The sequence below is a fragment of the Alicyclobacillus suci genome, assembly GCF_017329615.1.
Taxonomy (GTDB): Bacteria; Bacillota; Bacilli; order Alicyclobacillales; family Alicyclobacillaceae; genus Alicyclobacillus; species Alicyclobacillus suci.
The window spans coordinates 57,672-161,970 of the sequence record NZ_JAFMTW010000003.1; the positions used below are offsets into that span (position 1 = coordinate 57,672).

General features: G+C 52.8%; 93 protein-coding genes and 2 pseudogenes (1 of these 95 running past the window's edge). 27 read left to right on the plus strand and 68 right to left on the minus strand.

The window, feature by feature from the left end; all coding sequences use genetic code 11:
- From hisS to J3482_RS02755, 8 genes are all read right to left on the minus strand, one after another.
- Nucleotides 1-1,103, minus strand: the 5' portion of a protein-coding gene (hisS, locus tag J3482_RS02720; RefSeq protein WP_146823995.1) for a histidine--tRNA ligase. It extends 184 nt beyond the left edge of the window; 1,103 of the gene's 1,287 nt are visible here — the first part of the coding sequence; it begins with the start codon at nt 1,101-1,103; its stop codon lies beyond the left edge, outside the window.
- 384 nt (nt 1,104-1,487) lie between these two features.
- Nucleotides 1,488-1,667 (minus strand): hypothetical protein, encoded by a 180-nt coding sequence (locus J3482_RS02725; protein WP_206919749.1) that lies wholly within the window; start codon nt 1,665-1,667, stop codon nt 1,488-1,490.
- Between the two features lie 86 nt (nt 1,668-1,753).
- Nucleotides 1,754-2,113, minus strand: coding sequence for a YidH family protein (locus J3482_RS02730; protein WP_146823993.1), 360 nt, complete (start codon nt 2,111-2,113; stop codon nt 1,754-1,756).
- A 61-nt stretch (nt 2,114-2,174) separates the two neighbouring features.
- Nucleotides 2,175-2,600, minus strand: coding sequence for a YidH family protein (locus J3482_RS02735; RefSeq protein WP_146823992.1), 426 nt, complete (start codon nt 2,598-2,600; stop codon nt 2,175-2,177).
- Nucleotides 2,601-2,821: 221 nt separating this feature from the next.
- Complete coding sequence (locus J3482_RS02740; protein WP_206922012.1) at nt 2,822-4,216, minus strand: MFS transporter; 1,395 nt, start codon at nt 4,214-4,216, stop codon at nt 2,822-2,824.
- Nucleotides 4,217-4,318: 102 nt separating this feature from the next.
- On the minus strand, nt 4,319-5,452 hold the full coding sequence (locus J3482_RS02745; RefSeq protein ID WP_206922013.1) for a mandelate racemase/muconate lactonizing enzyme family protein: 1,134 nt from the start codon (nt 5,450-5,452) through the stop codon (nt 4,319-4,321).
- Nucleotides 5,449-6,333: an NAD(P)-dependent oxidoreductase gene (locus J3482_RS02750; RefSeq protein WP_206922014.1), complete on the minus strand. Its 885-nt coding sequence runs from the start codon at nt 6,331-6,333 to the stop codon at nt 5,449-5,451. The genes J3482_RS02745 and J3482_RS02750 overlap by 4 nt, the downstream gene beginning before the upstream one ends.
- 12 nt (nt 6,334-6,345) lie before the next feature.
- Entirely contained in the window at nt 6,346-7,803 is a 1,458-nt protein-coding gene (locus tag J3482_RS02755; protein ID WP_206922015.1) for an NAD-dependent succinate-semialdehyde dehydrogenase, read from the minus strand.
- Nucleotides 7,804-8,019: 216 nt separating this feature from the next.
- On the opposite strand from J3482_RS02755, the gene J3482_RS02760 reads away from it, so the two are divergent.
- Nucleotides 8,020-8,805 (plus strand): GntR family transcriptional regulator, encoded by a 786-nt coding sequence (locus J3482_RS02760; RefSeq protein ID WP_188332428.1) that lies wholly within the window; start codon nt 8,020-8,022, stop codon nt 8,803-8,805.
- Between the two features lie 104 nt (nt 8,806-8,909).
- Here J3482_RS02760 and J3482_RS02765 read toward each other — a convergent pair whose 3' ends face one another.
- Together J3482_RS02765 and J3482_RS21480 are read right to left on the minus strand one after the other, a co-directional pair.
- Entirely contained in the window at nt 8,910-9,293 is a 384-nt protein-coding gene (locus J3482_RS02765) for a GNAT family N-acetyltransferase (protein WP_206922016.1), read from the minus strand.
- 12 nt (nt 9,294-9,305) lie between these two features.
- Entirely contained in the window at nt 9,306-9,959 is a 654-nt protein-coding gene (locus tag J3482_RS21480; RefSeq protein ID WP_206922017.1) for an efflux RND transporter permease subunit, read from the minus strand.
- A gap of 95 nt (nt 9,960-10,054) precedes the next feature.
- Here J3482_RS21480 and J3482_RS02775 point away from each other — a divergent pair, with 95 nt between their 5' ends.
- Nucleotides 10,055-11,140, plus strand: coding sequence for a 5-methyltetrahydropteroyltriglutamate--homocysteine S-methyltransferase (locus J3482_RS02775; protein ID WP_206922018.1), 1,086 nt, complete (start codon nt 10,055-10,057; stop codon nt 11,138-11,140).
- Between the two features lie 113 nt (nt 11,141-11,253).
- On the opposite strand, the gene J3482_RS02780 is transcribed toward J3482_RS02775, so the two are convergent.
- On the minus strand, nt 11,254-12,267 hold the full coding sequence (locus tag J3482_RS02780) for an LLM class flavin-dependent oxidoreductase (protein ID WP_146824567.1): 1,014 nt from the start codon (nt 12,265-12,267) through the stop codon (nt 11,254-11,256).
- 373 nt (nt 12,268-12,640) lie between these two features.
- Complete coding sequence (locus J3482_RS02785) at nt 12,641-15,127, minus strand: transglycosylase domain-containing protein (RefSeq protein WP_223204293.1); 2,487 nt, start codon at nt 15,125-15,127, stop codon at nt 12,641-12,643.
- Nucleotides 15,128-15,471: 344 nt separating this feature from the next.
- On the opposite strand from J3482_RS02785, the pseudogene J3482_RS02790 reads away from it, so the two are divergent.
- A pseudogene (locus J3482_RS02790) lies at nt 15,472-15,803 on the plus strand (transposase); the annotation flags it as partial.
- A gap of 36 nt (nt 15,804-15,839) precedes the next feature.
- On the opposite strand, the gene J3482_RS02795 reads toward J3482_RS02790, so the two are convergent.
- Both J3482_RS02795 and J3482_RS02800 read right to left on the minus strand, forming a co-directional pair.
- On the minus strand, nt 15,840-16,373 hold the full coding sequence (locus tag J3482_RS02795) for a GNAT family N-acetyltransferase (protein ID WP_206922019.1): 534 nt from the start codon (nt 16,371-16,373) through the stop codon (nt 15,840-15,842).
- A 181-nt stretch (nt 16,374-16,554) separates the two neighbouring features.
- Entirely contained in the window at nt 16,555-17,589 is a 1,035-nt protein-coding gene (locus tag J3482_RS02800) for a YbfB/YjiJ family MFS transporter (RefSeq protein WP_206916772.1), read from the minus strand.
- Nucleotide 17,590: 1 nt separating this feature from the next.
- On the opposite strand from J3482_RS02800, the gene J3482_RS02805 reads away from it, so the two are divergent.
- Complete coding sequence (locus J3482_RS02805) at nt 17,591-18,454, plus strand: LysR family transcriptional regulator (protein ID WP_223204292.1); 864 nt, start codon at nt 17,591-17,593, stop codon at nt 18,452-18,454.
- Nucleotides 18,455-18,513: 59 nt separating this feature from the next.
- Here the strand turns inward: J3482_RS02805 and J3482_RS02810 are convergent, their stop codons facing one another.
- Nucleotides 18,514-19,002 (minus strand): glutathione peroxidase, encoded by a 489-nt coding sequence (locus tag J3482_RS02810; protein ID WP_146824564.1) that lies wholly within the window; start codon nt 19,000-19,002, stop codon nt 18,514-18,516.
- Nucleotides 19,003-19,230: 228 nt separating this feature from the next.
- Between J3482_RS02810 and J3482_RS02815 the strand changes: the two genes are divergently transcribed.
- Complete coding sequence (locus J3482_RS02815) at nt 19,231-20,523, plus strand: glutamate-1-semialdehyde 2,1-aminomutase (protein WP_438938574.1); 1,293 nt, start codon at nt 19,231-19,233, stop codon at nt 20,521-20,523.
- Nucleotides 20,524-21,093: 570 nt separating this feature from the next.
- Here J3482_RS02815 and J3482_RS02820 read toward each other — a convergent pair.
- The 3 genes from J3482_RS02820 to J3482_RS02830 form a co-directional block, all read right to left on the minus strand.
- Nucleotides 21,094-21,780 (minus strand): CBS domain-containing protein, encoded by a 687-nt coding sequence (locus J3482_RS02820; RefSeq protein ID WP_146824562.1) that lies wholly within the window; start codon nt 21,778-21,780, stop codon nt 21,094-21,096.
- 101 nt (nt 21,781-21,881) lie between these two features.
- Complete coding sequence (ppdK, locus tag J3482_RS02825; RefSeq protein WP_223204291.1) at nt 21,882-24,623, minus strand: pyruvate, phosphate dikinase; 2,742 nt, start codon at nt 24,621-24,623, stop codon at nt 21,882-21,884.
- The gene (locus J3482_RS02830; protein ID WP_146824560.1) at nt 24,620-25,441 is read right to left on the minus strand and encodes a pyruvate, water dikinase regulatory protein; all 822 of its coding nucleotides are present in this window, start codon (nt 25,439-25,441) and stop codon (nt 24,620-24,622) included. The genes ppdK and J3482_RS02830 overlap by 4 nt, the downstream gene beginning before the upstream one ends.
- 411 nt (nt 25,442-25,852) lie before the next feature.
- Between J3482_RS02830 and gap the strand changes: the two genes are divergently transcribed.
- Nucleotides 25,853-26,920 (plus strand): type I glyceraldehyde-3-phosphate dehydrogenase, encoded by a 1,068-nt coding sequence (gene gap / locus J3482_RS02835; RefSeq protein WP_146824559.1) that lies wholly within the window; start codon nt 25,853-25,855, stop codon nt 26,918-26,920.
- A gap of 76 nt (nt 26,921-26,996) precedes the next feature.
- Here gap and trxA read toward each other — a convergent pair whose 3' ends face one another.
- The 6 genes from trxA to J3482_RS02865 all read right to left on the minus strand — a co-directional run bounded on the left by trxA (nt 26,997) and on the right by J3482_RS02865 (nt 33,790).
- Nucleotides 26,997-27,314, minus strand: coding sequence for a thioredoxin (trxA, locus tag J3482_RS02840; RefSeq protein ID WP_021298239.1), 318 nt, complete (start codon nt 27,312-27,314; stop codon nt 26,997-26,999).
- Nucleotides 27,315-27,446: 132 nt separating this feature from the next.
- Nucleotides 27,447-28,541, minus strand: coding sequence for a sodium:calcium antiporter (locus tag J3482_RS02845; protein ID WP_146824558.1), 1,095 nt, complete (start codon nt 28,539-28,541; stop codon nt 27,447-27,449).
- A gap of 126 nt (nt 28,542-28,667) precedes the next feature.
- Nucleotides 28,668-29,507: an ABC transporter permease gene (locus J3482_RS02850; RefSeq protein ID WP_146824557.1), complete on the minus strand. Its 840-nt coding sequence runs from the start codon at nt 29,505-29,507 to the stop codon at nt 28,668-28,670.
- A gap of 2 nt (nt 29,508-29,509) precedes the next feature.
- Nucleotides 29,510-30,439, minus strand: coding sequence for an ABC transporter ATP-binding protein (locus tag J3482_RS02855; RefSeq protein ID WP_146824556.1), 930 nt, complete (start codon nt 30,437-30,439; stop codon nt 29,510-29,512).
- Nucleotides 30,436-32,406, minus strand: a complete 1,971-nt coding sequence (locus J3482_RS02860; protein ID WP_146824555.1) for a DUF8725 domain-containing protein — start codon at nt 32,404-32,406, stop codon at nt 30,436-30,438. Before J3482_RS02860 ends, J3482_RS02855 begins: the two co-directional genes overlap by 4 nt.
- 196 nt (nt 32,407-32,602) lie before the next feature.
- A complete protein-coding gene (locus tag J3482_RS02865; protein ID WP_328702638.1) occupies nt 32,603-33,790 on the minus strand; it encodes a YheC/YheD family protein in 1,188 nt (395 codons plus the stop codon).
- Nucleotides 33,791-33,898: 108 nt separating this feature from the next.
- Between J3482_RS02865 and panD the strand changes: the two genes are divergently transcribed.
- Nucleotides 33,899-34,297 carry an aspartate 1-decarboxylase gene (panD, locus tag J3482_RS02870; RefSeq protein WP_146824060.1) on the plus strand — a complete coding sequence of 133 codons (399 nt, stop codon included), beginning with the start codon at nt 33,899-33,901 and terminating at the stop codon, nt 34,295-34,297.
- Nucleotides 34,298-34,444: 147 nt separating this feature from the next.
- Here panD and queF read toward each other — a convergent pair.
- Nucleotides 34,445-34,789, minus strand: a pseudogene (gene queF, locus J3482_RS02875) (preQ(1) synthase); the annotation flags it as partial.
- 432 nt (nt 34,790-35,221) lie between these two features.
- Here queF and J3482_RS02880 point away from each other — a divergent pair.
- A complete protein-coding gene (locus tag J3482_RS02880; protein WP_223204233.1) occupies nt 35,222-36,658 on the plus strand; it encodes an NOL1/NOP2/sun family putative RNA methylase in 1,437 nt (478 codons plus the stop codon).
- A 95-nt stretch (nt 36,659-36,753) separates the two neighbouring features.
- A complete protein-coding gene (locus J3482_RS02885) occupies nt 36,754-37,707 on the plus strand; it encodes a malate dehydrogenase (RefSeq protein WP_146824061.1) in 954 nt (317 codons plus the stop codon).
- On the opposite strand, the gene J3482_RS02890 is transcribed toward J3482_RS02885, so the two are convergent.
- Nucleotides 37,704-38,564, minus strand: a complete 861-nt coding sequence (locus tag J3482_RS02890) for a 3-hydroxyacyl-CoA dehydrogenase family protein (RefSeq protein WP_206922021.1) — start codon at nt 38,562-38,564, stop codon at nt 37,704-37,706. The genes J3482_RS02885 and J3482_RS02890 overlap by 4 nt on opposite strands.
- 143 nt (nt 38,565-38,707) lie before the next feature.
- Here J3482_RS02890 and J3482_RS02895 point away from each other — a divergent pair, with 143 nt between their 5' ends.
- Genes J3482_RS02895 through J3482_RS21220 form a run of 3 tightly spaced genes read left to right on the plus strand, consistent with a single transcriptional unit; the run spans nt 38,708 to nt 40,210 of the window.
- Nucleotides 38,708-39,073, plus strand: a complete 366-nt coding sequence (locus tag J3482_RS02895) for a DUF2089 domain-containing protein (protein ID WP_206916792.1) — start codon at nt 38,708-38,710, stop codon at nt 39,071-39,073.
- A gap of 5 nt (nt 39,074-39,078) precedes the next feature.
- Nucleotides 39,079-40,044, plus strand: coding sequence for a DUF4097 family beta strand repeat-containing protein (locus tag J3482_RS02900; RefSeq protein WP_146824063.1), 966 nt, complete (start codon nt 39,079-39,081; stop codon nt 40,042-40,044).
- Nucleotides 40,045-40,081: 37 nt separating this feature from the next.
- Complete coding sequence (locus tag J3482_RS21220; RefSeq protein ID WP_268884541.1) at nt 40,082-40,210, plus strand: hypothetical protein; 129 nt, start codon at nt 40,082-40,084, stop codon at nt 40,208-40,210.
- Nucleotides 40,211-40,233: 23 nt separating this feature from the next.
- Here J3482_RS21220 and J3482_RS02905 read toward each other — a convergent pair whose 3' ends face one another.
- The 3 genes from J3482_RS02905 to J3482_RS02915 form a co-directional block, all read right to left on the minus strand.
- Nucleotides 40,234-41,022 (minus strand): SDR family NAD(P)-dependent oxidoreductase, encoded by a 789-nt coding sequence (locus tag J3482_RS02905; RefSeq protein ID WP_146824064.1) that lies wholly within the window; start codon nt 41,020-41,022, stop codon nt 40,234-40,236.
- Nucleotides 41,023-41,116: 94 nt separating this feature from the next.
- On the minus strand, nt 41,117-41,422 hold the full coding sequence (locus J3482_RS02910) for a hypothetical protein (protein WP_236017823.1): 306 nt from the start codon (nt 41,420-41,422) through the stop codon (nt 41,117-41,119).
- A gap of 83 nt (nt 41,423-41,505) precedes the next feature.
- Nucleotides 41,506-42,054, minus strand: a complete 549-nt coding sequence (locus tag J3482_RS02915) for a peptidylprolyl isomerase (RefSeq protein ID WP_146824065.1) — start codon at nt 42,052-42,054, stop codon at nt 41,506-41,508.
- A gap of 185 nt (nt 42,055-42,239) precedes the next feature.
- Here J3482_RS02915 and J3482_RS02920 point away from each other — a divergent pair, with 185 nt between their 5' ends.
- Complete coding sequence (locus J3482_RS02920) at nt 42,240-43,193, plus strand: aldo/keto reductase family protein (RefSeq protein WP_021298256.1); 954 nt, start codon at nt 42,240-42,242, stop codon at nt 43,191-43,193.
- Nucleotides 43,194-43,275: 82 nt separating this feature from the next.
- Nucleotides 43,276-44,514 carry a molybdopterin molybdotransferase MoeA gene (locus J3482_RS02925; protein ID WP_188332322.1) on the plus strand — a complete coding sequence of 413 codons (1,239 nt, stop codon included), beginning with the start codon at nt 43,276-43,278 and terminating at the stop codon, nt 44,512-44,514.
- Here J3482_RS02925 and J3482_RS02930 read toward each other — a convergent pair.
- The gene (locus tag J3482_RS02930) at nt 44,511-45,290 is read right to left on the minus strand and encodes a YheC/YheD family protein (protein ID WP_206922022.1); all 780 of its coding nucleotides are present in this window, start codon (nt 45,288-45,290) and stop codon (nt 44,511-44,513) included. The two genes, J3482_RS02925 and J3482_RS02930, sit on opposite strands and share 4 nt — an antisense overlap.
- A 191-nt stretch (nt 45,291-45,481) precedes the next feature.
- On the opposite strand from J3482_RS02930, the gene galU reads away from it, so the two are divergent.
- Nucleotides 45,482-46,372 carry a UTP--glucose-1-phosphate uridylyltransferase GalU gene (gene galU, locus J3482_RS02935; RefSeq protein ID WP_146824068.1) on the plus strand — a complete coding sequence of 297 codons (891 nt, stop codon included), beginning with the start codon at nt 45,482-45,484 and terminating at the stop codon, nt 46,370-46,372.
- Between the two features lie 70 nt (nt 46,373-46,442).
- Here galU and addA read toward each other — a convergent pair whose 3' ends face one another.
- From addA to J3482_RS02955, 4 genes are read right to left on the minus strand one after another with little or no spacing between them, the layout of a single operon-like run.
- The gene (addA, locus tag J3482_RS02940; protein WP_206922023.1) at nt 46,443-50,216 is read right to left on the minus strand and encodes a helicase-exonuclease AddAB subunit AddA; all 3,774 of its coding nucleotides are present in this window, start codon (nt 50,214-50,216) and stop codon (nt 46,443-46,445) included.
- The gene (locus J3482_RS02945; protein ID WP_206922024.1) at nt 50,213-53,803 is read right to left on the minus strand and encodes a PD-(D/E)XK nuclease family protein; all 3,591 of its coding nucleotides are present in this window, start codon (nt 53,801-53,803) and stop codon (nt 50,213-50,215) included. Before J3482_RS02945 ends, addA begins: the two co-directional genes overlap by 4 nt.
- An 18-nt stretch (nt 53,804-53,821) precedes the next feature.
- A complete protein-coding gene (locus J3482_RS02950) occupies nt 53,822-56,917 on the minus strand; it encodes an AAA family ATPase (RefSeq protein ID WP_206922025.1) in 3,096 nt (1,031 codons plus the stop codon).
- Complete coding sequence (locus tag J3482_RS02955; protein ID WP_206922026.1) at nt 56,892-58,181, minus strand: metallophosphoesterase family protein; 1,290 nt, start codon at nt 58,179-58,181, stop codon at nt 56,892-56,894. The genes J3482_RS02950 and J3482_RS02955 overlap by 26 nt, the downstream gene beginning before the upstream one ends.
- Before the next feature lie 152 nt (nt 58,182-58,333).
- Between J3482_RS02955 and J3482_RS02960 the strand changes: the two genes are divergently transcribed.
- On the plus strand, nt 58,334-59,134 hold the full coding sequence (locus tag J3482_RS02960) for an MFS transporter (RefSeq protein ID WP_206922027.1): 801 nt from the start codon (nt 58,334-58,336) through the stop codon (nt 59,132-59,134).
- Here J3482_RS02960 and J3482_RS02965 read toward each other — a convergent pair.
- From J3482_RS02965 to J3482_RS03010, 10 genes are all read right to left on the minus strand, one after another.
- Nucleotides 59,073-60,446, minus strand: a complete 1,374-nt coding sequence (locus J3482_RS02965) for a right-handed parallel beta-helix repeat-containing protein (protein ID WP_206922028.1) — start codon at nt 60,444-60,446, stop codon at nt 59,073-59,075. The two genes, J3482_RS02960 and J3482_RS02965, sit on opposite strands and share 62 nt — an antisense overlap.
- A 15-nt stretch (nt 60,447-60,461) precedes the next feature.
- Nucleotides 60,462-61,118: a DUF1796 family putative cysteine peptidase gene (locus J3482_RS02970; RefSeq protein ID WP_206922029.1), complete on the minus strand. Its 657-nt coding sequence runs from the start codon at nt 61,116-61,118 to the stop codon at nt 60,462-60,464.
- Nucleotides 61,119-61,317: 199 nt separating this feature from the next.
- Nucleotides 61,318-61,857 carry a hypothetical protein gene (locus tag J3482_RS02975; protein ID WP_206922030.1) on the minus strand — a complete coding sequence of 180 codons (540 nt, stop codon included), beginning with the start codon at nt 61,855-61,857 and terminating at the stop codon, nt 61,318-61,320.
- Nucleotides 61,858-62,045: 188 nt separating this feature from the next.
- Entirely contained in the window at nt 62,046-63,233 is a 1,188-nt protein-coding gene (desA, locus tag J3482_RS02980; RefSeq protein WP_328702640.1) for a Delta(5) desaturase DesA, read from the minus strand.
- A gap of 53 nt (nt 63,234-63,286) precedes the next feature.
- Nucleotides 63,287-63,508, minus strand: a complete 222-nt coding sequence (locus J3482_RS02985; protein WP_328702641.1) for a cold-inducible protein YdjO-related protein — start codon at nt 63,506-63,508, stop codon at nt 63,287-63,289.
- Nucleotides 63,509-63,532: 24 nt separating this feature from the next.
- Entirely contained in the window at nt 63,533-63,736 is a 204-nt protein-coding gene (locus tag J3482_RS02990; RefSeq protein WP_206922033.1) for a cold-shock protein, read from the minus strand.
- Between the two features lie 201 nt (nt 63,737-63,937).
- Entirely contained in the window at nt 63,938-65,146 is a 1,209-nt protein-coding gene (locus J3482_RS02995) for a multidrug effflux MFS transporter (protein WP_206922034.1), read from the minus strand.
- 608 nt (nt 65,147-65,754) lie between these two features.
- Nucleotides 65,755-66,258, minus strand: coding sequence for a hypothetical protein (locus J3482_RS03000; protein ID WP_206922035.1), 504 nt, complete (start codon nt 66,256-66,258; stop codon nt 65,755-65,757).
- On the minus strand, nt 66,255-66,731 hold the full coding sequence (locus tag J3482_RS03005; protein WP_206922036.1) for a hypothetical protein: 477 nt from the start codon (nt 66,729-66,731) through the stop codon (nt 66,255-66,257). The genes J3482_RS03000 and J3482_RS03005 overlap by 4 nt, the downstream gene beginning before the upstream one ends.
- 208 nt (nt 66,732-66,939) lie before the next feature.
- Nucleotides 66,940-67,080 (minus strand): hypothetical protein, encoded by a 141-nt coding sequence (locus tag J3482_RS03010; protein WP_188332351.1) that lies wholly within the window; start codon nt 67,078-67,080, stop codon nt 66,940-66,942.
- A gap of 198 nt (nt 67,081-67,278) precedes the next feature.
- Between J3482_RS03010 and J3482_RS03015 the strand changes: the two genes are divergently transcribed.
- Nucleotides 67,279-68,670 carry a recombinase family protein gene (locus J3482_RS03015; protein ID WP_206922037.1) on the plus strand — a complete coding sequence of 464 codons (1,392 nt, stop codon included), beginning with the start codon at nt 67,279-67,281 and terminating at the stop codon, nt 68,668-68,670.
- A 13-nt stretch (nt 68,671-68,683) separates the two neighbouring features.
- On the plus strand, nt 68,684-69,223 hold the full coding sequence (locus J3482_RS03020) for an MFS transporter (protein WP_328702233.1): 540 nt from the start codon (nt 68,684-68,686) through the stop codon (nt 69,221-69,223).
- A 186-nt stretch (nt 69,224-69,409) separates the two neighbouring features.
- Here the strand turns inward: J3482_RS03020 and J3482_RS03025 are convergent, their stop codons facing one another.
- The 8 genes from J3482_RS03025 to J3482_RS03060 all read right to left on the minus strand — a co-directional run bounded on the left by J3482_RS03025 (nt 69,410) and on the right by J3482_RS03060 (nt 76,406).
- Nucleotides 69,410-70,585 carry an MFS transporter gene (locus J3482_RS03025; protein WP_206922038.1) on the minus strand — a complete coding sequence of 392 codons (1,176 nt, stop codon included), beginning with the start codon at nt 70,583-70,585 and terminating at the stop codon, nt 69,410-69,412.
- 488 nt (nt 70,586-71,073) lie between these two features.
- Nucleotides 71,074-71,610, minus strand: a complete 537-nt coding sequence (gene lepB / locus J3482_RS03030) for a signal peptidase I (RefSeq protein ID WP_206922039.1) — start codon at nt 71,608-71,610, stop codon at nt 71,074-71,076.
- Between the two features lie 78 nt (nt 71,611-71,688).
- Nucleotides 71,689-72,675 (minus strand): tRNA dihydrouridine synthase DusB, encoded by a 987-nt coding sequence (gene dusB / locus J3482_RS03035; RefSeq protein ID WP_206922040.1) that lies wholly within the window; start codon nt 72,673-72,675, stop codon nt 71,689-71,691.
- A 246-nt stretch (nt 72,676-72,921) separates the two neighbouring features.
- Nucleotides 72,922-73,158 carry a TM2 domain-containing protein gene (locus tag J3482_RS03040; RefSeq protein WP_146824300.1) on the minus strand — a complete coding sequence of 79 codons (237 nt, stop codon included), beginning with the start codon at nt 73,156-73,158 and terminating at the stop codon, nt 72,922-72,924.
- Nucleotides 73,159-73,380: 222 nt separating this feature from the next.
- The gene (locus J3482_RS03045) at nt 73,381-74,349 is read right to left on the minus strand and encodes a D-alanyl-D-alanine carboxypeptidase family protein (RefSeq protein WP_236017824.1); all 969 of its coding nucleotides are present in this window, start codon (nt 74,347-74,349) and stop codon (nt 73,381-73,383) included.
- Between the two features lie 56 nt (nt 74,350-74,405).
- Nucleotides 74,406-75,071: a metal-dependent transcriptional regulator gene (locus J3482_RS03050; RefSeq protein ID WP_021295072.1), complete on the minus strand. Its 666-nt coding sequence runs from the start codon at nt 75,069-75,071 to the stop codon at nt 74,406-74,408.
- Nucleotide 75,072: 1 nt separating this feature from the next.
- Nucleotides 75,073-75,753, minus strand: coding sequence for a fumarylacetoacetate hydrolase family protein (locus J3482_RS03055; RefSeq protein WP_236017825.1), 681 nt, complete (start codon nt 75,751-75,753; stop codon nt 75,073-75,075).
- A gap of 209 nt (nt 75,754-75,962) precedes the next feature.
- Nucleotides 75,963-76,406, minus strand: a complete 444-nt coding sequence (locus J3482_RS03060) for a BrxA/BrxB family bacilliredoxin (protein WP_146824298.1) — start codon at nt 76,404-76,406, stop codon at nt 75,963-75,965.
- A gap of 205 nt (nt 76,407-76,611) precedes the next feature.
- Here J3482_RS03060 and hemE point away from each other — a divergent pair, with 205 nt between their 5' ends.
- The 3 genes from hemE (at nt 76,612) to hemG (ending at nt 80,124) form a co-directional block, all read left to right on the plus strand.
- On the plus strand, nt 76,612-77,646 hold the full coding sequence (gene hemE / locus J3482_RS03065; RefSeq protein WP_146824297.1) for a uroporphyrinogen decarboxylase: 1,035 nt from the start codon (nt 76,612-76,614) through the stop codon (nt 77,644-77,646).
- Between the two features lie 105 nt (nt 77,647-77,751).
- Nucleotides 77,752-78,681, plus strand: a complete 930-nt coding sequence (gene hemH, locus J3482_RS03070; protein ID WP_206922042.1) for a ferrochelatase — start codon at nt 77,752-77,754, stop codon at nt 78,679-78,681.
- On the plus strand, nt 78,682-80,124 hold the full coding sequence (gene hemG, locus J3482_RS03075) for a protoporphyrinogen oxidase (protein ID WP_206922043.1): 1,443 nt from the start codon (nt 78,682-78,684) through the stop codon (nt 80,122-80,124).
- On the opposite strand, the gene J3482_RS03080 is transcribed toward hemG, so the two are convergent.
- The gene (locus tag J3482_RS03080; RefSeq protein WP_206922044.1) at nt 80,099-80,455 is read right to left on the minus strand and encodes a hypothetical protein; all 357 of its coding nucleotides are present in this window, start codon (nt 80,453-80,455) and stop codon (nt 80,099-80,101) included. The two genes, hemG and J3482_RS03080, sit on opposite strands and share 26 nt — an antisense overlap.
- A 345-nt stretch (nt 80,456-80,800) precedes the next feature.
- Here J3482_RS03080 and J3482_RS03085 point away from each other — a divergent pair, with 345 nt between their 5' ends.
- The 4 genes from J3482_RS03085 (at nt 80,801) to J3482_RS03100 (ending at nt 86,029) form a co-directional block, all read left to right on the plus strand.
- Nucleotides 80,801-81,646, plus strand: a complete 846-nt coding sequence (locus tag J3482_RS03085; protein WP_223204256.1) for a TSUP family transporter — start codon at nt 80,801-80,803, stop codon at nt 81,644-81,646.
- 26 nt (nt 81,647-81,672) lie between these two features.
- Nucleotides 81,673-82,197, plus strand: a complete 525-nt coding sequence (locus tag J3482_RS03090) for a GNAT family N-acetyltransferase (protein ID WP_146824293.1) — start codon at nt 81,673-81,675, stop codon at nt 82,195-82,197.
- 41 nt (nt 82,198-82,238) lie between these two features.
- Nucleotides 82,239-83,423 (plus strand): cation:proton antiporter, encoded by a 1,185-nt coding sequence (locus tag J3482_RS03095; RefSeq protein WP_188332350.1) that lies wholly within the window; start codon nt 82,239-82,241, stop codon nt 83,421-83,423.
- Nucleotides 83,424-83,671: 248 nt separating this feature from the next.
- On the plus strand, nt 83,672-86,029 hold the full coding sequence (locus J3482_RS03100) for an EAL domain-containing protein (protein ID WP_206922045.1): 2,358 nt from the start codon (nt 83,672-83,674) through the stop codon (nt 86,027-86,029).
- Here the strand turns inward: J3482_RS03100 and J3482_RS03105 are convergent, their stop codons facing one another.
- From J3482_RS03105 to J3482_RS03150, 10 genes are all read right to left on the minus strand, one after another.
- Nucleotides 86,030-86,254, minus strand: a complete 225-nt coding sequence (locus J3482_RS03105) for a hypothetical protein (RefSeq protein ID WP_146824290.1) — start codon at nt 86,252-86,254, stop codon at nt 86,030-86,032. It abuts the gene before it with no gap.
- 125 nt (nt 86,255-86,379) lie between these two features.
- Nucleotides 86,380-87,030: an MBL fold metallo-hydrolase gene (locus tag J3482_RS03110; protein ID WP_146824289.1), complete on the minus strand. Its 651-nt coding sequence runs from the start codon at nt 87,028-87,030 to the stop codon at nt 86,380-86,382.
- A 42-nt stretch (nt 87,031-87,072) separates the two neighbouring features.
- Nucleotides 87,073-87,522 (minus strand): D-aminoacyl-tRNA deacylase, encoded by a 450-nt coding sequence (gene dtd, locus J3482_RS03115; RefSeq protein ID WP_206922046.1) that lies wholly within the window; start codon nt 87,520-87,522, stop codon nt 87,073-87,075.
- Between the two features lie 12 nt (nt 87,523-87,534).
- A complete protein-coding gene (locus tag J3482_RS03120) occupies nt 87,535-89,706 on the minus strand; it encodes a RelA/SpoT family protein (protein WP_146824287.1) in 2,172 nt (723 codons plus the stop codon).
- A gap of 31 nt (nt 89,707-89,737) precedes the next feature.
- A complete protein-coding gene (locus J3482_RS03125; RefSeq protein ID WP_146824313.1) occupies nt 89,738-90,256 on the minus strand; it encodes an adenine phosphoribosyltransferase in 519 nt (172 codons plus the stop codon).
- A gap of 69 nt (nt 90,257-90,325) precedes the next feature.
- Complete coding sequence (recJ, locus tag J3482_RS03130) at nt 90,326-92,308, minus strand: single-stranded-DNA-specific exonuclease RecJ (protein WP_328702645.1); 1,983 nt, start codon at nt 92,306-92,308, stop codon at nt 90,326-90,328.
- Nucleotides 92,309-92,315: 7 nt separating this feature from the next.
- Complete coding sequence (locus J3482_RS03135) at nt 92,316-93,227, minus strand: cation diffusion facilitator family transporter (RefSeq protein ID WP_146824286.1); 912 nt, start codon at nt 93,225-93,227, stop codon at nt 92,316-92,318.
- Between the two features lie 109 nt (nt 93,228-93,336).
- The gene (gene secF / locus J3482_RS03140) at nt 93,337-94,260 is read right to left on the minus strand and encodes a protein translocase subunit SecF (protein WP_146824285.1); all 924 of its coding nucleotides are present in this window, start codon (nt 94,258-94,260) and stop codon (nt 93,337-93,339) included.
- Entirely contained in the window at nt 94,244-95,530 is a 1,287-nt protein-coding gene (gene secD, locus J3482_RS03145) for a protein translocase subunit SecD (RefSeq protein ID WP_146824284.1), read from the minus strand. The genes secF and secD overlap by 17 nt, the downstream gene beginning before the upstream one ends.
- A 138-nt stretch (nt 95,531-95,668) precedes the next feature.
- Nucleotides 95,669-95,917 carry a post-transcriptional regulator gene (locus tag J3482_RS03150; RefSeq protein ID WP_146824283.1) on the minus strand — a complete coding sequence of 83 codons (249 nt, stop codon included), beginning with the start codon at nt 95,915-95,917 and terminating at the stop codon, nt 95,669-95,671.
- A gap of 248 nt (nt 95,918-96,165) precedes the next feature.
- Here J3482_RS03150 and spoVB point away from each other — a divergent pair, with 248 nt between their 5' ends.
- Nucleotides 96,166-97,749 carry a stage V sporulation protein B gene (spoVB, locus tag J3482_RS03155; RefSeq protein ID WP_188332349.1) on the plus strand — a complete coding sequence of 528 codons (1,584 nt, stop codon included), beginning with the start codon at nt 96,166-96,168 and terminating at the stop codon, nt 97,747-97,749.
- Here the strand turns inward: spoVB and J3482_RS03160 are convergent.
- Nucleotides 97,746-98,483, minus strand: a complete 738-nt coding sequence (locus J3482_RS03160) for a DUF421 domain-containing protein (protein WP_223204254.1) — start codon at nt 98,481-98,483, stop codon at nt 97,746-97,748. The two genes, spoVB and J3482_RS03160, sit on opposite strands and share 4 nt — an antisense overlap.
- 68 nt (nt 98,484-98,551) lie before the next feature.
- Nucleotides 98,552-100,720, minus strand: a complete 2,169-nt coding sequence (locus J3482_RS03165) for a sensor domain-containing diguanylate cyclase (RefSeq protein WP_223204253.1) — start codon at nt 100,718-100,720, stop codon at nt 98,552-98,554.
- Nucleotides 100,721-100,886: 166 nt separating this feature from the next.
- Here J3482_RS03165 and J3482_RS03170 point away from each other — a divergent pair, with 166 nt between their 5' ends.
- Nucleotides 100,887-101,291 carry a TIGR04086 family membrane protein gene (locus J3482_RS03170; protein WP_146824282.1) on the plus strand — a complete coding sequence of 135 codons (405 nt, stop codon included), beginning with the start codon at nt 100,887-100,889 and terminating at the stop codon, nt 101,289-101,291.
- Between the two features lie 48 nt (nt 101,292-101,339).
- On the opposite strand, the gene yajC is transcribed toward J3482_RS03170, so the two are convergent.
- Genes yajC through queA form a run of 3 tightly spaced genes read right to left on the minus strand, consistent with a single transcriptional unit; the run spans nt 101,340 to nt 103,988 of the window.
- Complete coding sequence (yajC, locus tag J3482_RS03175) at nt 101,340-101,792, minus strand: preprotein translocase subunit YajC (protein ID WP_188332348.1); 453 nt, start codon at nt 101,790-101,792, stop codon at nt 101,340-101,342.
- 2 nt (nt 101,793-101,794) lie between these two features.
- A complete protein-coding gene (gene tgt, locus J3482_RS03180) occupies nt 101,795-102,940 on the minus strand; it encodes a tRNA guanosine(34) transglycosylase Tgt (protein ID WP_146824281.1) in 1,146 nt (381 codons plus the stop codon).
- Nucleotides 102,915-103,988 (minus strand): tRNA preQ1(34) S-adenosylmethionine ribosyltransferase-isomerase QueA, encoded by a 1,074-nt coding sequence (gene queA, locus J3482_RS03185; protein ID WP_438938585.1) that lies wholly within the window; start codon nt 103,986-103,988, stop codon nt 102,915-102,917. Before queA ends, tgt begins: the two co-directional genes overlap by 26 nt.
- Nucleotides 103,989-104,299 lie beyond the last annotated feature (311 nt).

Genomic DNA, 104,299 nt, shown 5'->3' on the forward strand with positions numbered 1-104,299 from the left:
AATTGCGACTTCATACCGCGCCCCTGATAATCCCTATCTGCAGAAATACCTCGGCCTCTTAGCGTAGCCAATACCGCCATCGCCGTGCGCTCGGCACTGGTATCGGCCACCGCGACGAACGCATCAACGGTCTGTGCATCCGTCAGGCTACCGCCCTGCTCAGCCAGTACCCACAACGCCCGTTCAATTCCGCCGCCGAATCCAATACCTGCCGTCGCAGGCCCACCCACTTGCTCGACGAGCCCGTTATAGCGCCCGCCGCCGGCAATCGTCGTAAACCCTGGCGACGTAACTTCCCACGCCGTGCGCGTGTAATAGTCGAGACCGCGCACCAAATCTTTTTTGACCACAAACGGCACGGACATCGCAGTGAGATAAGCCTGTACGGACTGAAAGTGCTCACTACAGTCCTCACACAACACATCCGTGATGTACGGCGCGCCGACTTCCTTGAGCACCGTGTGGCAATGTTCATTTTTACAATCAAAAATGCGTAGCGGATTCTTCTCGAGACGTTCTTGACACTCTTTGCACAATTCATCGCGGCGTGGCGTCAACAGTGCCACCATCTGCGCTTTGTGCCTTGGGCGACACACGCTACATCCAACGCTGTTCAGCTCTACCTGTAAGTTCTTCAGCCCAATTCGCTGGAGCACGGTCAAGTTGAGATGAATCACCTCTGCGTCAATTGCAGGCCCCTCAGATCCCAAAACCTCGACCCCATACTGATGAAATTGCCGAAACCGCCCCTTTTGCGGTTTCTCGTAACGAAACATCGGTCCAATATAATACAGCTTGGAAATGTTCCCTTGCCCATACAACTTGTTTTCCACATAGGCGCGTACGGCACCCGCCGTACCTTCCGGTCGCAGGGTGACCGAACGCCCCCCTCTATCCTCAAACGTGTACATTTCTTTTGTGACAATATCCGTCGTATCGCCCACACCGCGCTCAAACAATTCGGTGTGTTCAAAGACTGGCGTACGAATCTCTTGATAGTTTGCAGTCGCCAGCGTATCGCGCACGATGCGCTCCAAAACCTGCCACGCTTCCACCGTACCGGGCAACAAATCTGCCGTTCCGCGAGGGCGTTGAATCTCCATCTTAATCTCCTCCTCCAACTCTTTCTGATAGGCGGCACCCGCCATGCTCCTAGACCAAAAACGCTCTTTCGTCGATGCCGGTCGTAACCGACAGGGACGAAAGAGCGCTTCCGCGGTGCCACCCTGTTTGAACAGATTTGTGTTCCTCTCAATTGGCTTAACGCGCACCCACGCCGAAACTTTAGGGCTACGGTCTTGGCCACATCCGCCCGTTGATTTCGGTTCTCTGAAGCTGTCCTTCCAAACGGAGGTTGGATGTTGCTTGCAGCCACGGCAACATCTCTCTCATTGCGTGCCAATGACGAATCATCGGCACCGCCTTACAACCAGACTCGTTTGTACTCGTCTTCGTCAACGAATTTGTCACATGTAGTTTGAAGCAGATTATACGGAACTTTTCGGGTTCCTGTCAACGCCAAGCGGGATTTGACCAAACCCTCGGCGCGGCGATGGAGCCAATGTTTCAATGACCTCTGCTTGCAGCACACGCTCCCCAGTCGGGTGTCCGGTGAGCCCTAGTCTACTCGATGTCCGGAGAAGTGCCATGCGGTTGGACTCGCGCATACATACCACCCTGTCCTGTCGTATTTAGGCGTTATCGTGCCCAGGTGACACCAGGGGTATGCGATTTGTTTGGGAGGATTCAGCATTCAATGTACACAGTACTGCGCCAATATTAAAAACAGCACACCTAATAGAATCCCCACGAACAGTCCATATACTGGCCCCACATATGGACTGGAGCATAGATGCCCACCGCGATGAATATGACGCCTATTTCGGAGATAATACATCGTCGCGTAGCTCACAATACACGCCCCGTACACCATCAGCCCGATTGTCCCATATCGAATACACGGTCTCCACGGACTATCAGCGTCAATTTTGAGCAAATTGATGAGGACAAATCCAACGCCCGCTATCGACAACGTGGCCCGCATCCATGCAAGCACGGTTCGCTCGTTTGCCAAGTGCTGCAACACATATCGTTGCCTTTGCTCCGTAGACACCACGATATCCCTTCTTTCAAAAACCTTGTACACGCATAATAAAGTTATCGGAATCCCAAGATTAATATGCAAAAGCCATATATACAGCAATCTCTAATAAAATAACGACAATCGCTAGACTGACAAACACGACAAAAACGCCTGTCGCACGAAATGCCAAGGCATTGATTCCCCTTCTCTTCGCTAAGTACGAGACTGCCGCAAAAGTAGACGCTGCAATGGCCAACACCAAGGTACTCAGTCCAATTATCTTCGTCAATAAATCCGCATATACATGATGTCCACCACGCATTTCAAAATGGATGGTCGTCGTTACAAAACCAACACCTACAATGGATACAACAGTCCTAATCCAGGCCAAAAAAGTTCTTTCGTTTGCCAAATGTTGTTGAACGTACTTCGTTTCGTCGACAGTTGCGGAAGTCATCTGTGATTCCGTATTCATTGCGCCTTGATGCGGCGAATCAGATGAATCAATTGGAATCATATCGTCACCCTCTGTGAATTAAAATATGCTATGGATCTTATACACAATGCACACCTGCTCCTCCTCCCAGATGTGCATTGTGGTGATTATCATATCCATCACGCCCACCGAAATCCGTCAGCGAACAACTGGCAAACAATCCTCGCTAACAACCATTGTCAATGAAAGCGGATTCAACGGAATGGGAGATGAATGAATGACGCACGCACTCGTTAACTGTTTCACTCTGACGAATAAGCGGGCATCACTACCTCATGCTCTATATCTTGACCATTCGGTTCCCACCGAATCGCTATGCAAGCAAGCCATCCAACAAGTGGGCACGCAGTGAGTGCAATCAATGTCACTGAAAGTCCAGCGGCGGATAGTAAAATTGGAAAGAAAAAGAACCCGATAATACTTCCCACCCGACTCGCAGCTTCCGCACCTCCAGTGCCAAGTGCACGTATCGATGTTGGATAGGAAAGGGCGGCCATCGTCTTACCTTGTGCTCCAGGGCCAACAGAGTGGCTAAAAATAAAGATTGCAATTGGAATCACGCCCAGCAACGCTGGTATATTGCCATTGGTCAGTCCAGCGAACAACAGACTCAATCCGGCAACGACATATCCCCATATTGCGAGCTTCCTCGTGCCAAAACGCGAACTCAAATACGCCCCACCGAATCCGCCGATAATACCAAAAAGATTAAAAATCAGTGTACCGAGTAAACTGTGTACCATGCCTGTTCCAAAAATATAAGTAGAGATAACGGGAATGTAGAAGCCGATAGCAAAATACTGCATGGCTTGCGTCCCAGAAATCGTCATAGCCAAAATCGACCGACCACGATACTTATTGGAAAACAAAATGGATGCAGGAATTCGTGGGTTTCGAATCGGTACCGTATCCCCGTCCCCTTCAATACGAACGGAAATTTTATACGTGCGCTCTAAAATTTTCGCCGTATCGGCCAATGGGAGGTTTTCCGCTGCCCACATTGGGCTTTCATTCATATAGAAATAGCGCATGACTAGCACGACAAGCGCAAAGACGCCACCAAACCCGACACACCAGCGCCACAGCTGATTCCCCACACCTGCGTAAAAAAAGATAAATGCCAGTAATGCCGAACTAACAGTCGCAATGTACCAAAATCCCTGCCACAGATTTACGTTCCGACTTTTTGTCTTTGCGTTGCTAAACTCGGAAATAAAACTAAGCGCGACAGGCATATCTATGCCAACACCAGCACCCATTAAGAATCGAAATATAAGAAATACAATATAATTCGGAGCAAAGGCAGCGCCAAGTGCTGATACGACAAGCAAAATTAAATCCAGTAGAAAAATCACATTTCGGCCGACCCTATCTGTAAGACGCCCGCCAACCAAGGCGCCAATTAATGCCCCAAGGGCCATCATCGATGTCGCAAATCCCAACGCAAATGAACTGAGATGATACAATTGTGCAATTTCAGTACTACCTGTACTGAGACTTGTAAAATCATAAGCATCAATAAAAATTCCGCCCAACGCCACAAAGATGAGTAATACCCCTCTTTTCCTAAGAGGATGATTGTTAACGAAAGAAATAACATCTTCTTTCGAGCGGATAGTAAGTTGCCCACCGTTCATAAATATCCCCCATTCAATCATTTGTTTTGAATATTCAAAACTCATCGTCGGGAATGCGTTCCGCTCTAGCCGTCAGTTACGCTAGAGTCAAATTTCCAATATTCACAGCGACATATGTTCTAATGGAATCCGATAAAACTCCACAAATTCTTCGTCAAGCTCAAACCCTAAACCGGGCAAACGAGGTAGAGAAATTTCCCCCTTCGATACCGTAATCGTCTGTGTGAATAACCGCTCTCGAAATGGATTGGGATTCGCATCGAGTTCCAGAATGACTGCACCAGGGATGCTCGCAACAAATTGAATACTGGCCGCTAAACAGACAGCCCCTCCAAGGAAGTGCGGAGCATAAGGCACATCCCAACTAGCAGCCATCTCCACCATCTGGAGACATCCAGAAAAACCACCTTGTTTACTAAGGTCTGGTTGAATAATGTCGACTGCACGTTGTTCTAACACCTTCCGTGTTTGCCTTTGACCATAAACATTCTCTCCGAATGCAATCGGCACACCAACCTGCTCCCGCACTCGTGCCATTCCCTCTATGTCGTCACACTGCAACGGTTCCTCAACCCATGTGAGTTCAAATTCCTGGTAACGTTGTATGCGTTGAACAGCCGTCCGCTCATCCCAAGCTTGGTTTGCGTCTATCATAAGCTTAGCCTGCTTGGGTAGAAGTTCCCGCATCCGTCTTATGTTGGCGATATCTTGTTGTTCGTCTCGCCCAACTTTTAATTTAAAAGCCGTTATACCGACTTCAAGATGCTGCTCCACGAATTCTTCAAACGAACCTGGCCCCAGTCCACTCGCATACACTTGGACAGATTCATGAACCACTCCGCCGAGCAAGTGGGCCACGCTGCGCCCGACATGTTTACCGAGTAAATCCCAAATCGCCATATCAACGCCACTCATACTATGGTATATTGGCCCTATAGCGCCCCACTGAAGCCCCATGACGGTGTAGGTGTTTCGCAATTTTTGGTGAATTCGACGGATGTCTCTTGGGTCTTCGCCGACAACTAGCGGCGCAATGCCGTACTTCAACGTAGCCACCTTTTCATAAACGCCCCAGGAAGGAAAATTGTTCCATATCTCACCGATTCCTTGTTGCCCAGTATCCGCCTCTACTCGGACTAAGACGCAAGTCCTTGACGTCATCATTCCAAAACTTGTAACAACAGGATTCGTTAACGGAACCTGCAGCACAATCGGTTCAACTTTCGTAATTCTCATGAATTCGTGCCTCCAGCCACGACTGGCTTCAGTAACTTATAAACCGCAGCACAATCCTCATCACCGTATCCCGCGTCCACTGCCTTGTTAAAATATTCGAGGGCCAGTTCACTAAATGGACATGGCTGGTTAAAGCGCTTAGCCATCCCCACGCCAAGACATACATCCTTGCGCGTTAGATAAATTGAAAATCCCGGTTTGAAATCATCATTCAAAATTTTGGGTCCGCGCAATGTCAGCTGATAAGAATCGGCACCTGTTGTAGCCAAGAGCTCCTGTAATAGTTTCCTATCAATGCCTGCCTGTTCGCCAATCCGAAGACCCTCGCTAAGTACGAGCGCATTCGTCATCCCAATCAAGTTGCTCACAATTTTAAACGCCGTCGCTTGTTCGACATCCCCCAAATAGTGGACAGATGTACTCATGTCTCGCAATAACGATTCATATTTGTCATAAACCTCGCGACGACCACCTGCGTAGATTGGCTGTGTCCCCTCCTCTGCCTGAGTCGGCCCTTTACCTAGAGGGCACGCTAAAAAGTCTATTCCATGCGCCTGCGCGGCGTCCGAAAGCTTCCGTGCAGTTGCTGGATCAATCGTACTCACATCCATGACGACTGTGCCCGGTGCCATATGTTCCAACAAATGATCCTCATCCACGAGTAAGTTCATCAGATGCTTTGGTAGTGGAAGACTAGTAAACAGAACTTGCACGGAAGAAGCCAGTTCCACAGCAGAGCCAGCTGCCTCCCCGCCAACCTCAATCACCCTCGCGACCGCCTCTTTATTGAGGTCAAATACCAGTACGTCATAACCGTTTCGCACCAGATTTCGGGCCAATCCGCCACCCATTTTTCCGACACCAATAAATCCAATTTTCATCGCAATCTCCCCCTACTGGCCCACAGAACAATTTGTCATCGCCATAGACAAGTACTTATACTCCAAGAACGACTCCATACCGTAATAACCGCCTTCAGAACCAACGCCACTCGACTTCCATCCGCCAAAAGGAGCTTGAACTACACCTGGCAGTGAATCATTCAACCCTACAATCCCGTACTCTAGTGATTCACCCACACGAAGCGCACGCTCCAAGTCCGCGGTAAATACATATGCTGCCAATCCATATTCACCCGCATTCGAATCCTCAATTACCTCTTCCTCAGAAGAAAATGGAATCAGCGGTGCAACGGGGCCAAATGTCTCTTCTTGGCAGACTCGCATACTGCTAGAGACCTTTGAGAGAATCGTCGGTGCATAAAATGCCCCTGCGCATGCACAAGGTTGTACGACCGCTCCTCCCAACACGACTTCCGCTCCGTTTGCCACGGCATCGTCCACGACAGATTGAATACGACGTAAAGCGTCAAAATGGATGACTGGCCCCACCTCTACGCCTTCATCTAGCCCATTTCCCACCTTCAGACGTCGAACACGTTCCACAAGTTTTTGCGTGAATGCATCGAAAATTGAGTCGTGAACATAAATTCGGTTCGCGCACACACACGTTTGCCCCGCGTTGCGAAATTTACTAACTATACAAGCTTCTACCGCTACATCCAGGTCAGCATCGTCAAACACGATAAATGGCGCATTCCCCCCGAGCTCCATGGACACCCGCTTGACCTGACTCGCAGCGCCTTGCATCAGGTACTTACCAACACGCGTTGATCCTGTGAATGTGATTTTTCGAACTCTCTTATCCGCGAGTACCGCCTCACCAAAGACATCTCCTGGGTTTGTAAGTACCAAATTGATAACGCCTGGTGGAAACCCGGCCGCCTCAAACACTTGAAACATTGCATATGCGGTTAATGGTGTGTGTTCCGACGGTTTTAAAACGACCGTGCATCCAGCCGCTAACGCCGGAGCAAGTTTTCTTGTGACCATCTGCGCCGGAAAATTCCACGGTGTGATAGCCGCAACGACCCCAACCGGCTGCCGGATAACCATAATGCGTTTATTCGCGGCTGACGCAGGAATGATGTCTCCGTAAACGCGCTTTGCCTCTTCCGCATACCAGCGCAAGTACTCCGCTGCAAACTTGATCTCTCCCACCGACTCTGTAAGCGGTTTCCCTTGCTCTAAAGTTAAAATTGTTGCAATTTCATGAGTCTTTGAGATAAGCAATTCGTACGCACGATGCAGCAAATTGGAACGTTCGAGAGCGGTCGTCTGAGCCCAAGCAGGAAAGGCCTTGTGCGCAGCCGCTACTGCAAACTCAATGTCTTCCCGGTTACCGGCTGGAAACGTTCCAACAACTTCCATAGTGGCGGGGTTCACAACCTCCACGCAGTCGCCAGTGACGGAATCTAGCCATTCACCATCGATATACATTTGCCCTTTCATGACGTCACCACCAATTTGATTTAAAGATATAATGTTATAACATTTATAAACGCATGATAAACTTGAGTATTGCAATTGTCAATTCAAATTAATTCAAATATCGACAAAAAACATATTATTGTTATAACATTATTACGGGTTTTCAACACCATCGACATGAAACCGCATGATACAATACGTCATACGCGGTTATGGACTAGGAAAGGAGTGGTCGCGTTGGAGAATCAAAGGACTGGCACGCCGACAATCGACACGCTAAACCACAATAGCCCCATCCCCCTGCATCATCAACTAACTGAAATTCTCAGACGGAATATTCTCAACGGATATTTAATCGATGATGATGGAAAAGTGCCTACTGAAGCAGAACTCACAAAAAAATTCCAGGTCAGTCGGATCACTGTACGTACGGCTATCGATACACTGGTGAATGAAGGGCTATTATGGCGTAAACGGGGTAGTGGAACGTTTTTAAAAACAAACAAAGCGGAAAATTGGGTCGGGCAACTCATGGGTTTTTCAGAAATCATTCAAAAGGCGGGATTTGAGCCAAGAGGTCGTGTCCTCCACATGGGCGTAGTAGATAGCAAAGATATCAGAGATGATCTACCTGATTCGATTCATGGCATAGACCGTTTTTGGGAATTCAAACGCCTCCGCTTTGCCGACGATAAGCCAATTGCCATCGAACAATCATTTTTTGCTGAAGACGTCGGTCTAATCATGCAACAGCAAGATGACTTAGATAATGTGCTCACATACCGCGTGATTGAAAATCAAATGCATATTCCTTTGAACGAAGCCAGCCAGTTGATTACCGCTGTAAATGCGAATGGCGACGATGCAACCATGCTCGATGTGCACGAACGTGACGCATTACTGTACATCGAACGCGTAACACAGTCAAAAGATGGACGATTTATCGAATTTTTGCGAGCAAAATACAGGCCCGACTATTTCAGCTACGTCATTCAACTAACCAGAAACACTGGGCGCAGTTAATCCATGATAGAATTTCCAACGAAGAATTTTGCATCTCGGACAAGGGTGCCGGCGCCAATATCACCCCATGCTCTATCGGTTCAAGTCATCTTGAGGCCGCACCCTCAAATATGCAATTTCAGTCCAACATGTGTAGCATGAAATCCCAGCCGTTCGTAAAATCTCAGCGCATCTACCCGCTGTCTGTCCGTCGTCAATTGAACCATGTGACACCCTCGTTCCTTCGCTCGTCGAGTAACCCATCGAATCAACTCACTGCCGATACCTCGACCGCGAGCAGACCGATGGATACGAACGCCTTCAATCGTCGCTCGCCACCCACCTTGATATGTCAAATGCGGTGTGACGGTCAATTGTGCAATTCCAACAGGACAATCGTCTTCACAGGCCACAATCAACTCGATATTCGAATCTGGGCAAATCGCGTCAAACGCGCTCAAGTATCCCTGAGGAAGCGGTTGTCCATATTGCTCTCTCGTACTCCCCAAATTAGAAAAAACCTATGGCTTGTTGGAACCATGTGTAACGTTACAGATAAATTCGGCACACGACGATGTAACGTCCGTCACCTCGAAGTATTCGAAACGACATTCGGCAATCCGGACCCACGACTCGTTCAAGGTGAGGGTGACGGATCCGATATTTTGTTCAGAGACATAGGCGCTAATCGTATTGGCGACTGCCTGAGCTGTCAAGCCGTACTTCGCCATCTTTTCCTGCACCGGCGCGATACGAATTTCAGGTTGCTTTTGCGACAAATTGTTCGAGACGTTGGCTAAGCCTTTCACCTTCGCCAGTCGATTCGTAATCTGCGTGGCAGCGGGCTGAATCGCGCTGTCATTCGGCCCTGTAACGACGATGTCAAACGCAGTCTCGTCGCCACCGGAAGATACGCCTTGCATGGCTGGAATAACGGTGTTATTCACGAGATCTTGCAGCTTCTGCATGGGAATTTTCGTCGATGCCACTGTAAATTCCAAGACTGGTGCATTGGACAGCGAGAAAGACTCCACACTTGGCTTGCCAGCGGTACTGGGTAACTGAACTCTAGTAACCGTCTGTTCCACTGCTTCTTGAACCTTATCGAGATTCGCGTTGATGTTCAGTTGAAGTTCGATTTCCGATGTATTAGCAAAAAACGATTTGCGCTGCACACAGGATTTGTAGCATCTTGTACCGAATTCATATTGTCGAAATCTTAACGAAGATTTTTCCCGACCATGAGCGAGACAGCAAAGGAGTGGATTCCATGGCAGCGCCGTTTCATGCTGATCACGTCGGCAGCCTATTGCGACCCGAACGCCTGAAAGTCGCTCGACAGCAACGCGCGCAAGGGAAGCTTTCGCAGGCCGAACTGCGGGAAATTGAGAACGAGGAAATCACCCGCGTCGTCCAGAAACAACGGGAAATCGGACTCCAAGGCGTGACCGATGGAGAATTTCGGAGAGCTTGGTGGCACCTGGACTTCCTCGAAGGCCTGGATGGCGTTGAAGGATATGACACTGAACAGGGCATGAAGTTCCACAATACGCAGACAAAGTCGAGATCGATTCGCGTCGTCAACAAAGTTGACTTTACGAATCACCCGATGCTGGACGACTTTAAGTTCTTATACAGTATCGCCGGGGCGCAATCGAAGTTAGCCATTCCCAGTCCTAGCATGCTGCACATGCGGGGTGAGGTGATGGAGGGCGTCTACGAAAGTGAGGAAGCGTATTACGACGATTTGGCGATGGCGTACAAAAAAGCCATTCGGGCGTTCTACGACGCAGGTTGCCGCTACCTTCAGCTCGACGATACGTCCTGGGCAACTTCCTTCTGTTCGCAAGAGGCGCTCGAGAAGATGCGGGCACAAGGCATTGACCCAGAGGAACGCAAGGCGATAAACGCCGAAATTATCAACAAGGCGCTGGCCGACAGGCCGAGTGACCTGCGCGTCACCATGCATATTTGCCGTGGGAATTTCCGCTCGTCGTGGATGACCTCAGGCGGCTACGAGCCGGTGGCTGAAGTGCTATTTGGGCAGTTGAACATCGACGGCTTTTTCCTCGAGTACGACACAGATAGGGCTGGCGACTTTCGCCCGCTGCGATTTGTCAACCGCCCAGATCTCAACATCGTCCTCGGCCTCGTCACATCCAAACATGGAGACCTGGAGAACCCAGACGACATCAAACGCAGAATCGAGGAAGCGACGAAATACGTCCCACTCGAACAACTGTGTTTAAGTCCGCAATGCGGATTTGCGTCGACAGAAGAAGGAAACCTGCTCACAGAGGATGAACAGTGGGCCAAACTGCAGTTTGTGGTCGACTTAGCCAATCAATTCTGGTAATACACCGAAACGCACAGCCGTGACGGGGAGCGGCCATCCGCTCTCCATCACAGACATCGCGCACCAGCATGGCGCGTTCGAGTTTCGACAGCGCTCGGTTCCTGATGGGTTCCTTATTCGAAGACCTTCGAGAGGATTTCGTAAGAGTGTAGTCGGGCGTCGTGATCATAAATTTGTGCACTGACAATCAGTTCATCGGCCTTTGTCTCCTCGAGAATCCGCTCTAGCCCTTTACGGATGGTGTCGAGACTTCCAACGACCGTGTAACGTCCCCTGTCTTCGAGCACTGCCTTCTCGTAATCGGTACACATGTCCTCGATATTGTCGACAGGTGGCTTCAACTGACCAGGCATTCCCCGCAGCAGACTGAGTACCTGCTGTTGCATAGACGTAGCCAACCGCCTAGCTTCGGCGTCCGTATCGGCCGCGATGACATTGACGCCGACCATCGCATACGGTTTGTCGAGATGCTGTGAGGCCTCGAAATTACTCCGGTACAACTGCAGTGCCGGCAACAGGTAGGTCGGCGCAAAATGGCTGGCGAAGCCAAATGGTAGACCCCAATGCGCGGCTAAGCGCGCGCTGAAATCGCTCGACCCCAACAACCAAATCGGAATGTCCAAGCCCTCGCCCGGAACCGCACGCACCGCCGGTTTACGCGCACCGCCTGGCGGATGAAAGTACGTGTACAATTCCGCGACTTGGTCTGGAAAGTCCTCGCCATTCTTATCCGGCCCCCGCCGCAACGCGCGTGCAGTCACCTGATCAGACCCTGGAGCTCGTCCGAGCGCCAAATCGATTCGCCCCGGGTACAACGACTCCAACGTCCCGAACTGCTCGGCAATGACAAGGGGCGCGTGATTCGGCAACATGATGCCGCCTGACCCGACCCGGATGGTCGACGTCTGCCCCGCGATATAGCCGATGACGACGGACGTCGCGGAACTGGCGATACCCGGCATACTGTGGTGCTCGGCCACCCAATATCGCTGATACCCCCACTGCTCCGCGTGCCGCGCGAGATCAGCACTGTTGCGCAACGCTTCGCCCGCAGTGCCGCCGACGACAATCGGCGCAAGGTCTAACACAGAGAACGCAGTATCTCGAAGAGTTTTGGTTGTGGACATGATGAGTCCTCCTCAAACAGTTTCATCAAGGCGTAAACACGTCGTGATGGGATTGTACCAACAATGAAATCCTGAACAAAACGCCCCAACGCGCCCGGTTCCCACCAGCGCAACCACACGGGCGACGCTGACCGGCCGCGGTCGAAATCGGTAACGGCAGATATGGTCACGCAATGCAGTGCAATGGCCACCCTGTATATTACGATAGTATAGCACCAATACTTGCGTAACTCATGCGAGCGCGCGAGCCAGGAGCGGGAACAGACGTGGGCGGGGACGGCGGCGGGCGAGGTGGAGCGAGGTTGGGCGCCCAACTCCGCCACACAAAAAAGGCACCCGGCCAACCATCGCCAGGTGCCTGCCATCATGCATCCTACTCGCCAGTCGATTCGCTGCCGGACGATTCGCCGGACCCGGCGCTGGTGCCCGTACCTGTGCCACCCGTTGTCGATCCAGTGGTCGGCGCACCACCGGTACCTGACGACCCGCCGCCAGATGTCGATCCGCCCGAGCCCCCGGTCGTACCAGATCCCCCGGCGCCACTGGAGTCACCCGTGCTACCAGACCCGCTATTCGGCGGCGACGTCGTGCTGCCACCGGTGCTACCGCCTGTCGTTGGCGGCGTGGTGATATTGCCGGGTGTCGTGCCGGTGCCGTTCGACGCATCTGTGGAACCGTCGTCTCCCGTCGAGGGAGCGGTGGTACCATTATCCGTCGTGTTCCCAATCGATGTCGACGACGAGTTGTCAGTCGCATTGTTGGTGGCATTCGCGGTCGTATTCGCCGTAGCGTTGGTCGTGTTGTTATCCGGTGCGGTCGTGTTTGCAGTTTGGCCCGATGTCAATGGCGCAGACGATGCACTCGTCAGATTGAACTGTTCCGGGGGTACCCCGGCTTCCGCTAAACGAACGATATCGCTGAAGATCTTCGCCGCGTTCGCCGACGGATCTAATGGCGACATAGTCATATGGTGCTCTGGCGACGAGACATCATAGCCAATATGGATAGAGCCCACCAAATTCGGCGTGTAACCGTCAAACCAAGCGTCGCGAATCCAGTTTGGATGATCTCCATTTAATCCAGTGTCGTACTGAACTGTACCGGTCTTACCGGCGACACCCCACCCAGGCACCTGGGCCGACGTACCCGTACCGTAGTTCACAACATCTTCCATCAAACTGGTCATCGTCGCAGCCGTCTGCGGACTCATAATCGTCTTCGACTGCGGTTGGAACTGATAAATGGTCTGCCCCACCTGGTTGACAATTTGGTTGATTAAATGCACTTTCATCTGAACGCCATTGTTGTCAAACGGCTCGTACGCCTGAGCCATCTCAACCGGGTTCACGCCATATTGCATGCCCCCAATCGCGACACCCAAATGCTGTCTGTCCTGCGCCGTCAACTTGATGCCGTCCTTCATCGCAAAGCTCGTCCCCGTTTGCAGCCCAATCTGTTGCAAAAGCCAGACGGAGGCGACGTTTTGCGACTCTTGAAGCGCATATTGCAGCGTCACTTTCGCCGGTCCGTCGACACCTTCCCAGTTCTGCGGGACGTACCCACCGCCGAAGTCCTGCGGCGCGTTGTCGAGAATCGAATCCGGCCCCCATTGTCCACTCTCTATGGCAGGCGCGTACTCCATAATCGGCTTAATCGATGAACCCGGCGAACTGTTGCTGTAAATTCTATCCATACCTAAAGGCGTATAGTCCTGTTTACGCGATCCCGCTGCGCCCGTGATACCACCCGTCGCTGGATCAACAAACACAGCTGCACCGTCGACCGGCCCTGGGAAGTCGCTGTCGTACTGGCCACTCCAGAACACGTCCTCCACCGCCTGCTGCACATTTGGCTCAATCGTGGTATAGACTTTCAGACCGCCTTGCAACAGCTGTTGTGCGGAAATCCCGTTTTTCGACGCATAGTCGAACAGCACATTGGTGAATAAGGGATGCGTGTCCCACGTCGAGTCCGGCAGCGAGTGATACGACGCGCCCAGCGGCTGCGCCTCTGCCGCCTCTGCCTGCTGCTCTGTGATGTACCCGTACTTGACCATGTTCTCCAACACCTGATTGCGCCGTTCGCGGGCTGCGGCCGGGTGCTTGAGCGGGTCGTACGCGGAAGGGGCCTGTGGCAACCCTGCTAGCAACGCTGCCTGAGCCAGCGTGAGTTGATTCGGGTCGTGCGCCAAGTCGATACCAAAATACCGCATCGCTGCCTGCCCGACACCCACTGTGTTTTCACCTAGGAATACCTTGTTGAGGTACATCGTCAGGATTTCTTGCTTCGTGAAGTCCTGATCAATATGCACCCCCATCGCAATTTCCTTCAACTTATACGACAGTGTCTTGTTGTCATTCAAAAAGACAATCTTCGCGAGCTGATCTTCGATGGTACTGGCGCCCTGTGACGTACTGTTGGTCGTGATGTCGACGACGACAGACCTGAGAATACTCTTCAAGTCGACACTGGAGCCTGTCCAAAAATTATGATCTTCCGTCGCCACAATGGCGTTCTGCAAGTTCTTCGGAATGTCACCATAACTTAAGGTCGTCTGCGGCGTACCGATTTTCTCGTAAACTTTTCCAGAGGCGTCGTATACCACGGTTGGTTGCGGCGTCGCCGTCAGTTTCGCAATGGAGATAGGTGTCATTCTCAGCAGCACAAAATAACCGACGACTGCCAACACGGCACCTGTCAAAAAGAGGCCGCCAATGGTATACACAAAAGCCCGAATCCCTCGTCGTCTTGAGCCGCGCTTCTTACCTGACGAATACTTCTCCGATGCTGACTTTCTCGAAGTCGACTTCTTCGAAGTTCTCTTTGAAGTTGGCTGCGAGTGAGTCTTGGAACGCTTCAACTTGTTGTTTCCTCCCAGCAGTAAAAATACGAAACCTCGATAGAAATGTCGTGGTCATCAAAGAATATGAAACAAATCTTCTACGAATGCCCATCGCGTACAATGCACAACAAAGATTTTACACGTACTCTCGTATGATAGATCTTTTTAGATAGATTTTTAGATCTATGATATTGAAATCATGTTGAAAAATGAGCCACATGTACGCAGCATTGCGCTACGAGAATGAGCCACCTTAGACACCCCTTCGGACAAAAAGAGGGAATCCAGCTCGCAAGCGGCCCCCTCTGTCCCCATTCCATATCAACGTCGAACGTCACGCGCTTCCCGCATTCACGGGCCCACTGGCACACGTTAGCGCAACAAGTTGGTCTTCGCAAGGTGCAGCCAAATTATTAGAACAAGTCCTGAGCCAGGTGTTGGACGTGCAGGCAAGCGAGCAATTGAAAGCAGAGCCTTATGAGCGTTGTGAAGAACGTCAAGAATATCGAAATGGGACGCGTGAACGTGCCTTACAACTCGAGTGGGGCGGATTGTCCTTCGCGTTCCCCGGCTTCGAAACGGTACGTTTTCAACTGAGTTGTTCAGTCGATATCAACGTAGTGAACAAGCTCTTGTCCTGGAGCTGAAGGAGATGGTTGAAAATGGCGTGCCCACACGCCAAAGTCCACATATTGGCTTCGATGTCGATTTCAAGGACGATGAGTTCCTTCTATTCCGCCGTTTTAACACCACCCACGACATACACGCGCACGGGACGCTGTGCAGACGGATCTATCGTCTCGCGCTCGAATCGCATGCCGATTTTCTGCATCACGCGCTCTGACGCGTGATTGCCAACTTGACAAATGCTGATAATTTCGTCGAGGTTGCAGTCCTGGAAACCAAAACGCAAGACTTCCTTAGCCGCCTCTGTCGCGATGCCAAGTCCCCAAAACGGAAGACCGAGTCTCCAGCCAATTTCTACGGCTGGCAGCACTTCCGGTAAAAACGTAGGCACAGAAAGACCGACAAAACCTGCGAGTTGCTTAGTTTCGCGCACTTCGACCGCAAATAGACCGTACCCCCGCTCCTCCCATCCCGACTCCCAGCGGGCGATGGCCTCCCTCGTCTCATCCACGGTTGCAGGTACCCCTTTGCCTATCCAACGCATCACTTCGTCGTCGGCGTTAATCGCTGCCATGGCCGCGACATCATTTTCTGTCCAACGCCGTAGGATGAGCCGCTCTGTCTGTAAAACCGTCATCACGGTTCCCTCCTGTTCGCTGTGTTTCGCGAATGATCGAAAAATCCGAAAAACTAGTACAATTATCATATAACATAGATGGACGTGGTAGCTCAGGAAACAGCGGGCTGAACGTGACACCCCACTGTTCCGCTCTACCACCAGTCCCAATCGCTTCCCACACGTCGGCCTGCGGAGGGAACTACTTGATTTTTGAGTCGAAAGATTTATACGTAGACATAGTTGACCCAATGGATATCCAGGAAGCGGTGATCCCCATAAACGTACCGCCAAACAGAATGGCACCCGCACATCCAGCGAAGGCATTCGGGGTGACAACTGGCAAGAGTACGCCAACCGCCTGCAATAAATAAGCTACCACGAGGATTTGAACGTCGCCGAAGCGGCGGGCCAACATGGATCCAAACAGACACGAGGGCATAGCGGCCATCCCGGCCACCACCCAAAGATAAGGTGCAAACTTGTGCAATGCCGGCTGGCTCGACGCCATGTCGACGAGGAATGTGGCTGTGATGATGTATCCTAGACCCTCACAACCATAGGCGACAATGAGCCATGAGAACAACCGCTTGTTCGCAACCGCATGCGATATAGCTTCGGTCGGCTGCCCGTTCGCCGCCGTTCTGGGCACCCGAATGCACTCCATGGCCGGGATGCCAAGACAAATGCTCAACACCATCATGCCAAGCCAAGTGCCTTGCCAGGCAAAAGCATGATTGATTGCAGGAACCAATGCGCCCGTTACGGCGATACCAAGACCCACGCCGCCATAGACGACACCCGACAGCGCTTGACGATTGTGCCTGGCCAATTCATCCATCACAATACTCGACACCATCACAAACACCACAGCGCTCGATAGACCAGACAACAGTCGCACAATCAGCCAAAGCCAAGTTTGAGACGTCACAGCCATGCATCCGGTTGTCGCGATACACAGGCAAAGCGAACATCGAAACGCGAACTGACGATGGCGGTGTAGCCACGAGACGAATCCTGCAACGAAAGCGCCGAAAAGATATCCCAAATAATTACTCGATGCAAGGTAGCCCGCCATGGCGCTCGAAAAATGGGTCTCTTCCTGCATCAACGGCAAGATGGGTGTATATGCGAAGCGACTGACACCCATGGCGACAAACAGCGCAAGTGCACCCCCAAAGAGCGACGGCCACACGTTACGCGGGTGGTCACTGACAGCTGATTGTTGAATAAACAAGATGATTGCAGTCCTTGTGGAATTGCGAGACTTGGCCATTTTCACTGCCGTAGCGAGGACGAAAAGTGTGACCAAGGCCGCTGAGCAGCTCGGCTACGTTCAATCGAACATCACCGCCCGCATCCAGCACTTGGAGCGCACACTGGGCACACCGCTGTTCCGTCGGCGTCCGCGGGGCGTGTCGCTGACGTCCAGTGGTGAGACGCTACTCCACTACGCACAACGAATTCTGGCACTGTGTTCCGAGGCCGAACGCGCCCTCCAAGATACGCAGACACCCAGTGGACAACTGCGCATTGCCGCCATGGAAACGACGACGGCGACCCGACTGCCCGGGATTTTAGCGAGATATCACGAAGCGTACCCAAATGTCGAGTTGGTGCTAAAGACGGGATCGACCAATGAATTGATAAACGCCGTCTTGCACGATGACATCGAGGCTGCGTTTGTCGCGGGGCCCGTTCAACATCCACAGCTTGAGACGGTCGCCGTCATCGAAGAACAACTCGTGCTCATCGGTCGTGACGGCCGCCTCGAACTCGCACCGACGGATAACGCGACGATTGTCGCGTTTCGCGAGGGGTGCTCATACAGAAAGCGCCTCGAACAATACTTAGATCACGTCGGCATCACATCCCGCCAGGTAATAGAACTGGGGACACTGGATGGGATATTAGGCTGTGCAGCTGTCGGCATGGGCATCTCAATGGTCCCGCAGTCGGTCGTTGAACAGAGTCGCTACGTTGTCGACGTAAGCTATCTTCCAGACGAGTACGGCCGTGTCCCGACGGTGTTGATTCGCCGCAAGGATGCATTTCTCTCTGCGGCGTTGGCCAAGTTTATTGAGGCGGTTCAATGTATGTAAGGAACCCATTAAATGGAGGCTGCAGGGAGTCGTGACACACAAGGCCGTCACCATCGCACTCACGCGCGCTCCCGCAGGGCCTCCACAACATCTTGCTCAAGTTCGCTTGGCGACACGGTGGGCGCAAAGCGCTTCAATACTTTTCCCTGTCGATTGACCAGAAATTTCGTGAAGTTCCACTTGATGGCCTGGCTGCCCAGAACCCCGCCCGCTTCCGATTTTAAGTACTGATACAGCGGATGCGCATTTCGCCCGTTCACATCAATCTTCGCAAACATCGGGAACGTCACGTCGTACGTCACCTGGCAAAACTGCGCAATCTCCGCCTCCGAACCAGGTTCCTGTTTACCGAATTGGTTACATGGAAATCCGAGAATCACAAATCCCTCATCCTGATATTTTCGATATAACGCTTCGAGCCCTTCGTATTGCGGGGTAAATCCACACTTACTCGCCGTGTTGACGATGAGCAACACGTTCCCCTGATACTCTGACAAGGACTGTGTTGAGCCATCAATGCGCTTCGCCGTAAAATCATACACGCTCATGCCTAATCACCTCTTTGCTGAGATTCCTCATGTGATTCAAATTCGGTTGAAAGACACCAATTCCTTCATCCCCCACATCTCCGACTTGACGCCCACGGCCAGTTTGCTACGCTGGGAGAGGTGCTAGACACCGACATACGAGTACGCGCAGGCGCAACGGTTTTTTGCGTATGCCGGCCACGACCGGCCCTCTGCATGAGTACAATTGAAGGAGATTCAACCATGTCTATCAATCGAGCACAGTCCGAACTGTGGTTTCACCGCGCAGAAGCGGTCATATTAGGCGGCGTCAACAGCCCCTCAAGAAGTTATAAATCGGTCGGCGGCGGGACGCCCATTGTGATGGCGCGTGGAGCGGGATCTAAATTCTACGACGTCGACGGCAACGAATACATCGACTACTTGGCCGGATATGGCCCGTCCATCCTAGGTCATGCGCACCCGGAAATCACCAAGGCCATCCAAGAAGCGGCCGAGGATGGCGTCCTTTACGGCACGCCGACGACATCAGAGGTGCTGTTCGCCGAAAAGTTGCGACAGGCGATTCCGGATTTGGAGCGCATCCGCTTCGTCAATTCGGGGACGGAAGCCGTTATGACGACAATCCGCGTGGCGCGCGCCTACACCGGTCGCACGCGCATTATCAAATTCGCAGGCTGCTACCACGGCCATTCCGATGCGATGCTCGTGGCAGCCGGCTCAGGCCCGTCATCGATGGGCGTCCCCGACAGCGCCGGTGTGACGAAGGCGACAGCCGAAGAGGTCATCACGGTGCCGTTTAATGACCTGGACGCCTTCGAACAAGCGCTCATTGCACACGGGCACGACGTCGCTGCGGTACTCGTCGAACCGATTGTCGGAAACTTTGGCATCGTCGCGCCAAAAGATGACACGTATTTGAAATCGGTGATTGATCTCGCCCACCACCATGGCGCCCTCACCATTTTCGACGAGGTCATCACGGCATTCCGCTTCCACTACGGCAGCGCTGCCCAACTGTACGACGTGCACCCAGATTTGTATGCGCTGGGCAAAATCATCGGCGGCGGATTGCCCATTGGCGCCTACGGCGGTCGGCGTGACATCATGGAGAATGTCGCACCACTGGGTCCTGCCTACCAAGCTGGCACCATGGCCGGCAACCCACTGTCGATGCGCACTGGCATCGCCTGCCTAAGCGTCCTGCAGCAACCGGGGCTCTACGAGGCGATGGCAAAACGCGCCGAGCGGCTGGTGAAGGTGACACATGAAGCGGCGGACAAATACCATGTGCCCATCACCATCAACCGGGTCGGCGGCGCATTTACAGTCTACTTTGGCCACCACGCCGTACACAACTACGACGACGCCCAAGCGACAGACAGCAAGCAGTTCGCGCGCTATTTCCACTTGCTGGCGGACAACGGCATCCTTATCGCCCCGTCAAAGTACGAAGCGTGGTTCGTCTCTGCCGTGCACACGGACGAAGATATCGAGCAAACCTGCGACGCAATTGACCGGGTGTTTCAGGGACTCGCTTAATCCGTCTTCGGCCTTTTCCGATAGGGATTGCGAGAGTCGACCACGATAGTTTGGTGCGACGGTACAAAGTAGTGCCGCGGAATATCGACATAAATATACCTGTCAATGTAAACAATCGGACGCGAAATGGGTGCCATTGGCCAGTGTGATATGTGCTTACGCGGATGGACTGGGTAGTTGGAGTCGTTCGGGGAACGCATGTCATCACCCCCACAAGACATTTGACGATGCACCATTGCATGAAAATGTCAGGTGGGATAGCACGGTCACCCGCCCATGACCAAGCCCGATGACGCGTGAATTAGGCGTCTTGGCAGATACAAGTGGGGACCGTCAACGCACTGACGATCCCCACTTTCGCTGAAAAAGCCATGTTCCGCGGACAGCCATGATTGGCGCAACGACGAACCTTGCAAAGGAGTAGCCTGCAACCCGTGAATCTGCGCCCACTCCCCGCGCAAAATGCCCATGCGAATGGAATCTAAAACACGCCTTGTGCAATCGCACCCACACGAAAACGCGACATAGGGCCCATGGTGGGCCCCGTCCGCAGCTCTTCAGCTTTCCTGGCTATTGCGGACCCGGCGACGCAAGGTCTAACAAGACTTTTGTCATCGTCGTTTTAGTGACCCGTCCGACCACGTGCAGGCGATAATCCCCGGAATCCTGCGAGGTGACATCCACCGGCTCCACTACAGGCAGCGTATCCACCTTATTGTTCACCATTTTTCGTGCGGCATCGAGTATGGTATCTTCTGGGCTAACCGTGACTACGTTTGGAAACCGCGTCATAATCATACTGACCGGGATAGACGTCGCCTGCGTGTTGCCCAGAAGTGTCTTTAGGAGATCCTTTCTCGACACGACGCCACTGAGGTAATTGAACTCATCTGTGACAATGAGGCTGCCCACGTCTTCCAAAAATAACGTGACGACCGCATCGTACAAAGAGGTTACTTCCCGTACGACGACAGGGACGGACTGAACGTGTTGCACCTCTGTAGACAACAATTTCTGAACCGATTCACTCTGTCCGTTCCTGCCTTTGCCAATAAAGTAGCCCACTTTTGGTTTCGCGTCCAAGTACCCTAGCGTCACCAGTAAAGAAAGGTCGAACCGAATCGTCGGCTTGCTCACGCCCAACAATTCAGCAAGCTGTTCCGCGATAATCGGTTCGTGGGTCTCAACCAACCGAAGAATCTCCTTTTGGCGAGAAGAGAGTTCTATGGTGGCTCCCCCCTTTCCGGCTTCGCGCAAATTCTTTTCGTCGTACTTCAGTATACACCAGCTATCAGGGGAAACAGTGCGCCCCACGCCCTCAGCGGCAAAATACGCCGAATATGCCGGATGGAAGCCACTTATTGGGACAAGACCACGCGCGCCAACGCGCCCTCTTCAGATACTGACTCACGCCGCGTGCGCTGAATCGCCGCGTGTGCTGCGGCCAGCCGAGCAATAGGTACGCGAAACGGCGAGCAACTCACGTAATTGAGTTGGTTGTCATGACAAAACGCGATAGAGTGCTTTTCACCGCCGTGTTCGCCACAGATGCCCAGTTTTAAGTTAGGCCGAACATGGCGCCCCTTCTCGGCAGCAATGGCGACGAGCGCGCCAACGCCGTCAACATCGAGCACGGCAAACGGATTCTCCAATAGCACCTTGTCGTGTAAGTATGTCTGCAGAAATTTCCCCTCTGCGTCGTCACGGCTATAACCAAAGGTCGTCTGCGTCAAGTCATTCGTGCCAAACGAGAAGAATTCCGCCTCTGTCGCAATTTCATTCGCCGTCAAGGCTGCGCGCGGCACCTCAATCATGGTCCCGATGGGGCAATGTAGCTCGATGCCCTGTTCAGTCGCCACCTGACGCGCCACGCGTTCAACGAGCGCACGCATCCGCCGCAATTCCTCGACGTGTCCCACAAGTGGAATCATCACCTCTGGCATCGGGTGCAAGCCTTCCTGCAGAAGCTGGGCGGTCGCCTGAAAAATGGCGCGCGCCTGCATCTCGTAGATCTCCGGGAACGTAAGCCCGAGTCGGCAGCCGCGATGGCCGAGCATCGGGTTCAATTCGTGTAGCGCGCGCACCTTTGCGAGCATCGTTTCAACCTCCGCCAACTCCGCATTGAGGCGCTGCACCCGTGCGTCGTCGGCGTCTGAGTCGGTGGCCGTCGGCTTATCCAGGTAAGCCAACAACGTGGCGCGCCGGGCGATTAATTCCTCCAGGCTCGGTAAGAATTCGTGCAGGGGCGGATCGAGTAAACGAATCGTAACAGGCAAACCGTCCATGGCCTTGAGAATGCCATAAAAGTCCCCCTGCTGCATAGGTAACAGCCGTTCGAGCGCCTGCTCCCGTTCTACAGTGCTGCCTGCCAAAATCATCGACTGCACGACAGGGACTCTATCTGCCGACATGAACATATGCTCCGTCCGACAAAGACCAATGCCCTCGGCACCAAATGCCCGAGCCCGCGACGCGTCCTCAGGATTGTCTGCGTTCGCCCGAACGTTCAGCGTGCGACTTTCGTCCGCCCACTGTAGCAACGTCTTAAATTCCTCCGACAACTCCGGCTCGCGAACCGGTACCGCGCCGAAAAATACACGTCCCGTGGCACCGTCGATGGAAATGATGTCACCTTCCTTGACCACCTGATGGCCAATCACACACGCCCGATTCGAGGAGTCAATCGTCAGCGCGTCACATCCACACACGCACGGTTTCCCCATGCCCCGCGCCACAACAGCCGCATGACTTGTCATTCCGCCACGGCTAGTGAGAATTCCAGCAGCCGCCTGAATCCCGTGAATGTCCTCCGGTGTGGTCTCCGTGCGCACGAGAAGAACCTGCTCGCCATTTTTCACCCACTGTGCAGCGTCATCCGCCTCAAACACTACGCGCCCCCACGCGGCCCCTGGCGACGCAGGTAAGCCCGTCGCCAGCGTCGTTGTCGCAGCGCGTTCGTCAATGGCAGGGTGCAGGAGTTGGACAAGTTGGTCCGGGTCAACCCGCAACAACGCCGTCTCCCGCGTAATGAGTCCTTCATTCACCAAGTCGACGGCGATTTTCACAGCCGCTTGTGCAGTACGCTTCGCACTCCTCGTCTGCAACATATATAATTTTCCTTGCTCGACGGTAAATTCAATATCTTGCACATCCCGGTAATGTTCCTCTAACTGTCGGCACACGCCGAGGAACTGCTCGTAAATCTCCGGCAAATCCCGCGCCATTTCCGCAATGGGCTTCGGCGTGCGAATCCCCGCGACCACATCTTCCCCCTGGGCGTTGGTCAGGTATTCTCCAAAGACGCCTCGTTCGCCAGTCGATGGGTTGCGGGTAAAGGCGACACCCGTACCAGAATCCTCCCCCATGTTGCCAAACACCATCGACTGAACGTTCACAGCTGTCCCCAAGGTATCTGGAATATTGTGAATTTGTCGGTAGACGATAGCCCGCGGATTATCCCATGAGCCAAAGACCGCGCCAATCGCCTGATGTAACTGCTCCATCGGATCCTGTGGGAACGGTCGCTCCGTCTCTTGCTCCACCAATTTGAGGTACAAGGCCACGATGCGCTGGAGCGCGTCTTGGGTCAAGTGCTGATCTGCTGTGACGTCTTCTTGTTGCTTGACGTCCGCCAAGATTTGCTCGAACTTGTAGTGAGGAATGCCTAGGACGACATCGCCGAACATCTGGATAAACCGGCGATAAGAATCGTAAGCAAAGCGCGCATTCGCGGTCTTCTTTGCCAGGCCGACCACTGTACTGTCGTTCAAACCCAGATTGAGCACCGTGTCCATCATACCCGGCATAGAAATCGGCGCGCCACTGCGAACAGAAACCAACAGCGGATTAGCTGCCGCGCCGAATCCTTTCCCCGTCACACGTTCCAACTTGCGAATCTCCTGCGCAATCTCATCCACCATATCGGGCAACAGCGCACCACCGTGCGCACGAAACGCATGACAAGCGCGCGTGGTGATGACAAAGCCCGGCGGTACCGGCAGACCCACGCGCGTCATCTCCGCGAGATTGGCGCCTTTCCCACCCAACATGTATTTGTCCAAATCTTCAATTTCGGCAAACGCGTATGCCCACTTGTTCACAAATATCGCTCCCCTCGACCCATCCATTCCAAAATAATGGCCGCTGTCTCCTCGACGGCTTTGTCACTCACGTCGACGACAGGACAGTTCAATCGCTTCATCACAGATTCCGCAAACTCAAGTTCATCTAAAATTCGTTCGTAGCTCGCATAACTGGCTTCGACGCCAAGCCCCATCATCTTCAGCCGCTCCTGACGAACAAGCGCCAGTTTGTCAGGGCGGATGGTCAATCCAAAGATCTTCTCCTTAGCCTGCAGATTGAGTATCGCGCTCGGATTTACTTCAGGTACCAAAGGAACATTTGCCACTTTCAGTCCCTTATGTGCGAGATAGATACTCAAAGGCGTCTTCGAAGTTCGAGATACGCCGACCAATACGACATCCGCCTGATGCAATCCGCGCGCCTCTCGCCCATCGTCATATTTCACAGCAAACTCAATCGCCTCAATTCGGCGAAAGTATTCCGCATCAAGTTGATGCACGAGCCCAGGCTTCGCATAAGGTGGTTGACCAATCACCGTTTCCAGTGCGCACATCATCGGGCTTAAAATATCCACTGTCAAGATGCCTAACTGCTCCGCACGCGTGCGCAAATACTCCTTCAGCTGCGACACGACAATCGTAAACGCGACGACGGCACCTTCCTCGAACGCGCGCAACAACGTATCCTCAATGACCGACAGTTCGTGGACGTTGGCCACCCTGCGAAGGACGAGGCGACCGTGATTGAACTGACTGGCTGCAGCTCGAACCACCGCCTCTGCCGTCTCACCGGCCGAATCAGACACGACATAGACGACCGGTCGTGGATGGTTCATTGAAACCTCCCCCCAACCCCAACTGAATGGCCGCGACCGACCTACCACACCGCCATCCGAGGACGGCATCTGCAGTGCATACGAACATGTCTCCACCACCATTTATGACATCATATATTCTCGTTTGAGCATTATAATACATCACAAATTTAATTTGTGAAGTCACAAATATTCGACATTTGAATTTCTCATACCACCAAATGAATCGCCAGACAGCGTATTTCAAGCGATTTTTGCACACAAACAGCCAACGCAGAACAAACAATTCAAAAACTCAACACAATTCATCCATACCATTTGTATTTATGATGTGTTATTTATTTATATAGCGTGTCATTGACGTGAGGTTTTGCATCGATACAACGGATTACTTTACAACCGATAACATGACAGCAAGGGGCGGTTCTTCATATGAAAGGTCGAATTGGCATCAATGGCTTTGGCCGCATTGGACGCATGGTATTTCGCAAGGCGCTAGAACTCAATCTCGACGTCGTCGCAGTCAACGGTACGGCAGACCCAGCCACGCTCGTGCATCTCGTGAAACACGATTCCATCCACGGCCCCTGGTCGATACCGATTCAGGCGACGGCCCGTGGCTGTGTCGTCAACGGGCGGGAAATCCAATTTTTCTGCACGCGGGATGCACATGCGCTAGATTGGGAAGCAGTTGGGGTAGACATTGTCATTGAAGCGACTGGCGCCTATCGCACATATGAGGGCGCCGCCATTCACCTTGAGCAAGGGGCGAAAAAGGTGATTGTCACAGCCCCGATGAAAGGGGAACCCGGGGCGGATTTGACCGTGATTATGGGCGTTAACGACCACGTGTATGACGACAGTCGGCATCACATTCTCTCAGGCGGATCATGTACGACCAATGCCTTGGCTCCGGTCGTCCACGTGCTCCATCACGCGTTTGGAATAGAAAGTGGCTTAGTCACAACGGTTCACGCGTACACAAATGATCAACTCAATCAGGACAATCCACATCACGACCTTCGCCGCGCTCGCGCATGCACCCAATCCATCATCCCGACAGAAACCGGCGCCGCCAAAGCAATTGGACAGGTCATCCCGGAGCTCGCTGGACGCCTTCACGGGCTGGCACTGCGCGTACCGACGCCAAACGTCTCGATTGTCGACGCCGTGCTGGGATTACAAACCGACGTCGACGTCGAGATGGTTCACGCCGTGTTACAACAGGCGGCACAAAGCTCACTGCGCGGCATCCTCGACATTTGTCGTGAACCACTCGTATCTATCGATTTTAATGGCAACGAACATTCGGCCATTGTGGATAGCTTATCGACCATTGTGATGGAAAATCACACCGTCAAAATCCTCGCGTGGTACGACAACGAGTGGGGATACTCTTGTCGGATAGTCGATCTCGCCAAAAAAGTGATAGACGAAGCCAAACGCGCTGAACAGACGATTCCACGCGGACTCTACGCTTGGCAAAGCGACGTCTATTAAATCAACACAAAAGGAGCCATCCCGCATACGGAATGGCTCCTCAATTCGATTGATAACACCGTCTGACTGCAGTGACTTAAATCACGTCACTCAGTTGCGCAACCAAGTCATCCTTCGGCTTATAGCCAATCAATTGCTTGACGACTTGACCGTCCTTGAACACCAACAGTGTCGGGATGCTCATGATACCAAATTGACCCGCAGTTTGTGGATTTTCGTCCACATCCAGCTTGCCAACGACCAGCTTATCGGCATATTCGTCTGACACCTCTTCAAGAACAGGTGCCATCATTTTGCAAGGCCCACACCATGTAGCCCAGAAATCCACCAGGACTGGTTTATCGGATTGAATAAACGACGCGAAGTCGGCATCTGTTACCTTTTGCGTTGCCAATATTCTCGCTCCCTTCTTAAATGACCACAGGGGTTATTGTACCACAATCGGGCGTCGAACATATATCGCGCAGACCAACAAATGCCCAAAAGCGACATGCCCAAATCAGACAATCAAGCGCCATTTAAACGGTTAATAGCGCAATTTGTTTGCCCGCCTGTCCGAAATGAAAGCTAATAACAGACTCGCAGTGATGAGCAGTCCGAAAATCCAATAAAAGCGGTGCATGCCATAGCGCGAGGCCATCGTTTGCATCGGCAACACCCAATATAGTGACGACGACACGAGCAACATCCAGGGTGTCAGGCGATTGTAGAATCGGTACATCAAGAACGTGAAAAGTGCAGCGCAAAGCGTGAGAATTGCTGTGAGTAACGCATCCGACGTGAAGTTCCATGGTGTCATCCAAATGCCAATGGCCGGTACAAGTGTGCTTTGAAAGACCATGGCGCCCGTGATATTGCCAGAGGCGAGACTGTCTTTCCCTTGGCGGATCCACACCACGCTGTTGAGCGTCTCCGGCAATTCCGTCGCGAGCGGGATGATGAGCGCCGACAAGACGAACGTCGGCATCCCCACGCGCACAGCAATCCGTTCGACGCCGCCCGTGAGCGTATGTGCGCCGCCGACAATCAGAGCCAAGGCGATAAACAATTGAACAAAGACGACCGTGAGGCTGGGGGTCGTTGTTTTCCGTTGAATATATAGGGGCTTTAGTTCATCCGATTCAAGTCTGTCCGATTTATCACGCACCGATAGGACGATAAAGACAATGTAAACTCCGATGAGTAACAAGGGGATAATTTGGTGGGTCGTCTCCGTGGGCACGAGGCCGGCAAACATCGCAAGCGCGTAAGCCACGAGAAAACACACGCTATCCCGCTGATACGACGACTTTCCGACATGCAGGAGGTATCCGGTAGATTTTGAACGAAAGGAAATCAGCGCACAAGCCATCACGAGTGAGCCAAGCGTCGCGAGCAAAAAGGGTGCGCCAAGAATCCCCCCGATGCCCACTTGTTCAGCCTGGTGTGACTGACTAAAGACAATCGCGGTAATCGGCACGGCCGTCTCTGGAAGTGCAGTGCCGACTGCAGCCAAAACGCTACCGACAGCACCCTGGCCTAACCCAAGCTTGCGGCCCAGCCATTCAATCGAGTTGGTGAACAATTCTGCACCAAACAGAATCATGGCCAACGAAAAAATCATTTGCACAACCAGTACCAAGCCAGATCCCCTCCAGACTACATCACGCCTGTCCTTAGACCGTACGCGGATGCCGTCTGGAATATGACAAGCCGGAGCCAGTCTCCAGCGTTTCCGAAAATCGTTCACACGCAAATTCTTGACGTTCTATTGATACTGCTTTTCCGTGTGGCTCCTGCCGCCAGGCAGTCGCGAAAACCATTGTGGACGCAAGCGCCAGAGGCTGGGGATGAGCAACACGAGATTCACGACGACATAAAACCAAATAAACGTCAGCCAATCTCGTCCTGTTCCTGCCACCGCCCCTTCAAGTGAAGCTTCCACGTAGAGCGGATTGAGGGCCAGAATAAAATTCGCCCAATGCAGGCTGAACAACTCAATCGGGTTTTGCTGATACATCATCTTCAGCCCATACCCCACCGCACCAAACACTACCATCATCACAGAGACCGTGCCATAACAAAGCACCGTGCTCCAGGTCGAACGCAAGGCAATCGTCGAGAACAGCACACACAGCGTCGCAATCATCACAATCGTGAACAATTGAAAACCTAAGACGGCAATTAACTCCTGGGGTACAGCCCCGCCGTACAGGAACACCAAACTGTACACAGGCAGTGTGACAACGACCAGAAGCACCAATAGCGCGCTCGAAGAGAGAATCTTACCAAGCAAGATGCCAATTGGCGACAATGGGGTCGTGAGGAGAACCGCGAGGGTCTTGCGCTCACGCTCACCACTGACGGCCCCTGCCGCAAAGGCAGGTGTGAGAAACGCCACGACGACCATCTGCAGCAAACTCAAAATGACAAACACCTGTTGGCTCTTCGTCGGCTGCACGAGATATAACTGTCCCTGGACATTTTCATAGAGCAAAAAAAACGTCAATATCACCATACAGAGGACATATCCCGTGATAATCACAGGTGTGCGCATGGTTCGCATCCGTTGTCGAAATTCCTTTTCCAATAGCGGGTTGGTCCGCATGCTCACATTCCCTCCTGCACAGCCGAGAGCCGTAAAAACAAATCCTCAATATCTGTTGGCTTCTCCGTAAACTGGGTCAGGCGCACGCCCGTCTCAACCAGCCGTGTCAACAGCGCGGCCTGCTGCGTATGCGTCCCTGCATAGAGCACTTCGACCCCCATACGTCCACGCTCCACCTGCAACACCTGTTTGTCCTCTGCCAACACACGCATCATCCCGTCGTCATCTCCCTGGGAACATAAGACGAGCGTGCGATAAGCGTTCGAGTGTTGCAACATGACCTGAATTGCAGCGACAGCGACCAGTTCCCCCTTGCGCAAGATACCAATTTCGTCGGCCACCTCCGCCAGTTCGTGCAAGATGTGCGTACTAATGACAATGGTCTTGCCCATATCCCGGAGCCCTTGCAAAACAGCGCGCATCTCCATGCGAGATCTGGGATCAAGCCCGGATGACGGCTCGTCCAAAATCAAAACTTCAGGGTCGTGCATCAAGCAGCGGGCGATTTCCAAACGCTGCTGCATGCCTCGGGACAGCGCATTCACGTAGGTATTGCGCTTATCAGTGAGGCGCACGCGTTCGAGGAGTTCCTCGGCCCGTGAGCGCACCAAGCGCCTATCTACGTCGTAACAATCCGCGAAAAATCGCAAATACTCCATTACCGTGAGTTCGTCGTAGACGCCAAAAGAGTCCGGCATATAGCCAATCGACCTGCGCACCTCACGAGGATTACGCGATACCTCGTAACCATTGATATAGGCGTAACCGTCCGTCGGCGTCGACAACGTGGCCAACATCGACAAGGTAGACGTCTTCCCCGCGCCGTTCTCCCCGACCAGTCCAAACACCGTCCCCCGGTCGACAGAGAGGTTCATCTCGTTCACGGCGACCATCTTGCCATACCGCTTCACAAGGTTTTGTGTGAGAATCACGGCAACGGACCTCCTATGCCCGGATTCACATCCGCATATTGACGTACAAGGACAAGCGTTTTATCACTACTCACATCTTGCGCAACGGTCGGTGTCGGCAACATCGACGTACGCTTGTCCGTCGTCGCGATGACCATCGCACTCGCATTTTCCGCATCGTCCGATGCCGTGGTCACACTCGAGGAGAATTGACCCAAATACGCCCCTAAGGACCGCCCAATGCCATGTGTCAAGTCCCGGTTGTACGTGCCATAGTCCGAAATCCACTGCTTTGTCGTCGTGCCCGACGTGGGATCTAACTCTACCGTCTGCCCCGGCTTCATGCTGCCGAGATGATACATGTGGTCTTGCCAGACAATCGCGACGTGCTCAAGTGGATATGGCGTATCGTTCGTCAAAGTCCCAAAGAGCAAACCGTAGGCACTGCTCAGATTCGTGTCAATCTGTCCACTGTGATTATCCAGGTGTGCAGCGTACACATACCGAACGTGCCAGCGACCCACATTGCGAAACTGCACATTCGTATCCGCATTGCCATAGTGTACCGCTGCGTCGCTTAAAGGCAGGACATCGTTCACAGACAGTGGCACAGCGAGCGTTTGACTTGGCAACGAGAAATCGAGTCCACCTGGGTATGGGGACATAATCGCCTCGACGCCATAGGATTCCGCCTTGCCATCGCCGCTCAGATCTAAAACGCCAACGCCATCCATCAACAACCCGCTCGGCCGCTCGGTGCCGCCAAACAAATAAATCCCGACTGTCGTGATCCCGCTGAAAATAGGCAGCAGCCCCCACGCAAAGTGCGCGCGGCGAAATCTGCGCAACACGAGAAACAAAATGGGTCCAATCACGAGCAGATACACGGCGAAAACGACCGCAAACACAGGCAGTGAAGGGACGCGCAGCGGCGCCAGAGCATCGCCGACAGACGCGAGATTTTGCGCCACCGAGTCACTAAACAGGTGCGCGAGGCCAGAACCCGCCCCAGCGACGCCATCCTTGAAAATCGCCGTCCACAACAGTGGATTGCCCGACCAGCCGAGCAGGTTCGGATCCATCGGCGAAAAAGCAGTCTGCCAGACCTGGCCCCTCCCCAAGTTCTCGCTCGCCAAAAGCGGCCGCTGATTGCTGCCAGCCCACAACCTCGCTGTCGCGGCGATACCGCCGACTTGAACCGGCACATTCGCATCCAATCCGGCACTATTCGCAAACTGGGCGATAAGCGTCCCAGGTACGTCTTTCTCTGCACCTGGCTTTAACGGCACACTCGACTGCCACTTGGCCGGCGCCTGACCGGTGCCCGACAGGACAAGTAGGCCGCCGAGCTCCACCCAGTTGTACAGCGCCTCTTGTTGTGCGGCAGACAACCGCGACAAAGTGTCGACCGTCGTCACGACTGCCGTCAGGCCGCTCAACAAATTAACGGACGTAGGCACCAAATTGGGGTTTAGCGCCACGGGTAACACTGGGTTTACACTTGTGCTCGACCCCGCCAAAAACTGCGTGAATTGACTGCGGTTCGCCAACACGGCGACCAGCGCGACGTGATTGACCGAATTGCCGTTGAGTGCAGCGGTATACAGCGGTTGTCCATTTGCTGAACACGTCACCGACGCGCCCTTTGCGAGAACGACACCCGGGACGTCAATCTCTGTCGTCACCCAACCGTTTGCAGGGAGTTGCACGTGCCACGTCAGTCCCCCGCCCAAACGTCGTCCTCCAACGAGCGCATCGCCGACCTGCACAGTCAGTGTCGCGTCTTCTTTCGCGCCGACATGGTGAATCGTCACCGCAACAGGAACCCAATCTTGTTGAATATAATAACCGCCATACCCGGCGGTCGCGCTCATATACATCGTAGGCTTGTCCGCCGCCGTGGCGGCCAGCACCGTCGTAGGTGCCACAAGGGCCAGTACCGCGCCGCAAAAGAAGCGAATGAGAGACTGCAAGCAAAACAAGTGCATCCCGCGTCGTCTCCTGTGCGCTCTGGCGCCGCTGTGCATGATTTGACCGTTCATGCCATCTTCCCTTCATATGGGCTGCAACTTCGATAGGTCAATCGTTCTCCTACATTGTAATCGTTGCACCCGTTCGAGGAAACTCGACAAAATCAATCACTTCCCAAAAAGAGGGCCCATTGCGACGATGGACCCCCACATTTCAGCGTCCTGCCCGCCCGCCAACAAACATCCGGGCTGTTTCTTCGCGGTGGCCAGGTGCCCCCGTCACACTGCCCGACTTCCGGTTGCGCCGCGCCAGGAAGAGCGCAAAGCCAACCGTATAACCGGCAAGCTGTTCCAACATCGGCACTGAGAGCAGCGACCGGGCGGGCTTCGGATTCATTTCAATCATCGACACTTTTCCGTTTTCCTCAACCGCCATGTCAAAACCAACCAAACCCACCGTTGGATGCCTGCGAGACAGGACCGAGGCGATTTGCTTGGCCCGCGACTCCAGTTCCTCCACAGGGATGCGCTTGCCTTCACGTGCGGCCATGACGTTGAGTTTATCCACATCCATGCGCTCGCCGCCCGCGATAATGTTTGTGACGACACCGTCTCGCTGGGCAACTTTTGGAATGATGCCGACGAGTTGCCAATCGCCAAATCCGTCACGATGGAGCACGACGCGAAAATCCACCTTGCGCCCATTCACAGACATCAAGTTGAGCCCGCGCTGAACAATATGAGGACGCTGTAAACGGCGCTCCATCCAGTGACGAAGTTGCGGTTCACTTATCGTCATGCGCATTTGTGCGGTCTGCCGCTTAGTCCGATCAACACTGACGCGGTACTGATTCGGCCCCAAGCGCTCCACACGCGCGACATCCATACCGCCATATCCACCGATGGGCTTAATGTAGACGACGCCCCACTGCGCGACTCGCTGCATCCCCTGCGACACACTGCGCAGACGCTCCGTTTCCGGTGTGAACTCCAACAGGTCGTTGGAACGCAGCACTTCAATCATGCGCCACTTTCCTGGCAACACAGGATTGTACAAAGGAATGCGACGTTTTCTCGCCTCGCGGCGCAATCTGTCCGAATACCCTTTGACGGCTAGGTGGACATAGACATTTTCATAAATGACATCTGGCAATCGCTGTATCCTCAACACCCAATTCCCTCTGGGATCAGCGGGATTCACCGGGACCCAGGCCCGCACCTGCCCAGTGGACCAATCCACTTTCTGTGGATCAAACAGATACAAATGCGCCCCGCGGCCGAATGCGTTATGCGCCAACCGAATATACTGCATCGACGGTCGGGTAATGGACTTTCCTGCAATTTGCCGCTTCCTTGGCAAAGCGGTTGTTGCCACACCAATATATCCTGTCGAACCTGCCACCACTTCATCACCTCGATGCAATGCCCAGCACATTATATGTAGGGTCGATTGTGGCGGGTCAATGCTCCTGTCTAATAAACATTCCAAGTATTACGGGAGGTGCAGAAATTGCTAAGAAAAATTTGCAAGGGGAAACTACACCGACTGACCGTCACCCAGGCGGATTTAAATTATATGGGGAGTATTACGCTCGATCCGCTCTTGATGCAGGCGGCAGACATCCGCCCTTACGAGCTGGTGCAAATTACAAACTTATCAAACGGGCAATTGTGGCAAACCTATGCGATTGCCGGCGGCAAAGGCAGCGGCGCAGTGTGTCTCAACGGTCCACCGGCGCGGTTATTTCAGCCCGGCGATAAAATCATCGTGCTCTCCATGGGGTGGATGGATGACGAGGAATGGAATGCCCTCGAAGCAAAGGTGGTATTCGTCGACGACCAAAATCGCATTTCTTCAATTGTGACACACAAGCCATCTGAAGAGATGCCGGACGCCGATGGGGAATGAGAAACCACCACACTGCTTCCGGTGGCTCAAAAAAGAAAAGAGGATTATACAAGACACACCTCCAGAAGCACGCTGTCTTCCCCACAGCCCACGTCCTGATGTGCTGTGGGGAAGTACAGTGTTCTGCGGCTTTCGCACTTAAGCGGTATATTCGACCGTAACCTTCGTGTGAATGCCTCCGCGAATCGTAAAATCGCCGACCACTTTCGCATACCGCGGTTGACTGACCGCAACAAAATCATCCAGGATGCGATTGATGCATGCCTCATGGTAATTTGCCTCGTTGCGAAAGCTCCAAAGATACAATTTCAACGACTTGAGCTCCACAATCTTTTCAGCCGGCTGATATTGGATATAGATGGTTGCGAAATCAGGTTGTCCGGTCATCGGGCACAGCGTGGTAAATTCGGCACACTCCATTTCCACCGTATAAACGCGATTTGGGTGTGGGTTAGGAACGGTCACGAGTTCTTTGGTCGGTTGTGTCAACATATCCATTCAATCCTCTCTATCGGAAAAGTGCATGCGCATAATGCATGGAAGTATCGTGCATGGAAGTTCATGCACGGCGTATCGTGCATGGAAGTGGCAATGGACAAGTCCAGAGATCACCCCGTACCAATATACAGACGTACGCCCAAACGCGCAATCCTAAGCCGTTTTTAAAGCCTTCTCTTCTCATTTTGGGACCTTATAAGTGATGAGGTCGTAGATGCTCCGGAGAAAGTCGGTCGAGACACAAAGGAAATTATCGCTTCATATGGTGTTTTCATTAAGAAGCAATCTTGAGTTTCAAACCGTGTTGTTCACAGACCCACCTGGATACTTCATCGCGCGAAGCTTTCACGCGTCACCCACCGTGGTATGCTAAGGAGAAGATAAAGGTCGAATACGACATGAACTTGGTGGAAAGGACAGAATCCATTGCAGTTGCCAAAGGCATTTGTCGAGATGATGAAACCACTCCTGGGGGCCGAGTGGGCTGATTTTGTTGCGGCATTTCGCGAAACTCCGACGCGCGGCGTGCGGGTTGATAAGTGGTCTATAGACGAACCAACGCACACGTCCAATCCAATTCCCCCGGCGGTACAGAGGCACTTCAACGGATCCATCCCATGGCTGCCTTTGGGGTTCTATATCGACCAGGAATCTATACTCGGCCGGACCGTATATCACGAGGTCGGCGCGTTTTATATTCAAGAGCCGTCCGCCATGGCCATTGCACGAGCGTTGGATCCACAGCCTGGCGAACGCATTCTCGATCTCTGCGCAGCCCCCGGCGGCAAAACCACCGCCATCGCGCGACTACAAAAAGATCTGGGACAGCTTGTCGCCAACGAGATCCACCCCGCACGAGTCCGCATTCTGGCGGAAAACCTCGAGCGAATGGGGACAGCAGCAGCCGTGACCAACGCATCTCCAGCCGAGCTTGGGGCGGCATGGCCAGATGCATTTGACGCCATTTTGGTCGACGCGCCGTGCTCGGGCGAAGGGATGTTTCGAAAAGACCCATCCGCGCTCACACAGTGGTCAGACGATACACCAACACGTTGTGCGACGCGCCAACGGGACATTCTCACGTCTGCCGTGTCCATGCTGCGCCCTGGCGGTCGCCTGATTTACTCGACATGTACGTTTAACCCAATGGAAAATGAACAGATTGTCGCCTGGCTGGAGGACACCTTCGGGATGTCCGTAGAAGAACTGCCAGACCTGCCACACTGGTCGCCGGGTCGACCCGATTTCGCGGATGGTCGCGATAGCTTGCTGCGCACACGTCGTCTCTGGCCACATCAGGCGCGTGGCGAGGGACATTTCGTCGCCCGTTTGCGTAAGCCAGAGGGAGACACCGGAAAACAGCACGTGCCCGCAGGAATCGACGTACATCCACGTTCCCCGCACAAAAAGGCGGCGTCAAGACGAACTTCGCTATCATCCAACGCGGAATTCAACACGTGGTTCGCCGATGTCTATGCCGGTTCGGAGATGTCTATTCAGAAACCACTTCTGCATAAGGATATCTACTTTAGTGATGAACTCAAAAGTCTTCCATATTCAGGAATCCGTGTGTTGCGGCCAGGGACACCGTTGGCGAAGCGTGGGGCGAACCGGATCGAGCCGCTGCACGGCCTAGCACTGCGCGGCCACCCGAGCGATTTTGTCCGCACGGTGACGGTCGACGAACAGGCAGCCATCCGCTTTATCGCCGGCGATGCGCTCGCCAATCCGACACAAATGAAGGGATTCGTCGTGGTGGCGCATGCGGGCCTATGTTTGGGATGGGGCAAAGCGGTACCAGGACGTATCAACAACTTGTATCCGAAAGGGTGGCGCAAAACGGGCTTGGTTGAATTGTCGTAATCAACTAGCGCAACAATCACGACTATGAAACACATCAAAGCACCTTCACTAGGCCCGAGTGTTTGTCACGGTGCCGCGAGAATGGGGGAGTTACAATGCAAAACGGGTGGAAAATCAGCGTATTCGGTGCCGGTGGTACTGGCGGAGAGATTGCCGAACTGCTCGTGCAAAGAGGTTATGGAACTGTAGTGCTCATTGATGTGCAACAAGACCTGGCCGAAGGCAAGGCCTTGGATGTCGGCCAGTCAGGCGCCCTCCTCGGTTCCGATACACAAGTCATCGGCGGCGCCGAAGCGGCGTTGACAGCAGATTCTGATGTCGTGGTGATTACCGCCGGGATTGGTCGAAAACCGGGGCTCAGCCGCGAAGACTTGTTGGCCACCAACGCAAAGGTGATGCAGCAAATCAGTCAATCCGTTCGCGCCCTCAGCCCAAACGCGACCCTCATTGTCCTAACGAATCCCGCCGACATCCTCGCACGCATTGTCTTCGAAGAAACAGGGTTTCCCGAACACCGCGTGATGGCGCAAGGCGGCATTCTCGATAGTGCGCGCTTATCCCATATGATTCACCAGTTGACCGGGATCAGCCACAAACAAATTACATCGATGGTCCTGGGCGGCCACGGCGACCACATGGTGCCCGTACGCGAGTTCGCCTCCATCGGCGGCATTCCAGCGAGTCACTTCTTGACCGACGACCAATGGGCAAACGCCGTTCACCGCACACGCTTTGGCGGCGGTGAGATTATGGAAAAGTTCAAAACGCATGGTGCATCCGTAACCCCTGCGCGCGCTGTGGTCACGATGATAGATGCCTTAAAATCCCCCACCGGCCATGTGTTGCCAGTTTCTGTGCGCAGTAACGGCGCCTACGGGCTACACGAACACGTATTTATTGGCTTGCCTGTTCGCCTATCACACCGAGGCGTCGAGCAAATCCTCGAACTGCCACTGACAGACGACGAACACCAGGCACTCGCCGCCTCTGCAGCGTCGATGCAACAGACCTACGACGACTGGAAAAAAACAACGACCGCCACGGATTAAACTCCGTCGCGGTAGTCATAAAAGCCGACGCCTGATTTGCGTCCGAGCTTACCTGCACGTACCATTTGTCGCAGCAATTGTGGCGGGCGGTACTTCGTGTCGCCCGTCTCCCGATGCAATGTGGACGCGGTTTCGAGCAACGTATCCAATCCGACCATGTCCGAAAGCGCCAGTGGCCCAATTGGGTGATTGGCGCCTAGTCGCATGCCGGTATCGATATCTTCCGCCGTTGCCAATCCTTCCTGCAAGACAAAGATAGCCTCGTTCAACATCGGCACGAGAATGCGATTGACGACAAATAGCGGGGCCTCTTTCACCTCAATACACTGCTTGCCCATGCGCTCACAAACAGTTTTCGCTGCATCTAGCGTCTCTTGGTTTGTCTCACTGCCGGGAATCAACTCGACAAGTTTCATCACCGGAACTGGATGGAAGAAATGCATACCGATAAATGATTCCGGTCTATCCGTGGCGCTTGCCAATTCCGTGATAGACAACCCTGACGTGTTGGTCGCAAAGATTGTCCGCGGCGAACAAATCAGGCTCAACGCGCGAAAAACCGCTTGTTTCGTCTCCATCTTCTCGGGCACTGCTTCAATGATGAGATGAACATCTCGAAGCATATCCAAATCTGTACAAGCCCGAATGCGCCGAATTACGCGCTCGCTCTCATCTTGAGAAATTCTCGCTTTGCGCGCTTCCGACGCCAGACGCCGGCCAATTTGGAATAACGCACCGTCCACTGCATCCGCATCAATATCGTATAAAAACACATCATAGCCTTTCGTAGCACCGGCCTGTGCGATTCCCCTCCCCGTCAGTCCAGCGCCAACGACTCCGATTGAAGTCACTTCCATGACACACCCCTCCGTAGGTCTATTATGTCATAAAGCAACCGCCGAATCGGAATTTTTTTAGATCTGCCAATTTATCATTGATGTTTATTTATACTTTGAATATGTTAACATGAAACTAAATGATTTTTAGGAGTGATAACTCAGTGTCAAAAATTCCGTTGCGTTGCCCGGCATGTGACTCCGCAATGCAAGTGACTCAACTTCACTGTCCCCTATGCGATACACAGGTGCAGGGGCACTTCACGGTCAGCCCCCTTCTCCACTTGACCGCGCAGCAACTCCATTTTGTCGAGGTCTTCCTCAAGTGCCGCGGCAATATTCGCGAAGTCGAACGAGAACTGGGCATTTCCTATCCCACGGTTCGCGCGCGACTCGACGAAGTGATTCAACATCTTGGCTACCATCCATCTAAGCCAGAAGAATCATCCACCGGACTCGACGCCATCGTACAGTTTGAGCATGGCGAACTCAGTTTTGAGGAGACACTAGAGAAATTGCGAAAGGGCTGAATCGAATGATGCAAGAGAGACTAAAAATTCTCGAACTCGTCGCAGAAGGAAAACTCACGGTCGAACAAGCAGATTTACTGCTTGACGCACTGCAGGAAAAATCGAAGGACAAATCAGAAAGCAAAGCTTCTTGGGACAAGGCGACCAACGATTTGAAAAGTATCGGCTCACAACTGTCGAGTGTCATTGCACAAAGTATGACTGAACTACGCCGCGGGTTAGAGACGAATCTCGCCAATTTATCGTTTGGCGACCACATTGCTACCGCCGTTGAACGGGAATTCGCCACAGATATACAGGCACTACGGGTAAACGCCAGCAATGGTCGCGTCCGCGTCGAGCGCTGGTCAGCACCATATATCCGCCTGTACATTCAAGCAGATGTCCGAGCCGACGAACAGGACAAGGCCAAAGAATTACTGGAACAAGCCATGGTCATCAGCGAAACCGAGCACCAAGTCGATTTGCGGCTTCTTCACCGCGTCGATGGAGCGCGTGTCGGCGGTATCCGCATCGATGTCTATGTCCCCGAGACGCTAGACAATATCACTGTGGAAACCCGCAACGGCGATATCTTTATCAACCGTGCGTGCGCTACCACAATCAACGTGGAATCCACCAATGGACAAATTCACATCCATCACGGTGAGGCGGACATATTGCGGTCGACGACACAGAACGGATCAATTGTGCTACACGACTCGTTGTCCGTGCGCACAAAGGAAGTCTACGCCGAATCGCGCAATGGCTCTATCCAAGTACGGGGTATTCCTGGCGATACACCCGTGCGCGGAAAGGCGATAACTGCTGCAGGTACGATACAAATCAGCCACCCTGACCTGGACGTCAGTGACTCGTCTGAGCATCGCCGCAATTCGTGTAGTTTTCGCACGAAAGAAATGACGGATGATGTGACCCCCTCCGTATCCGTATACCTAGAGACAAAAAACGGAAGAATTAACGTACAGTGATGAATCATCATACCCACTGTTCGTGAGGAGGTTCCATGTGCGCCAGAGTGAACTCTATTTCGCACTCGCCGTGTTGTTCGCACTCTATCTGACGTGGCGCGTTACGAGTTCCATCCGCAAGACGATGAAAAGCACGCCAGAAGAAGATCCGCAAGACACGGAATAAAAATGTGGGCGGGTCAGCGGAAATCACTTCTGCAGGCCTGCCCGATTTGTCGTCAGAGCGTCGCGCGCCAAAATTTCTCGGGCGCCGGTCACCTCAAGCACCGTGCCGTTCACCTCTTGGCTGTCCGGATGACAAAGCCAAGTCACTGCCCGAGCAATATCCTCGCCCACTGGCGGACGTAGCCCTTCTTCTGTCAGCTCTCCTGCGACGTCTTCAAACATTTTCATTTTGTCGCCGCCGCGGATATCGCCTGGACAAACCATATTCGCCGTAATCCCATACGCCCGCTCTTCTCTCGCAACTGATCTCGTGAGCGCCGCCAACCCGGCTTTTGCTGCCGCGTATGCAGCGCGAAAGCGCCAACCGCGTGCCTCCCCCGCGCCGTCGTAGCCGACAGTTATGAGGCGACCGAAGCGGCGGCTACGCATATCGTGAATGAGCTCTGTGTACAGCCAAAAGAAGTTCGTGAGATTTCCATGCATCATCCGCTGCCACATATCCTCATCATAATCTGCGAGCGGTTTCCGCTCGAACACAAACGGGCCAAAGTTGTGAACCAGTGCATCAATCGAGGCAAATTGCGCTTTTGCCGCAGTTATCGCCTGAAGAACGGAAGTTCTATCAAACAAGTCACAGTGGATGGCGAATGCGCTTCCCCCTTCGCGCTGCACCTGCTCGACCAGTTGCCTGGCTTCCTCTGCACTCTCGCCGTATGTAAACGAGACGTTCCAACCTGCTCTCGCCAAGGACAACACCATGGCGTGCCCGAGTCCCTTGCCAGCGGACGTCACAAACGCGGTTTTTGCAGACATGGCTTGTCCTCCTTTCAGCATCGAAGCGCCGCAACTGTGAGGGATACGCGGCAAAGCAAACCGCCTATCCCTCCAGCGCATGCGCCACGAACCTTTACCAGTACGGGCCCCAGCCCCAGCCCCACACCCAAGGGCTCAACGCGAGCGCAGCGGCAAACGGAATGAAGAACAGTGGCCAAAAAACTTCTTCGGCGTCTACATTCTTCCCGCCAACCGAGTCGAGTGTCTTCACAGACAGTTTCTCGGAAGCGCTAACGGTCCTGCCGCCGCCTTGGTATAAGCGCAAATACATTCCATTCTGGTCGACATGGTGCAAAATACCGCGGTGAACGCCATAAACCGAATGGACAACCACCGGTCGACCGATGTGTTTCATCGCCAAAGCACGAATGTTTGCCAACCTTACTTCCCCCCTCGCGCGTTTGCTTTACTCTATGGCGCGAGGGAAAAAACGAATGGACGGATGCCTGCCCACCAAAGAAACTAGGCAGTATACTCTACGATTTCGACCGATTGAATGTGCACCGGATCGACAGGTTGACTCGGCTCGCCCATCGCGCCGCGCTGAACAGGCTGCGAGGCAATCGCCATCACGGTGTCCATCCCGGAGGTCACGCGACCAAACACAGTGTAATTCGGCTGCTGATTCAAGTTGCGACTCATCTCACCAGTGCATACGAAAAATTGCGATCCGTTCGTGTTTGGACCAGCATTTGCCATGGCGACCACACCTGGCTCATAGGGCAGGGCCGGGGGCAATTCGTCCGCGAATCGGTACCCTGGACCGCCGCGACCGGTACCTGTCGGGTCTCCACCCTGAATCATAAATTCACGAATGACGCGATGGAAAATCACGTCGTCATAGTAGCCGTCGCGCGCGAGAAAGACGAAGTTATTGACGGTTTTCGGCGCTTCATTCGCCAGCAGTTCAATCGTAAACTCGCCAAGCCCCGTATGGACAATCGCCTCGTATCGGGCGCCTTTAATCAATTGCATCTCTGGTTCGTGCTGATACTGCTTATTCGCTGCCATCTGGTCACCTCATCAAAAATACTGCCGCGCTTGAGTGCGTAGGCTCAGTGCCCATAGCTTACCACACGTGCGATAGTAACCAAAGTTCGTGGAGCTGATTCGTTCAGCCATCGCAAGAAGTGTCCCCATGGACATTGCATACACTTCCTTTATTTCAGTAGAATACCCTTGGAGGTGTCGATGACATGGAGTATCGCAGACTTGGTAAAAGTGGTCTTAAAGTTTCGGAAATTGCACTCGGCAGCTGGCTTACATATGGGACAGTGACCGAGAAGGAACGGGCCATCGCATGTGTCAAACAGGCGTATGAACTCGGTATCAACCACTTCGATTGCGCAAACGTGTACGGTGCACAACCGCACGCCGCTGAAGAAGTGATGCAAGAAGCACTGAAACCGTATGCGCGCGACAGCTACGTCATCACGACGAAAGCTTTCTGGCCCGTCGGCGACGGTCCCAACGACAGAGGCCTGAGCCGTAAGCACATCATGGCCCAGGTGGAAAAAAGCCTCAAGGCACTCGGCGTCGACTACATCGACATCTTCTACTTTCATCGCTTTGACCCGGACACAGACCTCGAAGAGAGCCTGCGCGCACTCGATGACCTCATCACGCAGGGGAAAGTGCTCTATGGGGGCCTTAGTGAATGGCCAGCCGATAAAATTGCGGCCGGCGTGTCGCTTCAAAAAGAGCTTCAACTGCATAAATTTGCAGCGAGCCAGCCGATTTACAATATGTTCGAGCGATATATCGAGCAAGCAGTCATTCCCATCTGCGAGGACGCAGGCATTGGACAAGTGGTCTTTTCGCCGCTCGCACAAGGCGTGCTGACCGGAAAATACCGCAAAGGTGCACAAGCGCCAGAAGGTTCCCGCGCTGCCACCCCCGGTGTGAATCGCTTCCTGGAAGGCAGACTCACGGAAGACGTCCTCGACAAAGTGGAACAATTGTCCGCCATCGCCACGAAGGCAGAACTCAGCCTGCCACAACTGGCACTTGCATGGGTGCTCCGGCAGCCCAATGTGGCCAGCGCATTAATTGGCGCAAGCCGTCCTGAGCAGGTCGTCGAAAACGTGAAGGCTTCCGGCATCACGCTCAACGAAGACATCTTACATGACATTGAGGCCGTCCTCGCGTAATTTGCGACGAGTCTACCCAGGCGCCGGCGAGTCGGCGCCTGTTCTATTTTCTACTTCTACAGATATATTGGGGGCAATTCGGGTGAGATCAATTTGTACATACGACGAAGCACTGGATATCGCCATCCATCTCGCTACACCCCACCGCATCATCGAGCGGAATGTGTGGACGAAGGCACCGAACACAGCGATGCTCGCCGACGATGTTCACGCGGCGATTGACCTACCTCCGTTCGCACGCGCGATGATGGACGGCTTTGCCGTTCACCACTCTGACATTTTGGGCACGCAACCGTTACAGGTGATTGCCGATGTCCATGCGGGCGAACAGCCGAAGACGCCAGTCTCTCCTGGCACGGCTGTGCAAATTCGCACCGGCGCACCGGTTCCGGAAAATACCGCAGCCGTCGTCCGCAAAGAATGGACAGAATGGATGGATGACCATACTATCCGGCTCCTACGGCCTGTCTCTGCTGGCGAATCAATTCAACCCTGCGGTCAGGATACCGCTCAAGGTGCAGTGCTTTTATCGCGGGGCGTGCAAATCGACGGCCAGACGACGGCCGTACTACGCGCAGCCGGCGTCACCAGTATCCCTATCTACGCACCTGTGCGCGTCGGAATTGTCAGCACTGGTAGCGAACTCGTCACAGACCCGACAAAGCCACTCCGTGCAGCACAAGTGTATGCCGCCAGCGACGCTTTTCTGCAATCCACACTGGAGGCACTGGGCGCACAGGTGGTCGATATTTCGTACGTCGATGACCATCCCGAACGCATTGAACAAGTAGCGACCCGGTTCATCGCAGATGGCGTCGACTATGTCCTACTCACTGGAGGTGCCTCCGTCGGTGACACGGACTATGCCACAAGTGTCATCCGCAAATTGTGCGGCACAGACCAGTTGCCCATCGAACGCGTGTGGATGCGACCCGGGTCACCATTCCTGGCGGGAAGAGCGGGACGGACTACAGTGTTTGGCTTATCCGGCAACCCTGCCGCTTGCTTTGTCCAGTTTCACGTTCTCGTCCTCCCAGCCATTCGCCGTTCACTAGGCATCAATACGACGATGTTCGCGCAAGAGGCGGTACTAACACAATCCATTCGCCTAAAACCCATTAAACACGTCCGCTTTTATCGCGCGACGGCCAGCGTTGACGGCGTTCACGTACGCGTAGAACCTCAAGTAGGTCAATCGTCCGGCCTGGTGACAGGACTCGCCTATGTCAACGCCATCATCCGACTCGATGAACAAGTGTACGAAGCAGGTGATACCGTGTCCATTCAGTTGACACGTACAACGACTGGGCGTCTGTTCTAAGCGTGCTTCGCCTTGCGCGCACGCTCGTACACGCCAAAGCGATACTGAATACGTTTGTAAAGCGCGAGATTCTTCTTGTTGCGCGCGAACAGCGCATGACTGGGCGCCGTATTTTGTTCAAGCAACCAGATGCGACCGGACGAGCTAATCGCCACATCAAAACCTAATTCGCGATAGCGTTGATAGGTGTCAAAGTGCCGTGCAAAAAGATAGCCTAAGCGCTCGAGTTCTGTGACGGTTCGCTTGACTTTCGCAGGTGTCCAGCCAAGGGCCATTTGTAGTGCACTATCCACATCCATCACCCGGCCGCCGCTGAGCGCCGTGTTCGTCACCACGCTATTCCCCCCAGCAATCTTGGCAATCATGCCAGAATAACGCCACCGCCCGCCTGGTTTTTCGCGCTGCATCATCACGCGAATATCCATCGGACGACCCCCTATCTTGGCAAGCTGGATACCCTGCTGCACAATATACATTTTTCCATCACGCAAATTATCGATATATTTCGCAGCAGATTTCACATTTGGAAACTTCCGTTGTTTCCGAACGGTGTGTTGTACCACAATTGATTTCCCGTCATACCACGCCTTCATAATCCCCTTTCCCTGACTTCCAGCGACCGGTTTGACATAAACCATTTTGTATTTGCCAAGGAGTGCCCCAAAGTTCTCTACCGTATATTTTTTCGTCTCTGGCAAAAACTTTGCTATCTGTTCATTTCTCCGAAAGAATTGATACAACAACCATTTGCCCATTTCAGGCTTGCGCTCGGGCATCCCAATCATCGACTCCTGTCCAAAGATTCTGATGTCATACTGTATGTTTGAACCAGTGACAGAGAAGGTGATAAATGTTCCGAATCGACACGTCGCCCGCCCGTTTCATGCAGAAAGTTGTGGGAGCGTGTATAATCTTTTGTGATACGATACAATGAGCTCTCGACTGATACGTGCCAGGGGTGAATCATATGAAGGTACGCAAGGCGGTCATCCCGGCTGCCGGGTTTGGCACTCGCATGTTGCCAGCTACAAAAGCTGTGCCAAAAGAAATGCTCCCGATTTTAAATAAACCGTGTATCCAATACATCGTCGAAGAAGCGGTTTATGCGGGAATTGAAGAAATTCTAATTATTACAGGCCGCGCCAAAAAGGCGATTGAAGACCATTTCGACAGATCGCCGGAATTGGAACTTCACCTAGAGCAAAGCCGTAAAGCAAATATGTTGACGGAAGTGAAGGCGATTTCTGATCTGGTGGACATCCACTACACTCGCCAGAAAACGCCGCTAGGCCTTGGGCATGCCATTCTCTGCGCAAAGTCCTTTGTGGGACAAGAACCGTTTGCAGTGCTGCTCGGCGACGATATCATCCAGTCCAGTTCGCCGGTCACTCGGCAACTGATGCAACATTATGAGGATGCAGAGCGAGCGTTACTCGGCATCCAGCCCGTTCCACAAAAAGACGTGTCCAAGTACGGCATCGTCGAATCTGGCCCTGCCTCGACGAAACCAGGTGTGGTGCCAGTGCAGCGCGTGATTGAAAAGCCGAGCGCCGATGAGGCCCCATCCAACTTGGCAGTGCTCGGTCGCTACATCTTGCCTGCCTCAATTTTTGACGCACTCGAAGAGACGCCGCTCGGACATGGAGGCGAACTCCAACTCACCGACGCCATTCAACAATTGGCGGCAAAAGGACTCGTCGACGGCTTTCAATTTGAGGGTGTACGCCACGATATTGGCAATCTGGAGGGCTGGTTGCGCGCGAACTTGTCGTTTGGCTTGTCGGAACCAAAGCTGGCCGACGCCATTCGCGGCTGGCTGACAGACGACCACCTAAAAAGTCAACTGGCTGCACTATAACTATGTTCCGCATTTCATCAAAACGGCCCCGCTCACCTGTTTTCTCTGGTGAGTGGGGCCGTTTTGCTTTCTATTCGCTTTGCTGGCGGTGGCGACGAAGTAACTCGACAAAAATGTCCGGAAGCGACAGAGACTCCACTTCAAGCGCGATATTAGGCCGTACGAAGTAAAGAAACGCCTGAACGGGCTTCGCCTTTGTCAGCGGTCGGAGGGCCTCTAGGTAGGTAGCCACTTGCGCCTCGTACTCACGCTTAGCGGAGGTCACATTCGCGGCGTCCACGTGATCAGTTTTGTAGTCAATCACCAACCACCCATCCGCCTCCTCGACCAAGCAGTCAATGACACCTTGTGCCACGATAGGGACGGTTCGCCGTCCGTTGTCGACAGGCACATCAATCCGGTGGAAAAAGGGCTGTTCCCGAAACACTCGAAGGCCTTTTTGCATGCGCCGTCCCAGCGGCGACTGGAGAAAACTTGCCACCTGTGGGATGTTGAGTGCCGCAGCAATCTTCGCATCGATTTGCTTCTCCTCAAGCAAACGCTCGATTTCCTGCGCAATCGACGCAACGTCCCCGTCAATCGATATGCAAAACCGCTGCATAAACGCGTGGAACGCAATCCCTTCTTCCCGTGGTGTGACGGCGTTCGGGCGCACAAATGCCGGATCTTCGAGTAAAGAAGCAGCTGCCTGTCGTCTCCGAACTGGCGCATCCCCCATCAACGCGACGTGAAGACGGCGCATATCCGTCGCAGATACTTTGCCGAATAACACATCGAGCGCGTGATCCGGCCGATCAACAATGCGAATCGTCGCCCGCTCGCGCGGCTGCTGTGCGATGCGCGCCACAATGGCGTCCCACGCCCACTCAGCCCCCTTGTCTACGTCCTGACGTTTTGGTTCACTGGCAGTCACCTGATTCATGTCGTAGACATAGAGTGCGAGATTCTCGGCCTCGGTCGCAAAGACGTGGCCATCCCAACTATCCGATTGCACCAATTGCTGCAAGGCAGTAGCCCGGGGATGGCGCAGCATAATCGGCAAAAGCCAATCCATAAACGACTTGGCACCGGTAAAGGCACCGGCGAGCAGTTGCTGTCGTTGCCCGCCATGCGCGTACACAGCCTTATTCACCTGACGCGCGAGATTTTGTGTAGAGCCGACGACAATCAACCGCTCACGTGCGCGGGTAAACGCGACGTAGAGCACACGGGCTTCCTCGGCGAGCGTGCTGCGGCGTTCCGCGTGTGTCACAGCAATCGACGAAACCGTTCGCCAGCGCTGATGGGTGTGCGGGTCATACGCGACGGCGCCGATGCCCACGTCGCGATTGACGTACAAAAGATCCTGCGTCAGACGAAACTGCTTACCTAAGTCAATGACGAACACCACCGGGTACTCAAGTCCCTTACTGCGGTGAATCGTCATCACCTGCACCGCATCCGGCTCCGTGACGTTGGCAGCGCCCAAATCTAAATCGGCTTCATCTTCTCGCTGCCACTGTTGCAAAAACCCGTAGAGTCCCGCGAATTTCGTCCGCTCGTCATAGGCGCGAGCCAAGTCGAGCAATTTTTGGACATTCGCCTTGCGAATCTTGCCACGCGACATACCGCGAACGTATCGCATGTAATCCACATCTTCCATCACGCGGTACAGCGTGTCGACGACGCTCGACTGCCGCGCAAAGGTGCGCCAGGTCTCCAGTTGCTGCAAAAACGCCCGCGCCCGATCAACGGAATCTGCATCGCGAATTCGTTTTTGCGATTCATCTAGCGCCTCATCATCAGGCCGTGCGATGCTACGCACGCCGTCCCAAAGCGTTCGTCGCGAACTGAGTCGCACGCGGGCCAGCATGTTTTCATCCCAACCGACAAACGGTGACCTCAATAACGTCACAAATTGCAAGTCGTCCCGCGGATTGTCGATCACGCTCAAACACGCGATGAGCCACTGCACTTCTAACGCCTCAAAAAATCCAGTCGAGGTCGTCGCCGACACGGGAATGCCAGATGCTTGCAACACGTCGACCACCGTATTTAACGCGTCGCGGCCAGACCTCAAAAGCACGGCGATGTCGCCAAACGCGAGTTTGCGGTTGGTGCCCGCCTTGTTATCCCAGACCTGGACGTCCTCCGCCTCCATCATTTCCCGAATCCGCTTGGCAACCACACGCGCCTCCCGCTCCAGCGCCGACACGTCGACGTCTTCAAACGGCTTCACACTTTCTTGCCTTGCCACATCCGTGTTATCCGCTTGCCCATTCTCTGAAAGCGCCGAGGAGCGGTCCAAGAAGTGCACTTCGACCAGTGGACTGGACGGATCTGCCGGCGGGTAAGCTGCCCCAACGACCATACGCGCCCGCTTGTCGTACGCAAACCCCGTCAACTCCGGACTGAACAATTGTCCAAAGACGAAATTAACGAAATGTACAACGCCGTCACGGCTTCGATAGTTTTCGGTCAAATCAATCGCCAGGCCGCCATCCTCCGCCTGGTAGCGCCCATAGCGATGGAGAAATAGGCCCGGCTCCGCCATTCGGAAGCGATAGATACTCTGCTTGACGTCGCCCACGGCAAACAGGTTATCCTGGTCGAGCGTGGCGAGATCGACAATCGCATCCTGAATCGGACTGGTATCCTGGTATTCGTCGACGAACACGTGACGGTAATTCTCCTGCAACCGATACAGCGCGCCAGATTGTTCGTCCGCCAAGGCAGTGAAGGCCAGATGCTCCAAGTCCTGAAAGTCAATCACGCCCTCCGCCTGCTTGCGCCGCCTCATTTCCGCTATGACAGCTTGTACAAGTTGACATAGCGTCTGAATATGTGGCGACAACAGGACAAGATCTTGAGATAAGCCTTCGACGCCCCGCGCAAGGACGGGCACAATGACTTTCATACTCTCTATTCCCTCGTCGCGCAAGGCTTTGATTTGCTGTAACTCCGGCCCTTTATAAGAACTGCGCGGGGATTTCAACGCCGTAAACCGTGAGATGGCCGCCGCTAGTTCGTCAAAGTCGATTGTCCCTGTCGGGGATTTGAACGCATGGCGCGCCTGCAGAACAATATCCTTCGCGTCCTGCAACCACGCCGCATACTTGTCCACCTCGGGAATGGTCTCTGCTAACGTGTGCGCCAGTGCAAAATCGTTGTGTGCCATTTCCAGGTGTTCAAGCACCCAAGCTGAAAAGGCGTTGGCAAACGGCGTTTCACTCCACGGTCGATATGTAGAGGGATACGCTTGCGCGATTTCCTGTAACCAGGTTTCCGGATGTACTTGGCTGTTGGCCGCGTCATAGAGCCGCAGCAAAACTTTCGCCAGGTTTTTATCATCGGCCAGCCGAAGCCCAATCATCATCTGTCGAATCGCCTGCGCGTCGCCAGAGTCGTCCGCCAACGCCCGCTCAATCACATGGTTTGCGACGTCTATCGAAAGCAGCGCCTGCTCGTTCGCGTCGAGCAAGCGGAAATCCGGTGCCAAATCGAGATACAGAAGGTTTTGGCGCACGACCTCAAGACAAAAACTGTGAATGGTCGAGATTTGCGCTTGCCACAGCGACGTCGACTGCCGACGCAACCGCTGTGCTGCAGTGGAATTGCCCATCTGACGATATTCCTGAATGCGCTCTTGGATTCGCACCGCGATGCGCTGACGCATCTCTCCGGCGGCCGCCTCCGTAAACGTCATCACCAAGATATTCTCCATGTTCAGGGCGGGGTCGGTTTCGAGCAGATGAAGGACCCGCTCAACGAGGACGGCCGTCTTCCCTGACCCTGCGCCCGCCGAAACAATCAGGTTCCGCTTGGTCGTCGTAATGGCGCTCGTCTGCGCTTGTGACCACTTCATTTCTCTTCACCTTCCCCGGCGGATGAACTGACGATATCGTCGAACCGCTTGGCCAATAGCACGTGATACGACGAGCCGTGATCTAACGGTTCAAAGTGACAAACCTTGCGGAAGGAACACCTTGTGCACGCGCTGTCGTTGTGCGCCTGCAGATACGGTCGTACAGGCACCTTGCCCAAACTCAAGTCCGTCGCGATTTGTTCGATGCGCTCGCAGACAAACGCCACGGCATTCGCCCACTCCTCATCCGTCCAGACCTTCGCATGCTGGCGAAACGTTCCGTCTTTCTTAAACAAGTCACCAAAGAGTTCGGACTTGCCATCCGGGAAATTCCTATCCATCGCAGAAATCGCCGTGCCGTCTGCGTTAAAGTATCCTTCAGGCACATACGCCTTGCGCAAAGCCGACAATGCGGCCGCATCTGGCTCTGGAACTTCCGAGATGGCTGGCAGACTCAATAACGGCAAATAAAATGCACCCGCCGGGCGAACCTGTTTGCCCGTACGGCCCAGTTTTTGCTGGACCACCGCAAGATACACAATCAACTGCAACTGCAACCCGTAAAACATGCGAGTGGCATCGAGTTTCTGACTGCGACCACTCTTGTAATCAAAAATGCGGAACCAAGTAGTATCCCCATCTTCGTACACATCCAGACGGTCAACTCGCCCTCGAATCACCACATCCTCACCGTTGTTCAAATGGATGGTCAAGGGGGAACTATCGCTATCCTCAAACCCAAACGACCACTCTAGCTCGAACGGCTCATATGCGCCTTGCTTCGCCTGCAACCATAATACTTCCGCCACCGCATGCAGATAATTGCGCAAATCGGCCGCACGCGCCCCTAAAATTCCTCCTTGAAAATCCGCGTGCTGCCCTCGAGCCAACTGCTCCGCAAACACGCGTTCAGCCAGTTGCGTCATATCTGCCAACTGCAATTGCTCAAAGCGCACTTCCGCTCGGCGGTGCATATCGACCAGTTGAAACACCGTATCGTGCAGAAGGTTTCCAATATCTGCAGCAACCTTTGCCCGCGCCATGTCAGGATTCACCCGCAAGCCAAACCGAACAAAGTATTGATAGGGACACGCGGCGTAATTCTCCAGACGATGCACACTCAATTTCAACGGGGAGCCATAGAGTTGCTTTACCAGTGCCGCTTCTATCTGACCTGTTGGCAGCGTGTGCGACAGCCCCGCAATCGCCCGCTGCAACCTGCGACTGCGTGCATCGGTTTCACCAAACCACGATACGATATCCAATAAATCGTGGCGGCCAAACAATTCTTCCATATCGCCTTTATCTTTCGCTTGCGCAAAAATCTGCACCACCAAATCGAGCGCCACCGAAGATCTCATCACGTATAACGCGTCGTCAGCGGTTATTAGATTTCTACCTTCGTTCAGCGCATGTACCGGTTGTACCGGTGTGCCACAGGCATCACAAAGTCGTATCACATACGGGGACGGCCGCTGTTCCGTAGCGCCATGGGTTCGCGCGAAACTAATTGTCAAACGCTTGTTCGCCCGCGTAAACAGCAAATACGGCGTCAGTTGGTGAATCGCTGTCAATTCCCGGGTCGTGAAACCAATCGGAATACCAAACAATTGTGCAAACATATCCCGTTCGTCATCTTGTAGCAGCCCATTCGATTGCACGCGTTCAGGCAGCGCACGGTCAGATGCACCAACGACAAAGACGTAATCCTTCACCCAGGCGTGCGCATGTGTGTAAGGGCGAATCAACACGTCGTCAATGCCGCTGGGAATGGTCGATTGCCTCTCCTCCATCAATGCGGACGTGACAAGCTGAAACAAATCTTCGCGAACAAACTGAGCCTCGCCGCCCACATTCGCGAGGTCGTTTAAAAGCTGGACGGTCAACTGCCACGCCTGCTCATGCTGACTCGCCTGGAGCGGATTTTGATGGACATCTTCAAGCACGACCGACTCGGCGACAATCGATTTTGCGTTCACGGCCATCAGCAGATCCCACAGTGCCCGTGCAAATGCGAGAGGCGTCAGGATTTCCGCTGAAACGGCTTCGTAAAACGGTTGAAAGAACGCCATCAAATACCTCCGCAGGCGATTGGCCCGTTCGTCTTCCTGCGTTGCAAACTCCATTGCATCAGCGGTTGAAGCCTGCTGCCGAAATATCCAGTCCTCCATCTGAAACCAGACTTTCGCACCTGCGACGTCAGCGGCTTTCAAGTACATATCAAACCAGTCGACATCAGCCTGCTTGAGCCCATGAAAATCGGTTCGCAACAATCGCGCCATCGCATCTGTTGACAAATCTTCCACGACAGCCCGCAACGCCGCGAGCAAAAACCGTCCCAGCGCGTGCGCGGCAAGCGGTGGAAACGCATCTAAAGAATGCGGAATATCGTAACGCTTAAAGACGTCGTGTAGGCGCACGCCCTCCTCCTGAAGCGACGGAACCAACACGGCAATATCGCGAAACGCAACGTGCTCTTCCTCCACAAGGCGCAAAATTTCATCTGCGACGGCATGTGCCTCAGCCTCGTCATCTTCGGCCATCCATACCCGAAGCCCATCGGCTACACCGCTCGACGTCACCGACTCACCGCCGCGAAACACCTCTTCCAATTGGGACAGCGGCCGAATTTGTCGGACATCAGCGGTTATCGCCAACGCCTGTGACGTCCAAGAAACACCCTTTTGCTCGAGACACGCCGCCAACTGTAACGCACTATACAGGACACCAGGGAGATACTCGCGGCCGTAATTTTGAAAGTGCGGCAGCCAGTTGGACAATCGCTCAAACTGTGGCCAAAGCGCCGAAGCTTGTTTCACCCAATCCAATTCCTGATTCGTCCATGCGTCGGGGAGCACAAACGTAAAAGTACTTTGACTTGCAGTCGCCGCAATTTCCCCCATCAGCGCAACCTGATCAGACGTTAAACGATGAAACCCATCAAAATAGAACGTGGACTCAGCGAGCCAATTCACTTGCGGCACAGCCGCTGTCGCCGCTGTGAGTAGCAGTGCCGGATCAAAAAATCCCTTTTCGCGAAGCCGTTCGCGATAGCGAATGTATAACAGACAAAGGTCGCGCAACTTTCCGATAAGCGACTTACCAACCGTCATTTGTGCCCGAGGCACACCGACTGCAAGTGATGCTGCAGCCGACTCGAGGGCCCCCTCCATGGCAGCCAGATTGACCTGGTACTGGGACATCTCATCAAAAGCGTCAAGCACCAGCTGATAAAATCCAACATTGGCTTGCGCGCGCTTGAGTGGACCAAGTTGCTCGCGCAATTCCCGATAGACGTCAGCAAACAACATCTGCTTGCCGGACGCATTAATCGTTTGCTCATCACTGCCGCCGGCCGCTTGCCGAATTCGCTCCGCCAACCGCGTCAACGTAATGACTTCACAGCGCAGCGCCGACGGAATTTGCTCCATCAACATTTGCTCCGCAGCAAATGCCACATCATCTGGCACGACCCAGAACAAAGTGGGTCCAATTGGCGCCTGTTCTGTCAACCTCTGCATATCCGCGACGACACTGTGAGATTTGCCACTACCCGTCGGGCCAAACCAAAACCGAACATCGGCCACTCTGTATTCCTCACTTTCTCACTGCATCGGCAGTACGTGCACATCAGGTTTTTGCTGAATGTCGTCGAGCAAGCGCTCGTGACAAGTCAGGTACAATATCGGCTGTTGTTGCGCCTCCTCGGCGAGTAATGCCAATACCCGACCCGCGCGCGTATCGTCAAAGTTCACGAGCGGGTCATCCAAAATCACTGGCAAAATTACACCTCGCTCGCGATACTGCCGGATAACTGCCAAGCGCAACGCGAGGTACACTTGTTCGCGCGTACCTCTGGACACGTCGGACAGCGCGAACGCTTGTCCAGCAGCATCGACTAAATACACATTTTCCAAGCCGCTCGAACCGAGCGGTACCCTTAGCGCACAATAACGGCCATCCGTAATGCGGGCCAGATAATCCGATGCGTTGGCCAGTAATGGCGACGACTGATGCGCTTCCACAACCATTCTGGCGCGGACGCTCAGCGCCTTGGCGATAGCTTGGGCGGCGAATTCCGCCTTTAAAGCTGCAATGTCCGCCTCCAACTGCTCCGCTTGCCAGCGCAGTGCACGACCTTGTTCCCCGAAACGGCTCATCTCCAGAGAATGGTCTAGCGACCACAGTTCCTCCTGTAGCGCCGCAACGCGCGCACGTTTCTGTTCTACCTCATCTTCGGCTGCGATAAGCGCCTCTTGCAAGGCCGACAAGGACGAACGCGCGGCCATTTGTACCACTCGAAACGCCGCCGTTTCGCCACTGCACTGCACCACTAGCGCCTGCAGTGCACGTTCACGACGCACTTGTAACGCCCGCCGGTGCGCCTCGCGCTCCATGCAACGTTCATACCCATCCCTGTCATCGACGCCAAACTGCCGATAGACTTCATGAATCTGCTGTTCGACCGCAATCATCTGCTCCTCTATCATTTGCAACTCAACTAGCCAGGCGTCGAGCTGCTCCGTCAGCCTGGCGCACTCAGCGTTCGCCTCAACCCCCGACGCGACAATCTGACTCAATCGGTTAAGTGTCTCCTGCAGCGCCTCGACCGCCCATTGCGCTGCCGTCGAGGCATCAAGATTTTGGCGCGCCGCTTCTAAGGCCACTGCGAAACCTGCATCATGCGCCGGATGGATGATGTCGAGCCAAGATTGCGCTGCCTGCAGTTCTGCGTGCACGTGCTGGCCTAGTTGTTGCACAGCTCGACACGTTTCCTCTACCTCCGCGCGCCAACGCGTCACATTGCGTGCAGCCTCTGCAAACTGCGCCCAATCTGCAGCCATCCACAATTCCATCGGAAAGTTTGCGTCGTTGAGCGCGGCTTTGTACTGGTTCGCTACCGCTTGTAGCTCATTTGTCGCCACCTGCCACTCCGTGTCCCGCAGCCGTCGACGATAGGCGGCTTCTTCATAACTACCGAGCAGCGACTTCACGCGTTCAAGCCGTTGGCGTTCTAGCTCTGTCTCCTGAATGTAAGCCAAGATGTCCGCCAACACATCATCCACTGAATCGACGTGTACAGGCCCTTTCCAACGCGTCATATAAGGCGGTTTCTTCGCATAATTGCCACCCAATTCACGTGAAAGACGGCTGTTGAAACCCATACCGAGCAGTGTCAGCGCCAGCGCGATCGCAAACACGAAGACACTCACAAAATTGCCTTTCACCCATTCAAAGACAAGACCAGCGCCCAAGGCGGCGAGAATAGCAGTGCGCATCCCTAACTCACGAAAATCCCCAGCAGTTTCTCGGGGCTGCCGAACCATCTCGTCACGCCACGCGCGCAACCGTTCAAAATCCCCGCGATAACCACTTTCTATCTCGCGCAATTGAACCGCTCGTTCCTCTATCGCCGCCCGGGCGTGCGACTCACTTGAATAATCCGCACCCACCGCCTCGCGAAAGACCTCGCGTTGTTCTGCCTCCCACGCGCGCGCTGCATCCCGCTGACGACTCGCTTCCATCTCTGTGGCCACCGCGCGGCTGTAGGCATCTGCAAGCCGATAAAGCGCATCATTCGGGGTCATTTCGGCAAGTCGTGCCACCGCATCCGCTGCTAGATTCGACGGTAATGACGCCCGCGCACGAGCCAATTGCGCCTTCGCATGTCGAACAGCCTCTTGACGCGCTATCCACTCGCGAATCGATTGCTCTAACGCTTGGACTCGCAACTGCCAAGCCTGCACATCCCCTTGCAGTTCTGCATCAGCAGCTTTTCTCTGCATTTGGTGAAGGCGATGCTCATGCGTCGTTTTTCGCGTGAGCAGATGCTGACGCTTGTCCGCCAACCCAGCCTGCTGCTCAAGCCACGTCGGAACCTGTACCCAAAACTCGTAGTTTCCTGCCGGTACAGGGCCAAGCGCAGCCATCTTCGCCTCATTTTCCAGCAGTTCCTGTACCGCGTCATAGGCTGAGACCACGCGCTCAAGATGGTCGCGTCGCTGTTCACTGGCCAAAAGCAAGTTCCGTACATCCACCAACTCACGCTCCACCTCGTCCCGGTGTCGCAGAGTCTGACGGTACCACCCAGCCCTATCGGGCGAAGTTTGCAATGCTTCAGCCACTTCCCGATGCGCCCGCAATACCTGATTCAACCGCGGCCGACTCGCACGCCGACTCGGATTGAAAATTTCACCGGCCGCCTTCTCGGTGGCCGCCTCCAATTCATAAGGGTTGATTAAAAGGGCGCGTAAACCAAACAACTGCGAAATCAGCGCATTCGGTTTCTCCGAAAAAGCAACCAAATCTGCCAATTGGAGTGTAAAAAACGTCTCGTACAACACTTGCTCAACCTGTGCGAATTCCGGAAACCACGCAGCAAGTTCTCCCTGGCCAGTACCTTTCTTCCCGTCCTCTCCAGTGAGTCGCGGTGCCGCCCGTCGCCCGAGACTCCTCTCCAATGTGACAAGTTTCCCGGACTCTTGGCGCAACTGCAACCGAACATGTGCCCCAGGCCGCACCGGCGTGGTTCCTTCCGCCAATCGCGCCACACCGAATAAGCCGCCACGAATCGCCGCTAGCATGCTACTCTTTCCCGCCTCGTTGCGACCATAAAGCACCTGAAGACCCTGACTGTGAAAGGTGACTGAAAAGTCCCGGTACGGACCTACATGGTCAATCCACAGGCCCTGCAGCCGCATGCATACCCCTCCATTCTACCAGTTCCAAATCGTCCTGTTGGGGGTGCATATGGCTTAACAGAATTTGGCGAACCCGCTGCATCACACCCTCCGAATCCTGTTTTAATGCCTCCGCGACGAGGGCACACTCGCTTTCCTTCCAGCCGCCGTCGGCAAGCAGCCCAAACACCGCCTTAGGCTCCAACTCTGCCTGCCGCAACAACTGAAGCAACTGTCCGACATAACTGTCAGACGTCTCCCACACGCCAAAGTCGACGTCTGGTTCCACCGCGCTGGTATAGCGGTGGAACCAGACTGCAAGTGACTCATCATCGGCCGCATGCTGAAAAATCGCCTTAGTTTCCGGCAAATTGAGGCTATTGTGCAAAGAACTGCGCCCCGACAAACAAAGATGGACAAGTCGCAACACAGTATCTCCTTTTAACTCCGCTGCGACAGCCCCCCACACGTCGTCAATGGTCGTCATGTCACTCACATCCACGTCGACACGCTGCCATTCCACCATCGAAAACGGCAAAAAAGTGTGTGTCAAATGCAAATGGTCATCCCATGTCAGCAGAATCGCCCCATGCGAACCCATCTCACCCATATCACGCCCCTGTGGTGCGCCAGGATAACCGACAAACGGCCGGCGCTCACGCAATACGTGATGGCGATGAATATGTCCAAGCGCCCATGCGTCAAAATCAGACTGACGCACCACCTCTTCCAGCGATGCAGCGGCGTAGGGCGCGTGTGCCCCATACGATCCGCCAATTTGCCCATGGTACATCGCTATCGCGATATCTGCCTCGGGCAACCGCTGAAACTCACCCACTTTCGATCCGTACAACTCCCGCGAACCGTAGCTGAACCCTGAAAACTGCACTTGATAACCCTGCAACGGCAACATGAGGTCGCACACGGATTCCCCATGCACCCGTCCGCCCAGAACGTGTACGCTGTCGGGCCACTGAAACAAAGCTGGCGCACCTGCCGGGTCGTGGTTACCGTGCGTGAGAACCACTGGAATGCCATGATTAGCCAGGCGCCGAAACTGGCGATACACATCATATTGAACACTCACAGGTGGGTCTGTCCCGTCGAACAAATCTCCCACAATCATCACGACATCCACCTGCGCGTCGATAGCGTAATCCACCAATCGCGCTAGAATCGTATCCACTGCTTGCCGCAATGTTTTTGCCACCTGTTCCGGCAACGCCTCGGCGGCGACCCGCAGCGGCGTCCCCATATGTAAATCCGCTGTATGGAGAATGCGCAACACGAATTCACCTACTCTCTCACAAACATACGTTCGCATGCTGCATGAGAAAGGATTCGACGTCCATCCCAAAATTCCTTGTGTGCGTATGCACAAGGCATCCGCGGAACTCATATATGGGTCTAGGAGTTCTTTGAGAGGAGCGTGCGTACATGGCGAGTACACCGATAGTGCAGCCCAAGCAGGTTTCTGCTGCACGAATACTCACTTCGTCTGGATTTGGCTTGCTGTTCGACTCGTTCGATGTCGGACTTTTGTCGTATGTGCTCGTGTCGCTTGCCAAGGAATGGCATCTTTCGACGACCGTCACAGGCTTCATTGGCAGCGTCAGTTCTATTGGTATGGCAGTCGGATCGGCATTTGCCGGTTCGCTCGCCGACAAATTCGGACGGCGCAGTATCTTCTTATTCACTTTACTCATTTACAGTATCGCGACAGGGCTCTCAGCCTTCGCAGCAGGAGTCGGTCTGTTTATTCTCCTGCGTTTCTTCGTGGGCTTAGGACTCGGGGGGGAATTGCCCGTGGCCACCACATATGTTCTGGAATCTTCACCAGACGATGTCCGCGGCCGACGCGTCGTATTCCTGGAAATGTTTTGGGCATTTGGATCTCTCATCGCGGCGCTCGTGTCCTTTTTTGTCATTCCCTCCGCAGGCTGGCGCGTCGTATTTCTCATCGGCGCCATTCCAGCACTCTACACGATTGTCCTGCGCTTCGCTCTGCCGGAGACACCAAGGTACACGCGCCTTGCCAAACGCCCCTCGATGGCGACTGCGCTCAAGCAAGTCTGGACAAACGGCATGGCCCGCCGGTCCGCCGTTACCTGGATTTTGTGGTTCCACAACATCCGGCTAGGGGTATTGTCAGTCAAAGTCGTTCTGGAAACGGCGTTTAAGGCACACCGGGCGTCAGCATCTGGATACTCGCCATTTCTTCGGCGACCAAACGAATAGAAGAAATTACATTCCCAGATGCATCTAGTCCCCAGACGGCAATATTGACGTCTTGCGTACCCACAATGCCAAACTGAAACTCGTATTGCGATGTGAACTGTACCTGATAGGTTCTTGTCGTATTTGTCAGGGGCGACAAATAGAACAATTCGTGTACATACGGGGATTTATTCCCTTCAGACAGGTAAAATCCAAGAATTTCTATCGACGCCTGGTCATTCAAATCATTATTCAAGATGGACACATAGATAGACTGTGCGTCTGTTCCCGTGCATAAAATCGGGCCGGTCGTACGGACAGCCCCGGGGCCTGGGTGTGGATTGGCCGTCAAAAACGGCACATATTCCACCACACCATCTGGGTCTATCACGGCATCACCATTCCCAACAGGCGCCGGCCCACTCGGACTTCCCCACCAGTTGTTTGTCGCATCCAAACGCAAATTGGGCACGGTCGCGTCGTAGGCACCAGCGTCTAAGTCCAGCCCAGCCACCGCATTTCCCTGGATGGCGTTGTCATGTGCCACGATATTGGTATTCGGTACACCACCGCTAAAAGCCGTCGTCACCCGAATGCCCGACGATATCCCGCCAGCAAGGACATTTCCAACAATCTCTGTGTCGTTTGTCGCGCCGCCGAAAAATATCGAAGAGCCCTGCGACGCTTGCATGATATTCCCGCTGACCAATACGTTTGTCGTGCTCGTCAAGGCAATAGAATTGTCGCGAAAAAACCGATTGTGCGCGATGGTCAGATTGTTATTGGGTGTACCCGGGGCCCCACCAATATTGATGGAAGCTTGGCTATGGCCGCCAGCAAAATAGTTCCCTTCGATGAAGGCATTTGCCATCCCAAGCGATGCATAAATGGCGTTTCCGAATCCACTGTTGTCAACCAACAAATTATTTCGAATCTGCACCATCTTCTCCCCATTCGAATGGACATACATGCCCGTTACGTTGTTTCTCACAATATTGTTGAGAATGGAGTAACCTGATACCGTCGTTGGCGCAAAAATACCCGCCCATTGCGTATTCATCTCAACGGTAAAACCATCAAAGACTACGTTGTCCGATTGAATTTGAACAGATCCCGTCGTATCACCGGATATGATAATGCTCTCCATGGCGTATTCACCACGACTCGTCGCATCAACCCCAGCTTGAGCACCCAGTAGTTGAACAGCCTTTGTAATCATCACGGTCTCGCGATAAACGCCTGGAGCCACTCGAATGGTATCGTACGTGTTCGCTGCTGCGATGGCCGCGGTTATCGTTGGCTGATCAGCAGGTACGTTAATGACGTTTGCCATTTGCCACACAACTCCTTATAAAATATTGACCGTGTTTCGAAGCGTAATTCCATTCAGAATAGTATCCCAGGTCTTGACGTCTTCAGAGTTCACACCCGTATAAACCAAACAAACGCCAGGTATTCCCCACTCCCCTTCTATCGGAGCCTCCAGCTCGACCCTCGGATTGATAATCAATATACGGATATCCCCTTTCACCAACTCACTCAGGACACGTTTCAGTTCCAGTACCTCGTCCCGGTCAGCGGCCCATCGAACAAATAGTACAGATTTGGAAGCGGCCAATTGTTCGAGAAAACGATTCACCCGATCATTCAGTTTTTCCTTATATTGAGGGTAGTGCTCAACCCAGTGTTTGGTCACCGGGAAATCATGGACAGAAATGATGTGATATCGGTTGTCCTTTATAAAAAATGTTTTAACAGGTTTGATTACACCATTTTCAACCAAATGAGCGACTCCGTCGATCCGTTCCATGTTATCCAATTCCATATAATCCTCAAATTTATTCTCTAATACCCGATTGATGTCAGAGAGAGACTGCGATACCACCCAATCAAACGGCATGGAGAATTTTCTTAAATTATGCCGCCTTAAATGTGCTGCCGGTGCACAAGCGCTACCTAGACTAACAATTAAATCATATGGCCTCTTTATCTCACGTAACTGCATAATAGATCCCCCTTTTCGACTTATGATATTTCGCAATATCATTCCAAAACCGGGTTATATGGCTAAATTCATTGAAAACAGTCGCCTGTCCATGTGAATTCCCCGCAAACCAGAAAGCCGTCACTTCCTTCTAGTGGACGCCAAAAAGGACGGCCTTGAAGCCGTCCATCGCGAATTTTAAGTGACTATGATTCATCGATTATTTCAGGTTGGGACTCCACGGTGCGTAACCAGATTCTCCCAAAAGACCTGGCTGCCTCTGCAAACCAACCTGGGTTGCATACTTATTGACCATTGCGATAACATCGAGGTGATGAAGTTGCCCCAACGACGCAGATGCTTCATTGCGAAGCTTCGGTTTTACCGGATACAACGTGATGGGTTGCACGGTTCCTTGTCGCACCGGAACCTCAAATGCGACGTTTTCGTTGTGTCCGTTGGCCACACAAATAGCAGTGACCACGCCTAACTCCTCGAAACGCGGATCTACCTTTACGGTAAGGGGAACAGACCAAACGCCGTTAGAGTCCGTCAACCCTGATTGAATAACTCGCCCTCCGCTGTCCACCACGATGACTCGGGCACCATGTAGCCCTCGATAGTCTACAGCAGAGACGACGCGAAACGTAACGGTTGCACTTACTGTTCGGGTTTGCGCGTACGCTTGCGGCAAATGCCAAACCGGGGCTGCGCTCAAAGAGATGAGGAGCGCGCAAAGGATCACATAAATTCTTTTCAATCATAGTCTCTCCTTTCGTCGAGACTATAATGAACCATGTGCCGCCCCGTCATACAGCCCAATTCACGATGCTATCCGCCATTTCAACAGTCTGTTTTTTCACCGTCATCACGAATGACATTCGGTCACATTTATAGACTCGTTCAGTGAGTGGACTCGTTCAATGAACAGACTCGTTCGATGAAGCCTCACGACTGAGATTTTAACTTTCTAAACAACAACCCAATTAAACGAGTCAATCGCGGACTATGAAATAGCTGACTGATGATGACACTTTGCCCTAGAGGCGCCATCGCGATTTCGTTGAACGCGACAAACCGATGGCTATCTTCATCCCACAGTCGGTAGCGAAGCGCGTGGAGACTGGAGGCCAAGGTAACAGCCGGGACGTTCCGGAACAACTCCGTACTTTCATGCATCTGCTGAAGATAGTAATTTGGCACCTTAGGGCCCAAATGATGAACGTGGTGATATCCGATATTCCCAGTCACCCATTGCAATATCTTCGGCAATTGATAGAATGAGCTGCCCTGCAGTGCGGCATGAACATAATCCCATTTATCCGACGTTTCAAAGTACGAGTGTTCAAACTGGTGTTGCACATAAAACAACCAGATTCCAACGATACCTGCCAGATAAAGAATCGGTCCCTCAACAAGAAGTACAGATTTCCATCCAAGGATGATACTGAGAGCCGTTAAGATAGCCATCCATGCGAAGTTCGTCACATGTGTATTGATACGTTCTTTCCTACCAGCACCTTTTCGGTTAAATCGATATTGATTAAGAAATAGATGGATAGGTCCAATACCAAACATCACGACAGGATTTCGATACACCCGATAGACCATTCTCTTCACGAACGACAGCTGTTGATACTCATTAACCGTCAACGTCCACATATCCCCGGTTCCGCGCCGCCCCAAGTTACCGCTGGTGGCATGGTGAACGGCGTGTTCATATTTCCACTGATGATAGGGGAAGCAAGTCATCATCCCTGTTATCATCCCAACTATCTCGTTAGCTCTTCGGCTTTTGAAAAACGAGTGGTGACAACAATCATGAAATATGATGAAAATCCGAACGAAAAATCCTGATGCCAAAATGGTGAGGGGCAAAGTCATCCAAATCGAAACAGACAAAGATAGATAAGCTGCCCACCATAGTCCGAGAAAGGGCACCAGCGTATTTAACAGTTGCCAAACGCTTTTCCTCGTGTCTGACTTCTGGAAAAGCGCGGCATTTTTCTTCCAATCTCCATGTCTTTCATTAATATCTATACTCATCTTCCTCTCTAATTTCGAACCAAAAAGGGAAATCATTTCTATACGGAATATAAAATACAGAATAGGGGTATGGGGGATATATTCGCTCATAAAGGGCGTAATCCGTGGGACATATGAGGTGACATCATTCGTTTCGAACACTGTTATTCAATTCGAATATTTTTTACCTGCTGCCTCATCTTGCTCTTACACATGGGGCAAAGCGGTTTATCGTCATGAACAAATTCATTCCTAGACCAACAGTTACATTCTGAGCACTGCCATACGACAATGTCGTCATAAACGTATTCAGAAGGTGGTTTTCTCCTATTGTTGAAATTCATCAACAACCCTCTTCCAGACTCGAAAAGCCCATGTAGAATCATCTACATGGGCTTAACCATATTTGGTTAACCTCGAACAACCACATTAGCGGCCTGTAAGCCTTTTGGGCCATCAGTAACGTCGAATTCAACGCGTTGTCCTTCGTCTAACGTACGAAAGCCGTTGCTTTGAATGGCGCTGAAGTGAACAAATACATCGTCTCCACCTTCAACTTCGATAAAACCGAATCCTTTTTCACCGTTAAACCACTTCACTGTTCCCTGCTTCAAAACAATCCCTCCATAAATACTACCTGATTTACCAAAAAAACCGTTTCCTCTGACCAAGGGCCAAAGAAAACGGCTCATGTATCAAAATCACGTATTCGGTATAAATCAAATCTTACCTCATTTTTCAAACCGCGTCAATACGTTACAGATATCATTTTCAAAAAATTTGAGACAAAAGGATAAGACCTCGCCGCTCCGTGCTTAAACCATTTCCGTCGGTTGCACTTTCACTCTTCGCATCAGTGTTAAAAAGGTATAACTAGCGATAGAAAGTAAGCTCGCCGATAAAAGGATGAGGCTCAATGGCACTGCCGAATACTCGCCTGCAATCCCCACTAACGGAGAGCTGACACAACCTAATAAAAACGGGATTACGCCGAGCAACGCAGACGCACTTCCCGCAATATGGCCTTGGGATTCCATCGCTAAGGTGAACGAAACTGGGCCGATGGTTCCCATTGCCGCGACATAGCAAACCAGTGGAATCACGAGTGCAAAGAGTGGTCCATGTGTCAAAACGACAACCAGCACGGTGATGGTTGCGACAAACGACAGCCCGAGCCCAAAGTGAAGAATTCGATGCTCGGGAATTCGTCCCGCTAATTTACGGACGATTTGCGAAGCCGTGATTAACACGATTCCATTCAATGCGAACAGCATCGCAAACACTTGTGGCGAAACACCGTAAATTTTTTGGTAGACAAACGGGGTACCGGCGACATACGCAAATACGCCGCCAAGCATAAAACCCTGTGCTAACACGTACCCCATATATACCCGATTTCCTAAGAGCGCTTTAAAGTTTCCAAACGTGTCACCAAAATTGCTGCGAATGCGCTTCTCGACGGGCAAGCTTTCTTGCAATCTCCAGATGGTCGTGATGGAAAGGATGCAGCCGAGCATGCCCAGCAAGTAAAACACGCCTTGCCATTTGGTGAACGAAATGACCGCACTTCCTGCAAGCGGAGCAAGCAGGGGAGCGACGCTGCTCATCACACTGATGAGCGAAAAAAACCTCGTGAGTTCCGTACCACTGTGCGTGTCACGAGCAATCGCACTGGAGATGGTTCCCGCCGACACCGCGAAGCCTTGTATAAAACGCAAGGCGATAAAAATCCCAATGTTTGGTGCAACAGCACAACCAAGCGAAGATAAACAGTAAATAATCATAGCAATAATAAGTGGTTTTCGTCTGCCATGGACATCGCTCAACGCACCCATGGTAATTTGTCCGAGTGCTAATCCTAATAGGCAAGCTGTCAAACTGATCTGAATCGTCGACGCCGTGGTCCCGAAAAACTTCACCATTTGTGGAAACGACGGAAGATACATGTCAAAGGTAAACGGCCCTAAACCAGAAAACATGGCCAACATAAACGCAAATCTAAGGTTATGGTTGTTTGATTTCATCTCGGACTCCTATTTGTATAAATGATGAAACAAGTTAACAGCCTATTCACTATAAACCATCCATTCATCCTGTTCCATCATATCATTGGGCCATGTTGTTCATGCGTCGAGCATTCACAACAAAATGACATCACGATTCCACAGGTAAAATAACCCTGGCGATTGTTCCATGTCCTTTTTATCTTGAACGCCGTGTGATTTTGTAAATAAAAATGGCCATGATCACGGTGCTATATATCCACCCAATTGTCATTTGTGAGCAACGAAATAATCCATACAGCGACGGCTGTTACATAAAATGTTGAAAGAGCCATCGTCGTATCGATCATCGAGAAAAATTTCGTTAACGTTAACGATCCCTCCCGAACTACGCTCGCTGGAATATGATACGCCTCAACAATAAAATACCCATTTTATTATTTGAGCGTTTTGCAGAATTCGATTTTTCACCGTTTCTCGCACATATATAGTGTACGAAATATCAATGGAACACTATATATAGTGTCAAATGCGTTGTGAACGTTAATTCTGCAAAACGCTCATTTATTATCCAATTTGTTATAAACGTAATTCATTTAGATATAGCCAAGTACAATGACCGAGTGCATCTAAAATTGCGTCTCACCGCGCGTTCGAATGACGTAGTAAAATATGACCCATACACTGAGAACTAACAAATAAACGGCAAACGAATAGAAAATATTGTACCCATGTTGATAATGAAAGATCCCTGTGCTGGAACTTAATTTCTCCGCTCCGACGCTTAACAACGCCCACGCCAAAATATAGACCAACGACAACCGTGGCGTGACCCGTAAAAGGTCATAAAGATAAAAAAACACATAACTATATGCTGCGTACATCCAATGGGATAAGAAATCCATCACCTGAAATTTCGAATTGTCGTTTAAATCATAAAAACTAACCGGAAGAACGCTTAAGGTGTGGTCAAAAAAGAAGCCGAAAAACACGCCACAAAGCAGGTACACCCCGGCGGTTTTCTTTGTGAATCGCTTGGGCAGGAACCAGACGACCAATGCCCCAACGACAAGAGAACTGATGATAGACCATTCGTTAGCATTAAATTGATAATCATAGTGCGTCTCTTTCAAGATGGCTTAGGTGCCCCTCTCTCCAAACGTGTAAACCAGCGAGTAATGAAAGCCAGGACGACAATGAACGTCAAATACATGAGAAGGCTATAAACAATGTTCCAACGACTGGTGAAAATGATGAGGCCAAACGCTCGGATGAGCCAATCGTCCGCCATCAGTGGCACCAACATAGCTGCACCGAGTATCCATCGCCAACGCGCGCGTAACGGTGAGTTGAGGAACCCGGCGGCCATCATGAGTAGAAACGGGATGATAATAAATCTGCAAACATCTAAAGCCAGTGACTTTTCCACATCCCGTGTCGTTGGAACCCACTGCAAATTCACGTCCAAGACAGTAAATACGGTAACCGACAGGACGCCAATGATGAAATATAAAAAACATATCTCTGTGAGGATTAGCCATTTGGGCACAAAAACAAATCCAATCATCACCAACCACGCAACCAACGCAAACACAGCAAGAGACATCGCCATCATCCTCCAAAGATGACTTCATACGCTGGTGTATAGGCTGTGCAAACGGGATCGAAACATTCGTAATGTCGCACGTGAAATGATTATCCTCAAAATTTACAATGGCCAATACGCGGATTGTCCAAATTTCACGAGCGGGCTGCGATATCCACCATCCATCGTAAAGGATAGATGAGATGGAACAGGCAACCCTCGAAAAGACTTATGAGCTATGCAATTCATTGCGCAGTTGTTGAGCCAGGCGCTCTTGCTTCCTGATCATCGCGCGTTTTAGCAAGACATACACCTGATCTCGAATGGGCTTTGGAAACTCGCTGAGCGTCGGCACTCGATAGTCGCTCATCACCACTCCCCCCTCGATAAGCCCTATGCACCACCGGCTTGACCACTTGCCAATCCGCTTTTCTCCGGATGTCATGCTCAAATGGAACATACAATTCCTGTGAAACAACAACAGCGGCATAGTGGTCTGTAACATGTCCAACCTCAACCGGTTAACAGCGGTGGCACTGTTTGTCCGAAATGGGAGTGAGGGTAGACGATGATTGCCTTATACGAACGCGTTTCAACAGACGAACAAGCGCAGAGCGGCTTCTCACTCGATGCCCAAAAGGAACGGCTCGAGGCCTATTGTAAATCGCAAGGATGGAGCGACTTTGAACATTTCACAGACGACGGGTACTCTGGAACGAACATGAACCGCCCCGCACTCCAGCGGCTGTTGCGATATATCGACCGTCGGCAGGTGGACACCGTGGTCGTTTACAAGCTTGACCGCTTAGGACGCAAACAAAAAGACGTACTGTACCTACTCGAAGACGTATTCGACAAGCACGGGGTCGCTTTCAAGAGCGTAACGGAGCCATTCGACACATCAACCCCGCTTGGTCGTGCCATGCTTGGAATTCTCGCGGTGTTCGGCCAGTTGGAGCGCGACACCATCATTGAACGTACAAAATCAGGTTTGCGACAACGTGCGCGGCGTGGCCTTTGGCCTAGTGCATCATTCCCCTTTGGCTACAAGATGAACGATGCAGGCGTGCTGGAGATTGTTCCGAGCGAAGCGGAAATCGTGCGTGAAGTGTTTCGGAGATTTATTCGTGGTGACTCGCGCAAGTCCATCGCAGAGTGGATGCAAAAACGCGTTCCGAATCAGTATGTTGACCACTACTACATCCTGAATATGATACGGCGGCGAACGTATCTCGGCCAAATTGTGATGCGCAAAGACATCTTTGAAGGCCAGCACGAAGCCATCATCGACGAGGAAACATTTACCGCTGCACAAAGGGAACTCCAGGCTCGGACGGGACAAAGACAGCGTAGAAGCGCAGGCGTGTACCTATTAAGTAAAATGATGACCTGTGGTGAATGTGGTGCTTGGGTGTATTATTTTAAGTCGAAACAAAAACTGGCGAACGGAACATCTGCACATTACCTACGCGTTCAATGTAAGAACAAGAAAGCGTCACCAGCGTTATGCAAAACACATAGTTTCCTCGCTCGTGATATCGAAGCACTGGTGGTGCGACAGGCCCGTGAGATCAAGGTCGAACCAATGGAAATGGCATTGGATCATGACTTTCACCATGATGCTATCTTGAATGAACTCGAATCCGCGCTTGAAAAGGTAAAAGGCCAACAGAACAACTTACTGGATGCCGTCGAAGCCGGGGCAATTCCCCTGTCGGTCGTCAAAGAGCGGCTTGAGCGCCTAAATCATGAACGCCAGGCCATCTTTGAACAGATGGGCGATATTCAACGGCAATGCGCCGCCCAAGTCGACACCACAGGATTCAGCCAGGTCGCGCAAAAAATAAACGACCTATGGGATGACATGACCGCCGACGAACAACGAGAGGCAATCCGGTTACTTATTAAGAATGTCCGCGTGTATGCGGACAAACATATAGAAATCGTGTGGAACGTATAATACCCCTAGCTGGATTCTCTGGTTTGTCATGAATTACACGTATTACGGCATGTTTTTGTGGCTTCCATCGGTGTTGTCGGAGAAGGGATATTCACTCGTGCACAGCCTTGGTTACTCGCTGATTATGACCTTGGCCCAGGTACCCGGCTATCTGACAGCCGCATGGCTCGTGGAAAAATGGGGGCGGAAACGCACACTTGTACCAGCGATGATTCTCGCCGCCATCTCGGCGCTCTTATTTGGCCTGGCGAATAGTACGGCCATGCTTATTGTGTGCGGATTGTTTCTTTCGTACTTTATGTTAGCCGCCTTTGCAGGCACGTACATTTTCACCGTTGAACAGTTCCCTACCGCCGCACGCGCGACCGGCATGGGCTGGGCTGCTGGATTCGGTCGTATCGGCAGTGCACTCGCGCCATTTATCACCGGTTGGCTACTCGGAATGCACTTGGGTTATGGTTGGATTTTCGGGCTGTTCTTTATCGTTCTCTTGATTGGGTTCGCCGTGGTCATCGGCCTCGGGTATGAGACAAAGGGAAAAGACATCCATTGACGAATGGGCCTACAGGCCACAAAGCGCCTGTTTAGGCCGCCCACCCGAAACCCTGTGCACAACATCACAGCAGCCAAATGGGAAAAACGACTACAAGGTCTACGCATAATCGGTGTAGACCTCGTAGCATCCAGACATATCTTTCTTCTCTCCCCTCATCTATTCATGAGGCCCTACGTACCGCAATCATTTTGAAGATGAATATCGAATCCCAAAACCGCTCAACAAGGCGGTCAGGAACAAAATTCCGGCGAGCACAACAAAAAAGCAACGAACACCATAAGAGGAGACCAAGGCGGTTTCCAATAGCGGCGCCAAACTGGCTCCAACGAACACAAAAAAGGCATAAACCGCTGTCGCGCTTCCCCTGGCTTCATTCCCAAAGTGCCCAACCAGCATGATAATCCCAGGTACCGCAGAAGAAAGACCAAAAACAACAATGACACTCGACAACGTGAGAAGGCCTATGGAGTGTGAGACGGCTTCCAGGATGAGTCCCAAGCAGCCAATCAACACGCCAGAAATCAATACCCGTTTTGCTCCGAAATACCGAATTGCATAACCTGCCACCAGTGACAATACAATCCCCGGAATGCCTAGAAGTTGAATCTCAATCAAGTCCCCCGTGCTACGTCCGAAACCGTTTGACAACAAAACGCCTAATCCGGAATACATCCCGATAAAGCACAACAGTATCGGTACGGCCACAATCCAGCTCACAACCAGACGAATGTTTCTAAAGAGCCGAATTGTGCGGAGACAGACAGAAGCAAATGATATTTGGGTGGATGGACGAGCCCCTTTTGGAAGCAGCAGAATGCCAATCGCAAGCAGTACATAAACGACCGCAAGCCACAGAAATGCTGCATGCCACCCAAAACTCCTATTCATCAAACTACCGTAAACTTGCCCCAGTACGCTGGCTACAAGAAAACCACAACTAACGACCGTCGTCGCAATAGAGCGGTATCTCGGTGCAAGTACGTCACCAATGTAGGCAATGGCCACAGCGGGAAAAGAGGCCGCAACCACACCTTCCAATACTCTAAATAGAATCAAAAGCGCAAGCGATGGGCTGAACCCGACCAGCACCGTTATGAACGTAAGCAAAAACAGTCCGATGTAGAGAATCTTTATTCTTCTAATCCGATCAGAAAGCATCCCCCAAAATACGTTTCCAATTGCATAGGCAAAACCATATGCACTACTGGTCCAATCTGCCACACTCGTCGTGACGTGAAATTGCGTCTGCCATACCGGAATGAGTGGGATTGGAAGATATACGAGCATGAGAATACATATTGAACTCAGTCCAAGAACAATCATGACCCTTGCAAAGTCGCTGCGTTCCGCATGATGCATCCTGAATCGCCACCTACCTCAACGTAAAATACATCCGTTGTACGCTGTAAAATCATACCTCCTGTTGTTCAGTGTCCGTTGCCATCCCTCCTTACCCAGGAGATCGCGTGTTTTACAGGCGACAAGTGTATTATGAGCTGACCGCGCCGGGGACAGATAGTCGATTCCTCGCAGATGATTACCTAATCCTCCAAAGTGGTGAACAATCGAAGATCATTAAGCGATATGGGGTAAGCAAGCACGTGAGCGAATCGGGAGATAAGTGCCAATATGGCGAAACATTTGCTTGTGGCATGGCGTTTGTGGATGATACAAACAGATATCGAATGATGGAAATCCCGGGAGGCAGAATACAATAAGGCCCGTAATGGGCCTTATTTCCGCTGAAGAGGTGCAATTCGGTGCATAAAGGCAGATTTGATGGCGTAACCGGATGCCGTACCTTGACGAACCCATGCCGTACCTATCGCCTTCACCGCCGACATGCATCACAAATGCTGTGGAATGGATTTCATTTTGCTGAACGGGAACAGCACAAAGTCCGCCTCGCCGACAATCGCCTGTCTGGATACGTATTTATGAATCCAGAACCTGCTGTCCTCGGATACGGAACGGTTGTCACCCATCATGAAATAATGACCTGCGGGGACGTGATACGTACCAAAGCCACTCAGGTTTGGCTGCGTAATTATCGGTTCGTTCAACTTTTTGCCGTTGATGTAGACGGCATCGTTGGTCACTTTGACCGTGTCTCCTGGGAGTCCAATTACCCGTTTGACATACAATTCTGCCGGGTCATCAGGAAAGTGGAAGACCACGACGTCACCGCGCTGTACCCCGTGAATTTCTGTCGCCAATTTGTTCACGAGAATATAGCACGGGTTGGGAATGGCAGGGTACATGGATTCAGAAGGGACATATGCCGCACTGACCACCCATTGGCGAATACAAAGTGCGATAGCCACACCAACTACGATTGGCAATAGCCATCCCGTTAACCAATTTTGCCGCTTTCGCTGGCCCATGCGACGGTTCACATCCTTTATCTTTACCTCACCAATCTACCATAAAGCCGTCCAACATTGGTGATTTTGTGTAAATTCTCACGCACTCCGTTGACGCAACATGTCATCCATGTACGTGAGCAACGCGTGTTCCATACCTTCCATCGTCGTCTGTTGATTGATAACCGTCCGCATCTCAGCCGAACCGGGCAGCCCCTTGATATACCACGCAGCATGTTTGCGCATCTCTCGGACGCCGATAACCTCACCTTTGTGCTCCACGAGCAGATGCATATGACGTAGGGTCACCTCAATACGCTCTTCAAGGCCTGGTCCCGGCAATTTTTCGCCCGTTTCCAAGAAGTGCACGATTTCACGGAAAATCCATGGGTTACCGAGCGCCGCGCGCCCGACCATCACCGCATCGCAGCCTGTCTCTTCGAGCATCCGTTTTGCATCTTCCGGACTCGCGACGTCACCATTGCCAATAACCGGAATTTTCACCGCTTCCTTGACGCGGCGGATAATATCCCAGTCCGCCTGTCCCGAATACATCTGTTTTGCCGTCCGGCCATGCACGGCAACTGCCTTAGCACCAGCCTCTTGGACGGCGAGGGCGACTTCGACAGCGTTAACGTGATCATCATCCCAGCCCTTACGGAACTTGACCGTCACCGGCTTGTCCACGTGGCTTGCGACCGCGCGGACGATTTCTGCGGCGTAGTCAGGATTCCTCGCTAATGCCGCACCAGAGCCATTTTTATAAATTTTTAAGACCGGGCAACCCATGTTAATATCAATCAAATCGGCGTTCGTCTCGCCAACCATTTCGGCTGCCTTTTCCATCGAATCTTTATCATAGCCCATCAATTGCAACGAGACAGGCTTTTCATCCGGCAAAATCGTCAACATCCGCTGGCTCTTCGCACTGCCGTGAACCAGCGCCTTATCGCTTACCATTTCCGCGCAAACCATTCCGGCCCCAAGTTCTTTGGCCAAAATTCGAAACGGCGGATTGCACACGCCAGCCATTGGCGCCAAAATGACCGGGTTATCGAGCATTACCCCGGCAATATTCACCTTCATTTATTGAAACGCTCCTTTGCATCCGAGTGCAGAGGCGTCGCGATGTTATGCGATTCGCGACGCCAGCCATCCCTCGGTCAGTTTCCGCAAATACACGAAGTGACTATTAACGTCAGTTGTGCGATTCTGTCGTAACGTTCTTAGGACAATCACATTAATTATACGCGCCTGTGTAGCGCGTATCAACCGACCTCCAACCTCAGATTGTTACAGCGATTGGTGACATCCTTCAGCGTCAACTCAGCGTCAACGCCGCCAGGTAGATCCGGCCATACCTGCCGTCAAGAAGAGATCGATTAGCCACCAAATGCCGACAATCATCAGTAGCAGGTGCCCGACGACAATGCTCATAGTCAACATCCCAAAAACTGTGAACGCAAGCATGGCCACACCGCTGCCAACCCGCCCGCAATACATTCTGTGGATACCTAAGTAGCCAAGAAAGAACCAAAGGACATACGCCAATGCAACCGATTTTTGCATTCGTTCGCCCCCCGCCTAAGCGCGCGTTGATACAAGTTATGCCAGCACGGCTTGTCAACTTGCGCACGCGGACAACTGCCGGTTGCACAGCAGCGTACGACCACATTCAATGGGGTAACCGCTGAATCACCCATCATGCGAAACAGGGTTACAAACCAGGCATACGGCCGGCCAGTAACCCTGTTTCAGCGCCCCTGTCGCATGCTTAAGCGCGTATCAACATCATTTAGCAACAGGTAATTGGTATTTGTTTGCAGACCAAGTGTTTGGTTTAATGGGCGTCTCTCGTAAACCGGTATCGCCATCGGTCGTATCAGACTCAGATGTGCCAGGGAATCGCCGATTCGACCAGGACAAAAGGCGCACAGTCTCGCGGTACATATAATTTTTGCGTGGCGCGCCGAGAACGACGCTAATGCGGACGTGACCATGTTGCTTGACCGCTGTCGCCAAGCAATACATCGCCTTCGAAGTGTAGCCGGTCTTGCCGCCGATGTACTCCCCAATCGACGTGGCCTGGCTGTAGAGCAATCGGTTCGTGTTGCGCACAGATTTGCCGTCAACCATGTGATTTGTCGTCTGCATCGCCTCGACAATCCGTGGATATTTAATCGCTTCCGCCAAAATCAACGCCACGTCTTTCGCGGACGTTTCATGGGCATCTGCATGCAAGCCGTTGGGCGTGACGAAACGCGTGTGCGTGCATCCCAAGAGCCGCGCCTGAACATTCATCATGCGTGCAAACCCTTCTTGCGATCCGCCCACGGTCTCAGCAATCCCATACGCCACGTCGTTGGCGCTTTTCATCAACAGCGCCTTGAGCGCATCGTCGGCCGGAATTTCCGTGCCGGGCTTCACCCCTAAACGGACCTTTGGCTGATGCGCAGCTTCCGTGCCGATATAGATAGGATCATTTGGCTGCAGATGCTGGACGAGCAAAATCGCCGTCATCAGCTTCGTCGTGCTCGCCGGATACATTGGCTCATCCGCGCGTTTATCGTAGAGCACTTGCTTTGTCGTTGCGTCATAGACAATCGCGGCCTTCGCATTCACGTAGGGGCCAGTTGACGAAGGCGTCTGTGCGGCAACGACGTTCGCTCGCCCGAACCAAAGCCCCAACACCCCGACAAAGGCCGTGCACAAAAGGAGTGTCCGTTGGACCCACCATAGGGATGGCATGTGTCGTCGCATGCAAACGCCCACCTCTCTCTCATTCTCAGTGATTAAGGTGGGCGTTTCGGCAGTTTTTATGCTTCAACCTCGCGAACCAGAATTCGCAGGGCCACGTTTTCGTCCAACGAGATGACTTCGCCTCGCACTTCGACAGGAATACCCGCTTGAAATCGATTCTGCTCGACAACCCGCAAACGCTCGCCGGGTACAAACCCTGTCTTATCGAGATAGCGCAGCAAATCGAGGTCTTCCTCTGCCAGTTCCACAATACGAATCACTTCCACGGTCGTACCCGCTTGAACCTCCGACAACGGAACCCCTGTCGGCTGGATATAACCCGTGCCAGGAATGACATTACCATGTGGACACGTCGTCGGATTTCCCAACAATTCCGCAAGTCGTTCTTCGACCAGCGGAGATAGACTATTTTCTAATCTCCCCGCCTCGACGTGGGCATCCGCCCAATCCAGGCCCAACTGATCTGTCAACCACCGCTCCAACAGTCGGTGTCGGCGAACAATCTCCTCTGCTCGAGCCAACCCAGATTCCGTCAAAACGACTTCCTTGCCGTCCCCAGTCGTCACGTAACCCGCCGCATTCATGCGCTGTAGCGTCTGCGACACCGTGGGGCGCGACACATTTAGATAATCCGCCACTTTTGACGCAAGGACGGTTTCACCTTCCGCATTCAATACATAAATTGCTTCGAGATAGGCGTCCATCGCATGTGATCGAGGCACCTCAATCCCCCTTCCCGGCCACATTGTGCCGTACCTTAAAATCTGCCCAAGTCTGCCCGTTCATATAGAATCGACCGGTGTCTCCGTCACGAAGCGGACCCACCCCGGCTGGGGTTCCAGTAAATAAAATATCGCCTTGTGTCAGGCCAAAATGATGGTGCACGTGCTGAATCAGTGTGTCAAAGTCGAACACCATGTCGGTTGGATGTCCTGTCTGCACGATTGCACCATTCAGCTCAAATTGGAAGGTGGCGTCCCTGACCTGCAAAAAGTCGTCAAATTGATAAAAGTCGCTGACGACAGCCGACCCGACAAACCCTTTGGCCAATTCCCATGGGTGGCCTTTCGCCTTCAACTTGTCCTGGGCATCCCGGTCCGTCAAATCCAACCCAAGCGCGACTGCCCCGACCACATCGCGCGCAGTTGAAGTCGCTGTCACAGGTTGTGCGATATACAAGACAATCTCCAATTCATAATGAATGGACGTCCGATCCGCCGGCAATGTCACAACTCCTGTTGCGGCCGACAGCGAATGTGTCGGCTTTGCAAAAATCATCGGTTCAGTCGGCACAGCGTTGTTCAGTTCATTCGCGTGTTCGCGATAGTTGCGACCCACACAAAAAATATTGCGAATACCAGGAAACACGTCGTCCGCAGAACGCCAATCGTTGAAGTCTCCCAAGGCAATTCTCCTCACTGGTTTTGGGGATAGTGTAACACACTCATCACCGAGCAGCGTCACCATGGTAGAAATCATTCCAAAACAAAAAAAACACGAAAACGAGCCGAGCAAATCGCTCGACTCGCTAAGCGTATCGTGCCGACGACGAGGGTTCCCCAGTCTGCCGCACGCCCTGATGGTTGACCACAACATCAACCGCAAAAGATAGATCAGTGGGCCTTCACGCTGCAATATTCGTCAAACAAGGCGGTAAGCTTGGCCGCCACGGCTTCAGCTGTCGAACCTTCGATGTCACTCCGGTGCAGAACACCAACCAATTCTCCATCCTTGAACAGAAACATCGATGGAGACGATGGTGGCATGTTCGTGAAAAATGAACGGGCGCGTTCTGTCGCCTCTTTATCCTGGCCCGCGAAGACCGTCACGAGCCTATCCGGCAGCTTACTGTTCTCCAGCGCAAGCGCAACACCCGGACGAGCGATACCCCCTGCACAGCCGCACACAGAGTTGACGACGAACAGTGTCGTACCCTCTTTTTGTGCCATGACTTCGTCTACTTCTTCAGCACTGCGGAGTTCGCGAAAACCGATTTGCGTCAACTCATCTCGCATCGGTTGAATCATCATCTGATAGAAATCCAGTTCCAAACTCATGAGCCAAACCTCCTTGTCGGATCATTCTCCTCCATTATACCCTCGTTCACAAGCAAATGACAGTTTGGCGAACGTCACGTGAAAATTGTTCAAGAGATAGGCGTTTTGATTTGCAAGCGGCCCGCGAGGTCGGTATAACAGGAGAGGATAGCTTTACAGGAATCGACAAGTTGCGTCAAGTTTACTGGATTGGAGTTCGTTACCTTTGTTCAACGACACATTTTTACGCGCCTGCCGACGAGAAAAAACGGCCACAGTCCCTGTCTGGTTCATGCGCCAGGCTGGGCGTTACGACGCCGATTACCGGGCGATTCGCGAACGTTACAGTTTAGTGGAAATTTGTGAGCATCCGGAAATCTGCGTGGAGGTCACCAAGATGCCCGTTGAAAAATTGGGCGTCGATGCTGCCATTTTATTTTCCGACATCATGATTCCAGTCGGTGCCATGGGCCTACCTTTTGAAATCCGCGAACATGTCGGGCCAATTATTGCAACGCCCATTCGACATGTTCGCGACGTGGAGCGGCTAGAAGTATTTGACGCGAAGGAAAAACTTCCACACGTCCTACAGACAATCGAGCAACTCGCCAGCGAATTAACTGTGCCGCTTATCGGCTTTGTCGGCGGCCCGTTTACGCTCGCCAGTTACATGATTGAAGGGGGGCCTTCGCGCGATTACCTCAAGACCAAACAGATGATGGTCGCCCGTCCGGAATTATGGAAAAAACTGATGGACAAGCTGGCAGATATGGCCATCCGCTATGCTGGAGAGCAAGTCCGGGCAGGCGCAAAAGCGCTGCAAGTGTTCGATTCCTGGGTAGGCAGCCTGGCGCCAAGTGATTTTGTCCAGTATGTAAAGCCGACGATGCAACGCATCTTCGCAGGGTTACGACCACTCGGTGTGCCCTTAATTTACTTCGGTGTCAACACTGGAGAATTACTCGGGGAATTCGCGACGACAGGTGCCAATGTGATTGGGGTCGACTGGCGTGTCCCCCTCGCGAACGCGCGCCAACGTGTCGGGTCAGCTGTGGCTCTGCAAGGCAATTTTGACCCTGCCATGCTGTTCGCACCTGCTACCGAAATCAAGCGACGCGCAATCGACATTTTGCGGGAAGGCACGAAGGACCCTGGTTTTATCTTCAACTTGGGGCACGGTGTCAAACCGACCACGGACATCGCGGCGTTAAAATACCTGGTCGACGTCGTTCACGAATTTGACGTCAATCACGGCGTGTAACCCATTCATGCCCTGACATGCAACTAGCCAGGGCGCCTAGATTTAGAGACGGTTATTGACCGAATGCACATCTACTGACCATGGACTGACGAGGAGGGCTAGCCGATGACGACGCCACTGGGCGTACTTGTCATGGCGTACGGTACGCCGCACAATTTGGAAGAAGTGCTTCCTTACTACACACACATTCGACACGGTCGCGCACCATCAGACGAACAACTAGCAGATTTAATTAGACGCTACGAAGCCATTGGTGGCGTTTCCCCACTGACTGAGATTACACAGGCGCAAGTGCGGGGCCTTGAACAACTTCTCCGCACAGACGGTGGGCGAGATGTATCGCTCTACCAAGGGATGAAACATATCGCGCCACTTATCGAAGACGCCGTCAAACAAATGTATCAAGACGGCATCAGAGAAGCCGTCGGCATCGTGCTGGCCCCCCACTATTCGCACATGAGTGTCGGGGCCTACGAAAAAACAGCACTCGAGACGGCGAAGAAACTTGGTGGTCCGACATTCCGCTTTGTCCACCACTGGCACATGGAACCCACATTTCTCGACGTATTGAGCGCTCGCGTGAGTGAAGCACTCCAGTTGTGCGCCAATCCCAAAGACGCTGTAGTCGTATTTTCTGCCCACAGCCTGCCAGAGCGAATTCTCCAGACGGACGACCCATATGTTCGCCAACTTCACGAGTCTGGCGAAGAGGTCGCTCGCCGCTTGCAGTTGAAGCATTATCAATTCGCCTGGCAAAGTGCGGGGCAAACCGGTGAACCTTGGCTCGGTCCAGATATTCTCGACGTCCTGCGAAACCTCAAGGAACAAGGTGTAAAAGAAGTCGTCTCGTGCTCACAAGGGTTTGTGGCCGACCATCTCGAGGTTTTGTACGACATCGATATTGAAGCGCAGCAGGTGGCAAAAGAACTCGGGATTCATCTCGTGCGCACGCGCCAGATGAACGATGATCCAGAATTTTTGCAAGCACTTCGGAATGCAGTTAGAAAGTGCGAACAGCAAGGAGACGTGGAGTAAATGACCCATCGCGTCGCCGTCATCGGCGCTGGTATTACAGGACTCACTGCAGCCCGCCGCCTATGTCAAGATGCAAGATTGCAGGAACAAAACGTGGAAATCACCGTGTACGAGGCAAGTGACCGCATTGGCGGCAAGGTGATAACTTATCGGGATGAAAGACTCACCCTCGAAGGGGGTCCTGATTCCATTTTGGCGAGGAAGCCTGCAGGCATCAAGTTGTTACGCGAACTGGGACTGGCTTCTGAGGTGGTCGAACAAAACCCAGCGTCCACGCACACCTATATCGTGAAAGACGGTAAACTCCGGTCTATGCCGCAGGGCACGCATATGGCCATTCCACGGGATATTTCTACGTTCATGCAATCCGATGTACTCTCTGCCCAGGGCAAACTCCGCACGCTGTTCGACCTGTTACTCCCCCGCACAGATCTGTCAAAAGACGTTTCCTTGGGCCAATTCTTGCGTACTCGACTTGGCGACGAATGGGTAGACGGACTGGCCGAACCACTGCTTGCAGGCATTTACGCAGGAAATATTGACGAGCTCAGCCTACACGCGACATGGCCACAGTTTGGTCAGCTTGCAGACGAGTACAGAAGTCTCATTATCGGAGCGCGCAGCATGCGCCCAAAAGCCGCAACTGCACCCGCAACGCAAAACGGCCGTAGTGCATTCATCACAGTCAAGGGTGGATTAGAAACCGTGATCGAGCGATTGGCAGACGAGCTCGAGCCTAACGTGACCATCAAAAAATCCCACCACATTACAAAACTCGAACAAACAGCAGAAGGTTACCAACTGACAGTCGAGACGAAAGGTGATGTCACCACCGCAACATTTGACGCGGTCCTCGTCTGCACACCCGTCAAGGCAATGAAACAATTGCTCGATGTACATTTGCCGGCGAGATCGAAACAATTTGACGTACCCTACGTGTCAACCGCTACGGTCATTCTCGGCTACCCCGCCGACAGTGTCGATGTCGATTTAAGTCATGCGTCTGGGTTTCTCGTCCCGCGAACGGAAAACCGCGCCATCACGGCGAGCACATGGGTATCGAGCAAGTGGCCTCATACGACCGATGAACGCTTTGTCATTCTGCGTTGTTATGTGGGGCGCGCCGGTCAACAAACGTATTTGTCGCTCGACGACGCAGAGATGGCTCGACTCGTCCAAAGCGAAGTGCGGGAATTAGTAGGGCTTTCGGCATCGCCTGTTTTCCACAAGGTGACACGCTGGAATGACGCAATGCCAAACTACCCAGTTGGCCACCTGCGTCAATGGGCGAACTTAGAAGCCGATATCCGTGCGAGCTTACCGGGCGTTTGGGTAGCCGGTGGTGGCTATCGAGGGTTGGGTCTGCCAGACTGTATTGTTCATGGCGAAGAAGTTGCAAAAGCGGCTCTTTCCTATCTCACACAACAAGTTCGCAGCCGCTAAATCCATTCGTCAGTTCGAGCGCAACGCCCACGTTATCCCCCCGTCCACCGTGGCGAGAGGGTATCCACACCCACGACGTGCCTGCGTCGTGGGTGACCAGCAATCGACTGTCGCGAATGGTAAACCCCGAGTCGGCATCCAGCCAGGCGACAGGCGTGCTCCAGTAATCAGACACGGCGAAATCGATGGTATCCTCAGGTTCAGCGAACACGGACGTCTTCCCCACCTCTGTCCAAAACACTGCGGTGTGCACCACGACGTGTCCCGATTGAAACCCAACGTAGCGCGCAACAAATGTCCCGCCTGCCGTCACGCCGAACAGCTGGCGCATAAACTTGTACACATCTGAAGTGAGCCAATGAAGGCGGGCCCAAAGCTGTGTCTTCGATTCACGCGCGAGTATTGTCTCAAGTAAAGGGCCACACGCGAACGTGTGACCCTTCCCCCCGCATGACGGCAATCGCGCTTATCATGCTAGTGCTCGGTTGTGCCTCAGTACGCGCCGGTTGCACCGCCCGCGTAGCCGCCGTAAGGAACCAGCAGGATAAACAGGACAAAGATAATCAAGAAGACAACTGCCCATTGTGTGTACCCGCCAAATACTCCGTACATAAAAGCACCTCCTTGCGCGAAGATACTTTATGTTACGCAACCCTATCGGCAGACGAATGGACGCATGCCGCAGGGATTGTCAATTCTCGGTATGGAGCGCTACAATAAGTTGGATTTGACGAGGAAGGGCCGGATAAACTTGTTGCACGCACATCACCCCACCATCTATATCATACTTGCTGTCTCGGGCCTTCTGTCAGGATTCATCGATTCGACCGTCGGCGGAGGTGGCCTCATCTCTCTACCTGCGCTACTATTTGTCGGATTTCCACCAGCGGCGGCGCTCGGCACCAACAAACTAGCAGGCACCATGGGGTCTTTGACCAGCACCTTATCCTATCTCCGATCAGGCAAAGTGACGTACCGCATCGTCCTCGTGGCTTTTCCACTCGCCGTTCTCGGCGGCGCCACTGGCGCGGTGGTGGTTCACCATCTGCCCTCATCCTTCTTACGCCCGCTTGTACTGATACTTCTTATCTTGGTCGCAGGTTATACATTCTGGAACAAGCGATTAGGCTTAACGGAAAACCGAACTTCCTTGACGCGGTCTGTCTTTTTGTTCGCCTGTTTGGCCGCGCTCGTCGTCGGATTTTACGACGGTTTCTTCGGTCCAGGCACTGGCTCCTTCTTTATGATGATTTTCGTGTTACTTGGATTTAACTTTGTCAACGCCAGTGGCAACGCTCGCACCCTGAACTTCGGGACGAATCTCGGCGCACTAGGCGCCTTTGTGACAGTCCACGCAGTCGATTACCTGGCTGGCATCATACTCGGTGCCGGTATGGTCATCGGTGCCATTATCGGTTCGCAATTCGCGATTCGACGCGGCGCAAAATACGTGCGTCCACTGTTCATTGGCGTGACCTGTTTCGTCATTCTACAGCAGTTGTATACGTTGATTTCGCCGTGATCCGTGATCAAAGTAGGTGTAAGAAAATGCTAGAAACCTCGCGACTGTTCTTCCGACCGTATCAGATGAAAGACTTTCAATTTTATTTAAGCCTGTGGCAAGACCCTGAAATCATTCGCTTTATCGGCTCTGGCAAAGTGCGCTCCAAAACCGCCTTAAAGCTGAACTATCCATATTGGCTATCCAAATCTGAACTAGGTAAAGGCGTGCTCGTCACCGTCTTCAAAGCCACACAACAGCCAGTCGGGCATGCCGGATTAGTTCCTCAAGAAATTGATGGGAAGTTACAAATGGAGCTAGGGTATTGGGTATCCAGGCGTTACTGGGGCTTAGGCATCGGGACCGAAGCCGCTCGCTTCTTTCGTGACCTGGCGTTTCGCGAACTCGGGCTCAACCGACTGGTCAGCTTGATTCAACCGGAAAACACCCGTTCGATTCATGTGGCGCAAAAAATAGGCATGCAATTCGCAGACAAGACCACCTTTCGCGGCACCCCCGTAAACCTCTACGCGATAGACAAAACGGATTACGAAACATTGCACAAGTACTAGACCTGTCCCGCACAACATACCATGGTGCGGGAGGTGGCATCGTGAACGATACCCTGTTCGTCTTTTTGCTGATTCTAGCCGCGTCCTTCGCCTTCAGTTCGCTGCTCACCCGCATTCCCCTACTGCGTATCCCGTCCACAGTAGGCTACTTGCTGTTTGGCATCATACTGCAATCAAACCACGTCCATATGTCGCATGACGAAGTGACATGGCTGAACCACCTCGCAGACTTTGGATTGCTGTTCCTGATGTACATCTCCGGAATGGAAATTGATATGCGGCAACTCCGTCCATCGGGAAAAAAATCGCCGGCCCTCGTCACTGGACTCTCCATCTTTTGTCTTACGTTGCTACTCAGCTTCGGCATTTCGTGGTTGCTCTGCCGCTTCACGCCTGGACCGACCAATCCCTATATGCTGACACTTTTGTTCTCCACCACGTCACTTGGCGTCATTTTACCCATACTTGAAGAGACGGGCACGATTCGCTCCAGATTTGGCCAGACCCTTCTCGTGAGTGCACTCCTCGCCGACTTTCTGACAATGTTTTTGCTCTCCATGTTTATCACAGTACAGACGTCAAACGGGTTCGGCCGCGTCCTGCTCACCTGCGCCATCGTGCCGTTCAGTCTGGTAGTCTACTGGCTGTTGCGAATCATGCAACGATTGCCGTGGCTGCGCCGGCAAGCCGGTGACGTGCAGGTTCGCATACGAGCGAGCATTGCATTGCTGTCCGTAACCGCAGCACTAGCTGATTTCACTGGCGCCGAACCGATTTTGGGCAGCTTTCTTGTCGGCATGTTGGTATCAGCCTTACCATTTGCCTTTAAGGAAAAACTTCGCGACTATAGCCACGGCATCGGATACGGCTTTTTCATTCCGCTATTCTTCATCTCCGTCGGCCTTGATTTCGATTTTCGCTCTATTACCGCCGGCCCAACGCTTGTTTGGATCCCGATTTTTATCTGCGTCGCCTTCGCTGTAAAGCTCATTCCTTCACTGCAACTCGTCAGACAATTTGGCTGGCGCCAAGCGCTCTCCGGCGGCTGCCTGCTATCTGCGCGGCTGAGTCTGATTGCGGCCGCCGCCCAGATTGGTGTACAAATTGGCGCGCTTTCGTCATCACTTGCGGACTGCGTCATCCTCGTGGCGGTCATCACGAGTCTCGTCTCTCCCATCACCTTCGTCACGCTGACGACGAAGGCCAAAAACTCTGTACAAGCGTAAATCGAGAACGTGATTTCAAGGTGATTTCAATGCTCGCGTGGCATGATACCTATTGTGCAAGACCCCTTACTCCGATATGGCGCAATGCTTCGTGGCATTGCGTTCTTTTTTTCGTCAAATCATGGTCGAATCAAGAGGATTTCAGTAGATGAACGTCGAAAACGAAATGTGGTTCTTCTCGGCAATTTTGTCACCTATCTTTACGCTCGACATTCACATTCGACCTCATGATTAGGCGGTGGCAACGCGTGAGCTCTGAATTTACATCGGTCAACCGAGATCCGTTGACCAATCTGCTCTCCCGCAGTCAGTTCTTACGAGCTATGGGCACTCCAATGCCCCACATATCGTCGTCGTCGATTGTGTTTATTAACCTTGATCGATTTCGACAGGTGAACGAAAACTTTACATATGGTGTGGGTGATCAGATTCTTCGGGAAATCGCACGGAGAATCGTGCAACATTGCCCCAGTGAATCGATGATTGGGCGTTTCGGCGGAGATGAATTCGTCGTGGCCTGTTTCAACTTGCCGAGTGAAGGAACGTTTGCACTTGCAGAGCGATTGCTTCACGCCATTGCGCAACCCCATCGCCTGGGGCATCACGACATCGTCGTTACGGCCAGCATTGGCGTTGCTGCGAATGCGTCAAGCAGTGAACTGGAGCCCACGCTCGTGATGGCCGAATCCGCCGCGAAGCGTGCGAAAGACGCAGGGAGAAATCAGGTATTTGTTCACTCGACGACAGAGACGGATCTTCCATTGCCCCCGCTCATCGTCGAAACAATGTTGCGCAATGCACTGAATAATCACGATTTGGAGATCTATTACCAACCAAAAATACAAGCAAAATCCATGCAGGTCATTGGCGCGGAAGCGCTTTGCCGCTGGCGGCACCCGGAGTACGGGGAGATTCCACCGCATCACTTTATTCCAGTGGCTGAAGCCAGTGATTTGATATTGCCTATCGATGCGTATGTACTGCGATCCGTCTGTGAACAAGGTGCACGGTGGCTTGCGGATGGCTACCGCGTACGCATGAGCGTCAATGTCTCTAGTAGACAGTTTATGCAGCCGGATTTTCCAGATCTCGTGCGGAATATTCTACGCGAAACCAAGATGGATCCCACCTTGCTCGAACTGGAAATCACCGAACGAACCGCGATGCAGGATGTCGACAACGCAGTTCATGTACTAACTGAACTGCGAAACCTAGGCGTTCGTATCGCCATTGATGACTTTGGCATTGGCTACTCGTCGCTGAGTTACTTAATGCGTTTTCCTGTCCAAACGATTAAAATTGATAGGTCGTTCACGGCTGGCATTCAAAGTGCTGTCAACCAAAACCCAATCATCGGCGCGATTATCTCGTTGGCAAAGTCGCTCAATTTAAACGTGGTCGCCGAAGGGGTCGAGACTGTCCAACAGTTCGACTTCCTCCGCGACAATAAGTGCGATGAAATCCAAGGTTATCTATTTGGAAAACCTGTTCCGCCGACGTCATTCCGCCTGACGTCGTTCGAAGCGTCCCCACAACCGCGCGGCGCCTATGCTTTGTGGCGAGATCACGATGCACTGTCACTACAGTTGGCTGAACACGAGTGGCTGGAACGTGTGGGAATGGCCGTCCAGAAGCGGCCGCGCCTTGGAGAATTGGTGACCACTCTGCCAGATTGCATCATGGAGCGCATCCCATGCGACCGGTTTAGCATCGAGCTCATGGGTGAAGACGGTCAATACTGCGCTATCCACGAAGCTTCAATGCGCGACGACATACCTGCGCGCGTCGTTGGGACACTCATCCCGACAGCCAAAAGCGGTCTCTCATTTATTCAGAAGACAAAATCGTCTTCACTCTGTGGAGATTTGCTGCGTGAACCCGAATTTCCCGAGGATTACGAACTAGGTGCACAGGGGGTGCGCAGTATTGTGCGCGTCCCGCTCATACGGGGACAAGAGGTTTACGGGATGTTTACGCTGCAATCCAGCCACCCCAATTTGTATACGGATGATGACCGGAGATTGCTCATGCGTTTATCCATGCGTTTAGGCGACACCATTTACGCCGCGTATCTGGACGAACTTCGCCAACGACACAGTTACTTGGACCAAACGACGAAATTCTACACACGCAGTTTCTTCAGTGCACTCCGGGTCGCTGAAGGACCCATTACCATACTGGAACAAGTCTGCCAACATCCGTACGCGAACCATTTCGACGATATTTCGCTCATTTATGTTTCTATCGTGAACACAGAGCACTTAGACATCGATCAATGGGAGCAAGCGATGGCCGTGATTGCAGAAGTCACTCGTTTAAACCTCCGTGAAAACGCGTTGCCTTTCCGTATTGAAAGCGATGCGTTTGTCATCATCATGTTTGGTGAGGGGCCATTACAGGTTACGCATTTTGTACGGCAACTAATAGAGCAACTCAGCCTGATGCAAATGCGGGCCAAATTATTGGGAGACCCGAGCCAGGCATTTGACGTACGGCTAGGCGAGGCCCAGGGGCATTGGAGTGCCTTGTCCGAACTCTATTCGAGTGCCCTCAGACAAGCTCAGGAACTTCCCCCACTCGGCCAGCGTGGAGACCTCGTACGTTAGTCATCGGTGGTGAAGAACCTTAAACTGATTGACCGCGCCACACTCGGGGCACTGTAGTTGAACAGAGCATTCTACATACCCTCCCTTCTGATCACTCACCGCAATGGTGGCATCCACTTCGTTTCCGTGGACAAGGATGACGTTGCCGAACACGTCGCCTGTCCATGGAATGATGGTATCGCATGCAAAACACGTATGTGTCGCGTGAATTTCGTGGTTAATCATCGTCAATTCGCCTCCTGCCTACGCGTAGCATGAGCGCTGTACGTGCATTCCATACCATCAGAAAATCCGGGTCCTACGAGTGACCACACCCACAAGACCCGGATTGACATCCAACGATATACCGTTTATTTTCCGCCGCGAGCCGCAATTCGCAGGAAGCGATTCTTCTCTCGTTCTTCAAACATAGTCGAATCACCGCCATGACCGGGATACAACTGCAGTGCATCATCCCAGGCGAGAATCCGTCGCAGCGAATCCTCCATCGCCTGCGGGTCGGACTCCTCCAAATCTGTCCGCCCCACCGTTCCTTTAAACAGCGTGTCCCCGGTAATCGCCAATGTGTCAGAAACAAAACATACACAGCCTGGAGAATGTCCAGGCGTGTGCCAAACCGTAAACTTCAACGAGCCCAACTGCAACTCGTCACCATCGCGAAGCAACCCGTCTGGTGCCCGCAGCGGCGGCACTTCCTTGCCAATCCAACGCAGAGTGTTGGCCGGCGTCCGCTCCCAGATCTCCACGTCGTCGACATGGACAAACGAAGGGCACTGATACCGCTCACGCACCAAATCGACGCCTACGACGTGATCGAAATGGGCGTGTGTATTCCAGTTGGCCACCACGCGCAAGCCGTGTTCCTCAACATAGGCAAAGACTTCATCTAAGTACGTATCCCCTGGGTCGACAATCACCGCCAGGCTTCCTCGTACCAATGATTCGGAAATGACATAACAGTTCGATCTCAGTGGACCCATCACAAAACGGCGAATTTCCATTCAGAGATGCCTCCTCATATGCCCGCCAACGCACGAAATGAGTTAAAATTGCTTGGCGCTGTCGAGCAAAATGGTGACTGGACCGTCGTTGACCAGATGGACGTCCATCATTGCGCGAAAGACGCCCGTTTCAACATGCAGGCCAAGCACCCGCAACCTTTCGTTGAAATACGCATAGAGTCGATTGGCCTCTTCCGGGTCTGCGGCCGCAGCATAGCTAGGCCTGCGGCCTTTGCGCACATCCCCGTAGAGCGTAAACTGGCTCACAGACAAAATCTGTCCGCCCACTTCCGTGATATCACGGCCCATTTTCCCCTCGTCATCCGAAAACACCCGCAAATGGGCCACCTTATCCGCCAAGTAATCCGCATCGGCCTCTGTATCGCCACGGCCCACGCCGACGAGTAAAACAAGCCCCGCGTGAATCTCTCCCGTCACTCGGCCCTCCACTTCAACCCGCGCCGGACCACTGCGCTGCACGACAATACGCATTCTCCACGCTCCTCACTGAACCATTCTTCGCACGCTGTAAATATCTTTAAGCCGCTTCAATCGCTCGACGACGCTGCGCAGGTGGTCTAAATTGCGAATCCGAACACTCATGTGAATATGCGCGATTTTCTTCGCATCGGCGCGCGCACTCACGGCTGTAATGTCGGTCTTGGTTTCGGCGATGGCATTCATCACTTCGTTCACAAGCCCATTTCTATCGAGTGCCGTTACCTCAATTTCAGCATTGTACGACCAATCCTTGTTCGTCGCCCACTCGACGTCCAGCGCACGTGTTCCATCCGCTATCAACGATTTTACGTTTGGACAATCCGTCCGATGAACCGACACGCCTCGCCCACGAGTGACAAAACCGACAATCTCATCGCCAGGCACGGGATGGCAGCAGCGGGCGAAACGAATCAGCAGATTATCCACGCCTTTTACGCGCACGCCCGTGTCACTCGGCTTTTGTTGCGTCTTTGACGTCAACGACAGAGAGTCGAGCGGCTTCTCATCCAACGTCTTCTTGTGTGCCTCGACTAACCGCGTCACGACTTGTGCGGCGCTCATGCCACCATATCCAACAGCGGCAAACAAGTCCTCTTCCTTTGTGAAGCTGAACTTGTGTAACGCCTCGGTCAAAAATGGCGTATTCATCAATTGTTTCGGGTCTAAGCGCTGCCGAACGATTTCCTTTTCAATGAGTTCTCGTCCACGCGCGATGTTTTCTTCGCGCTTTTCACGCTTGAACCATTGACGAATTTTACTTTTCGCCTGCGATGACTGGACAATCTTAAGCCAGTCCCGACTCGGTCCGTAACTATGCTTGGACGTGACAACCTCGACAATATCGCCGGTGCGCAACCGATAATCAAGGGGGACCATCTTCCCATTGACCTTAGCGCCAATACAGCGATTGCCGATAGCCGTGTGAATGCGATACGCGAAATCGATTGGAACAGACCCCGCCGGCAATTCAATTACGTCGCCTTTCGGCGTGAAGACGAAGACCTGATCAGAAAAGAGGTCTATCTTGAGCGTCTCCATGAACTCCTGCGCGTCGCGGAAATCCTGTTGCCACTCTAGTACTTCGCGGAACCAAGCGAGCTTCTTCGCAAAATCCCCATCGGCGCGCTGCGACGTCTTGCTTTCCTTGTAGACCCAGTGTGCGGCAATCCCGTATTCGGCGGTCTGGTGCATCTCCCAAGTGCGGATCTGAATCTCCAGCGGTTCGCCGTTCGGACCAATCACAGTCGTATGAAGGCTCTGATACATATTGGCCTTGGGCATCGCAATATAATCTTTAAAGCGCCCCGGCATCGGCTTCCACATGGTGTGAACCACACCCAGAACGCCGTAGCAGTCCTTAATATTCTCGACGGTGACCCGAACGGCAAAGAGGTCGTATATTTCGTTAAATTCCTTATGCTGCGTCGTCATCTTGCGATAAATGCTGTAAATATGTTTGGCGCGACCACTGACCTCCGCCTTCAAATTCATCTCCGTGAGTTTCTCACGCAAGAGATCCATCACACCGTCGATGAACTGTTCACGTTCCTTGCGCTTGCGAGCCATCAAGTTGACAATGCGATAGTACTGCTGTGGATTGAGGTAGCGAAGCGAAATGTCCTCAAGTTCCCATTTAATCGTGTTGATGCCCAATCGGTGTGCAAGCGGCGCAAAAATCTCAAGCGTCTCGCGCGCTTTCCGCCGCTGTGTATCCGGCGTTTGATAACGAATGGTTCGCATATTGTGGAGCCTGTCCGCCAACTTGATAATTAAAACCCGGATGTCCTTAGCCATCGCCATAAACATTTTCCGCAGGTTTTCCGCCTGCTGCTCTTCGCGTGAATCGAATTTAATGCGTTTGAGCTTCGTCACGCCGTCGACCAATGCAGCCACTTCCGCCCCAAACGTCTCCACAAGGTTGGCATCCGTGACATCCGTATCCTCAACCACATCGTGCAAGAGAGCCGCCATCACCGCTGGCGCATCCAACTGCAAGTCCGCCAAAATAGAGGCGACGGCGAGTGGGTGGGTGATATAAGGTTCACCCGACATCCGCTGTTGTCCCGCATGCGCCCGTTCCGCAAACAAGTACGCCCTGCGGACGTTCGCCACCTCTTCTGCGCTACAATAGGTCTTTAGTTTTTCACAGAGCGCGTTAATCGTCGTTTCTGACATCGGTTTTCCCCCCCACTCGCCTCATCGCAAATTAGTCTTCATATTTTACCAGTGTACACACTGGGATATCGTCTAGTTTTGACCGCCCATTTAACGCTGACAGTTCAATGAAAAATGCCGCGCCTACAACCTCGCCGCCGAGCTTACGAACCAATTCCATGGTCGCTGCCATGGTGCCGCCCGTCGCCAGCAAATCGTCTGCCAAGACGACTTTTTGCCCAGGGCGAATTGCATCCGTATGAATTTCCAGGATATCCTGTCCATACTCCAAATCATACGTCACCGACACGGTTTCTGCAGGTAGTTTGCCGCGTTTGCGGACCGGTACAAAACCAACGCCTAAGGCATAGGACAGCGGCGCCCCAACCACGTAGCCACGAGCTTCGGGCCCAACAATGACCTCTGCGCCCCAAGCCTTTGCCTGCTCCCCGAGTTGGCGAATAGCCGTACGGTAGGCTTCACCGTCCGCCAACAACGGCGTGATATCCCGAAACAGAATTCCTTCTTTCGGGAAGTCTGGAATGTCTCGAATCAAACTGCGATAGTCTATCGTCAATCAAGTTCGCTCCTCGTAATGACTGTGCGGTGACTGCAACCGAACAGGGTAATTTCGCTTTTATCAGAACGGCACAAAGTGCGTTCTCAAATGCGCTTGATAGGCGAGGGCCTCGCGCAAATCGCGCGGACCTGCAGCCTCAACAACATGATACGTACCATTATGACACTCGGCAAATCCTAACTCCACAAAAGTCGCCAAAATTACCTCGACGTTGGCTTCTGTCTGATCTGGAATCAATGTCGCGAACACATCTCGCGAGACAACCCGGGTTTTTAACAAGTGTCGATAGAAAACGGCGAAGACGTCTCGAAGCACAGGGTCCTTTAGGCGCCATCCTTGCACGGCGCGCAATTGAATCCTTCGGTTGCCGCGCCACACGTTCTCTTCTAATTCGACGACGACAGCAACCAAATCGCCGCTGGCGATATCTGATTTGGCCCCATCAGGTGCCTGAAACCAAACCACGTCCGCCTCCGATTTTCCCTCCTGCAAGCGAAGTCGAAGGTGTGAGCCGTCCCCTAAAGAAGCGACAGACTTGACGATAGCGGGTCCAATGAAGAAGCGCAGTGGATTATTTTCCGGCCCGTGTGGAGCAAATCGTGACGTCCACTCTAGCGTCTCCAGCGTCACTTCCTCCAGCGGTAAAAAATCGTCCGCCACCATGTCTTCGGTATGCCCATTTGCGTGCGGCGCAGCCTCAACGACGGCCGCAAACGCCTCGCGAAAGGCGTCCACTTGCGTGCGCGAAACGCCACACCCAACTGCCGCGTCGTGACCACCAAAGTGGTGCAGCAATGAACTGCATGCCGCCAGTGCATCGTGAAGTGAAAATCCACTTGGTGCACGACCAGATCCCCGCAGCACCGGTTCCCCTGCATCCGCGAGAACGATGGCGGGGCAGTTGTAGTGATCGACCAATTTTGCCGCCACTATCCCAACCACGCCAAGCGGCCACGGGCCGGCGACGACAATGCCAGAAGGGCGCCCGTCTGGAGAGTGGGCCTCGACTTGCGCCTTGGCCTCCTCGACCGCCGACTCCGTTACCTTCTTCCGCGTGGTGTTCAACTGCTCCAACGCGTCGGCCAACTCCACGGCCTCCGCACGGTTATGAGACATAAGCAAATCAAACGCGACCATAGCGCTCGCCATCCGGCCGGCAGCGTTCATACGTGGGGCAATCCGCCATGCCACCCCAGTTGCGGTCAGTTCGTCGAGATTGACGCGAGCTCTTTCACACAACGCCAACCATCCAGGTCGGCGACACAAGCTCAATGCCGCAAGCCCCTCCCGAATCAGACGCCGGTTCTCGCCACGCATCGGCATAATATCGCTGATGGCGCCAAGGGCGGCGAGGCCGCGAAGCCAATCGGCGTGATCAGATGGCTTCGCCTTGGGGCGGGACACCTGTTCAATCGCTTGACACAACTTCCAAGCCACGCCCGCACCGGACAGGACGATGCTATCATTGGGCCGTTCGTGGCGCGACCAGTGAACGACGGCGCTGCACATCGGCAAAGGCGTCTTGTCGTCCGGTTCGTGATGGTCAGTCACAATGACGTCCATTCCGAGGTCGAGCGCCAACGCGATGGCCTCGTGCGCGCGAATCCCATTGTCCACCGTGATGATAAGACAAGCCCCTTGTTCAGCCGCGCGCTCCACTAAGCCTTCGCTCAATCCGTAACCATCGGCGACGCGTTCGGGGATAAGGCACGTCCAGTTGGCGCCCTGGGCCGCCAGCTCGCTGGCCAAAATCGCGCTGGCCGTGACACCGTCGACGTCATAATCCCCCACAATCACGATGTGCTCGCCACCTGCAAGTGCAGTCTGAATGCGCTCCACTGCCTGGCGCATCTCTTTGAAATCAAACGGATCAGAATACTGTTCACGGGCATAGAGAAACCGACGAGCCTCCTCAGGGGTATTAATGCTGCGTGCGACCAACCATCGGGCCACTCGTCGAGGTACATCTAACGCTTTGGCAATTGCCATCGCCAAGTCTTCCGGGACGCTGGCGGTCAACCAAAGCGGGGTCTGTGTTGACACGTTCGTCCTACCTCTCTTCTTCTCCGTAATATGGATTGACGTGGACGAACACGTCGAGAATACCGTCAAACTGCTGTCTCATCTGGGACCGCACAGCAGTGGCAATGTCATGCCCCTCCGCCACTGTGATGTGGGCGTCAACGCCGATTTCCAAATCGACGACAACATACTGTCCGTGGTCCCGTACGCGAATTTCATCGATGCTTTGTACTCCCTCCACGGCCTCCGCCGCGCGACGGTAGGGCAAAAGGTCTTGCTCTTCGAGCACGACCCGGTCCATCAAACTCTGCAACGAATCCTTGGCGATTTCGATGGCCATCCGCAAGACGAGGATAGCGACAAAAATCCCGGCCACCGAATCCATGTACAAAAGCCATCGAATATGTAGGTGATGTCCTAAAAGCGACAACCCGATACCGATAAAGGCCGCTAAAGACGAGTATACATCTGATCTATGATCATAGGCACTGGCAATTAAACTCTTGCTTTTCAACCGTCTGCCGAGACGAATGTTAAAGTGATACAACAACTCCTTGACAACCATCGCGGCTAGCGCCGTATACGCCGCAATACTTTCCGGGCGAGTGGGGCTGTGAAACAGCGACGTGGCAGACGTATACCCAACTTCGACGGCAGCCGCGACGAGAAACCCAGCAACAATGGTTGAAGCGATGAGTTCCGCTTTGCCGTGGCCATACGGATGGTCTTCATCCGGCGGCTTTCTGGCGATGCGCAGCCCAATAATCACCGCCAAGGAACCAATCAAGTCGGCAGCGGAGTGGACCGCATCCGCGACCAGCGCCTCACTTCCCGCGAGAATCCCGACCACGCCCTTGCCTACCGCCAACAGAATGTTGACGAGCGCGTTTGCATACGCGACACGGGTTCCACTTCTCTCATCTCTTGTCAGGGTACTCAACAGCCTGCCTCCCACCTAAATCCAATCTCCATACACACAGCCTACCCGACTCAAGCCCCAAAGATAAAGAAAGCGCCCCAAAAGGAGCGCTTGTCATTGCACAACACAATTACACGAGTTCCGTTTTGGCTGTTTCCTTGCGTTTGCCCCGCTTCAGCGAACGCCCACGCATCAGCACCCAGAGCGGGCTCGCAATAAAGATGGAACTGTACGCACCAGAGACCAACCCAATAATCAACGCAAAGGTGAAATTGCGGATGGATACGCCACCGAAGAAATACAAAATGACAGCGGCAATCAGGACCGTGACGACGGTATTAATTGATCTCGACATCGTCTGCCACAGACTTCGATTGACGAGTTGCTTCAGCGTCTCGACGTCTTTTGGTTTAACAATCTTCAAATTCTCCCGAATGCGGTCGAAGATGACAATCGTATCGTTAATCGAATAACCGACAATCGTCAAGACCGCCGCAATAAACGTCAAATCGACCTCGCGCCGCAAGAGGGCAAACGCCGCTAACACAATGAATACGTCGTGCAGCAAGGCGATAATGCCAGCTATCGCGAAGCGAAACTCAAACCGAATGGCAATGTAGATGACGATAAACGCCGCTGCGATAAGCACGGCGTACACCGCCTTATGCGCCGTTTGCGTGGCGACAAAAGGATCAACAGTCTGCACACTATCTGGCAAATCCTTGCCGAAATACGCCTTCTCCGCACCATCTAATTTGTTCTGCTGCGCACTGGTCAGCACTTCCGGGAAGCGAACGACCGCAACGTTTTGCCGCGTACCAGCGACCGTAATCGTTGTATCCCGCATCGGGACGCCAATAGACTGAAACATCTGCTCGACTTTTTCCTGATTGACTGGCTGCGAAAATGAGATCTGCACGCGTGACCCCGCTTTAAAGTCAGTTCCCAAATTGAACCCAAAAATCGCGAAAACGACAATACCGGCGACCGTAATGGCACTGGAGAGGAGTAAGAACCACTTGCTCAAACGGATGATATCAAACTTTGGTTTCATCGTTCTTCAGCACTCCTTTCCCCACGCCGTACCACCACGGACGACGAATCGCATTGGAATTGGTAAACGTGAATAGAAGCACCCGACTGAGGAGCACGGCGGTCAGCAAGCTGACGATGATACTAATCATCAACGCGGTGGCAAAACCACGGATGTCCCCTTCGCCAAACACGTACATGACCGCACCGGCAATAAACGTCGTCGCGTTGGAGTCCAAAATGGTGCGCAAAGCGTTTTTATTTCCGATTTTGACAGCCGATTTTAAACTGCGTCCGTTGCGCATCTCATCCTTGATTCGCTCGTAGGTGATGATATTCGCGTCAACCGCCATCCCGACGCCAAGCACCAAGGCCGCGAGTCCCGACAGCGTAAGCACGATGTGCATACCGTCAAAGACTGCAATCGTCACGTAACCATAAGCGACCAACGCCAAGTCGGCGATGAGACCCGCCATTCGATACATCACAATCATAAAGATGAAAATCAGCACCATCGCGGCAAGTCCTGCCCAAAGTGTCGCCTTCAAACTCTCTTGTCCGAGCGACGGGCCCACACTCTGCTGGCTGACCAAGGACAAGTTGTACGGCAGGGCACCCGCATTGATGGAGTTCGCCAGCTGGGTACAAGCTTGTACCGTGTTTAAGCTCGCCCCGGAAATGACACTGTCGCCCGAGTACATCTTTTGCTGGATGACTGGGTCAGTCAGTAGCTGGCCATTTAGAAAGATGTAAATTGGCTTCATATAATACTGCTTGGTGATGTTCTCCCACTGGGTCGGATTTTTAAACGAAATCGCAACTTCGTTCTGACCAGTGTTCGGATCTTGAACCCAATGCGCATTACTCTTTAAATCGCTACCTGTGGCGAGCAATTTACCAGCCGGGCCAGTGACGGCGCCTGTCTTCTTGTCTACCTTCGCGCTGGAGTAAATCTGCAGTTGCGCGGTAGTGCCAATCACTTGCTTGGCATGCGCCTGGTTAAATGTGCCGGCGAGTTGCACCCGCAACTCGTTTTGTCCTTCCAAGTCAATCATCGGCGACTCCGTGCCCAAGTTGTTGATACGGTTTTCGACCGCTTGAACGAGCGCCTGTTTGCCGCTCTCGGTGATTGGCTGTCCGGGTAGCGGCTCTATTTTGTACAACAGATCAAAGCCACCTTGTAAATCGAGCCCAAGCGGGATCGATTTCCATAGGTTCGTTACTGAGCCTGCAGTCCCACCCACAATGACTGCGGCCATCAGCAAGAACGCTAAAAAGCGTCCCCATTTCATAGATTGTCCTCCTTACGATCGGTTCACGGGGCAAACATTCCGAATACGCATAATGGCATAACATGTCCAGTATACGCAACGCCAAAATTCGACGTCAAACCATGGTTGTTAGCAATACAGCAAAAGTGTGCCACTTGTCTACAATTCGCCACGAAAGGCCTCAATCGTCTGATAGTTCATAAAGTCCATCACGCGGATGGATAAAATGAAATCGACAATCCGATGGATTGGCGCATCATTCGGCAGTTTGGCGCACACAAAGCGCCAGACATCGTCCAAATTCACCTCTTCGTAACCCAAGAGTCGAAACTCTTCAACCTTCGTAGCGCAGAGGTTCATCAACTCAGTGATATACGGGCGAATATGAGGCGCTTCTTGCGGATTCACACGGTTGCCTCCTTCTTACTGTCCAGGCTGAAATCTTCCACAAAGATGGCCCACATTCCTTTTTCGGCGCCACTATGCTACTTGGACTAGACGACACATTGTCCGCATATGGATTAAGGACAGCCTGGGCCTCTATGGCAAGCGTACCGCAATCGCGGCTTACAGTCATCTTTGAACCAGGAAAAAGGGCCATTATTCACCACAAATTCACAGTCTGATAAAGTTTCAAAAGATCGGAGCGTTGCAGTGTGAATCGGCAGTCCTTCCTCCATGGTGCACTGATTCTCATGATATCAGGTCTCATCACGCGGATTATGGGCTTTGTTTACCGCGTATTTCTCACGCGGATTATCGGAGCAGAAGGAATGGGGCTATTTCAAATTGTCTTTCCCATCCTAGGCCTCGTACTTACACTGGTCACTGCAGGTTTGCCGCTCGCCATCTCAAAACTCGTGGCAGAAGCAGTGGCTCAAAACGATAAAGCCCGCGTCAAACGCATCATGACGGTCAGTGTCGGCGTTGTATCCGTGATGACCGTCATCTTGACCATCACGATGTACACGTGCCGCGGTTTCGTTCAACACCATTGGCTCTCAGACCCACGCGCATTCCCGACGTATCTCGTGATGATCCCCGTCGTCAGCATCATCGCCGTTTCCAGTCTATACCGGGGATATTTTCAAGGTTTGCAGGATATGTCGCCAACCGCTTGGGGGCAGATTCTCGAACAAACCGTCCGCATCATCAGTATCTGGATTTTAGCGGCCTACTTTGTACAGTTCTCGCTGGCGTATGCTGCTGCGGCGGCGATGATGGGCATGGTACTTGGGGAATTGTGTGGCTTACTGTTTCTCATCGTCGCCCAGCGCCGCAGGGGGCGTTTGGATGACGTGTTACCGGAAGGTGCGACACGAAGCCAGGAATCGGTTCGGCAGACCCTCCATGCAATGGGGGAAATCGCACTCCCTGTGACCTTCAGCAAGTTGATTTGGTCACTCTTGTTCGCAGCTGAACCGATTCTCGTCATGCGTGCACTTCAGGCGGCCGGATTTGCTACAGCGACCGCCACCACAATGTATGGTCAATACAGTGGCATGGCCATCCCATTACTCGTGTTTCCAACGGTGTTCACCGGATCATTGGCCACAAATTTGGTCCCTTCTGTGTCGGAAGCCATGGCGGCATCCGAGCGCTATCGCGTTCGCATCCGACTCTCTCAGAGCTTTACTGCGACAGCGATGGTCGCCTTTCCCACGGCAGTGGTGCTGACGATGTTTTCGGGACCGCTCACACACTATATTTACAAGGAGGATTCCATTGGGCCCATTCTAGCCGTGATGGCCCCCTTTATGTTCTTACTCTGCCTGCAGGCGCCACTCACCGGCATTTTACAAGGCTTGAACAAAGCCGGAATCGCCATGGTCAATTCCATTATTGGCGGCGTCCTCAAACTCGTACTCATCTACGTCCTCGCCGCCAGACCAACCATTGGAATCCTTGGTGTCAGTATGGCAACCGTGGCGTCGTTCACCGTTTCCTGCATCCTCAACCTCTGGTTCGTCGTCCGTTACGTGGGCTTCACCATCCGATTGCAGGCGTTGACACGCGTCGCGCTGGCCTCCTGTGGGATGTTTCTCTACATGCAAGTTATCACGTGGAGACAAAATCCCTTGTCGTTTAGCTCCATGATGCTGGCCATCGTCGGCGGATTCATTCTCTACTTTGGGCTGTTATGCGCACTTCGTGTACTCACCACGCGCAATATTCGACGCGTGCCAAGAATTGGTCCACTACTCGCGCGCCTCGTGTCGTGGATGCCATTTGCCATCTAATCTTTATCTGACGGTTTATCTGCTGATTTGTCCCGCTGTTTTTTATCCTTGGCGTCGCGCTCGTCAATCCAGATTTGACCTTGCGTGTCAATCGCAGCGTAAAACACTTCCGACATCGCGTATCCGCGGCGCTTTAATTCCGATATTAGCCACGCTTTGTCGCGCCCCAAGATTTCAAGCGTCTTCGGAACCGGGACACCATCGATGACCAACGGCAAAGGGATGGATTCCGATTGTACAGGTTGTCCGACATCTCGGGCGGTCAAGGGGCGGACATCCGCTTTCGGAAACACGCTAAGTTGACCAGACGTCTCCAAAATGGCAAATTCCACATCAGCGATATTCGAGACGCCTTTTTCGCGAAGTTGGGTCAATAAATCGTGAACCGAGTAGCGCATACGTCTCATTTCACGATCTTTCACCTGACCATGCTCAATTAACACCGACGGTTCGCCGTCGACAAAGTGCCGAAACCGATGGCTTTTGATTTGAATGAAAGCAACCACGATTTGAAAAAGCACCAATGACCCAATCGCGATAAACGACTTGTACAGCGGAACTTCAGTATCCTCCATGGGCAAAGTCGACAGTTCCGCAATCATCACGGACACGACGAAGTCAAACACGGATAACTGCCCAATTTCCCGTTTACCCATAATCCGAAGTGAAATCATAACGACCAAATACAAAACGAGGACGCGAATTGGAAACTGCCAATCTGGTATATGTGGCACATTATCCCCTCCCACCGAAGTATTATGACCCGGAGGGGGGACGTTCCATGCAAGTGCACTTTTGCCGTCTAGGCCATAGATTGCCCAGCGACGTCCTGCAATTCTGAAAACAAATTGGCCACGCGATTAAATAAATCTGCACCGCCCTCCACGTCCTCTAACACATGGCGCTTGGCTTTTACCTGCACGTTCAACACCACGCTATCCCCCACTTGAAAGCGGTAGGAACTAATCGCGCTCACCACGCGCTCTTCTATCATTTCCGCCTCCGCCTCACTCACTTCAGGCAACAAAATCAACATCTCATCTCCACCATACCGGCATGCGAGTTCGTCGTGACGTAAACACTCGCGAATAATCATCCCGGTCTGTCGCAAAACCTGATCTCCCACCTCAAAACCAAACGCGCTATTGACATGACCAAACTGTACCAAGTCAATACAGATTGCCGACCACCGGGTAACACCGCGAATCACTTCTTCACGCACCCGGATATTGACCATGTGGAACGTGTATAGTCCAGTGAGATTATCGACGAACAGTTGCACGTCAAATTCGGGCGTATACACTGCGGTGCGGTTGCGACCCCGCTGTTTTGCGCCCCAATACATCGCGCTGTCCGCCTTCAACAACAAATCCCTGTCCGTGTCACTGTCCTCTGGACAACTTGCAATCCCGATACTCACCGTAATCCCTTGCAGTCGATACCCGTGAAACTCCACTGATATCTGACGCACAGCCTCACGTATCCGCTCGGCGACTTCATACGTCTCGGTGCGCCCCAGCGGAAACAAAAGCGCAAACTCCTCACCGCCATAGCGCGCCACAAACGCATCTTCTCCACTGAATTTTTGCAATAGCCGGCCAACTTCTCGCAATACTGCATCGCCTGCCAAGTGGCCATAGGTATCGTTGAATTTCTTAAAGAAGTCAATATCCACAATCATCACGGATACCGGCACACCTTGTGCCACCGACGCACTCACCCGCGTAGACAGCTCTTCATAAAAATATCGATAGTTGTATAACCCCGTCGCCGAATCTCTCCGTGTGCGCTCATGTAATTCCTCGTAGAGGCGCGCGTTCTCAAACAATACGGACACCTGACTCGCCAGCGCCGACACGTACTGCGTGTGGTATGTAAACGCATACGAACGCTCTGCATAACAGACAATCGCACCTTGCGCAGTCATGTGTGCCTGCATGGGAAAGACCGCCATACTTAGTAAACTAGGAACCTCATCTTTCAAAACTTCGTTCGAAAACCACCGCACACGTTTGTCCTTACGCGTATCCGGCACATAAATAAACTCTCCCGAGCGTATTGTCCGCCAAACGACGCCGCCCATCGATTCTGGAATGGTCTCGAGCCCATACGCCAATGCTTGGTCCTCTGGATACACGACCTCTCGCACTAACGTTCTTCCCGTCTCATCCAATACAAAGATGACAACGATATCCGCCAACGTCAATTTTTGCGCAAGCCGCGCGGCCTCTTCGGCAATGGCCCGCCTATCAAACTCCGTCGTCAGCCGCGTGGTGGCCTGATGAACAATCTGCAAGTCTCGCGTCAACCGATGCACGCGTAAGATATAGGCCAGAATGACGATGGGTAAAATCATGACCGGTCCCATGATAGAATTGGTCTCCGACGCACCAATCATCAGAAAAGCAAACGGCAGGCAAATCGCAATATTTAATAGGTCTGCAAATAGTACATAGACAGCTGAAGAAAACTCGAGCGTTCCCCTCGCCGCATTCAACAGATTGATAAACAAGTGGTTCACGACTAAAAACACGAGGGATGACGCGATAACGCCAAGCAGCACCATCGTCGTGAGCTTATCACGACCCACATGACCCTGGAACAGCCGAAACGTCAGCGCCATAAAAAACACACTCAGCGTATATTGACCGGCATTAAAATAAGCCGTAATAAAATTCCACTCCCGCATCACCAGGGGTGTAGCAAACGCAGCGATGATGAGCGTCCACATCGCAAGCGCTGGTCCACTGACGACCATTGCGGCCATCGGCACCACGGGGACAAGTGTCGTTAAACTCTGCCGCATGGGAATCGGTAACATTTCCAGCGTGGTCGCCAAAATAACCAGCATGAGGAGCACAAACCAATTGGTGTCCAATAGTTGTGGAATATATAGCATGGCAACAATCAAACCAAGTGTTCCAAACAGTACACTCATCGCCGACTGTCTGCGCAGAACGACCTTTTCCACCCATGTACCGCCTTCCTAGGACACGCAGTTGGCAGCAGGGCCAATATCCAAGAAAACGAGGAGCGCGTGCACTCGGTTGAAGTTTTAGAACATTTTATCACAATCTCATAAAACGCAGAAGTAGGGAATAGAGATTAGTAAACATGTACAAGGGGTGACTCATCCGATGTACGATACAAAATCGTCTGGGCGACTTAGCGCCATTCGGCGGTACCCAGTGCTCTACGGTTGCTTCTGGGCCTTAATGCTCGCCGCAATCGGTATTGTCATTGTCTTTCTCATCGCTCAGTTGGGAGATCTACAGCCTCGAGGGATTACCGCCGCCGCATATATTATCCACTGCATCGCGGTCTTCTTCGGCTCCCTTGCAGCCAGTCGATCCGCCCAATCCCGCGGCTGGCTCTACGGCAGCCTAACTGGTTTGTTGTATGCACTTTTAATGATTGCAATTGGCCTGTTTGTCTACAACACTTTTACAATTGACCCGAGCGGGCTATTTCGCGTCTTTTTAATGGCTGCCATTGGCGCATTCGGTGGCATGATTGCGATGGCAACGAAAGGGGACGACTAAGGCGGGAGGTCCCCCTCCCGCCCGTATCACTTCACATGTATTTCACACTCATGAATGTCGCTTGTCGCTATCCGTATGGCGGTGTTCCTCGCCATGTTCAGCATCTTCATCCTCATCTTCATCGACATCATCAGATAGCTCGCCTTCATGCTCATCGGTCTCATCCGCGTATTCATCCGGTGGGCCCAGTGGATGCTCCTCCACTGTCTCGTCCTCAACTGCATCCTCGGCTTCCGCCGCAGGTGCCTCGCTGACCACGCGAACCACCGCCCGCGTATCCATCTCTATCTCGACGCCTTCCGCCACTCGCGCGACGAGAATATCACCATGAACCTCTGCCACTTCGGCATAGATTCCCGATGCCGTCATAATTTTTGTACCCGGAGCGAGTTCTCTCATCATTTGCGCCTTTTTCTTCTGATTGCGGCGTTGCGGCAAAATCATCAGAAAGTAAAAGACAATCACCAAAATGACGAGAAAAATTAAGCTATTTCCGTGCATCCTTAAAACACATCCTCTCGATGTTCAGTATAACCATACGAATCGTAAAATTCTCGTTTGAATGCCAAAAACCTGTTCTCCTCGATAGACTTTCTCATTTTCTCCATCAAGTCCAGCAAAAAATGAACATTGTGGTAAGTGGTCAAACGAATACCGAGTACTTCTTCGGCCTTCAGCAAATGCCGGATATAGGCTCTCGTAAAGGTCTTACAGACGCGACAGTCGCAATCCTCGTCAATTGGCGAAAAGTCATCCTTGAATCTCGCATTCTTCAACACAAGTTTACCTTTTGACGTAAAAATCGTACCGTTGCGCGCAATCCGCGTCGGCAATACGCAATCAAACATATCGACGCCTCGCTCAACGCCCTCAAACAGGTCATCCGGAGAACCAACACCCATCAAGTACCGCGGCTTATCCACTGGCAAAAACGGCGTCGTGTATGCGAGAATCTCGTACATCAACGACTTCGGCTCTCCTACACTCAAGCCGCCAATGGCATATCCGGGCAAGTCAAGCTCAACCAAGGCCTCCGCCGCCTCGCGCCGCAAGTCGAGGTGCTCACCGCCCTGGACAATCCCAAACAACGCCTGCTCATCCGGCCTGGCGTGCGCCGCCACACAGCGTTTCGCCCAAGCCAACGTCCTGTCGAGTGACGTGCGCAAATACTCGCGCGACGCCGGATACGGCGGGCACTCATCCAGTTGCATAATGATGTCAGCACCGAGCGCGTTTTCAATCCCCATCACCGACTCCGGCGAGAAAAAGCGAGGGCTCCCATCGATATGTGACCGAAAAGCCACACCTTCATCCGTAATTTTGCGCAGCTCAGACAAACTGAACACCTGAAACCCACCGCTGTCCGTCAAGACCGCGCCCGACCAATTCATAAACCCATGCAACCCGCCGCCTTGCTTTACAAGCTCCTCACCTGGGCGCAAGTGCAAGTGGTATGTATTCGACAAAATGATTTTAGCTCCCAACTCTTCGAGTTCCCACGGAGCCATGGTCTTCACCGTCGCCTGCGTGCCAACGGGCATAAACACTGGCGTTTCAATCACACCATGCGGCGTGTACACCCGTCCCCGCCGGGCCGATGTGTCCTTGCATCGCTGAATCAATTCATACCTGACTGGTACCGTCAACAGGTGCCCTCCTTGTCAAAAACATAGCGTCACCAAAGCTAAAGAAGCGATACTCTTCTTTAATGGCGACACCATAGACTTCCTTGGCAAAATCCGTCCCCATCCAAGCGCTCACAAGCATGAACAACGTCGACTTGGGCAGGTGAAAATTCGTAATCAGCGCATCCGCCATCCGAAACTTATAACCCGGATAGATGAAAATGTCGGTCTCCTGCGCACCTGGCATCAGCCGTCCCGTTGCACCCGCACTCTCGAGTGTGCGCAGCGACGTCGTCCCAACGGAAATAATTCGCCTACCTTCCGATTTTGCCCGATTTATCGCCTCGGCAGTCGCCTCGCTGACCTCGTACCACTCGCTGTGCATCTCGTGCGCTTCCACTTCTTCAACCTGCACAGAACGAAATGTTCCGATACCCACGTGCAGGGTCACCGTATGCACTTCGACGCCCATTTCGCGCACGCGATTCAGCAGTTCCTCTGTAAAATGCAACCCGGCCGTGGGCGCAGCAACCGACCCAACATGCTTTGCGTACACCGTTTGATATCTGTCCTTGTCCTCCAACGAAGCATGGATATATGGCGGCAATGGCATCTCACCAAGGCGATTGGCAATCTCCACGACCGGTTCATCCGACCAAAATCGCACTTCTCGCAAGCCTTCACCCTCGACGCCAACCACTTCGACCATCACCTGGTCGTCACCGTTGCCGACGCGAATTTTCGTGCCCAAACGCAGTCGCTTTGCCGGCCTCGTCAAGGCAATCCAAATCTGTTCGCGTTCACTCGGACGCAGCAACAAAATCTCGACTCGACCACCCGTGTCCACCTTTTCACCGTACATCCGGGCAGGAATCACTCTGGAGTCATTCAAGACAAGGACGTCTCCCTTGCGCAGGAAAGACGTAATCTCCCGAAAATGGGTATGCTGAATGTCGTGCGTAACCGGATCTACCACGAGGAGACGCGATTCATCTCGCGAAGATAACGGCGTTTGCGCAATCAAACGCTCGGGGAGTTCGTAATCAAAATCTTCAACGCGCAACCAACACATTCCTTTCCATGTTGCCCATACAAATACGTTCTTTCGAAACGTAAACCTTTTAATAGTACAGGCGCATAACGCTATTATACTTGGAATCGACCACGTCGCAAAACAATTCCTCAAAGACGACAGGGTTTGGATTCAGCAGCCGAGGTACGGTACCGAGGGCCGAGCCGGGATACGGTGCATGAGAGCTAGGCTGGCAACGCCGGGGCGGCTTGGGCGACCTGGCGGCATACCGCACCTTTCTGCCTTATTTGTGGCATCCAACAGATTCGCGACATATGAAACACAAATTCTACCCCAACACAAAAAGAGCC

Excerpts from the sequence above, each read along its gene's own strand:
- J3482_RS03040 (WP_146824300.1), bottom strand. The coding sequence starts at position 73,158 with ATGCAAAAATCGGTTGCATTGGCGTATGTCCTTTGGTTCTTTCTTGGC.
- J3482_RS02885 (WP_146824061.1), top strand. The coding sequence starts at position 36,754 with ATGCAAAACGGGTGGAAAATCAGCGTATTCGGTGCCGGTGGTACTGGC.
- J3482_RS03005 (WP_206922036.1), bottom strand. The coding sequence starts at position 66,731 with ATGTCTCTTGCTGTGTTTGCGTTGGTTGCGTGGTTGGTGATGATTGGA.
- desA (WP_328702640.1), bottom strand. The coding sequence starts at position 63,233 with ATGAGCGAATATATCCCCCATACCCCTATTCTGTATTTTATATTCCGT.
- J3482_RS02965 (WP_206922028.1), bottom strand. The coding sequence starts at position 60,446 with ATGGCAAACGTCATTAACGTACCTGCTGATCAGCCAACGATAACCGCG.
- J3482_RS03105 (WP_146824290.1), bottom strand. The coding sequence starts at position 86,254 with ATGATTAACCACGAAATTCACGCGACACATACGTGTTTTGCATGCGAT.
- J3482_RS02745 (WP_206922013.1), bottom strand. The coding sequence starts at position 5,452 with ATGAGAATTACGAAAGTTGAACCGATTGTGCTGCAGGTTCCGTTAACG.
- J3482_RS03025 (WP_206922038.1), bottom strand. The coding sequence starts at position 70,585 with ATGCATCATGCGGAACGCAGCGACTTTGCAAGGGTCATGATTGTTCTT.
- J3482_RS02970 (WP_206922029.1), bottom strand. The coding sequence starts at position 61,118 with ATGCAGTTACGTGAGATAAAGAGGCCATATGATTTAATTGTTAGTCTA.
- J3482_RS02740 (WP_206922012.1), bottom strand. The coding sequence starts at position 4,216 with ATGAACGGTGGGCAACTTACTATCCGCTCGAAAGAAGATGTTATTTCT.
- J3482_RS03010 (WP_188332351.1), bottom strand. The coding sequence starts at position 67,080 with ATGAGCGACTATCGAGTGCCGACGCTCAGCGAGTTTCCAAAGCCCATT.
- J3482_RS02780 (WP_146824567.1), bottom strand. The coding sequence starts at position 12,267 with ATGTCCACAACCAAAACTCTTCGAGATACTGCGTTCTCTGTGTTAGAC.
- dtd (WP_206922046.1), bottom strand. The coding sequence starts at position 87,522 with ATGCGTATTGTCGTGCAGCGCAGTGGTCCGGCGCGGGTTGAAGTGGAG.
- J3482_RS02915 (WP_146824065.1), bottom strand. The coding sequence starts at position 42,054 with ATGGCAGCGAATAAGCAGTATCAGCACGAACCAGAGATGCAATTGATT.
- J3482_RS02960 (WP_206922027.1), top strand. The coding sequence starts at position 58,334 with ATGGCGAGTACACCGATAGTGCAGCCCAAGCAGGTTTCTGCTGCACGA.
- secD (WP_146824284.1), bottom strand. The coding sequence starts at position 95,530 with ATGAAATGGGGACGCTTTTTAGCGTTCTTGCTGATGGCCGCAGTCATT.
- J3482_RS02860 (WP_146824555.1), bottom strand. The coding sequence starts at position 32,406 with ATGCACTTGTTTTGCTTGCAGTCTCTCATTCGCTTCTTTTGCGGCGCG.
- hemH (WP_206922042.1), top strand. The coding sequence starts at position 77,752 with ATGACGACGCCACTGGGCGTACTTGTCATGGCGTACGGTACGCCGCAC.
- J3482_RS03085 (WP_223204256.1), top strand. The coding sequence starts at position 80,801 with ATGCCGCAGGGATTGTCAATTCTCGGTATGGAGCGCTACAATAAGTTG.
- J3482_RS02905 (WP_146824064.1), bottom strand. The coding sequence starts at position 41,022 with ATGTCTGCAAAAACCGCGTTTGTGACGTCCGCTGGCAAGGGACTCGGG.
- hemG (WP_206922043.1), top strand. The coding sequence starts at position 78,682 with ATGACCCATCGCGTCGCCGTCATCGGCGCTGGTATTACAGGACTCACT.
- J3482_RS03120 (WP_146824287.1), bottom strand. The coding sequence starts at position 89,706 with ATGTCAGAAACGACGATTAACGCGCTCTGTGAAAAACTAAAGACCTAT.
- dusB (WP_206922040.1), bottom strand. The coding sequence starts at position 72,675 with ATGAAGGTGAATATTGCCGGGGTAATGCTCGATAACCCGGTCATTTTG.
- J3482_RS02900 (WP_146824063.1), top strand. The coding sequence starts at position 39,079 with ATGATGCAAGAGAGACTAAAAATTCTCGAACTCGTCGCAGAAGGAAAA.
- queA (WP_438938585.1), bottom strand. The coding sequence starts at position 103,988 with ATGTGTTGGTTGCGCGTTGAAGATTTTGATTACGAACTCCCCGAGCGT.
- J3482_RS02920 (WP_021298256.1), top strand. The coding sequence starts at position 42,240 with ATGGAGTATCGCAGACTTGGTAAAAGTGGTCTTAAAGTTTCGGAAATT.
- J3482_RS02725 (WP_206919749.1), bottom strand. The coding sequence starts at position 1,667 with ATGCGCGAGTCCAACCGCATGGCACTTCTCCGGACATCGAGTAGACTA.
- J3482_RS02950 (WP_206922025.1), bottom strand. The coding sequence starts at position 56,917 with ATGCGGCTGCAGGGCCTGTGGATTGACCATGTAGGTCCGTACCGGGAC.
- J3482_RS02795 (WP_206922019.1), bottom strand. The coding sequence starts at position 16,373 with ATGACGGTTTTACAGACAGAGCGGCTCATCCTACGGCGTTGGACAGAA.
- J3482_RS02995 (WP_206922034.1), bottom strand. The coding sequence starts at position 65,146 with ATGAAATCAAACAACCATAACCTTAGATTTGCGTTTATGTTGGCCATG.
- J3482_RS02810 (WP_146824564.1), bottom strand. The coding sequence starts at position 19,002 with ATGAGCGTGTATGATTTTACGGCGAAGCGCATTGATGGCTCAACACAG.
- galU (WP_146824068.1), top strand. The coding sequence starts at position 45,482 with ATGAAGGTACGCAAGGCGGTCATCCCGGCTGCCGGGTTTGGCACTCGC.
- J3482_RS02775 (WP_206922018.1), top strand. The coding sequence starts at position 10,055 with ATGGCAGCGCCGTTTCATGCTGATCACGTCGGCAGCCTATTGCGACCC.
- J3482_RS03015 (WP_206922037.1), top strand. The coding sequence starts at position 67,279 with ATGATTGCCTTATACGAACGCGTTTCAACAGACGAACAAGCGCAGAGC.
- J3482_RS02890 (WP_206922021.1), bottom strand. The coding sequence starts at position 38,564 with ATGGAAGTGACTTCAATCGGAGTCGTTGGCGCTGGACTGACGGGGAGG.
- J3482_RS03045 (WP_236017824.1), bottom strand. The coding sequence starts at position 74,349 with ATGCGACGACACATGCCATCCCTATGGTGGGTCCAACGGACACTCCTT.
- J3482_RS03170 (WP_146824282.1), top strand. The coding sequence starts at position 100,887 with ATGTACGATACAAAATCGTCTGGGCGACTTAGCGCCATTCGGCGGTAC.
- J3482_RS02755 (WP_206922015.1), bottom strand. The coding sequence starts at position 7,803 with ATGAAAGGGCAAATGTATATCGATGGTGAATGGCTAGATTCCGTCACT.
- J3482_RS02735 (WP_146823992.1), bottom strand. The coding sequence starts at position 2,600 with ATGATTCCAATTGATTCATCTGATTCGCCGCATCAAGGCGCAATGAAT.
- J3482_RS02805 (WP_223204292.1), top strand. The coding sequence starts at position 17,591 with ATGATTGCAGTCCTTGTGGAATTGCGAGACTTGGCCATTTTCACTGCC.
- yajC (WP_188332348.1), bottom strand. The coding sequence starts at position 101,792 with ATGCACGGAAATAGCTTAATTTTTCTCGTCATTTTGGTGATTGTCTTT.
- secF (WP_146824285.1), bottom strand. The coding sequence starts at position 94,260 with ATGAAACCAAAGTTTGATATCATCCGTTTGAGCAAGTGGTTCTTACTC.
- lepB (WP_206922039.1), bottom strand. The coding sequence starts at position 71,610 with ATGGGCCAGCGAAAGCGGCAAAATTGGTTAACGGGATGGCTATTGCCA.
- J3482_RS02850 (WP_146824557.1), bottom strand. The coding sequence starts at position 29,507 with ATGCGGACCAACCCGCTATTGGAAAAGGAATTTCGACAACGGATGCGA.
- J3482_RS02985 (WP_328702641.1), bottom strand. The coding sequence starts at position 63,508 with ATGATTCTACATGGGCTTTTCGAGTCTGGAAGAGGGTTGTTGATGAAT.
- J3482_RS03110 (WP_146824289.1), bottom strand. The coding sequence starts at position 87,030 with ATGGAAATTCGCCGTTTTGTGATGGGTCCACTGAGATCGAACTGTTAT.
- J3482_RS03080 (WP_206922044.1), bottom strand. The coding sequence starts at position 80,455 with ATGCGCCAGCTGTTCGGCGTGACGGCAGGCGGGACATTTGTTGCGCGC.
- addA (WP_206922023.1), bottom strand. The coding sequence starts at position 50,216 with ATGAAGTGGTCACAAGCGCAGACGAGCGCCATTACGACGACCAAGCGG.
- gap (WP_146824559.1), top strand. The coding sequence starts at position 25,853 with ATGAAAGGTCGAATTGGCATCAATGGCTTTGGCCGCATTGGACGCATG.
- J3482_RS02930 (WP_206922022.1), bottom strand. The coding sequence starts at position 45,290 with ATGCCCGAGCGCAAGCCTGAAATGGGCAAATGGTTGTTGTATCAATTC.
- J3482_RS03060 (WP_146824298.1), bottom strand. The coding sequence starts at position 76,406 with ATGAGTTTGGAACTGGATTTCTATCAGATGATGATTCAACCGATGCGA.
- J3482_RS02750 (WP_206922014.1), bottom strand. The coding sequence starts at position 6,333 with ATGAAAATTGGATTTATTGGTGTCGGAAAAATGGGTGGCGGATTGGCC.
- J3482_RS03090 (WP_146824293.1), top strand. The coding sequence starts at position 81,673 with ATGCTAGAAACCTCGCGACTGTTCTTCCGACCGTATCAGATGAAAGAC.
- J3482_RS02830 (WP_146824560.1), bottom strand. The coding sequence starts at position 25,441 with ATGAACCATCCACGACCGGTCGTCTATGTCGTGTCTGATTCGGCCGGT.